The 114584-nt window shown below is 65.5% G+C and carries 102 protein-coding genes, 2 pseudogenes and 3 riboswitches (2 of these 107 running past the window's edge); of the genes and pseudogenes, 60 read left to right on the forward strand and 44 right to left on the reverse strand.

Annotated elements, in window-relative coordinates; all coding sequences use genetic code 11:
* From YU9_RS51000 to cobU, 5 genes and pseudogenes are all read right to left on the reverse strand, one after another.
* Nucleotides 1-2169, reverse strand: a pseudogene (locus tag YU9_RS51000) (ATP-binding protein); it reaches 523 nt to the left of the window's first position.
* Nucleotides 2166-3176 (reverse strand): ABC transporter substrate-binding protein, encoded by a 1011-nt coding sequence (locus tag YU9_RS0105565; protein ID WP_245266309.1) that lies wholly within the window; start codon nucleotides 3174-3176, stop codon nucleotides 2166-2168. The pseudogene YU9_RS51000 and the gene YU9_RS0105565 overlap by 4 nt, the downstream one beginning before the upstream one ends.
* Nucleotides 3177-3352: 176 nt before the next feature.
* Entirely contained in the window at nucleotides 3353-3985 is a 633-nt protein-coding gene (gene bluB, locus YU9_RS0105570; protein WP_027571887.1) for a 5,6-dimethylbenzimidazole synthase, read from the reverse strand.
* Between the two features lie 4 nt (nucleotides 3986-3989).
* Nucleotides 3990-4772 (reverse strand): adenosylcobinamide-GDP ribazoletransferase, encoded by a 783-nt coding sequence (cobS, locus tag YU9_RS0105575; protein WP_027571888.1) that lies wholly within the window; start codon nucleotides 4770-4772, stop codon nucleotides 3990-3992.
* Entirely contained in the window at nucleotides 4769-5272 is a 504-nt protein-coding gene (cobU, locus tag YU9_RS0105580; RefSeq protein ID WP_027571889.1) for a bifunctional adenosylcobinamide kinase/adenosylcobinamide-phosphate guanylyltransferase, read from the reverse strand. Before cobU ends, cobS begins: the two co-directional genes overlap by 4 nt.
* 122 nt (nucleotides 5273-5394) lie before the next feature.
* Between cobU and cbiB the strand changes: the two genes are divergently transcribed.
* Nucleotides 5395-6336 (forward strand): adenosylcobinamide-phosphate synthase CbiB, encoded by a 942-nt coding sequence (gene cbiB, locus YU9_RS0105585; protein WP_027571890.1) that lies wholly within the window; start codon nucleotides 5395-5397, stop codon nucleotides 6334-6336.
* 11 nt (nucleotides 6337-6347) lie between these two features.
* Complete coding sequence (cobD, locus tag YU9_RS0105590; RefSeq protein ID WP_027571891.1) at nucleotides 6348-7313, forward strand: threonine-phosphate decarboxylase CobD; 966 nt, start codon at nucleotides 6348-6350, stop codon at nucleotides 7311-7313.
* Here the strand turns inward: cobD and YU9_RS0105595 are convergent.
* Together YU9_RS0105595 and cobO are read right to left on the reverse strand one after the other, a co-directional pair.
* Nucleotides 7302-8750, reverse strand: a complete 1449-nt coding sequence (locus YU9_RS0105595; protein WP_027571892.1) for a cobyric acid synthase — start codon at nucleotides 8748-8750, stop codon at nucleotides 7302-7304. The two genes, cobD and YU9_RS0105595, sit on opposite strands and share 12 nt — an antisense overlap.
* Nucleotides 8751-8755: 5 nt before the next feature.
* Nucleotides 8756-9391, reverse strand: a complete 636-nt coding sequence (gene cobO / locus YU9_RS0105600) for a cob(I)yrinic acid a,c-diamide adenosyltransferase (protein ID WP_027571893.1) — start codon at nucleotides 9389-9391, stop codon at nucleotides 8756-8758.
* A 37-nt stretch (nucleotides 9392-9428) separates the two neighbouring features.
* A riboswitch (cobalamin riboswitch) is annotated at nucleotides 9429-9650 on the forward strand.
* A 92-nt stretch (nucleotides 9651-9742) separates the two neighbouring features.
* On the opposite strand from cobO, the gene YU9_RS0105605 reads away from it, so the two are divergent.
* From YU9_RS0105605 to cobJ, 7 genes are read left to right on the forward strand one after another with little or no spacing between them, the layout of a single operon-like run.
* Entirely contained in the window at nucleotides 9743-10117 is a 375-nt protein-coding gene (locus YU9_RS0105605) for a DUF1636 domain-containing protein (RefSeq protein WP_027571894.1), read from the forward strand.
* Nucleotides 10114-11163 (forward strand): cobalamin biosynthesis protein CobW, encoded by a 1050-nt coding sequence (gene cobW / locus YU9_RS0105610; protein ID WP_027571895.1) that lies wholly within the window; start codon nucleotides 10114-10116, stop codon nucleotides 11161-11163. The genes YU9_RS0105605 and cobW overlap by 4 nt, the downstream gene beginning before the upstream one ends.
* On the forward strand, nucleotides 11163-14411 hold the full coding sequence (gene cobN, locus YU9_RS0105615) for a cobaltochelatase subunit CobN (protein WP_027571896.1): 3249 nt from the start codon (nucleotides 11163-11165) through the stop codon (nucleotides 14409-14411). The genes cobW and cobN overlap by 1 nt, the downstream gene beginning before the upstream one ends.
* Entirely contained in the window at nucleotides 14408-15571 is a 1164-nt protein-coding gene (gene cobG / locus YU9_RS0105620) for a precorrin-3B synthase (protein ID WP_027571897.1), read from the forward strand. The genes cobN and cobG overlap by 4 nt, the downstream gene beginning before the upstream one ends.
* Nucleotides 15571-16200 carry a precorrin-8X methylmutase gene (locus YU9_RS0105625; RefSeq protein ID WP_027571898.1) on the forward strand — a complete coding sequence of 210 codons (630 nt, stop codon included), beginning with the start codon at nucleotides 15571-15573 and terminating at the stop codon, nucleotides 16198-16200. Before cobG ends, YU9_RS0105625 begins: the two co-directional genes overlap by 1 nt.
* A gap of 2 nt (nucleotides 16201-16202) precedes the next feature.
* On the forward strand, nucleotides 16203-16934 hold the full coding sequence (locus YU9_RS0105630; protein ID WP_027571899.1) for a precorrin-2 C(20)-methyltransferase: 732 nt from the start codon (nucleotides 16203-16205) through the stop codon (nucleotides 16932-16934).
* A complete protein-coding gene (gene cobJ, locus YU9_RS0105635) occupies nucleotides 16931-17665 on the forward strand; it encodes a precorrin-3B C(17)-methyltransferase (protein WP_027571900.1) in 735 nt (244 codons plus the stop codon). Before YU9_RS0105630 ends, cobJ begins: the two co-directional genes overlap by 4 nt.
* On the opposite strand, the gene YU9_RS0105640 is transcribed toward cobJ, so the two are convergent.
* The gene (locus YU9_RS0105640; RefSeq protein ID WP_027571901.1) at nucleotides 17641-18387 is read right to left on the reverse strand and encodes a cobalt-precorrin-6A reductase; all 747 of its coding nucleotides are present in this window, start codon (nucleotides 18385-18387) and stop codon (nucleotides 17641-17643) included. The two genes, cobJ and YU9_RS0105640, sit on opposite strands and share 25 nt — an antisense overlap.
* Between YU9_RS0105640 and YU9_RS0105645 the strand changes: the two genes are divergently transcribed.
* The 8 genes from YU9_RS0105645 to cobT all read left to right on the forward strand — a co-directional run bounded on the left by YU9_RS0105645 (nucleotide 18386) and on the right by cobT (nucleotide 25588).
* A complete protein-coding gene (locus YU9_RS0105645) occupies nucleotides 18386-19567 on the forward strand; it encodes a bifunctional cobalt-precorrin-7 (C(5))-methyltransferase/cobalt-precorrin-6B (C(15))-methyltransferase (RefSeq protein ID WP_027571902.1) in 1182 nt (393 codons plus the stop codon). The two genes, YU9_RS0105640 and YU9_RS0105645, sit on opposite strands and share 2 nt — an antisense overlap.
* On the forward strand, nucleotides 19564-19932 hold the full coding sequence (locus YU9_RS0105650; protein WP_027571903.1) for a cobalamin biosynthesis protein: 369 nt from the start codon (nucleotides 19564-19566) through the stop codon (nucleotides 19930-19932). The genes YU9_RS0105645 and YU9_RS0105650 overlap by 4 nt, the downstream gene beginning before the upstream one ends.
* The gene (gene cobM, locus YU9_RS0105655; RefSeq protein WP_027571904.1) at nucleotides 19929-20711 is read left to right on the forward strand and encodes a precorrin-4 C(11)-methyltransferase; all 783 of its coding nucleotides are present in this window, start codon (nucleotides 19929-19931) and stop codon (nucleotides 20709-20711) included. Before YU9_RS0105650 ends, cobM begins: the two co-directional genes overlap by 4 nt.
* The gene (locus YU9_RS0105660; RefSeq protein WP_027571905.1) at nucleotides 20711-22021 is read left to right on the forward strand and encodes a cobyrinate a,c-diamide synthase; all 1311 of its coding nucleotides are present in this window, start codon (nucleotides 20711-20713) and stop codon (nucleotides 22019-22021) included. The genes cobM and YU9_RS0105660 overlap by 1 nt, the downstream gene beginning before the upstream one ends.
* Nucleotides 22018-22749 (forward strand): uroporphyrinogen-III C-methyltransferase, encoded by a 732-nt coding sequence (gene cobA, locus YU9_RS0105665; protein ID WP_027571906.1) that lies wholly within the window; start codon nucleotides 22018-22020, stop codon nucleotides 22747-22749. Before YU9_RS0105660 ends, cobA begins: the two co-directional genes overlap by 4 nt.
* A gap of 45 nt (nucleotides 22750-22794) precedes the next feature.
* Nucleotides 22795-23015: riboswitch (cobalamin riboswitch) on the forward strand.
* Nucleotides 23016-23051: 36 nt separating this feature from the next.
* Nucleotides 23052-23729 (forward strand): energy-coupling factor ABC transporter permease, encoded by a 678-nt coding sequence (locus YU9_RS0105670; RefSeq protein ID WP_027571907.1) that lies wholly within the window; start codon nucleotides 23052-23054, stop codon nucleotides 23727-23729.
* A 46-nt stretch (nucleotides 23730-23775) separates the two neighbouring features.
* The gene (gene cobF / locus YU9_RS0105675; RefSeq protein ID WP_027571908.1) at nucleotides 23776-24525 is read left to right on the forward strand and encodes a precorrin-6A synthase (deacetylating); all 750 of its coding nucleotides are present in this window, start codon (nucleotides 23776-23778) and stop codon (nucleotides 24523-24525) included.
* Between the two features lie 10 nt (nucleotides 24526-24535).
* Nucleotides 24536-25588 carry a nicotinate-nucleotide--dimethylbenzimidazole phosphoribosyltransferase gene (cobT, locus tag YU9_RS0105680; RefSeq protein ID WP_027571909.1) on the forward strand — a complete coding sequence of 351 codons (1053 nt, stop codon included), beginning with the start codon at nucleotides 24536-24538 and terminating at the stop codon, nucleotides 25586-25588.
* On the opposite strand, the gene YU9_RS0105685 is transcribed toward cobT, so the two are convergent.
* Nucleotides 25581-26153, reverse strand: a complete 573-nt coding sequence (locus tag YU9_RS0105685; protein WP_027571910.1) for a histidine phosphatase family protein — start codon at nucleotides 26151-26153, stop codon at nucleotides 25581-25583. The two genes, cobT and YU9_RS0105685, sit on opposite strands and share 8 nt — an antisense overlap.
* 72 nt (nucleotides 26154-26225) lie before the next feature.
* Nucleotides 26226-26427, forward strand: a riboswitch (cobalamin riboswitch).
* A 114-nt stretch (nucleotides 26428-26541) separates the two neighbouring features.
* On the opposite strand from YU9_RS0105685, the gene YU9_RS48880 reads away from it, so the two are divergent.
* The 9 genes and pseudogenes from YU9_RS48880 to YU9_RS0105730 all read left to right on the forward strand — a co-directional run bounded on the left by YU9_RS48880 (nucleotide 26542) and on the right by YU9_RS0105730 (nucleotide 40748).
* Entirely contained in the window at nucleotides 26542-28899 is a 2358-nt protein-coding gene (locus YU9_RS48880) for a TonB-dependent siderophore receptor (RefSeq protein WP_027571911.1), read from the forward strand.
* A gap of 12 nt (nucleotides 28900-28911) precedes the next feature.
* A complete protein-coding gene (locus tag YU9_RS0105695; protein ID WP_027571912.1) occupies nucleotides 28912-30345 on the forward strand; it encodes a PepSY domain-containing protein in 1434 nt (477 codons plus the stop codon).
* Nucleotides 30346-30492: 147 nt separating this feature from the next.
* Nucleotides 30493-31941, forward strand: a complete 1449-nt coding sequence (locus YU9_RS0105700) for an NAD-dependent succinate-semialdehyde dehydrogenase (RefSeq protein ID WP_027571913.1) — start codon at nucleotides 30493-30495, stop codon at nucleotides 31939-31941.
* Between the two features lie 535 nt (nucleotides 31942-32476).
* Complete coding sequence (locus YU9_RS0105705) at nucleotides 32477-34486, forward strand: hydantoinase/oxoprolinase family protein (RefSeq protein WP_027571914.1); 2010 nt, start codon at nucleotides 32477-32479, stop codon at nucleotides 34484-34486.
* On the forward strand, nucleotides 34483-36063 hold the full coding sequence (locus YU9_RS0105710) for a hydantoinase B/oxoprolinase family protein (RefSeq protein WP_027571915.1): 1581 nt from the start codon (nucleotides 34483-34485) through the stop codon (nucleotides 36061-36063). The genes YU9_RS0105705 and YU9_RS0105710 overlap by 4 nt, the downstream gene beginning before the upstream one ends.
* A 9-nt stretch (nucleotides 36064-36072) precedes the next feature.
* Nucleotides 36073-37368: pseudogene (locus tag YU9_RS41030) on the forward strand (aminotransferase class III-fold pyridoxal phosphate-dependent enzyme).
* On the forward strand, nucleotides 37365-39047 hold the full coding sequence (locus tag YU9_RS0105720) for a long-chain-fatty-acid--CoA ligase (protein WP_027571916.1): 1683 nt from the start codon (nucleotides 37365-37367) through the stop codon (nucleotides 39045-39047). Before YU9_RS41030 ends, YU9_RS0105720 begins: the two are co-directional and overlap by 4 nt.
* A 103-nt stretch (nucleotides 39048-39150) precedes the next feature.
* A complete protein-coding gene (locus YU9_RS0105725) occupies nucleotides 39151-40083 on the forward strand; it encodes an N-carbamoyl-D-amino-acid hydrolase (protein WP_027571917.1) in 933 nt (310 codons plus the stop codon).
* Nucleotides 40084-40088: 5 nt separating this feature from the next.
* Nucleotides 40089-40748, forward strand: coding sequence for a flavin reductase family protein (locus YU9_RS0105730; RefSeq protein ID WP_198028211.1), 660 nt, complete (start codon nucleotides 40089-40091; stop codon nucleotides 40746-40748).
* Here the strand turns inward: YU9_RS0105730 and YU9_RS0105735 are convergent.
* The gene (locus tag YU9_RS0105735; RefSeq protein WP_027571919.1) at nucleotides 40745-41407 is read right to left on the reverse strand and encodes an aspartate/glutamate racemase family protein; all 663 of its coding nucleotides are present in this window, start codon (nucleotides 41405-41407) and stop codon (nucleotides 40745-40747) included. The two genes, YU9_RS0105730 and YU9_RS0105735, sit on opposite strands and share 4 nt — an antisense overlap.
* 56 nt (nucleotides 41408-41463) lie before the next feature.
* Here YU9_RS0105735 and hydA point away from each other — a divergent pair, with 56 nt between their 5' ends.
* The 13 genes from hydA (at nucleotide 41464) to YU9_RS0105800 (ending at nucleotide 57029) form a co-directional block, all read left to right on the forward strand.
* Nucleotides 41464-42933, forward strand: coding sequence for a dihydropyrimidinase (gene hydA, locus YU9_RS0105740; protein ID WP_027571920.1), 1470 nt, complete (start codon nucleotides 41464-41466; stop codon nucleotides 42931-42933).
* A 16-nt stretch (nucleotides 42934-42949) separates the two neighbouring features.
* Nucleotides 42950-43924, forward strand: coding sequence for an NAD(P)-dependent oxidoreductase (locus YU9_RS0105745; RefSeq protein WP_027571921.1), 975 nt, complete (start codon nucleotides 42950-42952; stop codon nucleotides 43922-43924).
* Between the two features lies 1 nt (nucleotide 43925).
* Nucleotides 43926-44675, forward strand: a complete 750-nt coding sequence (locus tag YU9_RS0105750) for an SDR family oxidoreductase (RefSeq protein WP_027571922.1) — start codon at nucleotides 43926-43928, stop codon at nucleotides 44673-44675.
* Nucleotides 44672-46108: an NAD(P)-binding domain-containing protein gene (locus YU9_RS0105755; protein WP_027571923.1), complete on the forward strand. Its 1437-nt coding sequence runs from the start codon at nucleotides 44672-44674 to the stop codon at nucleotides 46106-46108. The genes YU9_RS0105750 and YU9_RS0105755 overlap by 4 nt, the downstream gene beginning before the upstream one ends.
* A 119-nt stretch (nucleotides 46109-46227) precedes the next feature.
* Nucleotides 46228-47847 carry an ABC transporter substrate-binding protein gene (locus tag YU9_RS0105760; protein ID WP_027571924.1) on the forward strand — a complete coding sequence of 540 codons (1620 nt, stop codon included), beginning with the start codon at nucleotides 46228-46230 and terminating at the stop codon, nucleotides 47845-47847.
* Nucleotides 47848-47875: 28 nt separating this feature from the next.
* Nucleotides 47876-48910 (forward strand): ABC transporter permease, encoded by a 1035-nt coding sequence (locus tag YU9_RS0105765; RefSeq protein WP_027571925.1) that lies wholly within the window; start codon nucleotides 47876-47878, stop codon nucleotides 48908-48910.
* Complete coding sequence (locus tag YU9_RS0105770; protein ID WP_027571926.1) at nucleotides 48907-49755, forward strand: ABC transporter permease; 849 nt, start codon at nucleotides 48907-48909, stop codon at nucleotides 49753-49755. Before YU9_RS0105765 ends, YU9_RS0105770 begins: the two co-directional genes overlap by 4 nt.
* A complete protein-coding gene (gene nikE / locus YU9_RS0105775) occupies nucleotides 49752-51422 on the forward strand; it encodes an ABC transporter ATP-binding protein (RefSeq protein WP_027571927.1) in 1671 nt (556 codons plus the stop codon). The genes YU9_RS0105770 and nikE overlap by 4 nt, the downstream gene beginning before the upstream one ends.
* Before the next feature lie 140 nt (nucleotides 51423-51562).
* Nucleotides 51563-53167, forward strand: a complete 1605-nt coding sequence (locus tag YU9_RS0105780; protein WP_027571928.1) for an ABC transporter substrate-binding protein — start codon at nucleotides 51563-51565, stop codon at nucleotides 53165-53167.
* Between the two features lie 17 nt (nucleotides 53168-53184).
* The gene (locus YU9_RS0105785) at nucleotides 53185-54126 is read left to right on the forward strand and encodes an ABC transporter permease (protein WP_027571929.1); all 942 of its coding nucleotides are present in this window, start codon (nucleotides 53185-53187) and stop codon (nucleotides 54124-54126) included.
* Nucleotides 54123-55046, forward strand: coding sequence for an ABC transporter permease (locus YU9_RS0105790; RefSeq protein WP_027571930.1), 924 nt, complete (start codon nucleotides 54123-54125; stop codon nucleotides 55044-55046). Before YU9_RS0105785 ends, YU9_RS0105790 begins: the two co-directional genes overlap by 4 nt.
* A gap of 19 nt (nucleotides 55047-55065) precedes the next feature.
* Nucleotides 55066-56055 (forward strand): ABC transporter ATP-binding protein, encoded by a 990-nt coding sequence (locus YU9_RS0105795; protein ID WP_027571931.1) that lies wholly within the window; start codon nucleotides 55066-55068, stop codon nucleotides 56053-56055.
* Entirely contained in the window at nucleotides 56052-57029 is a 978-nt protein-coding gene (locus YU9_RS0105800; protein WP_027571932.1) for an ABC transporter ATP-binding protein, read from the forward strand. The genes YU9_RS0105795 and YU9_RS0105800 overlap by 4 nt, the downstream gene beginning before the upstream one ends.
* A gap of 4 nt (nucleotides 57030-57033) precedes the next feature.
* On the opposite strand, the gene YU9_RS0105805 is transcribed toward YU9_RS0105800, so the two are convergent.
* The 11 genes from YU9_RS0105805 to YU9_RS0105855 all read right to left on the reverse strand — a co-directional run bounded on the left by YU9_RS0105805 (nucleotide 57034) and on the right by YU9_RS0105855 (nucleotide 67893).
* Complete coding sequence (locus tag YU9_RS0105805) at nucleotides 57034-57321, reverse strand: YciI family protein (protein ID WP_027571933.1); 288 nt, start codon at nucleotides 57319-57321, stop codon at nucleotides 57034-57036.
* A 71-nt stretch (nucleotides 57322-57392) separates the two neighbouring features.
* Entirely contained in the window at nucleotides 57393-58367 is a 975-nt protein-coding gene (locus YU9_RS0105810) for a sugar ABC transporter substrate-binding protein (RefSeq protein ID WP_027571934.1), read from the reverse strand.
* Between the two features lie 42 nt (nucleotides 58368-58409).
* Nucleotides 58410-59387: an ABC transporter permease gene (locus YU9_RS0105815; RefSeq protein WP_027571935.1), complete on the reverse strand. Its 978-nt coding sequence runs from the start codon at nucleotides 59385-59387 to the stop codon at nucleotides 58410-58412.
* Nucleotides 59384-60334 carry an ABC transporter permease gene (locus YU9_RS0105820; protein WP_027571936.1) on the reverse strand — a complete coding sequence of 317 codons (951 nt, stop codon included), beginning with the start codon at nucleotides 60332-60334 and terminating at the stop codon, nucleotides 59384-59386. Before YU9_RS0105820 ends, YU9_RS0105815 begins: the two co-directional genes overlap by 4 nt.
* Complete coding sequence (locus YU9_RS0105825; protein ID WP_027571937.1) at nucleotides 60327-61850, reverse strand: sugar ABC transporter ATP-binding protein; 1524 nt, start codon at nucleotides 61848-61850, stop codon at nucleotides 60327-60329. Before YU9_RS0105825 ends, YU9_RS0105820 begins: the two co-directional genes overlap by 8 nt.
* Nucleotides 61847-63241, reverse strand: coding sequence for an FAD-linked oxidase C-terminal domain-containing protein (locus YU9_RS0105830; protein ID WP_027571938.1), 1395 nt, complete (start codon nucleotides 63239-63241; stop codon nucleotides 61847-61849). The genes YU9_RS0105825 and YU9_RS0105830 overlap by 4 nt, the downstream gene beginning before the upstream one ends.
* Nucleotides 63242-63292: 51 nt before the next feature.
* Nucleotides 63293-64177 carry an intradiol ring-cleavage dioxygenase gene (locus YU9_RS0105835; RefSeq protein ID WP_027571939.1) on the reverse strand — a complete coding sequence of 295 codons (885 nt, stop codon included), beginning with the start codon at nucleotides 64175-64177 and terminating at the stop codon, nucleotides 63293-63295.
* Nucleotides 64178-64191: 14 nt separating this feature from the next.
* A complete protein-coding gene (locus tag YU9_RS0105840; protein ID WP_027571940.1) occupies nucleotides 64192-65094 on the reverse strand; it encodes an NAD(P)-dependent oxidoreductase in 903 nt (300 codons plus the stop codon).
* A gap of 21 nt (nucleotides 65095-65115) precedes the next feature.
* The gene (locus tag YU9_RS0105845) at nucleotides 65116-66489 is read right to left on the reverse strand and encodes an amidohydrolase family protein (RefSeq protein ID WP_027571941.1); all 1374 of its coding nucleotides are present in this window, start codon (nucleotides 66487-66489) and stop codon (nucleotides 65116-65118) included.
* A 4-nt stretch (nucleotides 66490-66493) separates the two neighbouring features.
* Nucleotides 66494-67573, reverse strand: coding sequence for a maleylacetate reductase (locus tag YU9_RS0105850; RefSeq protein ID WP_027571942.1), 1080 nt, complete (start codon nucleotides 67571-67573; stop codon nucleotides 66494-66496).
* Nucleotides 67570-67893, reverse strand: a complete 324-nt coding sequence (locus tag YU9_RS0105855; RefSeq protein WP_027571943.1) for a Dabb family protein — start codon at nucleotides 67891-67893, stop codon at nucleotides 67570-67572. Before YU9_RS0105855 ends, YU9_RS0105850 begins: the two co-directional genes overlap by 4 nt.
* A 106-nt stretch (nucleotides 67894-67999) precedes the next feature.
* On the opposite strand from YU9_RS0105855, the gene YU9_RS0105860 reads away from it, so the two are divergent.
* The 5 genes from YU9_RS0105860 (at nucleotide 68000) to YU9_RS0105880 (ending at nucleotide 74132) form a co-directional block, all read left to right on the forward strand.
* Entirely contained in the window at nucleotides 68000-68923 is a 924-nt protein-coding gene (locus tag YU9_RS0105860) for a LysR family transcriptional regulator (protein WP_027571944.1), read from the forward strand.
* A 13-nt stretch (nucleotides 68924-68936) separates the two neighbouring features.
* Complete coding sequence (xylB, locus tag YU9_RS0105865) at nucleotides 68937-70382, forward strand: xylulokinase (RefSeq protein WP_027571945.1); 1446 nt, start codon at nucleotides 68937-68939, stop codon at nucleotides 70380-70382.
* A gap of 140 nt (nucleotides 70383-70522) precedes the next feature.
* Complete coding sequence (locus YU9_RS0105870) at nucleotides 70523-72046, forward strand: sugar ABC transporter ATP-binding protein (RefSeq protein WP_027571946.1); 1524 nt, start codon at nucleotides 70523-70525, stop codon at nucleotides 72044-72046.
* Nucleotides 72039-73079, forward strand: a complete 1041-nt coding sequence (locus tag YU9_RS0105875; RefSeq protein ID WP_027571947.1) for a ribose ABC transporter permease — start codon at nucleotides 72039-72041, stop codon at nucleotides 73077-73079. Before YU9_RS0105870 ends, YU9_RS0105875 begins: the two co-directional genes overlap by 8 nt.
* Nucleotides 73080-73184: 105 nt before the next feature.
* Nucleotides 73185-74132 (forward strand): ABC transporter substrate-binding protein, encoded by a 948-nt coding sequence (locus YU9_RS0105880; RefSeq protein WP_027571948.1) that lies wholly within the window; start codon nucleotides 73185-73187, stop codon nucleotides 74130-74132.
* 308 nt (nucleotides 74133-74440) lie between these two features.
* Here YU9_RS0105880 and YU9_RS0105885 read toward each other — a convergent pair whose 3' ends face one another.
* From YU9_RS0105885 to YU9_RS0105895, 3 genes are all read right to left on the reverse strand, one after another.
* The gene (locus YU9_RS0105885; protein WP_027571949.1) at nucleotides 74441-75976 is read right to left on the reverse strand and encodes a hypothetical protein; all 1536 of its coding nucleotides are present in this window, start codon (nucleotides 75974-75976) and stop codon (nucleotides 74441-74443) included.
* 29 nt (nucleotides 75977-76005) lie between these two features.
* On the reverse strand, nucleotides 76006-77181 hold the full coding sequence (locus YU9_RS0105890) for a glycosyltransferase family 4 protein (protein ID WP_027571950.1): 1176 nt from the start codon (nucleotides 77179-77181) through the stop codon (nucleotides 76006-76008).
* 235 nt (nucleotides 77182-77416) lie between these two features.
* A complete protein-coding gene (locus YU9_RS0105895) occupies nucleotides 77417-78763 on the reverse strand; it encodes a polysaccharide biosynthesis C-terminal domain-containing protein (protein ID WP_027571951.1) in 1347 nt (448 codons plus the stop codon).
* A 440-nt stretch (nucleotides 78764-79203) separates the two neighbouring features.
* On the opposite strand from YU9_RS0105895, the gene YU9_RS0105905 reads away from it, so the two are divergent.
* Complete coding sequence (locus YU9_RS0105905; RefSeq protein WP_027571952.1) at nucleotides 79204-80427, forward strand: NAD(P)/FAD-dependent oxidoreductase; 1224 nt, start codon at nucleotides 79204-79206, stop codon at nucleotides 80425-80427.
* 129 nt (nucleotides 80428-80556) lie between these two features.
* Here YU9_RS0105905 and YU9_RS0105910 read toward each other — a convergent pair whose 3' ends face one another.
* A complete protein-coding gene (locus YU9_RS0105910; protein ID WP_027571953.1) occupies nucleotides 80557-81693 on the reverse strand; it encodes a GNAT family N-acetyltransferase in 1137 nt (378 codons plus the stop codon).
* A 345-nt stretch (nucleotides 81694-82038) separates the two neighbouring features.
* Here YU9_RS0105910 and YU9_RS0105915 point away from each other — a divergent pair, with 345 nt between their 5' ends.
* The gene (locus YU9_RS0105915; RefSeq protein ID WP_027571954.1) at nucleotides 82039-83031 is read left to right on the forward strand and encodes a tripartite tricarboxylate transporter substrate binding protein; all 993 of its coding nucleotides are present in this window, start codon (nucleotides 82039-82041) and stop codon (nucleotides 83029-83031) included.
* 7 nt (nucleotides 83032-83038) lie between these two features.
* On the opposite strand, the gene YU9_RS50745 is transcribed toward YU9_RS0105915, so the two are convergent.
* Complete coding sequence (locus YU9_RS50745; RefSeq protein WP_256375860.1) at nucleotides 83039-83161, reverse strand: hypothetical protein; 123 nt, start codon at nucleotides 83159-83161, stop codon at nucleotides 83039-83041.
* Nucleotides 83162-83252: 91 nt separating this feature from the next.
* Nucleotides 83253-83489 (reverse strand): hypothetical protein, encoded by a 237-nt coding sequence (locus tag YU9_RS45465; protein ID WP_036017073.1) that lies wholly within the window; start codon nucleotides 83487-83489, stop codon nucleotides 83253-83255.
* A gap of 494 nt (nucleotides 83490-83983) precedes the next feature.
* On the opposite strand from YU9_RS45465, the gene YU9_RS0105930 reads away from it, so the two are divergent.
* Nucleotides 83984-85273: a c-type cytochrome gene (locus tag YU9_RS0105930; protein ID WP_027571956.1), complete on the forward strand. Its 1290-nt coding sequence runs from the start codon at nucleotides 83984-83986 to the stop codon at nucleotides 85271-85273.
* Nucleotides 85274-85308: 35 nt separating this feature from the next.
* On the opposite strand, the gene YU9_RS0105935 is transcribed toward YU9_RS0105930, so the two are convergent.
* Complete coding sequence (locus YU9_RS0105935; protein WP_027571957.1) at nucleotides 85309-87279, reverse strand: 4Fe-4S binding protein; 1971 nt, start codon at nucleotides 87277-87279, stop codon at nucleotides 85309-85311.
* A gap of 164 nt (nucleotides 87280-87443) precedes the next feature.
* Between YU9_RS0105935 and YU9_RS0105940 the strand changes: the two genes are divergently transcribed.
* The 10 genes from YU9_RS0105940 (at nucleotide 87444) to YU9_RS0105985 (ending at nucleotide 96595) form a co-directional block, all read left to right on the forward strand.
* On the forward strand, nucleotides 87444-88184 hold the full coding sequence (locus YU9_RS0105940; protein ID WP_036017076.1) for a biotin/lipoate--protein ligase family protein: 741 nt from the start codon (nucleotides 87444-87446) through the stop codon (nucleotides 88182-88184).
* Nucleotides 88181-88720, forward strand: coding sequence for a DUF6505 family protein (locus tag YU9_RS0105945; protein WP_027571959.1), 540 nt, complete (start codon nucleotides 88181-88183; stop codon nucleotides 88718-88720). The genes YU9_RS0105940 and YU9_RS0105945 overlap by 4 nt, the downstream gene beginning before the upstream one ends.
* Nucleotides 88717-89724 carry a DUF6352 family protein gene (locus YU9_RS0105950; RefSeq protein ID WP_027571960.1) on the forward strand — a complete coding sequence of 336 codons (1008 nt, stop codon included), beginning with the start codon at nucleotides 88717-88719 and terminating at the stop codon, nucleotides 89722-89724. The genes YU9_RS0105945 and YU9_RS0105950 overlap by 4 nt, the downstream gene beginning before the upstream one ends.
* Nucleotides 89721-90236, forward strand: a complete 516-nt coding sequence (locus tag YU9_RS0105955; RefSeq protein ID WP_027571961.1) for a DUF3305 domain-containing protein — start codon at nucleotides 89721-89723, stop codon at nucleotides 90234-90236. The genes YU9_RS0105950 and YU9_RS0105955 overlap by 4 nt, the downstream gene beginning before the upstream one ends.
* Complete coding sequence (locus tag YU9_RS0105960) at nucleotides 90233-90844, forward strand: DUF3306 domain-containing protein (protein WP_027571962.1); 612 nt, start codon at nucleotides 90233-90235, stop codon at nucleotides 90842-90844. The genes YU9_RS0105955 and YU9_RS0105960 overlap by 4 nt, the downstream gene beginning before the upstream one ends.
* 131 nt (nucleotides 90845-90975) lie before the next feature.
* Nucleotides 90976-91755, forward strand: a complete 780-nt coding sequence (locus YU9_RS0105965) for a molecular chaperone TorD family protein (protein ID WP_027571963.1) — start codon at nucleotides 90976-90978, stop codon at nucleotides 91753-91755.
* Nucleotides 91756-91784: 29 nt separating this feature from the next.
* Nucleotides 91785-92003 carry a twin-arginine translocation signal domain-containing protein gene (locus tag YU9_RS0105970; RefSeq protein ID WP_027571964.1) on the forward strand — a complete coding sequence of 73 codons (219 nt, stop codon included), beginning with the start codon at nucleotides 91785-91787 and terminating at the stop codon, nucleotides 92001-92003.
* Between the two features lie 2 nt (nucleotides 92004-92005).
* Nucleotides 92006-94948, forward strand: coding sequence for a formate dehydrogenase subunit alpha (locus YU9_RS0105975; RefSeq protein ID WP_027571965.1), 2943 nt, complete (start codon nucleotides 92006-92008; stop codon nucleotides 94946-94948).
* 11 nt (nucleotides 94949-94959) lie between these two features.
* A complete protein-coding gene (gene fdh3B / locus YU9_RS0105980; RefSeq protein ID WP_027571966.1) occupies nucleotides 94960-95556 on the forward strand; it encodes a formate dehydrogenase FDH3 subunit beta in 597 nt (198 codons plus the stop codon).
* A gap of 31 nt (nucleotides 95557-95587) precedes the next feature.
* Nucleotides 95588-96595: a formate dehydrogenase subunit gamma gene (locus tag YU9_RS0105985; protein WP_027571967.1), complete on the forward strand. Its 1008-nt coding sequence runs from the start codon at nucleotides 95588-95590 to the stop codon at nucleotides 96593-96595.
* A gap of 28 nt (nucleotides 96596-96623) precedes the next feature.
* On the opposite strand, the gene YU9_RS0105990 is transcribed toward YU9_RS0105985, so the two are convergent.
* The 16 genes from YU9_RS0105990 to YU9_RS0106065 all read right to left on the reverse strand — a co-directional run bounded on the left by YU9_RS0105990 (nucleotide 96624) and on the right by YU9_RS0106065 (nucleotide 112808).
* Nucleotides 96624-96827 (reverse strand): hypothetical protein, encoded by a 204-nt coding sequence (locus YU9_RS0105990; protein ID WP_036017085.1) that lies wholly within the window; start codon nucleotides 96825-96827, stop codon nucleotides 96624-96626.
* Nucleotides 96828-97154: 327 nt separating this feature from the next.
* Nucleotides 97155-98198, reverse strand: coding sequence for a UDP-glucuronic acid decarboxylase family protein (locus tag YU9_RS0105995; protein WP_027571969.1), 1044 nt, complete (start codon nucleotides 98196-98198; stop codon nucleotides 97155-97157).
* Between the two features lie 11 nt (nucleotides 98199-98209).
* Nucleotides 98210-99334, reverse strand: a complete 1125-nt coding sequence (locus tag YU9_RS0106000; RefSeq protein WP_027571970.1) for a glycosyltransferase — start codon at nucleotides 99332-99334, stop codon at nucleotides 98210-98212.
* Nucleotides 99331-100419 carry a glycosyltransferase gene (locus YU9_RS0106005; protein WP_027571971.1) on the reverse strand — a complete coding sequence of 363 codons (1089 nt, stop codon included), beginning with the start codon at nucleotides 100417-100419 and terminating at the stop codon, nucleotides 99331-99333. The genes YU9_RS0106000 and YU9_RS0106005 overlap by 4 nt, the downstream gene beginning before the upstream one ends.
* Nucleotides 100416-101546, reverse strand: a complete 1131-nt coding sequence (locus YU9_RS0106010) for a glycosyltransferase (protein ID WP_027571972.1) — start codon at nucleotides 101544-101546, stop codon at nucleotides 100416-100418. Before YU9_RS0106010 ends, YU9_RS0106005 begins: the two co-directional genes overlap by 4 nt.
* Complete coding sequence (locus YU9_RS0106015; RefSeq protein WP_027571973.1) at nucleotides 101543-102655, reverse strand: glycosyltransferase family 4 protein; 1113 nt, start codon at nucleotides 102653-102655, stop codon at nucleotides 101543-101545. The genes YU9_RS0106010 and YU9_RS0106015 overlap by 4 nt, the downstream gene beginning before the upstream one ends.
* Complete coding sequence (locus tag YU9_RS0106020; protein WP_027571974.1) at nucleotides 102652-103938, reverse strand: TIGR04295 family B12-binding domain-containing radical SAM protein; 1287 nt, start codon at nucleotides 103936-103938, stop codon at nucleotides 102652-102654. Before YU9_RS0106020 ends, YU9_RS0106015 begins: the two co-directional genes overlap by 4 nt.
* A complete protein-coding gene (locus YU9_RS0106025) occupies nucleotides 103935-104996 on the reverse strand; it encodes an NAD-dependent epimerase/dehydratase family protein (RefSeq protein WP_027571975.1) in 1062 nt (353 codons plus the stop codon). The genes YU9_RS0106020 and YU9_RS0106025 overlap by 4 nt, the downstream gene beginning before the upstream one ends.
* Nucleotides 104996-106108 carry an NAD-dependent epimerase/dehydratase family protein gene (locus YU9_RS0106030; RefSeq protein ID WP_027571976.1) on the reverse strand — a complete coding sequence of 371 codons (1113 nt, stop codon included), beginning with the start codon at nucleotides 106106-106108 and terminating at the stop codon, nucleotides 104996-104998. Before YU9_RS0106030 ends, YU9_RS0106025 begins: the two co-directional genes overlap by 1 nt.
* A gap of 196 nt (nucleotides 106109-106304) precedes the next feature.
* Nucleotides 106305-107510, reverse strand: coding sequence for a phosphopentomutase (locus tag YU9_RS0106035; protein ID WP_027571977.1), 1206 nt, complete (start codon nucleotides 107508-107510; stop codon nucleotides 106305-106307).
* Nucleotides 107498-108448 (reverse strand): beta-xylosidase, encoded by a 951-nt coding sequence (locus tag YU9_RS0106040; RefSeq protein ID WP_027571978.1) that lies wholly within the window; start codon nucleotides 108446-108448, stop codon nucleotides 107498-107500. The genes YU9_RS0106035 and YU9_RS0106040 overlap by 13 nt, the downstream gene beginning before the upstream one ends.
* Nucleotides 108445-109212 carry a TIGR04290 family methyltransferase gene (locus YU9_RS0106045; RefSeq protein WP_027571979.1) on the reverse strand — a complete coding sequence of 256 codons (768 nt, stop codon included), beginning with the start codon at nucleotides 109210-109212 and terminating at the stop codon, nucleotides 108445-108447. The genes YU9_RS0106040 and YU9_RS0106045 overlap by 4 nt, the downstream gene beginning before the upstream one ends.
* Entirely contained in the window at nucleotides 109209-110009 is an 801-nt protein-coding gene (locus tag YU9_RS0106050; protein ID WP_027571980.1) for a nucleotidyltransferase family protein, read from the reverse strand. The genes YU9_RS0106045 and YU9_RS0106050 overlap by 4 nt, the downstream gene beginning before the upstream one ends.
* Before the next feature lie 2 nt (nucleotides 110010-110011).
* Nucleotides 110012-111115: a glycosyltransferase gene (locus tag YU9_RS0106055; RefSeq protein ID WP_027571981.1), complete on the reverse strand. Its 1104-nt coding sequence runs from the start codon at nucleotides 111113-111115 to the stop codon at nucleotides 110012-110014.
* Nucleotides 111112-111708, reverse strand: a complete 597-nt coding sequence (locus tag YU9_RS0106060; protein WP_027571982.1) for a histidine phosphatase family protein — start codon at nucleotides 111706-111708, stop codon at nucleotides 111112-111114. The genes YU9_RS0106055 and YU9_RS0106060 overlap by 4 nt, the downstream gene beginning before the upstream one ends.
* Nucleotides 111708-112808: an inositol-3-phosphate synthase gene (locus YU9_RS0106065; RefSeq protein ID WP_027571983.1), complete on the reverse strand. Its 1101-nt coding sequence runs from the start codon at nucleotides 112806-112808 to the stop codon at nucleotides 111708-111710. Before YU9_RS0106065 ends, YU9_RS0106060 begins: the two co-directional genes overlap by 1 nt.
* Before the next feature lie 325 nt (nucleotides 112809-113133).
* Between YU9_RS0106065 and YU9_RS0106075 the strand changes: the two genes are divergently transcribed.
* The 3 genes from YU9_RS0106075 to YU9_RS41045 all read left to right on the forward strand — a co-directional run.
* A complete protein-coding gene (locus YU9_RS0106075; protein WP_027571984.1) occupies nucleotides 113134-113421 on the forward strand; it encodes a hypothetical protein in 288 nt (95 codons plus the stop codon).
* A 12-nt stretch (nucleotides 113422-113433) separates the two neighbouring features.
* Complete coding sequence (locus YU9_RS41040) at nucleotides 113434-114354, forward strand: hypothetical protein (RefSeq protein WP_371259114.1); 921 nt, start codon at nucleotides 113434-113436, stop codon at nucleotides 114352-114354.
* A 73-nt stretch (nucleotides 114355-114427) separates the two neighbouring features.
* Nucleotides 114428-114584: the start of an SDR family oxidoreductase gene (locus YU9_RS41045; RefSeq protein WP_051380350.1), read on the forward strand. It continues 1649 nt past the right edge of the window; the window shows 157 of its 1806 coding nt (coding positions 1-157); it begins with the start codon at nucleotides 114428-114430; its stop codon lies off the right edge, out of view.

The raw sequence follows: 114584 nt of genomic DNA on the forward strand, positions 1-114584 counted from the left end.
CGCGGCATCTTCGGCAGACCGAGCTTGGCGATCCGCGAGGCCGCCTCAATGCCGTCCATGTCGGGCATGTGCAGGTCCATCAGGATGACGTCGAACGCCTGATCGCGGGCGAGCTCGACGGCCGAGGTGCCGTTCCTGCCGATCGTGGCGCGGTGGCCGAGCCTCTTCAGGATCGCTTCGCCGACTTCGCAATTGACGGGATCGTCGTCGACCAGCAGCACACGCAGTTGTCGCGACGGCGGCGCAAGCGCGCCTTGCGCGATGCCGCTTGCGGCAAGGCCGAGCGGCACTTCGAGCGTGAACGTGCTGCCCGCGCCCGGTACGCTCTCGACCGTCAGCTCGCCGTGCATCAGGCGGGTGAGGCGGCGTGCGATCGCAAGTCCGAGGCCGGTGCCGCCGAAGCGCCGCGCGATGCTGTCGTCGGCCTGGACGAAATCCTCGAAGATCCGCTCGTGCAGGTCGGGCGCGATGCCGATGCCGGTGTCGCGCACGGTAACGCGCAGCAGCACGTGATCGTCGTGCGGCTCGGCCGCCGCGTTCACGCCGATCCCGCCGCTCGGGGTGAACTTGATCGCGTTGCTGATCAGATTGAGCAGGATGCGATTAAGTCTGACGGGGTCGCCATGCGCGGCGGTGTTGATCGTCGCATCGCAGGCGAGGTCGAAGGTCAAGCCCTTGTCGAGGGCTTGCGGACGCATCAGGTCGGCGGCAGCTTCAATGAGCTGGTCGAGACGGAAGTCGCGCGTCTCCAGAATTTCGGTGCTGGCCTCGAGGCGCGCATATTCCAGCACCGCATCGACCAGCGCGATCAGCGTTTCCCCCGACGCCGCCGCGGTGGCGAGATGGCGGCGCTGGGCCTCGCTGAGGCTGCCGTCGTCCAACAATTGCAGCACGCCCATGACGCCGTTCAGCGGCGTGCGCAGCTCGTGGCTGACGACGGCGAGGAAGCGCGACTTGGTCTCGTTGGCCGCTACGGCCGCGCTGCGCGCGCGCTCGGCGGCATCGTGCTCGGCAAGCGCCTGGTCGCGCCTTCTCGAGTTCCGAGGTGCGCTCGACCACCTTGCGCTCCAGCGTGGCGTAGGACTCGCGAAGATGCGCTGCCATGCGGTTGAACTGGTCGCCGAGCGCCTCCAGCTCGTCACCGGTCTTGATCGCGAGCCGCTGGCCGAGATCGCCGCTGCCGATCCGCTTGGCTCCTTGCGTCAGCATCTGGATCGGCACGGTCATGCGCCGGCTGAGAACGAGCGACACCAGAACTGCACCGACCAGCAGGATGACGAGGAGAAAGGTCGAGCGGCCGATCGAGGCGTAGATCGGCGCGTAGGCTTCGGTGAGCGGCAGCTCGACGAACACCAGCCAGCCGAGCGAGGGCACAGTCGCATAGGTCGACAGCACGCGTTGGCCGGACAGATCCTCCTTGACGTGGCCACCCGAAGGCGGCCCGACGCCGTCGAGCGCGGCGCGGACGTCGATATGGCCGGAGAGATCGCTGCGCTGGAGCGCCCGCCACAGGTCGGGATGGGCGATCAACACGCCCATGCGGTTGACCACATAGGCCTTGCCGGTGTTGCCGACCCTGATCCCGGCGACCAGGTCCCAGATGAAGCGCAGATTGACCTCGGCGACAATCACATCAGGAGCGCGGCCGGTGCCGCGCGTGGCCAGCGTCATGAACGGCTCGGTGTCGCCGAAGAAGTAGACGGGTCCGTAATAGGCCCGGCTGTCATTGGCGCCGCGGAAGGCGGGCGAGGCGGAGAGGTCGGCGTTGCTGCCGACCTTGTCGGCGACACCGCGCGACACGCGCACCTGCTCGCGGCCCTGCGCGTCGAGCTGGGCGATTTCCGCGATCGCAGGCGAGAGGCGCAGAAGGCGGATGGCGTTCAGCCGCTCGTCCTCGTTGGTCGACAGCTCCGGCGGCAGCCGGGCGAGCCATCTGATCTGGTTTTCGATCTGGCCGATGAACTGGCCGATCTGAATGGCTGCGGAGGCCGCCTGCTCGCGCTGGGTCGCCGCCAGCAGCTGCTTCTGTTCGCGATAGGAGAACCAGACGTCGAAGCCGGTGTTGATGGCGAGCGCGGCAAAGGCAAGCGCGACGATCGAGTAGAGATATTTTCTAAACAGCCGGCCGGGAGGCGTCCGCAAAGATCCCTGGTCGGTGGCTTCGTTCACTCGCGGATCTCGTCGGCGCGCGCGAGCAGCGTGAAGGGTATCGTCAAGCCGAGCGTGCGGGCGACCGTGCGGTTGATCAGCAGCTCGTATTTGCGCGGTGATTGCACCGGCAGATCGCCGGCCTTGGTGCCGCGCAGGATGAGATCGACGTAATTGGCCGAGCGCACCTCGAGCGTCGGCCCGTAGCTCATCAGCCCGCCGGCATCCATGAAGTAGTGGAACGGATAGATCGTCGGCACGCGGTATTTGGCGGCTGCCGCGATGACAGCGTGCCGGTTGACCACGAGAAAGCTGTCGACGAGCGCAAGCATCGCCGCCTTGGGCGGTTCGGAGAAGCGCCTGATGGCTTCGTCGATCTCCGTTGGCGCGTTGACGGGCGCGGGGACCGCGGACACGCCGGACGCTGCGGCCTCCTGCTCGATCGATTCGAGAAAGAAGCGCCCGCCGCGCGGCGTGGTCGCCGGGTTGAACAGGACGCCGACACGCGCAACATCAGGCACGACCTCGCGGATCAGCTGGAGCCATTTGCCGCCCATCTCGGCGGTGCTGTTGGTGAAGCCGGTGGCGTTGCCGCCGGGATGCGCGAGGCTTTCGACGAAGCCATTGCCGACCGGATCGTTCGCGGTCGCGAACACCACCGGGATGGTCTTGGTGGCGGCAAGGACAGCCGCGGTCTCGACGGTCGATCCCGTCAGGATCACGTCCGGCCTGAGATCGAGCAATTCTTGAACGGCCGTCTTCAGCCTGTCCGGTGCGCCGAAGGTCGAACGGACCTCGAGACGGAAGTTGACGCCTTCGACCCAGCCGCGTTGCCGCAAGCCGACAATGAGGCCGCCCAGCCGGGAGGTCGCGCTGTCTGTCATGTTCCGTCTGGTCAGCTCGTCGTCGAGCGGCAACGCGGTCAGCGAGGCGACGATCCGCATGCGATCCGGCGTTGCGCCGAGCGCGATCCAGCCCGCGGCCGATGCAGCCGGCAGACGAATGAAGCCGCGGCGATTGATTGCCATGGAAACGAAAGACCGCCCCATCATGGAATGCGTTGCACGATCGCCTTGTGTTGCTGGATGCTTAGCGCGAAAGCGGGGTGCCCACAATCGACGAAAGGCGCATGTGAATGTTCATTCGCACGCCTTCGGTCCGGCCATCCATTGGCGGCAGTGCTGTTACCGTTCGAGCGCCATGCCTAGCGCCGCAGCGTGAACTCGTCTGCACCTCGCCGGTGCTCCCAATTCGCCTGCTCCAGCTCGGGCCGGTCGCATTCGGCTTCCGGATAGCCGATGCAGAGATAGGCGATGAATTTCCAGGAGCGGGGCACGTCGAGAATGGCATGGATGCGATCCGGGCTCAGGATCGATACCCATCCAACGCCAATGCCATCGGCGCGCGCTGCGAGCCACATCGCGGTGATCGCCGCGACCACGGAATATTCTGTCGTCTCCGGCATCGTCGCGCGGCCGAGGCCGTGACCGATGCTGCTGGTCTTGTCCGCGAACACGGCAAGGTGACCGGGGGCCTGTTCGAGGCCTGACAGTTTCAGCGTGGCATAGCGCGCTGCGCGGTCGCCGGAATAGCAATTCAACGCGTCGGCGTTGCACGTCTTGAAATCGTCGGTGACGGCCCGGCGCCGCGCGGCGTCATCGACGGTGACGAAGCGCCAGGGCTGGCTGAGGCCGACCGAAGGCGAGAGGCAGGCGGTCTCGATCAGGCGATCGATGGCGTCCTTCGGCAGCGGATCGCTGCGGAAGCGGCGCACGTCGCGGCGCCACACGAACAGCTCGCGCAAATGCTGGCGGAAGATATCGTCGAACTCGACCATGAGGTCAGCGCCCCATCTGAAAGGCAGCGGCCACCAGCAGGATCAGGATCTCGCCCGTCTGCTCGAACGCGCCCAGGATATCGCCGGTCTGCCCGCCGATCTGGCGGATGGCAAGCCGCGCCAGCATCAGGCCGGCAAGCGACAGCAGGATCAGGCCGACCAGCGCCTTGCCCGGCCCCAACGCCAGGGCAAGCGCGAGCGTTCCAACGGCGAAGGCAATGGCGACGCTGCGGCCCGGCGGCGCTCCGGCACTGGCCGATAAACCGTCAGGCCTCGCCGGCGGCACCAGTGACATGAAGGCCGGCACGCCGGCGCGGGCAGCAGTGTGCGCCGCGCACAGTGCGAGTGTGACGGCGAGGGGATTGGCGATGGTCGCGAGCGCGCTCCAGCGCAAGGCGAACGACAGGATCAGCGCGCAGACGCCATAGGTTCCGATTCGGCTGTCGCGCATGATCTCGAGCTTACGCTCGCGCGTGCGTCCGCCGCCGAGTCCGTCCGCGGTATCGGCAAGCCCGTCCTCGTGCAGCGCGCCGGTGATGAGCGCGGTCGTGGCCAGCGCGAGCAGGGCGGCAAGGCCTGGTGTCAGTCCGAAGCGAATGGCGATCTTGTAGACCAAAGCGCCGGCGAGGCCGACCAGCAGTCCCGCGACGGGCAGGGCCCAGGTTGCGCGCGCGATCGCTCCGTCGCCGGCGGGCTTCGACGATGCGACGGGCAGGATCGTCACGAACGACGCTGCGATTCGGAGATCGGCGACGACGTCCCGCAAGAGTTCGGCGCGCGGGATCATTTCAGCTTCATCGGCAGGCCGGCGACGACGAACTCGACCTCGTCGGCGACATCGGCAATGATCTGATTCATGATTCCGGCGGCGTCGCGAAAGCTGCGCGCCAGCGCATTGTCGGGCACGATGCCGAGGCCGACTTCGTTGGTGACGAAGACGACGGGGCTGTTGAGGCGGGGCAGGGTGCCGGCGAGCTCTCTCACGTCTCGCTCCCAGTCGCGCGCCGCATGCATCAGGTTGGAGAGCCACAGCGTCAGGCAGTCCACCAGCCTCGCGCCGCCGCCATCGGTTGCGACCAGCGCGGGCACGAGATCGAGGGGCACCTCGCGCTCGATCCAGTCGGTTCCGCGCCGCGCGCGATGCTTCGCGATGCGTTCCTGCATTTCGTCATCGAGTGCCTCGGCCGTCGCGATGTAGACGGGCTGGCCAGGAAAGGCGCGCGTGCGGGTTTCCGCACGCTTGCTCTTGCCCGATCGCGCTCCGCCCGTGATCAAGATGATCGTCATCAAGGTCTCCCGTGAGCCTGACTAACCATCAATCGTGACCAAAGACAAAGCCGAAATCAGGGGGCGAGGGGGCTTGCGCTCCGCCCTCGCTTTGCGCAACAGGGGCGGGACAGGAGGCGGATGTGGGCTTTGCGGGTGCGATGGTGGTGGCGATGGCGCTGGATGCCCTTCTGGGCTGGCCCGCCCCGCTGTTCGCACGGATCGGTCATCCCGTCACTTGGCTCGGCCGGTTGATTGCCGTCATCGACGCCGCCTGGAATCGTGCGTCTGATCCGCCGGCATGGCGCCGAGCTGCTGGCGTGGCCGGCGCACTCGTGGTGGTTGCGCTTTCCGTCGTGCTCGGCTGGGGGCTTCAATCCTTACTTCCCGCAGGTTGGATCGAGATCGTGCTGGTCGGCATCCTGGCCTGGCCGCTGGTGGCGCTGCGCTCGCTGCATGATCACGTGGCTGCCGTCGCGAAGCCCTTGCAGGCCGGCGATATCGCCGCCGCGCGCGAGGCGGTCTCACGCATCGTCGGCCGCGATCCCGCAGCGCTGGATGAAGCCGGCATCGCGCGTGCGGCGATCGAGAGCCTCGCCGAGAATGCCTCCGACGGCGTGGTGGCACCGGTGCTCTGGGGCGCGCTGTTCGGCCTGCCGGGCATCCTCGGCTACAAGGCGATCAACACGCTGGACTCGATGATCGGCCATCGCAGCGAACGGCACGAAGCCTTTGGGTGGGCGGCGGCGCGCATCGACGATGTCGCCAATTTTATTCCGGCGCGCCTGACCGGACTTTTGTTCGTGCTGCTGGCACCAAGGCGATCAGAGGCGCTGTCGTGCATGACGCGCGATGCGCGCCGGCATCGTTCGCCGAATGCCGGCTGGCCGGAAGCGGCGATGGCGGGCGCACTCGGTGTGCGGCTCAGCGGCCCCCGCGTCTATCATGGCAGCATCACGAACGAGCCTTGGCTCAATGAAGGCGCGCGCGATCCGCTCGGAGCCGACATCGGCGAGGCACTGACCGTCTACCGCTACGCCATGCTGCTGCTCGCCGGCCTTCTTGCGATCCTCGCTTTCGCATGAAAGAACGGGGCATGCGCGAACACGGTGGAAATCTCGATCTGGCCCAGCAGCGGTTTGGCGGCCGCGCGGAGGATTGGATCGATCTGTCGACGGGCATCAACCGGTTGCCGTATCCCGTGGGTGTGGTGAGCGCGCGCGCGTGGAGCGCGCTGCCGCCGCGCGCCGAGATCGAGGCATTGCATCAGGCGGCGCAGCACGCGTATCGCACGCGCGCGCCGATCGTCGCGATGGGCGGTGCCCAGGCCGTCATTCAATTGCTGCCGCAACTCGCGTCGCCCGGACGCGCGCGCATCCTCGCGCCGACCTACAATGAATACGCCGGTGTGCTGTCGGCTGCAGGCTGGGAGGTGCAGGAGGTCGGACAGCTCGATGGGCTGGCCGGCGCGGACCTCGCTATCGTCGTCAACCCCAACAATCCCGACGGCCGATGCCATTCACCGAAGGATCTGCTCGCGCTACTGCCGCGCGTCGGTCGCCTCGTCATCGACGAGAGCTTTGCCGATGCCGATCCGCAGCTGTCGCTTGCACCCGAAGCGGATCGGCCGGGATTGTTGGTCCTGCGCTCCTTCGGAAAGTTTTATGGACTGGCCGGCCTGCGGCTAGGATTCGCAATCGGTCATGCGGCCGACGTTGCCAAGCTCATGGCGGCATCGGGCCCATGGCCGGTCTCGGGAGCGGCGATCGCAATCGGCAGCCGCGCATTGCGTGACGATGCTTGGGCTGAGGCGACGTCCGAACGGCTGGCGCGCGATTGCATTCGCCTCGATGAGATGGCGCGAGCGCTGGGATGGCGGATTGTCGGCGGCGCGTCGCTGTTTCGTCTCTATGAGACGCCTGACGCATTTGCTGTGCAGGAGACGCTCGCGCGCGCCCATATCTGGTCGCGCGTGTTCGCGAAAGAGCCGACATGGTTGCGTCTCGGGCTTCCCGGCAGCGAAGCCGAATGGGCGCGTCTTGCCGATGCACTAGCGCGCTAGCGCGAGCAGGCCTTCGACGTCGAGATGCTTTTCAATGTGGTCGGCGAGGGCATTGAGCGTGCTCTCGATCCTGGCATGATAGGGCTCGTTGCCTGCCGAGATGTCGAGCGTTGCGAGATATGCCCTGCGGAAATCGTCGGACGTGAAGAGGCCGTGCAAATAGCTGCCTTGCACGCGGCCGTCGCCCGACATCGCGCCTTCCGGCTCGCCATTCAGTTTCGCGAACGGGCGGGCGCAATCGGGGCCGTCGGTGCGGCCGATATGGATCTCGTAGGCTTCGATCGGCTGCTCCGTGGCGGCATGCACGGCCGCGACCCGCGTCAGCGTCTTCTGCGGGCTCATCACCGTCGTCACGTCCAGCATCCCGAGGCCCGGCGTGTCGCCCGCGGGGCCCTCGATCCCATCGGGATCGGCGACGCTGCGCCCCAGTATCTGATAGCCGCCGCAGAGACCGAGCACATGGCCGCCCCGGCGGTGGTGCGCGAGCAGATCGATATCCCAGCCTTGCGCGCGCAGGAAGGCGAGATCGCCGCGAGTGGATTTTGAGCCGGGGACGATGACAAGCTTCACGTCGCCGGGGATTGCTTCGCCCGGACGCACCATGACGAGATCGACGCCTGGTTCGAGTTTGAGCGGATCGAGATCGTCGAAATTGGCAATGCGCGACAGCGCGAGGCAGGCGATCTTGCATTTCCCCGGCTTGCGCGCATCGTGTAGGCCGAGCGCATCCTCGGCCGGCAGCTCGCCGGCGCGCGCGAACCACGGCAGCACGCCGAAGCCGCGCCACGACGTTTTCTGCTCGATCAGTTTGTAGCCGTCGTCGAACAGCGTGGGGTCGCCGCGGAACTTGTTGATGACAAAGCCATGGATCATCGCGGCATCGTCGGGGTCGATCACCGTCTTGATGCCGACGAGCTGGGCGATGACGCCGCCGCGGTCGATGTCGCCGACCAGCACGACCGGCACGTCCGCCTTGCGCGCAAAGCCCATATTGGCGATGTCGGCCTTGCGCAGGTTGACCTCGGCCGGACTGCCGGCGCCCTCGACCAGCACGAGATCGCCGCGCGCCTTGAGGCGCTCGAAACTCTCCAGGACCGCGCTCATCAGCGAAGGCTTCATCGCCGCGTAGTCGCGCGCCCGCGCAGTGGCGATGCGCTTGCCGTGGACCACCACCTGTGCGCCGACATCGGTCTCGGGCTTCAGCAGCACCGGGTTCATGTCGACGTGCGGCTCGACACCGGCGGCGAGCGCCTGCAGCGCCTGGGCGCGGCCGATCTCGCCACCGTCGACCGTAACGGCGGCGTTGTTCGACATGTTCTGCGGCTTGAACGGGAGCACGCGCAAGTCCCGCCGCGTGAAGGCGCGCGCAAGGCCGGCGACGATGAGCGATTTGCCCACGTCCGAGCCGGCCCCCTGGATCATCAGCGCGCGCGCCATCGGCTTCAGAACTCGACGCCGGCCTGGGCCTTGATGCCGGAGCGGAACGGATGCTTCACCAGCGTCATCTCGGTGACGAGGTCGGCGATCTCGATCAGCTCGTCCTTGGCGTTGCGCCCGGTGAGCACGACGTGCGTCATCGGCGGCTTCTGCGTCGTGAGGAATTCGACCACCTCGGCAATGTCGAGATAGTCGTAGCGCAGCGCGATGTTGATCTCGTCGAGCACGACCATGCGCAGGTGCGCATCTGATATCAGCTCCTTGGCCTTCTCCCAGCCGGCGCGCGCAGCGGCGATGTCGCGGGCACGGTCCTGCGTCTCCCAGGTAAAGCCTTCGCCCATGGCGTGGAACTGGCAGAGGTCGCCGAAATGGCCGGTGAGCAGGCGCCGCTCGCCGGTGTCCCAGGCGCCCTTGATGAACTGTACGACCGCGCAGGGCAGGCCATGGGCGACGCAGCGCACGATCATGCCGAAAGCGGAGGAGGATTTTCCCTTCCCGGCGCCGGTGTGGACGATGATCAGGCCCTTTTCGTCGCTCTTGGTCGCCATGATCTTGTCGCGGGCAGCCTTCTTCTTCGCCATTTTCTGGGCGTGCCGGGCGTCGGTTTCCTCGGCTGTTTGGGTGTCCGGTTCAGGCGTCATCGGTACCGGTCCTTCTTGACAAGTGGCGGCCACCGGCAAATGGTGGCCCGGCGTTGGTTCCTGTCCTATGACAGGCGAAGAGGGAATGCGATAGGGTCCGAATCGGCAAGATTTGGATCCAAACTGCAGCCGCCCCCGCGACCGTGACCGGAGAGATGCCCGAAGCCACTGATTCCCTTTGGAATCGGGAAGGCGGGGATCGAAGGGCCAAAACCCTGCTCCGCAAGCCGGGAGACCTGCCAGCGCGGACGAGTTTTGGACCGGCGGACGGGGTGTTCCGCGACGGGGAAACGGCCTCTCAAGTCGGGGTCCGTGTGCCTCATCGCCTCCCGCTGTTATCTGGAAGAGGCGATGACCGTCACACTTCATGTCTGCATCACCTGCCGTGCCGGCCAGACGCTGGGCGAGGGCGAGACGACACCCGGGAAGCGCCTGCATGGCGCGATCATCGAGGCCGGTGTGCCCGACGGCGTCAATGTGGTTCCCGTCGAATGCCTGTCGGCCTGCAGCCAGGGCTGCTCGGTCGCGCTGAGCGCACCCGGCCGCTGGTCCTATGTCTATGGCCGCCTGTCGGATGCGAATGCGCGTGACGTGGTCGCAGGCGCTGCGGCCTATGCGGCCGCGCCGGATGGTATCGTGCCCTGGCGCAGCCGTCCCGAAATCTTCCGCAAGCAGTCGCTTGCCCGCATTCCCCCCATCGCCGTCGTGCCGGAGGCCGCCGAATGAACTCGCTCGCAAAAGTCCCGGTGACCGTGGTCACGGGGTTCCTCGGCTCCGGCAAGACGACGCTGATCCAGCATCTGCTCAGCAATGCGAATGGAAAGAAGCTCGCTGTGCTCGTCAATGAGTTCGGCAGCGAGGGTGTTGACGGCGAGATCCTGAAATCTTGCGCCGATGCGAACTGCCCGGAAGAGAACATCGTCGAACTCGCCAATGGCTGCATCTGCTGCACCGTCGCCGACGATTTCATTCCGACCATGGAGCAGTTGCTGGCGCGGCCGGTGCGGCCCGATCACATCCTGATCGAGACCTCTGGCCTTGCCCTGCCAAAGCCGCTGCTGAAGGCGTTCGACTGGCCGGAGATCCGTTCGCGCATCACGGTGGACGGCGTGATCGCGCTGGCCGATGCCGAGGCCGTCGCGGCCGGCCGCTTCGCGCCAGATCCGGCGGCTGTCGAAGCGCAGCGCGCGGCGGACGAAAGTCTCGACCACGAGACGCCGCTGTCGGAGGTGTTTGAGGACCAGATCGCCTGCGCGGACATCGTGCTGCTGACCAAGGCGGATCTTGCGGGCGCGGCGGGAATCGAAGCCGCCAAGGCGGCGATCACTGCCGAGATGCCGCGCCGCGTGCCGATGCTGCCCGTGACTGACGGCGCGATCGATGCGCGCGTCATCCTCGGCCTCGGCGCGGCCGCCGAAAACGATCTCGCCGCGCGGCCTTCCCATCACGACGGCGAGGAGGAGCACGAGCATGATGATTTCGCCTCAGTCGTGATCGATCTTCCTGAGGTGGCGGATATCGATGCGCTGATCGCATCGGTTCAGAAGTTGGCGCGTGAGCAGAACGTGCTGCGCGCAAAGGGGTACATCGCAGTCGCGGGCAAGCCGATGCGCCTGTTGCTGCAGGCCGTCGGCGAGCGCGTGCGCCACCAGTTCGACAAGCCCTGGGGCGCGGGTCTCAGGCAGTCAAAGCTCGTCGTGATCGGCGAGCACGGCGATATCGACGAGGCCGCGATCAGGTCAGGACTCGGTCTTTCAGGATCTGGCATCTGATGCACGTCGTCTTCCGCGAGAGCCATGGTCTTGAGGAGACCGCGACGCCAAGAGACATCGGCCAGGACCCGGCCGATCTCGTGGTGCTCTCGTATTCGGATTCCGATCTTGCCGCATTCGCGGCCGGCTGGCGGCGCGGCTGTGATAGCCTGCCGTCGCTGCGCCTCGCCAATCTCGCGGAGCTGCGTCATCCGTTGTCGGTCGACACCTATATCGAGCGCACGCTGTCGCAGGCGCGCGGCATCCTGGTGCGCCTGATCGGCGGTGAATCCTATTGGCCGTACGGGCTCGCGGCCCTGCAGCAACTCGCCAAGGATCGCGGCATTGCGCTGGCCGTGCTGCCGGCCGATGGCCGCGATGACACGCGGCTCGACGCGTATTCGACCCTGCCAGTTTCCACGCTGCGCCGGCTCAAGGTGCTCTGCGACGCCGGCGGCCCGGTCGCCGCGCAAGCTGCGATTGCACAGCTCGCGCTCGCCTCGGGGCTTTATGCAGGGCCGGTCGTCGGCGAGATGACCGTGCCCGAGATGGGCTTTTATGATCCCGCGCGCGGTGTCATTGCTCCGCCTGCCGGTGCCGAGGAGAAGCCGCGCGCGCTGGTGACGTTCTATCGCTCCTATCTCACCGCTGCGGATACCGGCCCGGTCGATGCCCTGATTGCGGCGCTGCGCGAGAGGGGATTTGATGCTTATGGCGTGTTCCTCACCTCGCTGAAGACCGCAAGCGTCGCCGATTGGTTGCGCGCGCATCTCGCGCAAAATCCGGCGGCTGCAATCGTCAACGCGACGGCGTTCTCGGCCCTGGGCGACGACGGCACGACGCCGTTCGATGCCGCATCCTGTCCGGTGTTTCAGGTCGCACTCTCCACGGCGCGGCGCGAGGATTGGGCTACCTCGCTGCGCGGCCTCTCGGCCGGCGATCTCGCGATGCATGTGGTGCTGCCAGAGGTCGACGGCCGCCTGTTCGCGGGCGTGGTGAGCTTCAAATCGGCCGAGATGCGCGACCCCGATCTGCAATTTTCGCATCTGGCGCACAGGCCCGATGAGGAGCGCGTGAAAGCCGTCGCCGCGCGTGTCGCGGCCTCGCGGCATCTTGCAGAGAAGCCCGCCAGCGAGAAGCGGCTGGCGATCGTGCTCTCGAACTATCCGGGACGTCCGCACCAGATCGCGCATGCGGTTGGTCTCGATGCGCTTGCCTCGGTCGAAGCCCTGGTATCCGATCTCGCGGAAGCGGGATTCGAGGTTGCGCCGGTCGACGCGCTCGGCGAAACGCTACTGAGGCAGCAGCTCACCTGGAGTTTTGCCGAGTACCGTGCGGCGCTCGCGCGCCTTCCGCAAGTCTTGCAGGACGATCTCGCGCAAGCCTGGGGCGCGCCAGAGAATGATCCGAGCTGCCGCGATGGCGCGTTCCACTTCGCCGCGATTGAGTGCGGCCGCTCGATCATCGCGGTCCAGCCGGAGCGCGGCGAGACCGCTACGCGCGATGCCGACTATCACGATCTAGCTCGTACGCCGCGACACGCTTATGTCGCGTTCTATCTCTGGCTCCGGGCGCAGGGCAGCGATGCCGTCGTGCACATGGGCGCGCATGGCACGCTGGAATGGCTGCCCGGCAAATCCGTGGCGCTGTCGCAAGCGTGCTGGCCCGAAGCTTTGATCGGCGATCTCCCTGTCATCTATCCCTTCATCGTCAACGATCCCGGCGAGGCCGCACAGGCCAAGCGGCGCATCGGCGCGGTGACGATCGGCCATTTGCCGCCGCCGCTGGAAACATCCACGGTGCCGGAAGGGCTGCGCCGGCTTGAGCGCTTGCTCGACGAATATTCGACCGCCGACGGCCTCGATCCCGCCCGCCGCCAGCGGCTGATCGCGGCGATCCGTGATGAGGCGCGTGCCGCGGGCCTCGAAGAGGATCTCGGTCTCGATGCATCGGCCGCGCCGGCCGAAGCGATCCCGCGGATCGACCGCTTCGTCTGCGATCTCAAGGAAAGCCAGTTCGGCGACGGCCTGCACGTGTTCGGCCGCGGCGCCTGCGGCGAGGCGGAGCGGGAAGCGCTGCGTGCGGCGCTCGCGGGACAGCGCGTTGTGCCGGGGCCGTCGGGCTCGCCCTATCGCGGGCGACAGGACGTGCTGCCGACCGGGCGCAATCTCTTCGCCGTCGATCCGCGCGCGGTGCCGACGCCGTCCGCGCATGCGCAAGGCATCAAGCTTGCCGAGGAGCTGCTGCGCCGCCATTTGCAGGATCACGGCGATTGGCCGAAGGGCCTCGTCGTCGATCTCTGGGGTTCGGCGACGATGCGCACCGCAGGCGAAGAGTTTGCAATGGCGCTGCATCTGGCCGGCCTCGCGCCGCGCTGGGATTACGCCTCCGGCCGCGTCATCGGCTACGACATCATCCCGCCGGCCGAGCTCGGCCGTCCGCGCATCGACGTCACGCTGCGCGTATCCGGCCTGTTCCGCGATGTCTTCGCAGGCCTTGCGCAATTGTTCGAAGCCGCCTCCGAGGCGCTCGCGGCGCGCGAAGAGGAGGGCGATGAGAATCCATATCGCCACCGCACCTCCCGCGTGTTCGCGCCGCGGCCTGGACAATACGGCGTCGGCCTTTCGGCGATCCCGGATGCCTTCACGCCGGAGACGCGCGAGGCCGCCGGCGAGGCGTGGTTGTCGGCATCGTCCTGGGCATTCTCAGTGGATGGTACAATGCAGCCGGATCGCGCAGGCATCGAATCGCGGCTCACGTCCGCAGACGTTTTTGTCCATATCCAGGACCTACCCGAAACCGATTTGCTGCTCGCCGCCGACTACGCCGCGCATGAAGCAGGCGTCGCCGCGGCTGCAGCTCACCTCGGTGCAGGCGCGCCGTCTCTCTATCATCTCGACGCGACGCGTCCCGACCAGCCGCATGCGCGCACGCTGACCGAGGAGATCTCGCGCGTGGTCCGCGCACGCGCGGCTAATCCAGCCTGGATCGCCGGCATGATGCGTCACGGTTTTCGCGGCGCCGCCGAGATCACCGCGACGCTGGAGCACATGGCCGCCTTCGCGCATCTCGCCGCCGCCGTGCCGCCGCACTTGTTCGACCTCTATTACGATGCGACGCTCGGCAGCGAGGATGTCCGCGCCTTCATGGCCCGCGAAAATCCGTCTGCGCTCGCCGCGATGGAGACCTGCTTCGCCCGTCTGCATGAAGCTTCACTCTGGCGAACCCGCCGCAATTCGATCGCGGCGGCGCTGCGGGAGGCCTCATGAGCGCGTCTGCGGTCAAGGGCTGGTGTCCCGGCGCGCTTCGCCCGATGCAATCGGGCGACGGGCTCGTGGTGCGCGTGCGTCCGTTTGGCGGGCGTCTTGAAGCACCACAAATCTCCGGGCTTGCGGAACTCGCCGAGCGCTTCGGCAATGGCCTGATCGACGTCACGAGCCGGGCCAATCTGCAAATCAGGGGCGTCAAGGAGGAGGGCCATCGGCCGCTGCTCGACGGCCTTGCACGACTGGCGTTGCTCGATCCCGACGCCGATATCGAAGCCAGGCGCAACATTCTGGTGACGCCGTTCTGGAGCAGCGGCGACGAAACGCAGTCGCTGGCCGCGGAGCTCGAGGAGGCGCTCGCCGATTCCGGCCTCGCGCTTCCGACCAAATTCGGCTTCGCCATTGATGACGGGCGATCGCGCGTTCTGGCCGGCGATTCCGCCGACATCCGCATCGAGCGCGATCGCTCGGGCCGTCTCCTGGTGCGGGCCGACGGCGCAAGGCTCGGCTGCTGCGTCGAACGCGGACAGGTCGTGAGCGCCGCGCTGGCGCTCGCAAGCTGGTTCCTCATCTCCGGCGGCGCGAGGGGCGGGCGAGGGCGCATGGCAGCCCACGTCGCATCCGGCCCGGCGTTGCCTCAATCGCTGCGCGGCGAGACCGAGCCGGCGCCCGTGATGGCCGCGGCGCGGCCCGGGCACTATCCGCAAGGCGCGATGGTCGGCGTCGCGTTCGGGCAGATGCTGAACGCGACGCTCCATCAGTTCTCAGATTGCGGACATGCACTGCGCATGACACCCTGGCGGATGGTGCTCAGTGAGGGCAAGCGCGAGATGCCGAGCGGGACGGGCCTCATCACCGAGCCGCATGATCCGGCGCTGCGCGTCATCGCCTGCAGCGGCGCGCCGCGCTGCCGGGAAGCCCATGCCGATACGCGTGCGCTCGCAGCAGCGCTCGCGCCGCGCATGGCCGCCGATGCGCGGCTCCACATCTCCGGCTGCGGCAAGGGCTGCGCCCATTCCGGCACGGCTGCGGTCACGCTGATTGCGACGCGCGCCGGGTTCGATCTCGTCCGCGACGGCTCGACCCGCGACGCGCCGGTCCTGCGCGCGCTGAACGGCGCCGACATCGTCAGCGATCCCTCCATCCTGGTCGGAGGGAACTGATGCCGCACACCTACGAGACCGATGGCGCGGCGATCTACCGGCAATCCTTCGCCACCATCCGGGCCGAGGCCGATCTTGCGCGCTTCACGCGGGACGAGGAGCAGGTGGTCGTGCGGATGATCCATGCCGCCGGCATGGTCGGCCTGGAAGCGCATATCCGCTTCACGCCTGATATGGCGGCTGCCGCGCGCACGGCTTTGCAGAAGGGCGCGCCGATCCTGTGCGACGCGCGCATGGTCTCCGAAGGCATTACGCGCGCGAGATTGCCCGCGGCCAATGCCGTGATCTGCACGCTCGGCGATCCCGCCGTGCCCGGGCTGGCGCAGTCCATGCGCAACACGCGCTCGGCTGCCGCGCTGGAGCTCTGGAGGCCGCATCTTGATGGCGCGATCGTCGCGATCGGCAATGCACCGACCGCGCTGTTTCATCTGCTCAACATGCTGGAGGATCGCGACTGTCCGCGGCCTGCGGCGATCATCGGCTGTCCCGTCGGCTTCGTCGGCGCCGCCGAATCCAAGGCCGCGCTGATGGCCGATCCGCCGGCGCCCGCGCTGACGGTCGAGGGCCGCCTCGGCGGCTCCGCGATCACGGTCGCTGCCGTGAACGCGCTGGCGAGCCGGAGCGAATAGTCATGGGGCGCATCATTTGCTGCGGTCTCGGCCCAGGCGATCCTGATTTGATGAGCGTGCGCGCCGATCGCACCGTGCGCGGCGCGCAGCATGTTGCTTATTTCCGCAAGAAGGGCAGGCCGGGTCAGGCGCGACGCATCGTCGAGGGCATGCTCGCTGCCGGCGTCACTGAATATCCCATGGAATATCCTGTCACGACCGAGATCGCCTTCGACAGTCCTGACTACGTGCAACTGCTCGCCGGCTTCTACGACGAATGGGCCGAGCGCCTGGCGCGCCTTTCGCGCGCGGTCGACGTCGTCGTGCTCTGCGAGGGCGATCCTTACTTCTATGGCTCCTTCATGCATCTGCACACGCGCCTGCAGGGCCGCGTTGAGATCGAGGTGATCGCCGGCATTCCCGGGATGGTCGGCTGCTGGAACGGCGTCGGACAGCCGATCGCCCTCGGCGACGACGTCACGACCGTGCTGATGGGCACCTTGGCCGAAGACGAGCTCGAGCGGCGCATGCGCGATTCCGATGCGCTCGTCGTCATGAAGACCGGCCGCAATCTCGCGAAGGTGCGCCGCGCGCTTCGCTCCGCGGGCCGGCTGGACGACGCCTGGCTGGTCGAGCGCGGTACCATGCCGGGCGAGCGCGTGGCGCGGCTCGCCGAGATCGATGCGGCCGACTGTCCTTACTTCGCGATCGTGCTCGTGCACGGCAAAGGCCGGCATCTGGACGCGGCCGAATGACGGGCACCCTGACCATCGCCGGCCTTGGCCCGGGCAGCGAGACGCTGGTGACGCCGGAAGTCTCGGCCGCGCTTGCGACGGCGACGGACATTTTGGGCTACGCACCCTATGTCGCACGCGTGCCGGCGCGGCCTGGGCTCACACTGCATCCCTCCGATAATCGCGAAGAGCTGCAGCGCGCGAGCGAGGCTTTGCGGCTCGCCGCCGACGGCGGGCAGGTCGTCGTCGTGTCCTCCGGTGATCCCGGCGTGTTCGCGATGGCGTCCGCCGTGTTCGAGGCGCTCGAACAGGCGCCGCAATATCGCAAGCTTCCGATCCGTGTGCTGCCGGGCATCACGGCGATGCTGGCGGCGGCTGCACGCGCCGGGGCGCCGCTCGGCCATGATTTTTGCGCGATCAATCTTTCCGACAATCTCAAGCCCTGGACGGTGATCGAGAAGCGCCTCCGCCTTGCGGCGCAAGCCGATTTTGCCATCGCGATGTACAATCCGCGCTCGGCGAGCCGGCCGGAAGGCTTTGGCCGCGCGCTGGCGCTGCTGAAGGAAGCCGGCTGCGGCGAGCGCTTCGTGATCTTCGCCCACGCGATCAGTACGCCCAATGAAAAGATCGAGACCGTCACGCTGAACGAGGCGCGGCCCGAGATGGCCGACATGCGCACGCTGGTGATCGTCGGCAACTCGCAGACGCGCCGCGTCGGCCGCTGGATCTATGCACCGAGGCAGGTCCGATGACCGAGCCACTGCATCACCTCCGTGACGCTCTCGACCCGCAACCGTTCGGGCAGTTGCGGTCGCGAGATCATGACCACGGGGAGGCCGAGCATGCGGGCAGCGTCGATCTTGGCGCGCGCACCGTCGCCGCCGGAATTGCGGGCGACGATCCATGCGATGCCGCGCGTGCGCAGCATCTCCAGCTCTCCGTCGAGGGTGAAGGGTCCACGCGACACGATCACATCGGCCGCGAAGAGCAGGGGCGCTTCGGGCGGGTCGACGAAGCGCAGCGTGTAGGAATGCTGCGACTTGGCCGCGAACGGCGCGATGTGCTGGCGGCCGATGGCGAGGAACACGTTTGCCGGCGCGTTGGGCAGCGCGGCGACGGCGGCGTGGACGTCGACGACTTCGATCCAATCGTCGCCAGGAGCTTTGGTCCAGGGCGCGCGCTCCAACGCAATCAAGGGCGTGCCGGTCTCCGCACACGCCTCGACCGCGTTCCGGCTCATCTCGGCCGCGAAGGGATGCGTCGCGTCGATGACATGCGTGATGCCCTCACGACGAATATAGTCGGCAAGGCCGCTCACGCCGCCAAAACCGCCGATGCGGGTCGGCAGCGGCTGGTCGGCCGGCGCGCGGGTGCGGCCTCCGTACGAATACACGGCGTCAATACCAGCGCACGCGATCGCCGCTGCGAGCAGGCTCGCGTCGCTCGTTCCGCCCAGAATGAGGGCGCGCGTCATGGCTGATCCCTGGTTGACCATCATCGGTATCGGCGAAGATGGCCTTGCCGGGCTGTCGGAGGCAAGCCGAAAGGCGCTCGATGATGCCGAAACCGTGTTCGGCGGCAAGCGCCATCTTGCGCTCGCCGGCATAACCGGCCGCGGCCGCCCATGGCCGATGCCGTTCGACGCAGACGTCGTGTTGAACTGCCGTGGCCGTCCGACCGCGGTGCTCGCCTCCGGTGATCCGTTCTGGCATGGCGCCGGCGCAAGCCTTGCCGAGAAGCTCGATGGCGACGAGTGGATCGCGTACCCCGCGCCATCGACCTTTTCGCTTGCGGCCGCGCGGCTGGGCTGGCGCCTGGAGTCTGTGACGTGCATCGGCCTTCATGCGGCCCCGTTCGAGCGTCTGGTGCCGCATCTGGCGCGAGATGCGCGCATCATCTGCCTCGTGCGCGATGCAACGGCGGTTAGCGACCTCGCGAAGTGGCTGACGGAACGCGGATGGGGCGCTTCACTGTTGTGGACGCTCGAGGCGCTTGGCGGCCCACGCGAATACATTGACCAGCATCGCGTCGACCGCTTTGCCGAGGACATTGCTGGAGATCTGGTCGCGGTGGCGCTGCTGGCGGTGGGGACGCAGGGCATTCCCCGTAGCTCGGGCCTGTCAGACGATCTCTTCGTCCATGACGGCCAGATCACCAAGCGGCCGGTCCGCGCGCTGGCGCTCTCGGCGCTGGCGCCGCGTCCGGGCGAGCGACTGTGGGATATCGGCGCCGGATCGGGGTCGATCTCGGTCGAGTGGGCGCTGTGCGGGGGAACGGCGACGGCCGTCGAGGCGCGAGAGGATCGCGTGGAGAATATCCACAAGAATGCGGCCGCGTTCGGGCTGGTGCATCGGATCACTGTTGTCACCGGGAAAGCGCCCGAAGCCCTCGCTACGCTGGAGGCCCCGGACGCCGTCTTCATCGGCGGCGGCCTTGATAGCGCGATGTTCGATGCGATCTGGTCGCGGCTCGCGCCAAAAGCGCGGCTGGTCGCCCATTCCGTGACGTTGGAGACGGAAGCGCTGCTCGGCGAGCTGCATCAGCGCCACGGCGGCGAGCTGATGCGGGTGGAGATCGCGCATGCCGCGCCCCTCGGCCGCTATCGCTCCTGGGAGGCGGCGCGGCCGGTGGTGCAGTGGGGTGTGGTCCGATGAAGGTCGCCGGGCTCGGATTCAGGCGCGATGTGACGCTGGCTTCGCTGCGCGAGGCGCTGCTGGCGGCGGGCGGGCCCGAAGGGATCGCCGCGGTGGCAACTGTCGGCGACAAGGCGGATACCGCGGCGCTGAAGCAACTCGCGCGCGAGTGCGGTGTGCCGATCAGGGCCGTTCCGATCGAGATACTGGCCGGCATCGACACGCTCACGCAATCGGAGCTCGTCGCGCAAAAGTTCGGCACGGGATCTGTTGCCGAAGCCGCGGCGCTCGCCGCTGCCGGCCCTGGGGCCCGGCTCATTGCGACGCGCGTGGTCTCGCAGGATCGCACGGCCACTGCCGCAATCGCGGAAGGAGACGGCCCATGACCGTCCATTTCATCGGCGCCGGGCCCGGCGCGCCCGATTTGCTGACGCTGCGGGGCCGTGATCTGATCGCGGCCTGTCCGGTCTGCCTCTATGCCGGCTCGCTGGTACCCGAAGGTGTCTTGGCGCATTGCCCGCCCGGTGCGCGCATCGTCAACACCGCGCCGTTGTCGCTCGACGAGATCATCGCCGAAATCGCTGGCGCACATGCCGAGGGCAAGGATGTCGCGCGGCTGCATTCCGGCGACCTCTCGATCTGGTCGGCGATGGGCGAGCAGCTGCGCCGTTTGCGCTCGCTCGGGATTTCCTACACAGTGACACCCGGCGTGCCTTCGTTCTCGGCTGCCGCGGCGGCGCTAGAGGCCGAACTGACTTTGCCCGGTTTGGCTCAGACCGTAGTGCTGACGCGCACGCCCGGCCGCGCCAGCGCGATGCCCGAGGGCGAGAAGCTCGCCGCATTCGCCGCCACCGGCGCGGTGCTCGCGATCCATCTATCGATCCATCTGCTCGACAAGGTCATCGCCGAGTTGACGCCGCATTACGGCGCAGACTGCGCAGTCGCGATCGTGTGGCGCGCGAGCTGGCCGGAACAGCGGATCGTGCGCGCGACGCTTGCGACGCTCGATGCGGCTGTGGGCGGCGAGATGGAGCGCACCGCGTTGATCCTGGTCGGCAGGACGCTTGGTGCTGCGGATTTTGACGAGAGCCGGCTCTATGCCGTCGATTACGATCGCCGCTACCGGCCGGTCGGTGCCGCGCCGCGCTTTCCGGAGGCGTCGTGATGGCGGCAGCGCTCGTCATCTCCGCACCTGCTTCAGGCGTCGGCAAGACGACGCTGACGCTGGCGCTCGCCCGTGCCTGGCGCAATCGGGGCCTGAACGTGCAGTGCTTCAAGAGCGGCCCCGACTACATCGATCCCGCCTTCCACGCCGCCGCCACGGGACGCGCCTCTGTCAACGTCGACAGCTGGGCGATGGACGGCGCAGCGATTGCGCATCTCGTCAGCCGCGGTGCGGACGCCGATGTCGTGCTCGCCGAAGGCTCGATGGGCCTGTTCGACGGCGTGGCCGCACGCGGCGTCTCCGGCACCGGTGCCACCGCCGATATCGCGGAGATGCTGGGCTGGCCTGTACTGCTGGTGATCGATCCCTCCGGACAAGCGCAGACTGCGGCAGCGATCGCCGCAGGTCTTCGCGATTACCGCGCCGGCGTGCGTCTTGCCGGCGTCGTGCTCAACCGCGTCGCCAGCCCACGGCACGAGGATCTCGTGCGGCGTGCGCTGAACGATGCCGGCATCGCCGTGTTCGGCGCGCTGCCGCGCCATGCCGAGATCAGCCTGCCGAAGCGGCATCTTGGTCTCGTGCAGGCCGAGGAGCAGGCGGAGATCGGCAAGCTGATCGACGAGGCCGCGCGCTTTGTCGCCGAGCATGTCGATCTCGATGCCGTGCTGCGATCCGCGGCCGGCTGGTCGCCACACGCTGCGGCGAATGGCCTCAACGTGACGCCGCCCGGCCAGCGCATCGCACTGGCCCGCGATGCGGCATTCTCCTTCGTCTATCCGCATATGCTGGAGGCCTGGCGCGCGGCGGGCGCCGAGATCGTGCCGTTCTCGCCGCTGGCCGATGAAGCGCCAGACGCGAGCGCCGACGTATGCTGGCTGCCCGGCGGCTATCCCGAGCTTCATGCCGGCAGGATCGCAGCCAATGCACGCTTTCGCAGCGGCCTGCGCGCCTTCGCGGAGACGCGGCCCGTGCATGGCGAGTGCGGGGGCTATATGGTGCTGGGTGCCGCTTTGACCGACGCCGACGGTGTCCGCCATGAGATGGCGGGGTTGCTCGGCCTGGAGACCAGCTTTGCCAAGCGCCGCATGCATCTGGGCTATCGTCTTGCCGAACTGGCCGCGCCGATGCCGGGGCATGAGGTCGGTGTGCGCCTGCGCGGCCACGAGTTCCACTATTCGACCATCCTTGCCGAGCCCGATACGCCGCTGGCGGTCGTGCACGACGCAACGGGCGCGGTCATCGCCGAGACCGGCTCGCGGCGCGGCCGTGCCACCGGCACATTCTTTCATCTGATCGCGGAGGACCGGTGAGCGGTTTTGTCTCTTTCGTTTCCGCCGGTCCCGGCGATCCCGAGCTCCTCACGGTGAAGGGCGCCGCGCGGCTGCGCGAGGCCGATGTCGTGCTTTATGACGATCTTGCCTCCGGCGCGATCCTCGATCTCGCCCGGCCCGGCGCCAATCTCGTCGCGGTCGGAAAGCGAGCAGGGCGGCCTTCGACCAAGCAGCACCACGTCAATCGTCTGTTGGTCGACTATGCCGCAACCGGCGCGCGCGTGGTGCGGCTGAAGTCGGGCGATGCCGGAATTTTCGGCCGGCTCGAGGAGGAGCTGGAAACGCTGCGCGAAGCCGGCATCGGCTACGAGATCGTTCCCGGTGTGACATCCGCCTGTGTCGCCGCCGCTCAGGCCGGCATTCCCCTGACCCGTCGGCATACCTCCCGCCGGGTGCAGTTCATCACCGGTGCTGACATCACGGGCGAGCTGCCGCCCAACCTGAATTGGGCGGCGCTGGCTGATCCCGAGGCCACGACCGTGGTCTATATGGGCCGGCGCACCTTTCCGGCGCTTGCCGCAAAATTGATCGCGCGCGGCCTCGCCCCCAACACCCCGGCGTTGTTCGCCGAATCCCTTGGGCGGTCTGACGAACGGCTGGTCCGCACCACCATTGCCGAGCTTGCCGAGCAGCTTGCGCGCGGCGGCGCCGCTTCCACCGCGGCCGTGATCCTGTTCGGCGCGCTGGCGGGGGATTATCCGTCATGACGGCCGCGGCCACCCTTCGCCCCTTGACGCCGGCTCCGCGAAAGGGGCACACAGGAGAGGCATGGTGCTCGACGCGGCGCAAAGCGCCGGAGCATAATCGGGAATGGGGGTGGGCGGACCCAGTTGCGGCGCCCAAAACCCCAGCCGCCCCCGCGACTGTAAGCGGTGAGGGACTCCAATCAGCCACTGGGCCGCAGGGTCCGGGAAGGCCGGTGAACCCCAGTGAACCGCGAGCCAGGAGACCGGCCGTGCATGTTTTGAGGCCAAGGCCGTCGGGTGTGACGGCAGGAAGGAATTGAGCCATGCATATCGAACCCGAAATCGTGACGGGCGCCAAGCTCGTGTTGAGTTATGCAACCGGCATCGCCGCAGGCGGCGTAGCGCTGAAGCTTGCGGCCGAAACCGTGCGCGAGCAGGGCGTTGGCTCGTTCGCGGCGCGCACGCTCGCTACCACGGGCCTCGTCTTCACCTTCTTCCAGATCCTGCCGCACTTCCCCGTCGGGGTGTCCGAGGTGCACTTTATCCTCGGCTCGACCCTGTTCCTGCTGTTCGGTGCTGCGCCCGCGGCCTTCGGCCTCGCGCTCGGCCTCCTGCTCCAGGGCGTGTTGTTCGTGCCGACCGACCTGCCGCAATATGGCATGAACGTCACCACCCTCCTGGTGCCGCTGTTCGCGATTAAGGCGCTCGCCACGCGGATCATTCCGCGCAACACCGCTTATGTCGACCTGAAGTATCGTCAGGCGCTGGCGCTCTCCACCGCCTATCAGTCCGGCATCGTCGCCTGGGTGGCGTTCTGGGCGCTCTACGGCTCCGGCTTCGGTGCGACCAACCTCGCCAACATCGCGGCGTTTGCCGGGTCCTATGCGCTGGTCATCGTGATCGAGCCGCTCGCCGATCTCGCCGTGCTGGCGCTGGCGAAGTCGCTGCGTGGCGTCACTGCGCCCGGCCTCGTCACGCCGCGCCTGCACAACGCGGCCTGAGAGACAAGCGAAAGGGCGGCCGCTGCGACCGCCCATCGCGCTCGTGATGCTCACGCTCTCCCTGATAGGCATCGGTTGCGGCGATCCCGAGCAGCTCACGCGCGCCGCGATTGCCGCCATCAACGCGGCCGATCTCGTCCTGATCCCGCGCAAGGGGACTGCGAAGTCTGATCTCGCTGATCTCAGACGGACGATCTGCGCCGACGTGCTCACCAGCGACAAGACGGCCGTCGCCGAATTCGATCTTCCTGTGCGCGACGCAGGCGAAGCCGATTACCGCAAGGGCGTGAACGATTGGCACGATGCGGTTGCCGCGACCTGGTCGCAGACGATCGCGAGGCATCTCGCAGGCGACGGCAAGGTCGCGCTGCTGATCTGGGGCGATCCGTCGCTCTACGACTCCTCGCTGCGCATTGCGCGCCGGCTCGATCCCTTGCCGAAGATCGAAGTCGTGCCGGGCATCACCTCGATCCAGGCGCTGTGCGCGGCGCATGCGCTGCCGCTCAACGACATCGGCGAGCCGTTCCTGGTCACGACAGGGCGGCGCTTGCGCGACGGCGGCTGGCCGCAGGGCGTCGATACTGTGGTGGTGATGCTCGACGGCGGCACGGCGTTTCAATCGCTCGATCCGGCCGGGCTCCACATTTGGTGGGGCGCCTATCTCGGCATGCCCGATCAGATCATCTTGTCCGGCGCGCTGGCCGAGGTCGGTCCGCGCATCGTCGCGTTGCGGCAAGAGGCGCGCGAGCGGCACGGCTGGATCATGGACAGCTATATTCTCAAACGCAGGCGTTGAGCGAGGCAGCATGCTTCCCGAATGGGTTTACCAGAACTGCCCCGAGGTCTCCGCGGTCCCTCGCGCGGCGGCCATTGCGCGGCAAGCGCAACTGACGAAACCGACCGGCGCGCTCGGCCGGCTCGAGCAGCTCGCGATCGAGCTTGCGGGCTTGCAGGCCACCGAGCAGCCGCGCGCCGCGCGGGTCCCGATCATCATCTTCGCGGGCGACCACGGCATCGTCGCGCAGGGCGTGTCGGCCTATCCGCAAGCCGTTACTATCGCGATGATGGCGAATTTTGCCTCCGGAGGCGCCGCGATCTCGGTGCTGGCGCGCGAGCTGGGGTCGAGCCTCGAGGTGGTCGACGCCGGCACGCTGGCCGAGGAGCAGATGGCGGGAATCGTCACCGACAAGCCGCGCAGCGGCACGCGCGATTTCAGCGTCGAGGCTGCGCTCACGCCGGCGGAATTGGCCTTCGCCTTCGAGGCCGGCCAGCGCGCGGTGGCGCGCGCCGAGGCCAGTCAGCCCGATCTGTTGATCTTCGGCGAGATGGGCATCGGCAACACCACGACGTCAGCGGCGATTGCCGCGAGCCTGGCTGGCGTGAGCGCCGAGGAGATCGCGGGCAGCGGGACCGGCGTCGATGCGGCCGGCCGGGCGCACAAGGCGCGGGTGATCGATGCGGCGATCGCGCGCCACGGCATTGCCGGAGCCTCGGTCGAGGAGATCCTGTATGCCGTCGGCGGCCTCGAGATCGCGGCGATCTCAGGTGCCATCATCGCGGCCGCGCAGCGCCGCCTTCCCGTATTGATCGACGGGTTCATCGTGTCGGTCGCGGCGCTGGCGGCGGCGCGCCTCAATCCGTCGTGTCAACCGTTTCTGTTGCCCTCGCATCAATCGGCGGAGCAGGGACATCGGCTGGTGTTGCGTGCGCTGAACGTGCAGCCGCTGATCAGCCTCGATCTCAGGCTTGGCGAGGGATCGGGCGCGGCCATCGCGCTGCCGCTGGTCCGCTCGGCCTGTGCGCTTCACAATGGCATGGCGACGTTCGCGCAGGCCAACGTACCGGATCGGCCTAACTGATCCGCTGGTTGACCGAGACGACGCGCCAGCCGCCCGCGAGCCGATCGATCCGGGTGAGCGACAGCGGATCGATCACGAAGCGCAAGGCGGCTTGCGGCGTCAGGTCCAGCGCGATGCAGAGCGCGGCGCGGATGGTGCCGGAATGTACGACCAGCGCTGCGGAGCCTGCGCCAATCCGCGACAGACCCAGCCGGACGCGGGCGACCTGATCCGCAAAGCTCTCGCCGTTCGGCGGCCGTCCGCGCGCCGCATCGCGCCAGAACTGCGCATAGTCATTGCGACCGGTCGCAGCGAGCTCGTCGTGCCGATGACCGGTCCAGTCGCCGAAATCCTGCTCGCGGAATTCGCTGACCAACTCCGGTTCGAGCCCCAGTGCGCGCGCCGTCTCGACCGTGCGCCGCGACGGGCTGGCATAGCTCCCAGCATCCCGCGGCAGGCGTTGTCGCAGCGCTTCCAGTTGCGCGCGGTCGGTCAGGTCCGCCGGCGCATCGACCGCATGGATCGTCCCTTTGACGCCGTCGACAGGGGCATGTCGGATCAGCCAGAGGAAGGTCGCGCCTTCCATGCAAATCTCCGGGGAAGTTGGTGGCTGTGGCAATATCGCCGCAGCTTGCACATTGACTCCGTCTTGATCGTAATCCTAGATGCTCGCGACGGTTTTCCCGAGAGGGAATGAAAAGGGAATGCGGTGCGGGGCGTTGTCCCCAATACCGTGGCTGCCCCCGCAACTGTGAGCGGATAATCCTTCGTCACAAGCCACTGGGTCCTCGGCCCCGGGAAGGCGACGAAGCGGTGATGACCCGCGAGCCAGGAGACCTGCCGTCAGCCGTGGTCACACGCGAAGATGTCGGTCGGGGAGTACAGACATTCGGCTTCATCGGACGGCTGCAAGGCCAAAGGTGAGACCTCGTTCGCTGTGACGTGCCACTGACGTCATACCGAGGTTTTGTTCCGTGTCTTCCATCCGTATCGCGCGACCGCGCCGCTTCCTGCTTGCCTCCGCCGCGTTCACATTCCTTGCCGTTGTTGATCTGCCGGCCGCACTGGCGCAGCAGGCCCGAGAGCCGCTGCCACCCGTCGAGGTGTCGCCCGCCCAACCGCGCAAGCCGGCCAAACCGGTTGCACGGGAGGCGCAGAGCGCACGCCGCACGGTAGTGCGCAGGCCAGCGGCTGTATCCGCAGCGTCCAAGCCTGTTATGCCGGCTTCGACGGCGCAAACCCCGCTCAACACCAATGCCGTTGCCGAAAGCGCCTCGCGGCTTGGCCTGACCGTGCGGCAGACGCCCGCGACGGTCGAGGTGATCTCGGCCGCGACGATGCGCGAGCAGGGCTATCGCACCGTGTCCGAGGTGGCGCAGGGCGCGGTCGGCGTCACCTCCGGCGACAACCCGGCCGAGCCTTCGGCCTTCGCCATGCGCGGCTTCACCAACAGCCAGATCAACACGCTCTACAACGGCATCAAGATCGGTCCGCAGAACATGACCTCGCGGATCGTCGACACCGCCAATCTGGAGGCCGTGGAATTCCTGAAAGGTCCGGCCTCGCTGATCTCGGGCGAGGGCGCCGCGGGCGGCGCGATCAACTTCGTCGCCAAGCAACCGCACACCGGAGCGATCCGGAACGAGGCGAACTTCTCCTGGGACTCGCTGAACTCGTTCCGTGCGCATTACGGTTCCGGCGGCAGCACGAATGTGCAGGGGCTGGACTATCGCTTCGACATCAGCCGCTCCACGCTCAACGGCTTTGCCGACGATACTAACATCAAGACGTTCGGCACGTCCGGCCAGCTCAATTACCGCATCTCCGACAGCCTCAAGATCTGGGGCGCGCTCGAGTACCGGGAGGATCGCTCGAAAGCCTATTGGGGCGCGCCGCTGGTGCCGGTCGCCTTCAGCGGCTCGCACGCGACGACTGGGATCGTCTCCGGCAACTACGTCTCGAATTACAACGGAACGAATCTTGGCGCCGTCACCGTCGACGACCGCACCTTCAAAACCAATTACAACGTCCTCGACAACCGTAACGTCGCCCAGGAAGTGTGGTTGCGCGGCGGCTTCGAGCTGAAGCTCGCGCCCGATCTGACGCTGAAGAGCCAGGCCTATGGCTACGGCGCAGAACGGACCTGGTTCAACAACGAGATCGAGGCGTTCAACTCCACCACGAACCTCGTTGATCGCGAGCGCTTCTATGTCGCGCACAGCCAGCGTCTGGTCGGCAACATCACTGACCTGATCTGGGACACGAACATCGCAGGATTCGACAACCGGCTGGTGACGACGCTCTCGTCGAGCTATCTCGATTTCGTCAGGCCCGGCGCGGCAAACTTTCCCGGCGATTCCGTTTCGCTGGTCGATCCCAACCGAGGTTTCTACGGCCTGCTCACAACCAAGCAGCAGACGGCGCGCATCGACAACGAGGCTCTGTCGTTCGAGGATCGGCTGAAGCTGACGCGCAGCTTCGCGCTGATCGGCGGCCTGCGGGTCGAGCATATCGGGCTTGATCGCAATTCGACCGACCCTGCCGGGCTTGTGAAAGCAGGCTTCCCGTTCACGAAAGACTGGGCGCCGGTGACGGGCCGCATCGGCTACACCTGGGAGGCCGTTCCAGGCCTGACCTTCTTCAGCCAGTACGCCACCGGTGCCGACGTATCCGCCAACAACATCTTCCTGCTGTTGCCGACCCAGCCGCTCGACCTGACCACGTCGCGCACCTATGAGACCGGCGTCAAGCATCTGTTCTGGGACAACAGGGCGGAATGGTCGTTCTCGGCCTACGACATCTTGCGCAAGAACGTCTATGCGGCGGCGGGCGGCATGCAGCTGAATATCGCCGGACGGCAGGAGTCAAAGGGTGTCGAGCTTGCCGCCTCCGTGCGGCCGATCGAGCCGTTGCGTCTCTGGGGCAACATCGCCTATGTCGATGCCCGCTACGCCGACTACAATTTCACCGGCGGCTCGTTCTCCGGCAACACGCCGCCGAACGTGCCGCGCATCGTGGCGAATGCCGGTGCGTCCTGGCGGTTCTTTACGCCCTGGCCGGTGGAGCTCGGCATCACCGGCCGCCATGTCGGAGACCGCTACAACACCGATGCCAACGTCGTGACGATGAAGGCGTACACGGTGGCCGACGTCTATGCCTTCGTCGACATCCCCAGGACGGTGTTCAATGCGGTCGAGCAGGCTCGCCTGACCTTCCGTGTGCGCAACATCACCGACAAGCGCTACGCGATCTGGGGCGATCCGTTCTATCCCGATCAGATCCTCCTGGGCGCGCCGCGCACCTATGAGATCTCCGCTGCGTTCAAATGGTGAGGCCTTCTGCCGATGATGAGCGCGATCGTCGTCTCGCACCGCTGGCTCGGGATCGCGTTCTGCCTGCTGTTCGCGATGTGGTTCGCGACTGGAATCGTCATGCACTTCGTTCCGTTTCCATCGCTGACGGAAGCGGAGCGATTTGCCGGCCTCGCGCCGCTGGATCGCGGCGGGCCGAGGATCTCGGTGGCGGAGGCCGTTGCGGCGAGCGGGATCGCCGATGCCACGCGCGTTCGGCTGATCCAGCGGGGTGATGGACCAGTCTACATCGTGTCGGGACCGTCCCGTTCGCGTGCGGTCCGCGCCTCCGACGGAGCGGACGGGTCGGTGACGTCCGTCGATGTCGCGCTCACGGTCGTGCAAAGCCACGCGGATCGGCGCGGGCTCGACGCGCTGCGGGCTGCGATCGTCGCTCGTTCCGACTACGATCAATGGAGCGTGCCGAACGGTTTTGATCGCCATCGACCGTTGTTTCGCGCCGCTTTCGGTGATGCCGCCGGAACGGAGATCTATGTCTCGTCACCGACCGGCGAGGTGGTGCTCGATACGACGCGCAGCGAGCGCGGGTGGAATTGGGCCGGCAGTGTGCTGCACTGGATTTATCCGACGGTTCTGCGAAGCAACTGGGCGCTGTGGGATCGGGTGGTCTGGACACTGTCGCTGCTGGCCTTGATCGCAGCATTGCTTGGTGCGGTGCTCGGAATCGTGCGGATCAGGTTTCGCGAAGGCCAAACCGCCTCGCCGTACCGTGGCTGGCATGCGCTGCATCACCTGATTGGCCTCGCGGCGATGCTGTTCCTGCTGACCTGGATTCTCAGCGGCTGGCTCTCGATGGATCACGGCCGATTGTTCTCGCACGGGCAATTAACTCCAACAGAGGCCGGCGTGGTCGATGCCGCCCCGGATTGGCGAGACGCTTCATCGCTCGATCTGCAGCCAACGTCACCCTCGACTCGCGAGGTCGAATGGTTCGCCTTCAACGGTAAAGTCTACCGCCGCGATCGGGTTGATCTCAGTCGTCAGATGTTGACCAAGGTGGGGGAGGCGCCGCGCGATGAACCGGTGGCATTCCTGGATGTGCAGGAGATCGGGAATCTGACGGCGCGCCTCGCCGCCGGCTGCGCCGCACCGTTCGTGCTCGCCGGCAATGACAACTATCCGGCGCAATCCAGCATTCCGGGGGCTCCTGTCTACCGCTCGACCTGCGGCGATCTCTGGTTCGATGTCGATGCAGCCAATGGCAGCGTGCTGCAAAGACTGGACCCGTCGCGACGCGCGTATCGCTGGCTTTACAGTGCGCTGCACACGCTTGATTTTCCGATTCTGCTGGCTCATGCGCGGCTGCGTGATGCTCTCATTGTCGGCCTCTGTATGCTCGGACTGACGTTCTCCATCACTGGCATCGTCATCGGTTGGCGACGCTTGCGGGCTTCGCTGGCAGCCTAAAGCAGGCCGCAACTGCGGGCACGGTATGGGTTGGCAGAGCAGCGATGCGCTGAGCGGCAGCACGGTCTCTTTTCGCCTGCCGGCTTTCGGTGTAGCTCTGCGCCGGCTTGGAACGGCGGGAGCCAATCCAGACGACGACCGCAAATCATGGAGGCAGCACGGATGTACCCGAAAGTTCAGATGTTCATTGCCGGCGAGTGGACCGAAGGGTCGTCAGGCAAATCGGAGGACATCCTCAATCCGGCCACCGGCCAGCCGATCGGCAAGACGCCCCACGCCGCGAAGGCGGATCTCGACCGCGCGCTGGAGGCGGCCAAAGCCGGCTTCGACATCTGGCGCAAGACCTCGCCGTTCGACCGCTACAAGCTGATGCGCAAGGCCGCCGACATCATCCGCTCGCGGGCCGCCGAAATTGCGCCCGTGATGACCATGGAGCAGGGCAAGCCCGTAGTGGAAGCGCAGGGCGAGACCATGCTGGCCGGCGACCTCATCGACTGGTTCGCGGAAGAAGCGCGCCGCGCCTATGGCCGCATCGTGCCGCCGCGGATGGGCAATGTCTCCCAGCTCGTGGCCAAGGAGCCGGTTGGCCCGGTCGCAGCGTTCACGCCCTGGAATTTCCCGATCAACCAGGCGGTGCGCAAGATCTCGGCCGCGCTCGCCGCCGGCTGCTCGATCATCGTCAAGGGGCCGGAAGAGACGCCGGCGAGCTGCATGGAGCTGGTGCGCGCCTATGCCGACGCGGGCATTCCTGCCGGCGTCGTCCAACTGGTGTTCGGTGTGCCCGCGGAAGTGTCGGAATATCTCATCCCGCACCCGATCATCCGCAAGATCAGCTTCACCGGCTCGACCGCGGTCGGCAAGCATCTGGCCGCGCTCGCCGGCCTGCACATGAAGCGCGTCACCATGGAGCTCGGCGGCCACGCGCCGGCGATCGTGTTCGCGGATGCCGACCTCGATAACGCCGCCAAGATTCTGTCGGCCAACAAGTTCCGCAACGCCGGCCAGGTCTGCGTCTCGCCAACGCGCTTCCTGGTGCATGAGAGCGTCTACGAGCCTTTCGTCGACAAGTTCGTGGCGGCGGCCAAGAGCCTCAAGGTCGGCAATGGCCTCGACAAGGACACCCGCATGGGCCCGCTGGCGAACCCGCGCCGCGTCGACGCGATGGAAGGCTTCGTCTCCGACGCCGTTCAGCGCGGCGCCAAGGTGCAAGCCGGCGGCAAGCGCATCGGCAACGAAGGCTTCTTCTTCGAGCCGACCGTGCTGACCGACGTGCCGCGCGATGCCCGCATCATGAACGAGGAGCCGTTCGGCCCGCTGGCGCCGATCACCTCCTTCCGCAGCTATGACGAGGTGGTGGCCGAGGCCAACCGTCTGCCTTACGGCCTGGCGGCCTATGCCTACACCACCTCGACCAAGACGATGCAGGCCATCGGTGCCGACATCGAGAGCGGCATGGTCTCGATCAACCATCACGGGCTCGCGCTGCCCGAAGTGCCGTTCGGCGGCATCAAGGATTCCGGCTACGGCTCCGAAGGCGGCCTCGAGGCGATCGAAGGTTATCTCAACACGAAGTTCGTCACCCAGGCGAGTGCATAGCCAATCGCGAAATCTCTGTACCCCGGCGCGACCCGTTCGGCGCGCCGGGTGCTACGCCTGGTTATCCACCAGCGGCCGGTGATATCCTCGCTTACTGACCGTACAATAAAGAGAGGCTGAGCCGACCTGCGTGCATAGCTCCTGGTCAGTCCTCTCTCCCGCACCGCAGTTCGATCGCCTGCAAATTAGACAAACGGCCTTGCGCGGCCGATTGCAGTGCAACGGGCATTTCTATTTGCGTCGAAGAATCCAAGGGTGCGCTGCACATTTCTGCTTCGTATCCGGCTGCTCTCTGCGCGAGCAGCGCTGCACCAAAACGTGCAGCCGATGGTGCGCCGCGCAATGCCGGTGGCTTGGTGGCGCTTTGGTTTGCGACAACTCTGACCCTATCCCGAGGCCATCGCTCTGTCGCACGCTCGTACGTGATGGCATGACAGGGAATGACGATGAGCGTGCTCGCTTTGACATTGGACGCGGCGATGGGCGGGAAGGACCCGGCGTCCGGTCCGGACGTCGCGCGTAGCTGACTGTGCAGATGAGCGATTCCGGCAATCACTGGGAGGTCGGCACCGATATCGGTGGCACCTTCACCGACATCATCGCCATCCGGCGCGATTCCGCGGAAGCGCGAATTGCGAAGGTGCCGTCGCGCCCACAGGCGCCGGTTCAGGCAATGCTGGAGGCGATCGAGGCGGTGGGCCTACGCAAGAGCGAGGTCAAGCGCTTCGTCCATGGCACCACGCGCGTGACCAACGCCATCGTCGAGAACCGGCTGCCGAAGGTGGCGCTGGTCGCGACCGAAGGCTTTGCCGATGTGCTGGAGATCGCGCGCTATCGCCGCCGCGATCTCTATCGTCTCGACATTGCGCCGAAATCGCCGCCGCTGGTTCCGCCCGAACGCTGCTTCGGGCTTGCCGAGCGCCTCGATCACGAGGGCCGCGTACTGAGGGCGCTGGACGAAGCCGACATCGAGCGCCTGCTGGCGTGGCTGAAAGAGACCGGCGTGCAGAGCGTCGCGGTCGCGCTGCTGCACGCCTATGCCAATCCGGTGCATGAAAAGATGCTCGGCGAGCGGCTCAAGGATGTCGTCGCCCATGTCTCGCTGTCGCACGAGGTCAACCCCGAGGCACGCGAATATGAGCGGACCTCGGCAACCGTATTCAACGCCGCCGCGATGCCGATCGCGGTCGAATATCTCAGCGAGCTGGAGCAGCGGCTGCCGATCGGCTCCGGCCTGCAGGTGTTTCATTCCGCCGGCGCCATGATTCCGATCTCCGCGGTGAAGCGACGGCCGCTGGTGATGGCGATGTCGGGGCCGGCCGCCGGCGTCTCGGCCTCTGTCAGCATTGCGCGCCAGCTCGGCACCTCGCGGATGTTGACGTTTGACATGGGTGGCACCACGACCGACGTCTGCCTGATCGTGGATGGCCAGGCCGAGATGACCGACGGCCGCATGCTCGGCGACAAGCCGCTGCGCCAGCCGATGCTCGCGGTGCATTCCATCGGCGCGGGCGGAGGATCGATCGTCCGCAACGGTCCCGGCGGCCTGACGGTCGGCCCGGAGAGCGCCGGCTCCGAACCGGGGCCGGCGTGCTACGGTCGAGGCGGCCATGAGCCGACCATCACCGATGCCAATGCCGTGCTCGGCTATGTCAATCCCGAGACCAAGCTTGGTGACCGCATCGGCATCGACATCGAGAGCGCCAAGCGTGTCATCGAGCCGATCGCGCGCGCACTTGGGCTGAGCCTCACCGAAACGGCGCTCGGCATCATCAAGGTCGCGAACGCGACCATGGCCCGCGCGCTTCGCCGCGTCACGGTCGAGCGCGGCATCGACGGACGCGACTGCACGCTGCTCGCGTTCGGCGGCGGCGGCCCGATGCATGCTGCGGGCCTTGCCGATCTCTACGGGATTGCGGAGGTCGTTGTGCCGAGCGCCTCGAGTGCGTTCTCGGCGCTGGGCTGCCTCACCGCCGATTTCAGCTTCCTCCAGCAGCAGACCCTTCGCGCCGCCCTCGACGGCATCGATCTCGCCCGCGTGTCGGACCGGATCGACGCCTTGATTGACGATGCCTCGGCGCCGCTCATCGCCAATGGCGTTGCGAAGGCGGAGATCCAGGTCGAGTTGGTGGCCTTGATGCGCTATGCGGCGCAGAACGACGCCGTTCCGGTGCCGTTCACGCTGCCGCTCGATGTCATCAAGCTCAAGCAGGATTTCCTGATGCGGCATCATGAGCTGTTCGGCTATGCAACCGGCGAGCCCTGCGTCATCGAATCCGTGCGGGTGCAGGCCCGTCGCCCGTCGACGACCGTCGTGAGCCGGCCGACGACGGCCGTGAGGGCGGTATCTACGGGCACGCGCAGCTGCTCGTTCGACGGCTTCCACGAGATCGCGACAGCAATCATCGACCGCGCCGCGCTGACGGAAACCGTTACCGGTCCGGCCATCATCGAAGACGCGTGGTCGACGGTGGTTGTGCCGCCGGGCTGGCAGGCAAAGCCTGATACCGCCGGCAATCTCTTCCTGACGCGGGGGGCAGCATGAAGCTCGATCCGTTCGTCGTCGAGGTCATCAGGCACGGGCTCTCAGCCGCGGCCGAGGAGATGAGCCTGGTGATGACCCGCTCCGCGCGCTCGCCGCTCTTGCGCGAGGCCGGCGACCTATCGTCCGCGATTACCGACGGCTACGGCGGCCTGGTCGGGCAGGGCCGCGACATCCCGATCCATCTCGGCGCGATGGCCTATACCATCCCAGAGTTACTGAAGGTGATGCCGCGCGACGGCCTGAATGACGGCGACGTGCTGATCTACAATGTGGGTCCGCTCGGCGGCAACCATCTCAATGACGTCAAGGTCGTGCGTCCCGTCTTCTTCGAGGGCGAGATCGTGGCCTTCGCGGTCAGCCTCGCACACTGGCCCGATATCGGCGGCACCTGGCCCGGCAGCTATTTTGCCAAGGCGATCGACACGTTCCAGGAGGCGATGCGGATTCCGCCGGTGCTGATCGCAACCGCAGCCGGCGTCAACGCGCCGATCGTGCACCTGCTCAAGGCCAACGTTCGCGATGCCGAGTCCTGCGAGGGCGATCTTCTGGCCCAGATCGCGGCGACGAAGGCCGGCGAAAAGCGCATCGTCGAGCTCTGCCGCGAGCATGGCAAGGCCGTCTTCATGGCGACGCAGGCGCGCCTGCACGATCTCTCGGAAATCGAGATGCGCGAGGCACTGCGCGACCTGCCGGACGGCGTCTATGAGGGCGAGGACTACCTCGACGACGGCAGCGAAAACAACGCGCCGGCGCGCATCCACGTGAAGATCACCATTCGCGGCGACGAGGCGACCTTCGACCTCTCCGGCAGCTGCGACCGCGTCTCCAATTTCTGCAACACGACGCCGTTCATGGCGCGATCGGCTGTGGCCTATGCCGCACGCATCATGAGCGGACGCGACATGCAGCAGAACGCTGGCGCGCTGCGGCCTCTGACCATCATCACGCGCCCCGGCTCGATCCTGGAGCCGGGCTGGACCGCGTCCGTTGCTGCCGGCAACCACGAGACGTCGATGCGCATTGTCGATGCGATCTTCCGCGCCATGCAGGACACCATTCCCGAGCGCCTGTCGGCGGGCGGGGCGACCACCGCGGGCGTGCTGTTCTTTGCCGAGCCGCGGCCGAACGGGTCATGGAAGATGCTCTACGAGGTCCATGGCGGCGGCGAAGGCGCGCGGCACGACCGGCCCGGCATCTCTGCCACCCGCGTGCATCTGTCCAACACCTCGAACACACCGGTTGAGGTGATCGAGGCGAATTACGCGATCCGGCTCGAGCAACAGGCCATCCGCCGGCAGTCCGGCGGCGCGGGAGCGCACCGCGGCGGTGACGGCTCGGTTCGCACCTACCGCATCCTCGCGCCCTCGATGCACCTGACCACCTGCATCGAGCGCTTGGTGATTGCGCCCTGGGGCATGCAGGGCGGCGAGTCCGGCAAGGCCTGTCGCATCTCGCTGGTCAGGCAGGGCGCGAACGTCGCCATCGACGGTAAGTCGAACCTGGTGCTGCAGCAAGGCGATCTCGTCACGATCGAGATGTGCGGGGGCGGCGGTTACGGTGCTGCAGCTGCGAAGTGAGGAATTGCGATGAGCAGATTGTTGCGAACCGGACTGAACGCGGGCGAGGCCGCACCGATGGCCGTGGTCGGCGGCGAGGGCGTCTACTTCCACCTGTCCGATGGGCGCAAGCTGATCGACGGCAGCAATACCGGCGGCGGTCTCGGCCATCGCCATCCCGCGATGGTGGAGGCGATCCGCCGCGCGGCGGATACGCCTGTCGTCAATGAAGGCTGGACCTGGGTCGGACGCGAGCAGGCCGCCGACGATCTCATGACGACGGCGTTCAAGGGCGAAGAGGATTGGGTCGGCGCGGTGCGCTTCTGCATCAGCGGCAGCGAGGCCAACGACATGGCGCTGTCGCTCTGCTAGGCACTGACGCAGCGCTCAGCACTGGCGACGCGCGAGCGCGCCTATCACGGCATCACCGGCCTGTCGCGCAGAATGACCGTGCAGCCGCAATGGCACGGTGGCCTCGCCGTGCATGCCGGTGGTTCGAAGCTCCCGGCGCCTATGGCGCCGGTGCGGATCCTTCCTGCGCCGAATGGCGCGATCTATGGCGGGCCGGCCAACAACACCCCGCCGAGCGAATATCTCGCGGATGCCACGCGGCGGCTCTCAGACACGGCGGCAACTATCATCGATTACACCCAGGGCGGCATCTACTACGACGGCGCCTATCAGGACGAGGTGGCCCGCTGTGCGCGGCAGGCCGGTTCTTACTGGATTGCCGACGAGGTCGTCACCGGCGCCGGGCGCGCGGGCCGCTGGTTCGCTTTCCAGGGCGCGCAAAGCCGCCCCGATATCGTGACGCTCGGCAAGTCGCTCGGGGGCGGCGCGGCGGCGGTCGCTGCGGTGGTGGTGTCGAAAGACATCGTCGAGCGGCTGAAGGGCACGAGCTGGCAGAATTACGGCACGCTGCGCGGTCATCCGATCAGCATGGCGGCCGTCAGCGCCTATCTGAAAATCATCACCGACGACAAGATTCTGGAGCACGTGCAAAATCTGGAGAAGCTGTTCGTCCGCCGCCTGCTTGCGATCGCGCAAAAGCATCCGAGCGTGCAGCGCGTGGCGGGGCAGGGGCTGCACTGGACGGTGGAGCTACACGGCCCGGACTGGCGCGACTGGCACGCCGACACCACGGAGGTGCCGATCGCCTCGCGCGTCGCGGAGCGGGCGCTGGAGGCCGGCGCCGTGATCGGAACTAGCGGTGAGCAGACCTCGCTGTTCCTGGCGCCGCCGCTTGTGATCTCCGAGCGCGAGGCTGCGCTCCTGCTCGACGCGCTTGATTACGGCCTCGATATCGCGGACAAGGAGCACGGGTGAGCGTCGATCACGCAACATCCCGCCGCTCGCCAGCCTGGCCGGCGGATGAGCCCTGGCATCTGGCGATGCCGGAGGGGACGCTCTATGACGCACTGGTGCGAGCCGCGCATGCACGGCCTTCGCATCCGGCGACGGTGTTCTACGGCGCGAGCCTGAGCTGCGCCGAGCTGCGCGACCGGGTCGATGCCGTGGCAGGCTTTCTGCAAAGCGTTTGCGGCATCAAGCGCGGCGATCGCGTCATGATCGCGCTGCAGAACTCGCCGCAATATGTCATCGCCTATTATGCGGTGATGCGGGCGGACGCCGTGATCGTCCCTGTCAATCCCATGAACAAGACCGCCGAGATCGCGTATCTCGCTGCGGATAGTGGCGCCAGTGTCGCGATCATCGGCAGCGAGCTGAGCGATGTGTTTGCCTCGCTCGTGGGCGAGGCCATCACGCATGCGATTGTCGCGCAGTATCGCGACGAAGTTCCAGCCGCGACGCCCTACACGCTGCCATCATGCGTAACGGAAGCGCCGTCGCAGGTGCCGTCACCGCCGGGCTGGCATTCCTGGTCGGCCGCGATCGCGCAAAGCTTGCGGCCGGGTGCGATGGAGGCTGGGCCGAACGATCTCATGATCCTGCCCTACACGTCGGGCACGACAGGCAAGCCCAAGGCGTGCATGCACACGCATCGCAGCGCACTGTTCACCGCGGTGTTGCAGGCGCGCTGGTATGGGCTCGATGACACGGACGTGATGACAGGCTTCATGCCTTTGTTCCATGTGGCGGGCATGCAGGGGTCGATGAATGCCGCCATCGTCACCGGCGCCACGCTGCTGCTGATGGCGCGTTGGGACAAGGATCTGCTGCCGGACCTGTTCGAGACCTATGGCGTGACGTTCTGGAACGCAGCGCCGACCATGATCGTGGATGTGCTCGCAAGCGCCAGCTTCCGCGACCGGTGCTTTGCGAAGCTCAAGGTGCTGACTGGCGGTGGCGCGGCGATGCCGACCGCGGTCGCTGAACGACTCAAGGAGCGGTTTGGTGTCGATTTCGTCGAGGGCTACGGCATGACCGAGACGATGTCGCCGACCCACCTCAATCCGATGGCGGCGCCGAAGCGACAGTGCCTCGGCATCGCCGTGCACCAGACCGACGCCAGGGTCGTCGATCCCGAGAGCCTGATCGAGCTCGACGACAACATCGTCGGCGAGATCGTCGTGCACGGGCCGCAAGTGCTGCAGGGTTACTGGAACAGGCCGCAGGCGGATGCTGAAGCCTTCATCGAACGCGACGGCAAGCGGTTCCTGCGCACCGGCGATCTCGGCTACCGCGATCGCGAAGGCTATTTCTTCGCGGTCGACCGGCTGAAGCGGATGATCAATGTCAGCGGCTTCAAGGTGTGGCCGGCAGAGGTCGAGGCGGCGATGTACCAGAACAGCGCCATCCGCGAGTGCTGCATCGTCTCGGCGCCGGACGGCTATCGCGGCGAGACCGTCAAGGCGCTGGTGGTGCTGGATGAGGCCGCACGCGCGACGACGTCGGCGGACGATATCGTCGGCTGGGCGCGCGGCGCGATGGCAAGCTACAAGGCGCCGCGCGCCGTGGTCTTCGTCGAGTCCCTGCCGCGCACCGCCAGCAACAAGGTCAACTGGCGGCTTTTGCAGGACGCCGAATGGGGGCGGACGGCATGAAAGCTGCTTGGCTGGAAAATCGGCGCGAGGCCGCGTTATGCTGCGTGCGCTGGAACATCCTTGAAGCCGCGGCTTCCCCCGAGAGATCACTAGGAATTCGCTGATGCGTATCGTCAATGTCGCCGCCGCCCAGATGGGCCCGATCCAGAAAGCCGACAGCCGCGAGGCCGTGGTCAAGCGCATGATCGCGCTGATGGACGAGGCGAAGAGCAAGGGTGCCGACCTGATTGTCTATCCCGAATTGGCACTGACGACGTTCTTCCCGCGCTGGTATGTCGAGGACCGCTCCGAGTTCGACATCTGGTTCGAGCGCGAGATGCCGAATGCGGCGACCAGGCCGCTGTTCGAGCGTGCGGCGCAGCACGGAATGGCGATGAACTTTGGCTATGCGGAGCTGACGCCGGACGGCCATCACTTCAACACCGCGATCCTGACCGACAAGTCCGGGACGATCGTCGGCAAATACCGCAAAGTCCATCTGCCGGGTCATGTCGAGTACGACACGAAGCGCTCGCATCAGCATCTGGAGAAGCGCTATTTCGAGCCGGGCGATCTCGGCTTCAACGTCTGGCGCGAGCTCGGCGGCATCATCGGCATGGCGATCTGCAACGATCGCCGCTGGCCCGAGACCTATCGCGTCATGGGCCTGCAGGGCGTCGAGATGGTGCTGATCGGCTACAACACGCCGTCGGTGAATGCGGAGAGGAGCGACGAGGGCGTCGAGAAGCGCCTGTTCCACAACCGCCTTTCGGTGCAGGCCGGTGCCTATCAGAACGCGACCTGGGTGGTCGCGGTCGCCAAGGCCGGCGTCGAGGACGGCCACCCGCTGTTCGGTGGCAGCCTGATCGTCGATCCCAACGGCGAGATCGTCGCCGAGGCGAAGACGGAAGGTGAGGAGGTTCTGGTTCACGCCTGCGACCTCGACGCCACCATTTTCGGTAAGACCACGATCTTCGATTTCGCCCGGCATCGCCGCATCGAGCATTACGGCCTGATCACCAGCCAGACCGGCGCTGTGCTGCCGCCGGAGAAGTGACGCCGATGGCGGACAAGGGCATATCACTGCGTGAACTGGATCCGCGCGATCGCTACAAGCTGCTCTGCGGCGTGGTCGTGCCGCGGCCGATTGCGCTGGTCACGACGCTGGATGAGAACGGTGCGGTCAATGCCGCACCGTTCAGCTTCTTCAATGTGTTCTCGGAAAACCCCGCGCTGATCGTGCTCGGGCTCCAGCACAAGCCGGACCACTCGCCGAAGGACACCACCCGCAACATCCATCGCGATGGCGAGTTCGTCGTGCACATGGTGGACGAGGCGCTGTCGGTCGCCATGAACGACTGCGCGGTCGATTTTCCGTCCGGCGACAGCGAGGTCGCCGCGACTGGGCTTGCGACGCTTGCCTCGATCGACGTGAAGGTGCCGCGCCTCGCGGCCGCGCCGTTTGCGCTGGAATGCCGGCGCCATGTCGTGCTGAACTTCTCGCCGGATCGCGAGCTCCTGGTTGGCGAGGTGCTCAGGGTGCACGCCCGCGAGGGCCTGGTCGACACCGCCAACATGTATGTCGATCTCGAAGCCTATCGGCCGATCGGCCGCATGTTCGGCAATCTCTACACCACGCAGCGGGATACGTTTGCTTTGACGCGCGAGAGCCATGCGCAATGGCTCGCGCGCCAGGACGCCAAAGAGCTGAAGGACGCCTAGTGAGCCGAGAACTGCACCGTACCCAGCGCCATGGTGACGGCCGCCTGTGTCGGGTCGATCACGGGAATGCGCAGCGCCTCTTCGAGCGGGCGGCGGTGGCGCGCCATGCCGGCGCAGCCCATCACGATGGTGCGGGCGCCATCCTCGTCACGCAGCGCGCGGCCGACCTCGATCATCTTAGCGAGCGTGCCTTCGCCCGAGGCGGTTTCGGCGACGCTCATGTTCAGCGGCCGCTCGCCGGCAAGGCGCTCGGTCAGTCCCATCTGCCTGAGATAGCGCATGTGACGCGGGATCGAGCGCTGGGCAATCGCAATGACGCCGAATGTTTCGGCTCGCGCCAGCGCCGTCAGCACGCCGCACTCGGCAATGCCGAACACGGGCCGGTCGGTGCCTTCGCGGCAGACCTGAAGCCCGGGATCGCTGTAGCAGGCGATGACGAAGGCGGCCGAGCCGTTGTCGCTCTCGACCAGCTTTCGCAGCGGTATCGCGACGCTATCGACGTCCGCCTGGCTCTCGATGCCGAACGGACCCTCGGCCAGCGTCTGGCAGACCACCTCCGGTCCGCCCTCGAAACCGAGCGGCTTCAACGCATCCTCCAGCCCTTGCGTGACCTCATGGTTGGAGTTCGGGTTGATGACGAGAATGCGCGGCCGAGACATGATGGTCTTCCTGCGAAATTACCTGAACGTGCCTTGAGCCTATCACGGAGTGCCTCATGACTGAACCCGCTTACGACCTGATCATCCGCGGCGGCCGCGTCGCCACCACCACCGACGTCTTCGAGGCCGACGTCGCCATCTCAGGCGAGACCATCGCGGCCATCGGCCGCGGGCTTCCGGCGGCCAAGCGCGAGATCGACGCGCGTGGCAAGCTGGTGCTGCCCGGCGGCGTCGACAGTCACGCCCATATCGAGCAGCTGTCGGCCGCCGGTATCATGAACGCGGACACGTTTGAGAGCGCGACCGTGTCGGCGGCTTTCGGCGGCACGACCACGGTGATCCCGTTCGCCGCCCAGCACGTCGGCATGAAGCTGCCGCAGGTGGTGGAGGACTATCACGCGCTGGCCAAGAAGGGCGCGGTGATCGACTACGCCTTTCACATGATCATTGCGGACGCCACCAAGGAGACGGTCGAGGAGCACATCCCGGCGCTGGTGAAGCAGGGCCATGCCTCGATCAAGATCTTCATGACCTATGACCGGCTCAAGGTCGACGACGAGCCGCTGCTCGACATCCTTCTCGCCGCGCGACAGTCCGGTGCGATGTTGTGCGCCCATGCCGAAAACCACGGCATCATCGCCTGGATGGTGAAGCGGCTGCTCGCGCGCGGCTACACCATGCCGAAATACCACGCCGTCAGCCACGCCCGCGTGTCGGAGGCCGAAGCGTTCACCCGGCTGATCGGCATGGCCGCGCTGATCGACCAGCCGATCATGATTTTCCACGTCTCGACCGCCGAAGGCGCCAAGGTGATCCGCGATTCCCGCGGGCAGGGGCTCAAGGTGTTCGCCGAGACCTGTCCGCAATACCTGTTCCTGACCGCCAACGATCTCGACAAGCCCGGCGCCGAAGGTGCCAAATGGATGTGCAGCCCGCCGCCGCGCACCCATGCCGACCAGGAGGCGCTGTGGCAGGCACTCTCGCTCGGCGATCTCCAGACCATCTCGTCGGATCACGCGCCATATCGCTTTGATGAGACCGGCAAGCTGCGTGCCGGCCCCAATCCGAATTTCAAGCAGGTCGCCAACGGCCTGCCCGGACTGGAGCTGCGGCTGCCGCTGCTGTTCGACGCGATGGTGTCGAAGGGACGGCTGGGCCTAGAAAAATTCGTCGAGCTGACCGCAACGGCGCCGGCAAAAATCTACAATCTGCATCCGCGCAAGGGCTCGATCGCGGTCGGCGCCGATGCCGATATCGCGATATGGGATCCCAACCGCGAAGTCACCGTCGCCGACGAGATGATGCACGATCTCGCCGGCTACACGCCGTTCGCGGGCCGCAAGCTGAAGGGCTGGCCGGTGTCGGTGCTCTCGCGCGGTCGCGTGGTCATCGAGGGCAACAAGTGCCTGGCAAGCGCCGGCAGCGGACAATTCCTGGCGCGCAGCGGCGGCGAGGCGGCCAAGCCCACCGGCCGGCTCGTTGCGGACATGGATCCGGAACGGAATTTTGGAGCCAACCTGCTGTGATGGTGGATCGCGCGCGATGAAGATCGTCATCTTCGGTGGCACCGGCTTTGTCGGCCTCAATCTGGCCGAGGTGCTGCTCGCGCGCGGGCATGAGGTGACGCTGTATGATCGGGCGCCGCTGCCGCCGGCTGCGCAGCGATGGCTGGCGGATTATCGCGAGCGGCTCAAAGTCGTTCAGGGCGATATCACCGACGCGGAAGCCATCGACGCCCTCATTGCCGGGGGCTGCGATGCCATCGTGCTTGGCGCCGCGGTTACGGCCGGCGATGACCTCGAACGGGCTTCGCCCGCGCGCGTTCTCGAGATCAACGTGATGGCGCAGATCCCCATTCTGCTTGCGGCGATCCGCCACGGTGTCCGGCGCGTCGTCAATCTGTCCTCGGCATCGGCCTACGGCGCATCGGGAGCGCGGTTCGAGGTCCTGGACGAGGAAGCGCCCTGCGATCCCGTCTCGTTCTACGCCATCAGCAAGTTCGCCTCGGAACGATCGGTCGCACGGCACGCGGAGCTTTTTGGCGGCGATTTCCTGAGCGTGCGGCTCAGTGCTGTCTTCGGTCCGTGGGAGCGGCCCGGCTCGATGCGCGATACGCCGAGTCTCCAGTTCCAGATTCTCGCCGCGTTCGCCCGCGGCGAGCCGGCGCTCCTCCCTGCGCCGGGCATCAAGGATTGGACCTACGCGCCGGATGCCGCCGAAGCCGTTGCAGTGCTGATCGAAGCCGAGCGGCCGCGCCATCGGCTCTACAACATCTCCAGCGGCGTGGCCTGGTCCGCGCTGCAGTGGGGCGAGGCGTTTGCCGCGCTGCACCCCGGGCTGGAGTGTCGGCTGGCGAATCCGGGCGAGAAGACCTTCATCAAGCTCCACGGCGGGGATCGTGCGCCGCTCTCCGTCGCGCGGATGGCCGACGAGTTCGGCTGGCGCGCCCGGTTCGGCTGCGCGGAGTCGGCCGCCGCGATGAGCGCCTGGTGGAGGCAGCACAAGGAGGGGATCTGACATGCAGCTGCAGGGGCGCACGGCCATCATCACCGGCGCGGGCTCGGGCATCGGCCGCGCCAGCGCAAAACTGTTCGCGGAGCAGGGCGCGCGCCTTGCTCTGGTCGATCGCGATGCCGCTGGCCTCGAGGACACGCTGAGACTGGTGAGCGAGGCAACGACGCACGTCGGCGACGTCGGCGATGCCGCATTCGCCGAGACGGTCGTCGGCGACGTCGTGGCCCGGCATGGCCGGCTCGACATCCTCATGACCGCGGCCGGCTTCTCCTGCGGCGGCACGGTGCTGACGACGAGCCTGGATGACTGGGATGCGGTGTTCCGCGCCAATGTCGGCGGCACCTGGCTGTGGGCGCGGGCCGCGGTGCCGCAGATGCAGCGGCAGAACAGCGGCTCGATCATCACGCTGGCATCGCAGCTCGCCATTGCCGGCGGCAAGGGCAACAGCGCCTATATCGCCGCCAAGGGCGCGATCATCAGCCTGACGCGGACCATGGCGGTGGACTTCGCAACGGACGGCATCCGCGTCAACGCGATTGCGCCTGGCGCGATCGACACGCCGATGCTCCGGCGCAGCTTTGCCCGCCACGCCAATCCGGACGAGGTGCGTGAGGTCTCGCGCAACCGGCACGCCATGAAGCGGTTCGGCCAGGCGGAGGAGATCGCGCAGACCGCGCTGCATCTCGCCAGCGATGCCTCTTCGTTCACGACCGGCACCGTGATGGTGGTCGACGGGGGCTGGCTCGCGGCATGAGTGAGGCGCTCACCCAGCTCGAGGTCGATATTCGCGCCGATCTGGCGATGATCGCGCATCCCGGCGCTGTGTGGCTTGAAACGAAAACGGGGCCCGACGGCAAACCGGCGCTGGATGTCCTCATCGTCGGCGCGGGCCAGTCCGGCATCGCCATCGGCTTTGGCCTGATGCGCTCCCGCGTCAGCAACATCCTGCTGCTCGACAAGGCCGAGGAGGGGAAGGAGGGCCCATGGCTCACCTATGCCCGGATGCCGACGCTGCGCAGCCCGAAGGACTACACCGGCCCGGACCTCGATATCCCCAGCCTGACCTACCAGTCCTGGCACGAAGCCCGCTTCGGCAAGGAGAGCTGGCAGACACTCGACCTGATCCCGCGCGCCCATTGGGCCGAGTACCTGCTCTGGCTGCGGCGTACGATCGGCTTGCCGGTGCGCAACGCTTGCGAGCTCCTGGAGATCGGGCCTGCGTCTGACGGCCTGCTCGCCGCGTGCGTGAAACGGGCAGGAGAGGTCGAGACGCTCTACGCCCGCAAGATCGTGCTCGCGACGGGGCAGGAAGGCATGGGCGATTGGATGATCCCGGGGCAGCTAGCGCATCTGCCCGCGAGCTCAGTCGCAACTGTCGCCGACGACATCGACTTCGAACAGCTTCGCGGCAAGCGCGTCGCCGTGATCGGGGCCGGTGCCTCCGCCTTCGACAACGCGGCCACCGCGCTGGAGGCGGGCGCCGCCGAGGTTCACCTGCTGTGCCGCCGCGCGCAGATCCAGGTGATCCAGCCCTATCGCTGGCTGACCTTCCGCGGCTTCCTGCGCCATCTCAGCGACCTTGACGATGCCTGGCGCTGGCGCTTCATGCGCAAGATCCTCGAGATGCGTGAGGGATTTCCGCAACCAACCTATGACCGCTGCGCGCGGCACGCCAATTTCACACTGCACGAGGGCGCGCCGGTCGAAGCCGCGCGCAAGACCGATAACGGCATCGAATTGCAGACGCCGCGTGGCGTCATCTCCGCCGATTTCGTCATCTGCGGCACCGGCATCGATATGAACTTTGCCGGGCGCAGCGAACTCTCCAGGTTCGCCGGCAATATCGCCAATTGGGCCGATCGCTATCATCCGCCGGAAGACGAACGCAACGAACGCCTCGGCCGCTTTCCCTATCTTGCCGACGACTATGCCTTCACCGAGCGCGTGCCGGGAAAGACGCCGTGGATCTCCGACATCCATCTCTTCGCCATCGCCTCCACCATGAGCTTCGGTCCGTCGGGATCGTCGATCAATGCGATGACGACAGCCGTGCCGAAGCTGGTCCACGGCCTGACACGTGGCCTGTTCCGCGCCGATGTTGAACGACACTGGGCTTCGCTCAGCGCGTACGACGTGCCGCAGGCCGTGGTCACGCGGCCGGCGCGAAAAATGGAGGAATCGCTGTGATCATCCATGCACCGCCGCGACGATGCATCCGCAAAAACGCCCCATGAGACTGGCGCGCAACTTGCTTCTTTCTTAACCTGCCTTGCTGGCGTTCTCGTTCGAAATTCAGGGAAAAACCGATGCGTTTTGTGTCTTTCAGGCCGGCGACCTCAGTCCTCGCTGCCACCGCGCTGTTGCTCATCGCCAATGCGCCGTCGCAAGCGCAAACCAGGGCCGAGACATTGCGCTACGTGACCGGCGCGTCCGTCAACACGCTTGATCCCAACATTCCCGGCTCGACCCGCGAGTCCTTTGCGCTGAGCATGAGCACTTATGACCGGCTGGTCGCATTCGGCCGCAAGCAGCTCAACGGCAAATGGGTGTTCGATCTCGACACGATCACCGGCGAGCTCGCCGAATCCTATGACGTCAGCCCCGACGGCCTCAAGCTCACCTTCCGCCTGCGCAAGGACGCAAAATTCCAGGACGGCTCGCCCGTCACGGCCGAGGACGTCAAATGGTCGCTCGACCGCTGTGTCACCGCGCCGATCCTCGGCAAGGCGCAGCTGCTGACGGGCTCGCTGACGTCGGCCGACCAGTTCAAGGTGATCGATCCCCTCACCATCGAGGTGACGCTGCCCAAGCCGGACAAGCTCGCGCTGCCGAACCTGGCCACCGTCTATCCCATGATCATCAACTCAAAGGTCGCCAAGGCGCACGCGACCCCGGACGATCCGTGGGCGACCGCATGGCTCAAGGAGCACACCGCCGGCAGCGGCGCCTATGTGGTCGAGACCTTCAAGCCGGGCGAGCAGGTGATCCTCAAGCGAGACGAGAGCTGGAATCGCGGCTCGGCCAACAAGCCTGCGTTCTTCAAGCGCGTGATCGTGCAATCCGTGCCGGAGCCGGCGACCCGCGCCAATCTGGTGGAGCGCGGGGATGCCGATCTCGTCGTTGATCTCCAGCCCAGCGACGTGCAGTCACTGGAGGCCAAGGGCAAGCTCAAGGTGATCTCGACGCCGCAGTACAATGCGATCACCTACGTCTCGATGAACAACCAGATTCCGCCCTTCGACAACGTGAATGTGCGCCGCGCCATCGCTTATGCGTTGCCCTATGACGACATGTTCAAGGCCGCCCTGTTCGGACGCGGCGCGCCGCTGTTCGGCGCGACCTGGCCGGATGGCAAGCCGCTGAATGGCATCTATCCGTTCCAGCAGCCGGTGAAAATGGATCTCGACAAGGCCAGGGAGTATCTAAAGGCCGCAGGACTTCCGGAAGGCTTCTCGACCACGTTCAGCTTCAACGTCGGCCAATCGTCGACCGCGGAGCCAATGGCCGCGCTTGTCAAGGAGTCGCTTGCCAAGATCGGCATCAAGGTCGACATTCAGAAGTTGCCGGATGCGCAGATGTCGACGCAGATCAACGAGAAGAAGCTGCCCTTCTTCACCGAGGGCATCGTCGCCTGGCTGCCGTCGACCGACTATTTCTACCGCAACTTCTACACCGGCAATCAGCGCTGGAATTACAGCTCGATCAACAATCCCGACCTTGCCGCGATCGCGCAGGAGGCGCGCTTCGAGCCGGATAAGGCCAAGTATGAGGAAGCCGGCCGCAAGCTCAACGCGATGCATATGGACCTGATGCCGCAGATCATGCTGTGGCAGCCGAACCAGGATGCGGTGATGGCGTCGTCGATCGAAGGCTACACCTATGAGTTCCATCGCCAGGTGGACTATCGCGATGTCAGCCGCAAATGACATCGGCGGCCAACAGGAGCGCTGAAGGGTGATGACCGGTCTTGGCGCAACGGTGACGCGGGCGGGCAGGCGGCTTCTGTCGTCACTGCCGGCGCTGTTCGGCGTGCTGGTCTTCACCTTCCTGCTGATGCGCGTCCTGCCCGGGGATCCCGCGGTGTTCTTCGCCTCGGGGCCCAATGCCGGCAAGGAGGAGATCGAGCAGATCCGCAAGCAAATGGGGCTCGACAAATCGGTGCCGGAGCAACTCGTGTTCTATCTTTCCGACATCGGCCAAGGCAATCTCGGCCGTTCCATGATGACCGGGCAGCCGGTGCTGAAGGACCTGCGCGAGCGGTTGCCGGCGTCGCTGGAGCTCACCTTCACCGCGCTCCTGATCGCGCTGATCGCGGCAGTGCCGCTCGGCGTCATCGCGGCGCTTCGGCCGGGATCGGTCGTCGATCACGGCGTGCGGCTGTTCTGCGCGCTCGGTGTCTGCGTGCCGACCTTCGTCTCGGGCCTGCTCTTGATCTACGTCTTCTACTACCTGCTCGGGCTTGCTCCTGATCCCACCGGGCGAATAGACGTCTTCACCTCGCTGCCGCCGCAGCGCACCGGCTTCCTGCTGATCGATTTCCTGCTCGCCGGTGATGTCGAGGGGTGGTGGACGGCCTGCAAGCAGCTGATCCTGCCGGCGGTGAGCATGGCCTTGTTCGTCATTGCGCCGCTGGCGCGGATCACGCGGGCCTCGATGCTGGTCTCGCTCGGCAGCGATTTCGTGCGCACCGCGCGCTCGGTCGGATTGTCCTGGCGCAAAGTGGTCGTGACCTACGCGCTGCGTAATGCGATCCTTCCCGTCATCACCATCGCCGGCATCGTGTTCTCGACCATGCTGGGTGCCAATGTGCTGGTGGAAAAAGTGTTCTCCTGGCCGGGCGTTGCCTCCTATGCGCTCGATGCGCTGCTGTCCTCCGACTATGCGCCGGTGCAGGGCTTCGTGCTGCTGATGGCCAGCCTGTTTGTGCTGGTCAATCTCGTGGTCGATATCTGCTACGGCATCGCCGATCCCAGGGTGTCGATCGAATGACCAGTGCAACTCTCCGCCATTCCGTCTGGATCCTGCGCGGCAATCCGCTGACGGCGGTGGCCGCGGCCGGTGTGACGCTGTTCGTCCTGCTCGCGATCTTCGGCCCCTGGATCGTGCCCTATGATCCCGTGGTTTCCAATGTCTCGGAGGCGTTGCAGCCGCCGAGCGCGGCGCATCTCGCCGGCACCGACCAGCTCGGGCGCGACGTATTCAGCCGTCTCATCATCGCGGCGCGGCTTGATCTCGCCATTGCCGTCTCCGCGGTCGGCATCTCCTTCGTGATCGGCGCCGTCGTCGGCGCGTTCTGCGGCTATGCGGGCGGGCGGCTCGATCGTGCCGTCGGCCGTTTCGTCGACGTGATGATGGCCTTTCCGCTGTTCGTGCTGGCGATGGCGATGGTTGCGGCATTGGGCAACCGGATCGAGAACATCGTGATCGCGACCGCGATCATCAATCTTCCTTTCTACATCCGCTTCGCACGGGCCGAGGTGAACGTCAGGCGCAATGTCGGCTGGGTCGAGGCCGCGCGCGCCTGCGGCGAGAGTCACTTCTCCGTGGTGCTGCGCTTCCTGCTGCCGAACATCCTGCCGGCGATGGCGGTGCAGATCTCGCTCAATCTCGGCTGGGCGATCCTGAATGCGGCCGGATTGTCCTTCATCGGCCTCGGCGTCAAGCCGCCGACGCCGGAATGGGGCATCATGGTCGCGGAGGGTGCGCGCTTCATCTCGACCGGACGGTGGTGGCTGGTGGCCTTTCCTGGCCTTGCGCTGATGTTGGCGGTGCTGTGCTTCAACCTGCTCGGCGACGGGATGCGGGACATTCTCGATCCCCGGATGCGCACATGAGCGAGGAACTGCTCAGGATCGACGACCTCCACGTCGCGTTCTCGACGCGGCGCGGAATGGTCGAGGCCGTGCGCGGCGTGACGCTCACGGTCAAGGCCGGTGAGATGCTCGGCCTCGTCGGCGAGAGTGGCTCGGGCAAGTCGGTGACCGGCTTTGCCACGACGCGGCTGCTGGATGCCGCCGGCCGCGTCACCGGCGGCAAGATCCTGTTCCGCGGGCAGGACGTGACGAAGCTCCGGGGTGATGAGCTCCGACAGCTGCAGGGCGCTGCGATGTCGATGATCTTCCAGAACCCGCGGGCGGCGCTCAATCCGATCCGGGCGATCGGATTGCAGATCGCGGACGCGATCCTCACCCATAAGCGTATCTCGAAAGAGGCCGCGCGCGCCGAGGCGCTGGACTTGCTGCGCGCCGTCCAGATCCGTGATCCCGAGCAGCGGATGAACGCCTATCCGCACGAGCTCTCCGGCGGCATGTGCCAGCGTGTCATGATCGCGATCGCGATCTCCTGCAATCCCGCGCTACTGATCGCCGACGAGCCGACCACCGGGCTCGACGTCACCACCCAGAAGGTGGTGATGGACCTTCTTGCGGACATCGCCGCCGCGCGCGGCATGGCGACGATCCTGATCACGCATGATCTCGGCCTCGCAGCGCGCTATTGCCGCCGCATCGCCGTGATGGAGCGCGGCCGCATCGTCGAGGAGGCAAGTCCCAGCACCCTCTTCAGCGCGCCGCAGCATGCCTATACCAGACGCCTGGTTGCGGCATCGCCGACGGCGACGTCACGGATCGAAGACCTGGTCACGGAGGAGGAGCGGGAGCGTTACCCCGCTATTGTCAGCAAGCCGAGGCAGGAGCCCGCTCACGGCACGCCACCGCTGCTGGAGGTGCGCAAGCTCGCAAAGCGCTTCGATCAGGGCTCTGCGGCGGTTGCCGACTTCTCGATGACAATGGCCGGCGGCGAGAGCGTCGGGCTCGTCGGCGAGTCCGGCTCCGGCAAGAGCACGACCTCGCGCATGATCTGCCGTCTGATCGATCCGAGCGAGGGCGACATCGTGTTCGACGGTCAGTCGATCGGCCACGTCGCGTCGCGTGATTTTCACCGCTCGCCATTGCGCAAAGACATCCAGATGGTGTTTCAGGATCCGAACGAGAGCCTCAACCCGCGCTTTACGGCGTTCGATTGTATTGCCCACCCCTTGATGCGGCTCGACGGCATGCGCGCGGGCGAGGCGTTGCGCCAGCGGGTGGTAGAATGCGCGCAGCGCGTGGGACTGCCGCTCGATCTGTTGCCACGGTTTCCGCATCAGCTCTCCGGCGGGCAGAAAGCCCGTGTCGGCATCGCCCGTGCCATCGCCTGCCAGCCGCGGCTCTTGGTGCTGGACGAGCCGACCGCCGCGCTCGACGTCTCGGTGCAGGCGGTTGTGCTGCAGCTGCTCGATCGCCTGCGGCGCGAGAACGATATCGCGCTGCTGTTCGTCAGCCACGATCTCAACGTGGTGCGCATGCTGTGCGACCGCACCATCGTGCTGCACAATGGCGGCATCGTGGAGCAGGGCGAGAGCCGGGCGCTGTTCGATAATCCGAAGACCGACTACACGCGCAAATTGGTCGAGGCGATCCCCCACATCGAGACCGGGCCGACGCTGGCGGCTGCGCTCTGAGCCCGTATCGGCCCGAATGAAGGTGAGATCCCGCTGGCGAAGGCGCATTTAGTGGCATACCATTTGCTTGCAAATGGGCTCGGTTTCACTTGCCCTTTGCCAATGAACAGCTGGCATCACGGCATTACTGGGAGGACTTCATGGATCGCAGGACCGTATTGAAGGGACTGGCCGGCGCGGGCAGTCTGGCGTTGACGGGTGGCCTGTCGGCCCCGGCGATCGCCCAGGGTGCGGCGGCACGCACCCTGCGTTTCGTGCCGCAGGCCAATCTCGCCAATTTCGACCCGATCTGGGGCACGCAATATGTCGTGCGCAATGCCGCCGCGATGGTCTGGGATACGCTCTACGGCATCGACGCACAGCTTCAGCCGCAACGGCAGATGGTCGAGTCCGAGGAAGTGACCGACGATGGCACGACCTGGACGTTCAAGCTGCGGCCGGGGCTCAAGTTCCATGACGGTGAGCCGGTGCTGAGCAAGGACGTCGTTGCAAGCCTGACGCGCTGGTCGGCGCGCGATCCCATGGGATTGATGATCAAGGCGCTGCAGCAGGAGCTCACCGCCGTCGACGACCGCACCTTCAAATGGGTTCTCAAGCAACCCTTCCCAAAGATGCTCTATGCGCTGGCCAAGAACAACTCGCCGTGCGGCTTCATCATGCCGGAGCGCATCGCGCAGACCGATCCGTTCAAGCAAATCACAGATTATGTCGGCTCCGGGCCGATGAAGTTCGCCAAGGGCGAATGGGTGCCCGGCGCGAAGGCGGTGTTCGAGAAGTTCACCGATTACGTGCCGCGGCAGGAGAAGGCGTCGTGGCTCGCCGGCGGCAAGCAGATGCAGCTTGATCGCATCGAATGGATCGTGATGCCGGATCCGGCCACGGCCGCCGCTGCCTTGCAGAACGGCGAGGTCGATTGGTGGGAAAACCCGATTGCAGACCTCGTTCCAGTCCTGAAGAAGAACAAGAACATCAGCGTCGACATCGGCGATCCCCTCGGCAATATCGGCTCGTTCCGCATGAACCATCTGTTCGCGCCCTTCAACGACGTGCGGGCGCGGCGCGCGGTGCTGATGGCGCTGAGCCAGGAAGACTATATGCGCGCGATCGTCGGCGACGACACCGCGCTGTGGAAGCCGCTGCCCGGCTTCTTCACGCCGGATACGCCGCTCTACAGCGAAGTCGGCGGCGAGATCCTGAAAGGCAAGCGCGACTTCGATGCGGCCAAGAAGCTGCTCGCAGAGAGCGGCTATTCCGGCCAGCCGGTGACGTGCCTCGTGGCGCAGGACCAGCCGATCACCAAGGCGCAGGGCGACGTCACTGCGGACCTCCTCAAGAAGCTCGGCATGAATGTCGACTTCGTCGCCACCGACTGGGGCACGGTCGGCTCCCGCCGCGCGCAGAAGACGCCGCCGGGGCAGGGCGGCTGGAACATGTTCCACACCTGGCACGCGGGCGCCGACTGCATCAATCCGGCTCCCTACACCGCCATTCGCGCCAATGGCGACAAGGCCTGGTTCGGCTGGCCCAACAGCCCCGGTACCGAGAAAGAGGTCGCGTCATGGTTCGAGGCCAAGAACCTCGACGAGGAGAAGGCCGCCATCGGCCGTCTCAACAAGGCGGCGCTCGATGACGTCGTCTATGCGCCGACGGGCTTCTTCCTGAGCTATACCGCGTGGCGCAAGAACGTGTCCGGCATCACCAAGGGGCCGCTGCCGTTCTTCTGGGGCGTGTCGAAGTCCGTATGATCGTGCGCTGAGGCCAGATGCTCTCCTACATCCTCCGTCGTATCGTCGCGACCTTGCCGGTGATGGCAATCGTCGCGCTGTTCGTGTTCAGCCTGCTCTACATCGCGCCGGGTGATCCGGCCGTGGTGATTGCGGGCGACCAGGCGAGCCCGGAGGATGTGGAGCGCATCCGCCAGAGCCTCGGCCTCGACCGTCCGTTCCTGATCCAGTTCGGCAGCTGGGTCTGGCGTATACTGCACGGCGATCTCGGCACCTCGATCTTCACCAACCTGCCGGTCTCGGCGATGATCGGGCAGCGTCTCGGACCGACGCTGTCGCTGATGATCGTCACGCTGCTGCTCACGATCGTGGTGGCGGTGCCGCTCGGCGTGGTGGCGGCCTGGAAGGCCGGCAGCCTGATCGACCGCGTCATCATGGGGTTTGCGGTGTTCGGCTTCTCGCTGCCCGTCTTCGTGGTCGGCTACATGCTCGCCTATATCTTCGCGCTCGAGCTGGAATGGCTGCCGGTGCAGGGCTACACGCCGCTCAGCTCAGGCTTCTGGCCGTGGCTCGAGAACCTGATCCTGCCGGCGGTTGCGCTCGGCTGCGTCTATATCGCGCTGGTGGCGCGTATCACGCGGGCAGCCATGCTCGAAGTGCTGCAGCAGGACTATATCCGCACCGCCAAGGCCAAGGGCCTCGGGCAGGGCGGCATCCTGTTCATTCACGCGCTGAAGAACGCGGCGGTACCGATCGTCACCGTGATCGGGATCGGCATCGCGCTGCTGATCGGCGGCGCGGTCGTGACAGAAAGCGTGTTCGCGATCCCCGGCCTCGGCCGCCTCACGATCGATGCGATCCTGCGCCGTGACTATCCGGTGATCCAGGGCATCGTGCTGCTGTTCAGCTTCGTCTACGTCCTCGTCAATCTGATGATCGACGTCGTCTATACGCTCGTTGACCCGAGGATCCGCTATTGACCGACACCACCGTCAATCCGCAATCGCTTCCAGCCGGCCTCGTCGTCGCGCCGCAACTGCCGGAGATCCTCCGGCCGGTCAAGATCCGGCGCGGCTTCGTCGGCCTCTTGCGCGGCCATCCGACGGTCGCCATCGGCGGCGCGCTGCTGCTGACGCTCGTTCTGATCGCGGTCTTTGCGCCTCACCTCGGCACGGTCGACCCGACGGCGCTCGCGCCCGCCAAGCGCACACGGGCGCCGTCGGCCGATTTCTGGTTCGGCACCGACGTGCTCGGCCGCGACGTCTATTCACGCGTGTTGTTTGGAGCACGGGTCTCGCTCACGGTCGGCCTGTCGGTCGCGATCTTCGCGTCGGCGGTTGGCCTCGCCATCGGCATGGTCTCCGGCTTCATCCGCTGGGCCGACGGCATCCTGATGCGGTTCATGGACGGCTTGATGTCCATTCCGCCGATCCTGCTGGCGATCGCGCTGATGGCGCTGACGCGCGGCAGCGTCGGCAACGTGATCCTGGCCATCACCATCGCCGAAATCCCGCGCGTCTCGCGCCTCGTGCGCAGCGTCGTGCTGTCCTTGCGCGAGCAGCCCTATGTCGATGCGGCCGTGGCCTGCGGCACGCGCACGCCGATGATCATCCTCCGCCACATCCTGCCGAACACAGTGGCGCCGATGCTGGTGCAGGCGACCTATATCTGTGCCAGCGCCATGATCACGGAGGCGATCCTGTCCTTCATTGGCGCCGGCACGCCGCCGACCATTCCGTCCTGGGGCAACATCATGGCTGAGGGCCGCGCGCTGTGGCAGGTCAAGCCCTACATCGTGTTCTTCCCGGCGGCGTTCCTGTCCGTCACCGTGCTCGCCGTGAACCTCCTCGGCGACGGCCTTCGCGATGCGCTCGACCCGCGCATGGCCAAGAGCCTCTGATGGATCGAGGCTGACCACGATGGCGCTGCTCGAAGTCGAGAACCTCCAGACCCATTTCCGCACCCCCGGCGGCATCAACCGGGCGGTCGACGGGGTATCCTTCCATGTCAACGAGGGCGAGACGCTCGCCATCGTCGGCGAATCCGGCTGCGGCAAGTCGGTGACGTCGATGTCGCTGATGCGGCTGATCCCGGAGCCGCCCGGTAGGATCGCAGGCAGCATCCGCTTTGCCGGCAGGGATCTCCTGAAGCTGTCCGATCGCGAGATGCGCGCGATCCGCGGCAACGACATCTCGATGATCTTTCAGGAGCCGATGACGAGCCTGAACCCGGTGCTCACCGTCGGCCGCCAGATCCGCGAGACCTTGATGATCCATCAGGGCCTCGACAAGCAGGCGGCGGAGGCGCACGCGGTCGAGATGCTGACACTGGTCGGTATTCCCGAACCGAAGCGGCGCGTCGGCGAATATCCGCACCAGCTGTCCGGCGGCATGCGCCAGCGCGTGATGATCGCGGTTGCGCTGGCGTGCAATCCGAAGCTTCTCATTGCGGACGAGCCGACCACCGCGCTTGACGTGACGATCCAGGCGCAGATCCTGAAGCTGATGCTGGACCTCAAGCGCCGGGTCGGCGCCGCCATCATCCTGATCACCCACGATCTCGGCGTCGTCGCTGAAATCGCCGAACGCGTCATGGTGATGTATGCCGGCCGCAAGGTCGAGGAGGCGCCGGTGGCCGAGCTGTTCCGTTCGCCGCGCCATCCCTATACGCAGGGCCTGTTAGGTGCGGTGCCGAAGCTTGGGTCCTCGCTCGCCGGGACCGCGACGCGGCTTGCCGAGATTCCCGGGCAGGTGCCTGACCTCCGCAAGCCCATTATCGGCTGCGTCTTCGCCGGCCGCTGTGCGCTTGCGACCGATCTCTGTCGCCAATATGCGCCGGGGCTCGAGGAGAAGGGCCCGCGCCACGTCGCCGCCTGTCATTACGCCGCCAAGGGAGCCGTCGCGGCATGAGCCCTCCGCTGCTCCAGGTCAACGACCTCAAGAAGCATTTTCCGGTCAAGACCGGCCTGTTCGGCCGCAAGTCCGAATTCGTCTATGCGGTGGACGGCGTCTCCTTCGAGATCGCGCGCGGCGAGACGCTGTCGCTGGTCGGCGAGTCCGGTTGCGGCAAGTCGACGGTCGGCCGCGCCATTTTGCGGTTGTTCGAGATCACCTCGGGCCAGGTCATCCTGGATGGTCAGCGCATCGACGACGCACATCCGAGCACGATGCGGCAGATGCGCCGCCGCGTGCAGGTGGTGTTCCAGGATCCGTTCTCGAGCCTCAATCCGCGCATGCGCGTGCGCGACATTCTCGCCGAGCCGATCCGCAATTTCGGCCTCGCCAAATCCGCCGAGGATCTCGAGGTCCGCGTCACCGCGCTGATGGATACCGTGCGCCTGCCGCGCGAGGCGCTGAACCGTCGGCCGCACGAATTCTCGGGCGGCCAGCGTCAGCGCATCGGCATCGCGCGCGCGCTCGCGGCCGAGCCCGAACTGATCGTCTGCGACGAGGCAGTGTCCGCGCTCGACGTCTCAGTCAAGGCGCAGATCGTCAACCTGCTTCAGGACCTCCAGCGCGAGTTCGGCCTGGCGCTGTTGTTCATCAGCCACGATCTCGCCATTGTCGAGCACATGACGCATCGGGTCGCAGTGATGTATCTCGGCAAGATCGTGGAAGTGGCACCGCGCCGCGAGATCTTTGCCGCGCCAAGGCATCCCTACACCAAGGCGCTGCTCTCTGCTGTGCCGCTGCCAGAGCCCGGAGCACAGCGCAATCCCATCATTCTTAGGGGTGACGTGCCGAGCCCGATCAACCCGCCGAAGGGATGCCGCTTCCACACCCGCTGCCCGTTCGTCTTCGACCGCTGCCGGACCGAGGAGCCGGCGCTGCGCTCGACGGGAGCCGAGCAGTGGGTAGCCTGTCATCTCGAAGAGCCGCCGTAGGAGCTCAACCCTGCCGGCGCATGAAGCCCGTGATCGTGACCTTTTCCCAGATGCCGGCCGCGGCAAAGGGATCGGCGCGGTTGAAGGCTTCGACCTCGGCGCGGCCCGGTGCCTCGATCAGGAACAGGCTGCCGATCATCGTCTCGCCGTCGTCGGAGACCAGCGGTCCCGACATGACGATCTTGACGCCGAAGCGCGAGGTATCGCTCAGGAAAGCCTTGTGGGCGTCATAATTGGCAAGCCGGGTCGGCAGCGCGCCGGTGCGGTCGACGGCGTGAATGGCAAACAGCATGATGTTTCCGTTTCTTGCTTCAGTTCTTGGGACGGCCGCAGGAGCGGCCGTCCGGACTCGTGGTGCTCGGCTTATTTCGCGCCGAGCTTGCCGGCCTCCTCGAAGGTCGGGCAGGTCCGCTGCTCCAGCGGCACGTCGAACGGCCCGTAATTGTCCTTGGTGATGACGGTCGGCTTCAGCACGATCTCGTTGATGACTGGCTGATTGCGCAAGGAGCGGATCGCCATCATGGTGCCGAGGCAGCCTTGCGCGAATCCGTTGTAGTCGCCACTCGCCAGCAGCTTGCCGGACTTGATCGCGTCGATCGCCTCCTTGGTGCCGTTGATGCCGATCACCTGCGCCTTCCGGTTGGCGCCGTCGAGCGCCTCGATTGCCCCGACCGCCATGGCGTCGTTGGCGGCGAGCACACCGTCGATCTGCGAATTCGACTGCATCAGATTCTCCATCACCTGGAGCGCCTGGAGTCGCTGGTAGTTGCCGGGCTGCGAAGCCAGGAGCTTGGCACCCGGGCTTTCCTTGAGCGCGTCGTTGAAGCCGCGGACGCGGTCGACATTGGTCAGCGAGCCCTTGACGCCTTCGATGATGACGATGTTGCCCTTGCCGCCGAGCGTCTTGAGCAGGAAACGCGCCGTCTCCAAGCCAAGGCTGTAATCATCGGCGCCGACGAAGGACAGGAACTTGCCGCCAGCAGAACGGTCGGTGATGTTGACGACGGGGATTTTGGCCTCGTTGATCTTCTCGACGCCCGGCACCATCGCCTTGTAGTCGACCGGCGTGAACACGATCGCGCTCGGCTTCTTCACCACGACGTCCTCGATCTGGCTGAGCTGCTCGGGGATGCTGTCGGGCTTGGTCGGGATGTATTGCAGCGTCTTCGCGTTCAGCGTCTTCGCCATGTTGTCGGCGCCGACCCGCACCGTCTGGAAGAACGGGTTGGTCTGGTTCTTGGTGAAGACAGCGATGGTCTCGCCGTCAGCACGCGCTCCAGTGCTGAACGCGGCCGCGATCAGCAGCGGCAGCGCCAGATAGCCCAGTTTACGTTTCATGTTGCCTCCATCCCTCATTTTGCTTGTTGGAACTCTAGGAACTCATTGCGCACGGCGGCGGGTCTTCATGTCGAGCCAGACCGCGAGAATGACGATGACGCCGGTGACGAGCGGCTGCCAATTGGCGCTGACCGACAAGAGGTTCATGCCGTTCAGCACCAAGGTCAGGATCAGCGCGCCGATGAAGGTGCCGAACACGGTGCCGACGCCGCCGAACAGCGAGGTGCCGCCGATCAGCACGGCCGCGATCGCCGGCAAGGTCAGGCTCTCGCCGATATCGGCCTCGGCTGAATTGAGCCGCGACAGGAAGATGATCGAGGCGAGCCCGGCCATGGTGCCTGATACCGCGTAGACCAGCAGCAGTCGACGCGCGACGGGAATGCCTGACAGCCGAGCTGCGACCGGATTGGCACCGATCGCGTAGATCTCCTGACCCCAGATCGTCCGCTGCGCGAACATCGTCCCGATCCCGAGGAACACCAGCAGCAGATAGACCGGGATGGGCAGGCCGAACAAATAGCCGCTGCCGATCTGGCGGAAGCCGGCGGGAAAGCCGTGCAGGGTCTCACCCGCCATGTACCAATAGGTGAGGCCGTTCAGCACCCACAGCATGCCGTAGGTGGCGATGAAGGAGGGGATGCGGAGCGCGGTGACCATGATGCCGTTGAGCAGGCCAACGATGCCGCCGCAGGCAAGCCCGGTGAGGATGCCGAGCGCCGGCGAGCCGGTCTTGTGGATCACGGTGCCGGCGATGCAGGCGGACAGCGCGACATTGGCGCCGACCGAGAGGTCGAGGCCGGCGGTCAGCACCACGAGCGTGAGGCCGGAGGCGATGAAGAAGGTCAGGCTCGCCTGCCGGAGCACGTTGAGGATGTTGCCGAGGCTCAGGAAGGAATCGCTGAGCACGGCGAGCACCGCGCAGATCAGCAGCGCCGCGAGCAGGCGATAGAACAGCTGGACCGCGTCCTGCGAGAGGAAGGAGCGGGGCGGCGCGATGGCGCCCTTGGTGATGTCGGTCATGCGCGGCTCCTGAGGCCGTCGAGGAACAGGGCGACGATGACGAGCACGCCGGCGCTTGCGACCTGCACCGAGGACGGCAGCGAGATCAGGTTCAGCCCGTTGCGCAACACGCCGACGGAGAGGACCCCGAGCAGCGTGCCGAGCAGCCAGCCATTGCCGCGCTCGAACGAAGTGCCGCCGACTGCGACAGCCGCGATGGCATCGAATTCGAGGCCAAGGCCAGCGGTCGGGTGCCCGGAATTCATCCGCGCGGTCATCAACAGGCCAGCGATGCCGGCCATGGCGCCGCCGATGGCGTAGACGGCGATCAAGAGCCGGTTCGGCGACAGGCCAGCATAGCGCAAGGCTTCGCGGTTGCCGCCGAGTGCAAAAATATAGGTGCCGAAGCGGGTGTAATAGAGCAGGCCGTGAAAGGCCGCGTAGGTGACCAGCGCCATCACGATCGGAACGGGAATGCCGAGCAGCGTCGCCGAATAGATGTCGCGCACGCTGTGGGGAATGCCCACCACGCTCTGGCCGTCGCTGACGATCAGCGACAGGCCCTGCGCCATGCCGAGCGTGCCGAGGGTCGCGACGAAGGGCGGAATGCCCAGGATCGCGACCAGCCAGCCATTGGCGACGCCGAAGGCCGCGCCGACCAGCAGGCCGGCCCCCAGGCCCAGCAACATCGATTTCGTGGCGAGCGAGACGATGGCGACGCAGAGCGAGGTCAGCGTCAGCACCGCGCCCATCGACAGGTCCAGCCCCTCGGTCATGATGATCAAGGTCATCGGCAGCGCGAGCATGGTCAGGATGGTCGACTGCACCAGCACGTTGGAGAGATTGGCGACCGACAGGAAGCCGGGTGCGATCGCGCTGAACAGCGCGATCAGCAGCACCAGCACCATGGCAACGCCGGGAATGCGTTGCAGCGGATTGGGCTCCGAGACGACCGCGGCCTCACGCATGATGCATCCCCAGTCGCACGATGTTCTCCTCCGTCAATTCGCTGCGTGTCAGATGTCCGGCGATGCGCCCCTCGCACATCACATAGGCGCGATCGCAGACATGGCAGATCTCGACCTGCTCGGACGAGATCATCAGGGCCGCCGCGCCTTCGGCGACGAGGCGGTCGATCAGCGCAAAGATCTCCGACTTGGCGCCGATATCGATGCCTCGGGTTGGCTCGTCGAAGATGAAGAGTTTTGAGCCGGCCGCCAGCCATTTGCCGATCACGACCTTCTGCTGGTTGCCGCCCGAGAGCAGGCCGACGGTCTGGCGTGCGCTTGGCGTTGCGATGCGGAGCTGCCGGATCAGTCCGTCGGATGTACGCTGCGCACTGCGTTTGTCGAACAGGCCGCTCGGGAACAGCTTCCGCAGCGCCGACACCACCAGATTGTCGCTCACCGAACGCAGCAGCGCGAGCCCTTCACTCTTGCGGCTCTCAGGGATCAGCGCGATGCCGCGGCGGGCCGCAAGGTCGGGCTCGCCGGAAATGCTCTTGCCGTCGAAGATGATCTCGCCCGATGTCACGGGATCGGCGCCGAAGATGGCACGCGCAACCTCGCTCCGGCCAGAGCCGACCAGGCCACAGAGCCCGACGATCTCACCCCGGCGCACCTCGATGTTGATATCGGAGATGCCGGTCGATGCGCTCAGGCCCTTGACCTCGAGCAGCACTTCGCCCGGCTTGTCGGCAAAGTTGCGCGGATAGGTCATGTCGACGTTGCGGCCGACCATCATGCGGACGAGCTGGTCCGGCGTGACGTCGGCAGGCCGGACACCGTCGATGCGGCGGCCGTCGCGCAGCACAGTGATGCGATCGCCGAGCGCAAACACCTCGGCCATGCGGTGGGAGATGTAGACGATCGAAACGCCATCGGCCTTCAGCCGCGCGATCAGCGCGAACAGCAGCTCGGTCTCGCGGTCCGACAGCGCCGCGGTCGGCTCGTCCATCACGAGGATGCGGGCATTCTGGCTGATCGCCTTTGCGATCTCCACCATTTGCTGCTGTGCCACACCGAGCTTGTCGACGGTGGTGGAGGGATCGATGTCGAAGCCGATGGTGTCGAGCACGCGCTTGGCGTCGGCCAGAATTTTGCGGCGGTCGATGGTGCCGGGGATGCGGCCCTTCGGCTCGCGTCCCAGGAATATGTTCTGGGCGATATCGAGATAGGGGACCAGCGAGAATTCCTGGAAGATCACGGCAATGCCGAGCTTCTGCGCATCCGCGGTCGAGGAGATCGCGACCTTCTCGCCCTTGTGGTAGAACTCGCCGGCGTCCGCGCGGTAGGCGCCGCACAGCACCTTCATCAGGCTCGACTTGCCGGCACCGTTCTCGCCCAGCAGCATGTGGACCTCGCCGGGGTAGACGGCGAAGGACACGTCGTCCAGCGCTTTGACGCCTGGAAATTCCTTGCTGATGCCGCGCAGCTCCAGCAGCGGGGTGGGCGAGGTGACCTCGATCGGAAGCGCGTCGCTCATATCTTGGCTCCGCTCGCAAAGATCTTTCCAGGGTTCATCAGTCCGATCGGGTCAAGCGCGGTCTTGATCTGCCGCATCACGTCGACGGCCTCGCCGAGCTCATCGGAGAGATAATCGATCTTGCCGAGCCCGATGCCGTGCTCGCCAGTGCAGGTGCCGTCCATGGCGATGGCGCGGGCGACCATGCGGGCCTGCAGCGCCTTGGCGGCTTCGGCCTCCTCGGGCTTGGCCGGGTCGATCAGGATCAGCATGTGGAAATTGCCGTCGCCGACATGGCCGACGATCGGCGCGGTAAAGCCGTGCTCGTCAGCGTCGCGCCGCGTCTCGGTCAGGCATTCCGCCAGCCGCGAGATCGGGACGCAGACATCGGTGATCACGGCGCGTGCGCCCGGCCGCAGGCCGAGGCCGGCATAGAGCGTGTTGTCGCGGGCGTGCCAGAGCCGGCTGCGGTCTTCCTGCGCCTTCGCCCAGGCAAAGCCGTGACCGCCATGGTCGGCGGCGATCGCCTGCGCAGCCTCGGCCTGTTCGGCGACGGAGGTTTCGGAGCCGTGGAATTCGAAGAACAGAGTGGGGGCCTCGCGATAGCCGAGCTTTGCGTAAGCGTTGATGCCGCGCATCATGACGTCGTCGAGCAGCTCGATGCGGGCGACGGGGATTGCGGACTGGATCACAGAGATCGCAGTGTCGACGGCGTCGTGCAGGGTGTCGAAGCTGCAGACCGCGGCCGAAATGGCCTGCGGCACGGGGTGGACCTTCAGCGTGATCTCGGTGATGACGCCGAGCGTCCCCTCCGCGCCGACGAACATGCGTGTCACGTCGTAGCCGGCCGCCGATTTCCGCGCCCGCCGGGCGGTGCGGATCACGCGGCCGTCGGCCAGCACCACCTCCAGCGCCATGACATTGTCCTTCATGGTGCCGTAGCGCACCGCCATGGTGCCGGAGGCACGGGTGGACGTCATGCCCCCGATCGAGGCGTCGGCGCCGGGATCGATCGGGAAGAACAGGCCGGTGTTGCGCAGTTCGGCATTGAGCTGCTTGCGCGTGATGCCGGGCTGCACCACCACATCCATGTCGCTGTCGTGCACCGCAAGCACCTTGTTCATGCGCACGAAGTCGAAGCAGACGCCGCCGGCGACCGCAGCCGCATTGCCTTCGAGCGAGGTGCCGGCGCCGAACGGCACGATCGGCATGCCTGCGCCAGCGCAGAGCTTGACGATCTCGGCCACCTCCTGCGTCGTCTCGGGAAAGACGACGATGTCTGGCGGCAGGTTGCGATAATGCGACTCGCTCTGCCCGTGTTGATCGAGCACGCCGCGCGCGACGCTCGCGCGCGGGCCGATCATGCCGGTAAGGCGCTCGGCCAATATGCTCGTGCTGACCCGCGGTCCCATCCTCAGCTCCCGTCTGCTCCCTATCGGACTCTTGTTGGTCCGTCGTCCAGCTTAAGCGGCTCTCGCGTTGCTCGCGAGCTGCTTCAAGCCGAAATCGTAGCTGAGATGAAAATAATCGCGCTCCACCATGCGACCATCCGGCGCACGGCCGGCCGGCTGACGGACGAACTCGCGGATCAGGCTGTCCTTGACGCCGAACACCACGTCAGAGTCGAGATATTTGTCGCCGGCGACGAACACGTGCGTCACGAGCTGTTCGAAACCTGGCGCCGAGATCATGAAATGCACATGTGCCGGTCGCCAGGGATGACGTCCTTGCACCTCCAGCATCTCGCCCACCGGGCCGTCATGCGGAATAGGGTAGGCCGCGGGCTTGATCGACCAGAAATGGAAGCGGCCATTGCTGTCAGTGTGGAAGCGCGCGCGCATCGCGAGATCGCCGATCTGGTCGAGCTGCTGCACGTCGTAATAGCCGTCATCGTCGGAGTGCCAGACGTCGACGATGGCCCCCGCCAGCGGCTTTCCGTCCACGCTCGAGACCGAGCCGGTGACCAGCATCGGATCCCCTTCCATCGGGCCGGAGATATCCGCGCCGCTGTCCTTCTCCGGCGCGGCCTGGACGAAGAAGGGGCCGAGCACCGTGGTCTCGGTCGCGCCTTCGGGCACCGGATGGTTGATGGCGTCGACCAGCATGGAAACGCCGAGCGTGTCCGACAGCAGGATGAACTCCTGGCGCTTGTCGTCGCACATGTGCCCGGTGCGGGTCAGGAAATCGATCCCGTACTCCCATTCCTTCTGAGTCGGCCGCACCTCGCGGACGAAGGCGTGAAGGTGACGCACCAGCGCCTCGCTGATTTGTTTGATGCGCGGGTCGGTCACGCCCGCGATCCGCTCCAGCACCGCTTCCGTGATCGTGTTTTCGTTGAAGTTACGCATAGGGGCTCCGTTGATCACAGCTTCGGCTCGCCGAGGCCGGACAGCCGTTCGAGATGCTTGACGGTCGCGATGAAGTCGATCTCACCTTCGCCTTGCGCGACCAGCGAGCCATAGGTCTCGCGCACCTGGGCTGCGAGCTGAAGCGGCACGCCGACGGCGTGGCCGGCACCTAAGATGAGGTCGAGATCCTTGGCCATCTGCTTGCAGGAGAAGGTGGACTCGAAGTCGCGGGTCCGCAGCGGCGCGGTCTTGTATTTCACCATGGGCGAGGCGACCGCGCTGTCGTCGAGCACTTTCAGGATGTCCTGCCAGGCGATGCCGCCCTTGCGCGCCAGCGCCAGGCTCTCCGCCATCATCGCCGCCGACACCGCGATCATCAGGTTGACCGAGAGCTTTGCGTAGCGCGCTTCCTCGGCCGGTCCGAGATAGGTCTGGGCGCGGGTGAAGGCCGCGAACAGCGGCTTGGCGCTTTCGAAGGCGTCCTTCGGCCCCGACACGAAGCAGGTCAGCGCGCCCGTGTGCACGATGCTGGCATTGCCGGAGACCGGCGATCGAAGATAGGCAATGCCGCGTGCCTGCGCTGCGGCCGCAACTTCGGTGGACGCCTCGACGCTCACGGTGCTGGTCTCGATCAAGATGGCTCCGGGCGCCATCGCCACGATCAGGCCGGAGGCGCCAAGCAGGGTGCCGCGCAGTGCTACGTCATCGGGCAGGGAGGTGATGAGGGCTGCCTTGCCGTTCACGGCTTCGGCTGGCGAGGCGGCAATCGAGATGCCTTGCGCGCGAGCCTCATCGAGTCGCGCCACGCTCTGGTCGAACGCGGTGACGGCGTAACCCGCCTTGGCAACCAGCACTGACATCGGCAGGCCCATCTTGCCGATCCCGATGAAAGCAACATGCTTCGAAGCGTCTGTCATTGTTCTTGTCCATTGGCGCCGCTAGGCAGCGCGTTCCTGTCGTTCGATGTCCTGCACCAGCCGCTGGCCGGATTGCGCCAGCAGCTCCTTCTTCGCCTCCAGCCCCTCGACCAGCAGCCGTCCGTTCCGCTTCTTCCAGGCGCCGCCGATCATGACCGCCTCGATGTTGGCGAGGCTCGTCTGCATCACGACGGTCGCGACGGGATCGTGCACCGGGACAAGGTTGAGATCGGAGGCGTTGATGATCACGAGGTCGGCATGCTTACCCGGCGTCAGCGAACCGATCTGGTGCTCGCGGCCAAGCATGCGCGCGCCCTCCGTCGTGATCCAGCGCAGCGTCTCGCGCACCGGAATCGTGGTCGTCGCCGGAATGGTGCCGCTCAGTTTGCGCGACTCCGCATTGTCGAGCGCCCGCTGCATCGAGAGCGCAACGCGGGCGGCGGAGAGGAGATCGCCGGCCAGCACGGACTCCAGATCAATGCCGATGGTCGGCCGTACGCCGCGCGCGAGCAGCCGTCCGGTGATCGGAAAGCCATGGCCCTGGATCATCTCGTTCTCGGGCGTCACCGAGAACGACACGCCGAGGTCAATCATCCGGTCCAGCAACTCATCGGGCAGATCGTTGCCGTGAACGACATTGACGCTGGCGCCGACGAGGCCCGCCTCGATCAGCTTCTCCCAGCCGCCGGGTGTCTTGGCGGGACCGCCGCCTTGATGCATCGATGCGATCAGGTTGAGCTCCCGTGCCAGGTGAAAATCATGCATGGCGACGTCGAGCGTCGAATAATGTGGGCCGAGAATGGCCAGCCCCAACGTGACGAGGCCGTCGCGGTCGGCGAGGGGGCCCGCCAGCAGGCGTTCAACCTCGTGGCGCGGATGCGGCACTTCCGAGAAATGAGGCTCGCCCAGTTTCGGCTCGGATTTTGGCGAGCCGTGGAAGAAGGCGGCGCGAATGCCGCTCTCGATCAGGCCGCGCACGGCGGCGTCGGTATGATCGGGCGTCGGATTGTTGTGGCACCAGTCGACCAGCGTCGTGGTGCCGCAATTGATCTGGTTCAGCGCGCCGACGAGAGTCGCGATATGGATGTCCTCGGGCCGGAACACGGTCGCGAGGCCCGCATGCATGCGGCGGAAATATTCAAGCAGCGTCCAGTTCGCGGCAAAGCCGCGCAAGCCCGTCTGCCAGGTGTGCATGTGCGCGTTGATCAGGCCCGGGATGACGATGCGGCCCTTGCCGTCGACGATCTCGGTCTCGGCGGCGCCGCTGCCAAGATCGATCGATGGACGCACCTCAGCGATGCGGCTGCCCTCGACCAGCACGTCGCCGCTCGAGAGGTCGCCGATCGCGTCATCCATGCTGATGACGGTGGCCGATTTGATCAGCGTGCGCCGCATCGCCTCACGCCGCCGCTTTGGTGGCGCTCGGCGGCTCGCCGGCCCAGGAGCGCGCGATCAGGTCGCGAATGGCGCCACGGTCGAGCGGGCGCGGATTCCAGTAGGCATTCGTCACCGCGAGATCGGCCGCCTTGTCGATTCCGCTCTCGGGCATGCCGACATCGCGCAGCGCGAGCTTTGCACCCAGCCGCTTCGCAAGGTCGTACAGCCCTTTCGATGCATCGGCCGCGCCGATCGCGCGCGAGATGCGTACCATTGCATCGGGCACGGCCGGTGCGTTGTAGGCCAGCGCATGCGGCAGCACGATGGTGTGGGTTTCGGCGTGCGGCAGGTCGAAGGTGCCGCCGAGCGTGTGGCAGAGCTTGTGATGCAGCGCCATGCCAACGGTGCCCAGACAAACACCGCACAGCCAGGCGCCATAGAGCGCTTCGGTGCGGGCCTCGCGGTCGTCGGCCTTGGCGGCGATCGCGGGCAGGGCGCACGACAGCGCGCGGATGCCTTCTTCCGCCATCAGCGACGTCACGGGATTGGCATCGCGCGCGTAGAGCGCCTCGACCGCATGCGCGATCGCATTGATGCCGGATGTCGCGGCTAAGCTCGCCGGCAGCGTCAAGGTGAGATCCACATCGTAGATCACGGTCTCCGGCAGCACGGCGGCATCGCGCACCGTGGTCTTCAGCCCGTTCTCGGTCTGGCCGACGATCGGCGTCATCTCCGAGCCGGCATAGGTGGTGGGAATGCAGAGCTGGTTGACACCGGTGCGCAAGGCCAGCGCCTTGCCGAGGCCGGTGGTCGAGCCGCCGCCGAGCGAGACGACGCAGTCCGCCCCGCACGCCTTCATCACAGCGAGCGCACGTTCCGTGACCTCGACCGGCGTGTGCATGGTGGCGCCTGGAAAGATGCCGGCATAGAGCGGGCCGAGCGCGATCCCCAAGCTCTTGCCTTGCGCCTCTTGCTGCTGCGTCGTCAGCACCAGCGCGCGCGTGCCGCCGAGCCGCTCGAGCTCGGCCTTGGCGGCGGCCAGCGTGCCGCTGCCGAACACGACGCGGCAGGGCAGGTTTTCAAAGGTGAACGAACCGATCATGCGCCGGTCTCTTTGATGGGATAATCGACCTGGAAGCGCCCGATCCGCAAGTCGCCCAAGGCCTCGCGCACCCGCAGGTGTTCGGGGTGGTTGGCATAGGCGGTAAGGGCGGCTTGGTCCTTGAATTCGGAGAACAGGACCACGTCGCAGGCGTAGTCGACCGCGCTGACGTCCATGCCGACTTCGATATGGGTGAGGCCCTCGATCCGGCCTTTGAGGCCCTCGAACAGGGTCTTGACCTTGAGCCGGGCGGCGGAGCGCTCCGCAGGCGTCTCCCCGCGCAGCCGCCACATCACGATGTGCCTGATCGGGCCCGACATTTCCTGATTTCCTCGCCTGCGACGGTGTTTGTTGGCGGCATTTTGCCTTGCAGAAATCGGAAATAAAGGCCAAAATTTGTAAGTCTCTTTTCCTCATTCTGCAAAAATGGACCGGCTGCTCCAACTCGAGGTCTTCTCCAAAACCGCTGAGCTCGGCAGCCTTTCCAAGGCTGCCGAAATGCTGCGGATGTCGAACGCGGCCGCGAGCCGTCATCTCAGCGCGCTGGAGGAGCGGCTTGCGGTCCGGCTGATCGAACGCAACACGCGCCGGCAATGGCTGACCGAAGCAGGGCAGGAGTTGTTGCAGCGCTGCAGTGCGCTGCTGAACGAGCTCGCCGAAGCCGAGGACGCCGTTTCCGACCGAGCGCTGTCGCCGAAGGGCATGCTGCGCGTCACGTCTTCGCTGTCCTTCGCGATGATCTATCTCGCGCCGATGCTGCCTGCCTTCCGCGCGCTCTATCCCAATCTCAGCGTGCAGATCATCAGCGCGAACCGCTACCCTGACTTCATCGAAGCCGGCATCGACGTCGCGATCCGCACGCGGGAGCATGAGCCGGATTCCAACATCATCGTCCGCCGCATCGGCCAGATGCATCGCGTGCTCGCGGCCGCTCCCTCCTACCTCGAGAAGCACGGCCGGCCGGAGCATCCCGCCGATCTCGCCCGGCACAACATGCTGATCTACAATCTCGCCAACGATCCCTATTCGCTGCGGCTGAGCCAGGGCAGCACGACGCAGACGGTGCGGATCGCGCCGACGCTCGACAGCAACGATGGCCAGATCATCTGTGGTGCAGCGCGCGCGGGGCTCGGCATCCTGATCCAGCCGCTCTATATCGTGCAGGGCGATATCGCGGCCGGCCGGCTGGTGCCCGTGCTGAGGGACTGGCAGCTGCCGCTGCTCACCATGAATATCGCCTATCAAAACCGCGTCCGGCTGCCCGCCAAGATCAGGGTGTTCTCCGACTTCCTGGTCAGCTACATCCGCGAGCATTCGGAGCCGGGGATCTGGATCGACGCGGCGAAGTGAGCGGGAAGCATTCATGTATCTCGGCATCGATCTCGGCACCTCGGCGGTCAAGACCGTTCTCGTCGACGATGCGCAGCGCGTGATTGCAAGCGAGAGCCGGGCGCTCGCGACCGCCTCGCCGCAATCAGGCTATTACGAGCAGGATCCCGCGCAATGGATCGAGGCGACCTTTGTGACGCTGGATGCCCTGAAGGCGTCACATGCCCGCGCGCTGGCGGCGGTCGAAGGCATTGGACTGTCCGGCCAGATGCACGGTGCCACGCTGCTCGACGCGAGCTCGAGGCCGCTGCGGCCTTGCATTCTCTGGAACGACGGCCGCTCGGCCGCTGAGTGCCGTGTCCTGGAGCAACGCTGGCCCGCCTTGCGTGCGACGACGGGCAACAAGGCGATGCCGGGTTTCACCGCGCCGAAGCTGCTCTGGATCGCCACGCACGAGCCTGAGATCTTTGCGGCGACCAAGCTTGTTCTGCTGCCAAAGGCCTATCTGCGCCTGATGCTATCAGGCGAGGCCGTCGAGGATGTCTCTGATGCATCGGGATCGCTGTGGCTCGACGCTGCGCGCCGGGACTGGTCGGACGCAGCCCTGGCAGCGACCGGCTTGTCGCGCGAGCACATGCCGCGCCTGGTTGAGGGATGCGCGCCCGCAACGACACTGCGCCGCGAGCTCGCGCAGCGCTGGGGCATGACCAAGCAGCCGGTGATCGCGGGCGGTGCCGGCGACAATCCGGCCGGCGCCGTCGGCATCGGCGCGATCCGGCCGGGAGCCGCGTTCGTGTCGCTGGGAACCTCGGGCGCCCTCATGGCGCCGACCGATAGGATCGCCGCGAATCCCGATCGCGTTGTGCACACGTTCTGCCACTCCATTCCCGGCATGTGGATCCAGGCCGGCGCGATCCTCTCGGCCGCCTCCTGCCTCGCCTGGGTCGCGCACCTGTTCGGCGTCACTGAAGCCGAGCTGCTCGCGCCGCTCGGCTCGCGCCCGCGGGCTCCGTCGCCGGTGAGCTTCCTGCCTTATCTCGCGGGTGAACGGACCCCGCACGACGATCCCGCCGTGCGCGGCATGCTCGATGGCCTGAGCCACGGCACCGATCGCGCGGCGATCGTGCAGGCGGTGCTCGAGGGCGTTGCCTTCGCGCTCGCCGATTGTCGCGACGCGCTCGCCGATGCCGGCATTGCGATTGCGGAAGCCGATGTCATTGGCGGTGGTTCGCGGTCCCGGTTCTGGCTCTCGGTGCTGACCAACGTGCTGAATGTTCCGGTCCATCGCTTTGCCGGCGGTGAGACCGGCGCGGCGTTCGGTGCGGCAAGATTGGGGCGGCTTGCTGTCACCGGTGAGGCAATCGGTGACGTTTGCACACGTCCGCAGCGCATCGAGACATTCGAACCTGACGCCGGGCTGACGGACGCTTATGCCGAGCGGCTTCCCGCATGGCGCGAACTGTATCGGCCGCGCCACTAGCTGGCCCAATCTGGTTTGCATACTTCGGTATACTCGCCTTCGGTATTGCCCTGCGTCACCCGCTTTTGTTTAATGACCAAACCGCGCTGACGAGAAGCTTGAGACGCGGGTAGGAAACGCATTGTGCGCCGGGAGGCACGATGAACGATCCGATCCTCGAGATGCGCGGGGTCTCAAAATCCTTCTTTGGCATCAAGGCGCTGCGTTCCGTCGATCTCACGGTCTATGCCGGCGAAATTCATGCCCTGATGGGCGAGAACGGCGCCGGCAAGTCGACGCTGATGAAGATCCTGTCCGGCGCCTATAGGCCTGATCCCGGCGGCGAGATCCGCATCGAAGGCAAGGCGGTGCGGATCGAAGGCCCGCTCGGCGGCCGCGCTGCGGGCATCTCCATCATCTATCAGGAGCTGTCGCTCGCGCCCAATCTCACTGTGGCCGAGAATATTTATCTCGGCCGGGAAATATCGCGATCAGGTTTGCTGGCGCGCGGGACGATGCGCGAGGGTGTCGGCCCCATCTTGACGAGACTGGGCGCAGACTTCCTGCCATCGACACTGGTGGCGAATCTGTCCATGGGCCAGCGGCAACTGGTCGAGATCGCGCGTGCGCTGCACGCCAGATCAAAGATTCTGATCATGGATGAGCCGACCACTTCGTTGTCGGCTGCCGAGAGCGAGCGGCTATTCGCGCTGATCCGCCAGCTTCGTGCCGAGGGGCTTGCCATCATCTATATCTCGCATCGCATGGACGAGGTCTACGCGCTTGGCGACCGCGTCACGGTGCTGCGCGACGGTCGGCTGGTCGGCTCGCTGGACAAGCCCGAGATCCGCGCCGACACCATCGTCCGGCTGATGGTCGGGCGCGACGTCTCCTCGTTCTACAAGAAGGATCACGATCCGGAGGCGGGGCGAGGACATCCCGTGCTCGCGGCGATCGACATGGCCGATGGCCAGCGCGTCAAGGGTTGCTCGCTCACCGTGCATGCGGGTGAGGTGGTCGGGCTTGCCGGCCTGATCGGCGCCGGCCGCACCGAGCTTGCGCATCTCATCATCGGCGCGGCGCCCAAGATATCTGGCCGGCTCGAGCTGGAGGGACGCCCCGTCGATATCCGTACGCCGGGCGAGGCGCTCGAGGCCGGCATCGCCTATCTGACGGAAGACCGGAAGGCGCTCGGGCTGTTTCTCGACATGTCGTGCTTGGACAACATCAATCTCGCCGTGCTCGGGCACGATGCGAAGCTCGGCTGGGTTCTGGATCGCGACAAGGCGCGTGAGCGCGCTGAGCGGGCCTTCGCAGGCCTCAGCATCCGCGCCGCCAATGTCGGCGTTTCCGCCGGCGGCCTCTCCGGCGGCAACCAGCAGAAGGTACTGCTGTCGCGGCTTCTGGCCATTGCGCCAAAAGTGCTGATCCTCGACGAGCCGACGCGTGGCGTCGACGTCGGCGCCAAGTCGGAGATTTATTCGATCATCGACAATCTGGCCAAGGCCGGCACCGCGATCCTGGTTATCTCGTCCGATCTGCCCGAGATCATCGGCATCTGCGACCGCGTCATCGTCATGCGGTCCGGGCACATCGCCGGTGAGATCAGGCGAACCGAGACTGCGCCGTTAAACCAAGAGGATATCATGGCACTTGCCACGGGGATGGAGCATCTCGATGCCTGATAATGGTGCCTCGAAGGCCCAGGTCGCCCCAACGACGACCAATGGTGCTGCCGCAGAGACAAGGCGCCAGCGGATGAGGGTGCTGATCAGCGCACTCGGCATGCTGCCGGTGCTGCTGATTCTCTGCATCGGCTTCCACGCGCTGTCCGAGGGCCGCTTCTTCACCGGACAGAATCTCGGCATCGTGCTGCAGCAGGCCGCGGTGAACACCGTGCTCGCCGCCGGCATGACCTTCGTCATCCTCACCGGCGGCATCGACCTCTCGGTCGGCTCAATCCTGGCGGCGTCCGCGATGGCCGGGTTGACGCTCTCCAAGCTACCGGAGCTCGGGATGCTGTGGCTGCCGGCCGCGCTGCTCACTGGCCTTGGCTTCGGCGTCGTCAACGGCGCGCTGATTGCGCTCCTCCGCCTGCCGCCCTTCATTGTCACGCTCGGCTCTCTCACGGCGGTGCGCGGCCTGGCGCGATTGCTCGGGGCCGACACCACCGTGTTCAATCCATCCATTCCCTACGCCTTTATCGGCAACGGCTCGCTGACGCTGGTTCCCGGCGTCGCGTCGATCCCGTGGCTCTCGGTGATCGCTTTGCTCGTCATCCTCGTCTCATGGCTGGTGCTGCGCCGGACCGTGCTCGGCGTGCACATCTATGCGGTGGGCGGCAATGAAAGCGCGGCTCGGCTTGCCGGCATCAAGGTCTGGGCCGTGCTGATCTTTGTCTACGGTGTCTCCGGCCTTTTCGCCGGGCTCGGCGGCGCCATGCAGGCGGCGCGGCTCTATGCGGCCAATGGCCTGCAGCTCGGCCAGTCCTACGAGCTCGACGCCATCACCGCGGTGATCCTAGGCGGCACCTCCTTCGTCGGCGGCATCGGCTCGATCTGGGGCACGTTGGTCGGCGCGCTGATCATCGCCGTGCTCTCGAACGGCCTCATTCTGATCGGTGTTTCCGACATCTGGCAATATGTGATCAAAGGCCTGGTGATCATCGGCGCCGTGGCGCTCGATCGCTACCGGCTGCAAGGCTCCGCCAGAACTTGAGGGGCTCGGCCAGGACCTAACAGGCTTAGCGCGCCTTCGATGCGAATTCCGTTGCGGCAACTGGTCTGCCGCGCCGGGGACGAAGACAGACCAGGGAGGAAGTCCATGTTGAAGACGATCATGCTCGCCGGCGCCGCAACGGCGCTTGTTCTTAGCACCGTGCCGTCCTCGGCGAAGGAGCTCAAATCGATCGGCGTCTCGCTGGGATCGATGGGCAACCCGTTCTTCGTCGCGCTCTCGAAAGGCGCCGAGTTCGAGGCGAAGAAGTCCAATCCCAATGTGAAGATCACCACGGTCGGCTTCGAATACGACCTCGGCAAGCAGGTCACCCAGATCGACAATTTCATTGCCGCCGGCGTCGACTTGATTCTGCTGAACCCCGGCGATCCCAAGGCGATCGGGCCGGCGATCAAGAAGGCGCAAGGAGCCGGCATCGTCGTCGTCGCGGTCGACACCGCGGCCGAGGGCGCCGATGCCACCGTGACCACGAACAACGTGCAGGCCGGCGAGATCTCCTGCCAGTACATTGTCGACAAACTGGGCGGCAAAGGCGAAGTCATCATCGAGAACGGACCGCAGGTCTCCGCCGTGATCGACCGCGTCGTCGGCTGCAAGAACGTCTTCTCGAAAAATCCCGGCATCAAGGTGCTGTCCAGCGATCAGGACGGCAAGGGCTCGCGCGAGGGCGGGCTCACCGTGGCGCAGGGTTATCTGACGCGCTTCCCCAAGATCGACGCGATCTTCGCCATCAACGATCCGCAGGCGATCGGCACCGACCTTGCGGCACGCCAGCAGAACCGCAGCGGCATGATCATCACCGCCGTCGACGGCGCGCCCGATATCGAGGCCGCGCTGAAAGATCCGCAGGCGCCGCAGATCCAGGCCTCGGCTTCGCAGGACCCGTTCTTCATGGCGCGGCGGGCCGTGCAGGTCGGTGTCGGCATTCTCAACGGCCAGAAGCCGGCTTCGACCGTCGAGCTGCTGCCGTCCAAGCTCGTGACCAGGGACAACGTCGCCGAGTACAAGGGCTGGACCTCGGATCGCTCCCAATAGGACGCGGTCCGCTAAAACGCGATGAATGAGGCTTGATCGCTGCAACGACGGAGGTGCGCTCCCTCTCCCGCTTGCGGGAGAGGGTTGGGGAGAGGGTGCTTCCGCAATGGGACAATCCCCCCAAGAGGAGAAAACCCTCTCCCGGCGCTTCACGCCGGGGAGAGGTAACCGAGCCGCAGCAATCGATTCAACGTAAAGCCATTTTGCTTTAGAACGCGCGAAACACGAGACGATGGGCGGCGTTTTGCTCGACGCCGCCCGCCGCCGACGCACGTGCGCTGATCGGCCGTACGAGCGCGCCGGCAGCTTCAGCGGACAGTATATGGACGGCTGCGCGGAGACAGAATGGCCGATGGAATGTTGCTCGCGAAGGCACTGGTCTTGGGTTGGACGCGCGATCCGTCGATCACCTCGAGCCGGCCGCAGCGGTTCAAGGTGTGCAGCTTCCTGCCGGGCCATGCCGGTCCGGGCTTCAGAGAGTGGCGGACGATCTGCTTGAACGTCGTGGGCGACAGTTCGACCACTTCCGCCAGGGCGAGCGCTGCGCCGTATCCATCGGTACAGTCCTGGACAGGTCGCCACAATTTGTCGTCGAGGGTGACGAAATTCCCCGCCGGCCGCGTGCTTGCGCGGTCGATCAAAACCGGATTGCTGGCGTGGGGCAGCCAGGGCCCCACGAGGCGATCGGCGTAATAGATCGCCAGCGAATCCGAATAGCCACCCGTTCCGTCGCGCCAGGCGCCAAACAGATAATGCAGGCCGTTGTGCCGCGTGATCGTGACGTCGGCCAGCTCGAGGCCGGAAAGGAGCGTCGCGTATCGCTCCCATTTGTCTGGAAACCGAACGCATTTGTAGAGGGCGACGTCCCCGCGGATCGAGCTCTCCGGGATCATCCACAGCTCGCCATCGTCCTCGATCAGAAACGGATAGGAGAGGTGCCAGGGCTCCTCCAGCACCGGAATCACCTCGCCGACCGGCCCCGCGTCATTGAACTCGATCGCCGAAATGATGCCCTTTCCGACGCGGTGATCGAGATCCTCGAAGAAGACGAATGTCCGTCCCTGCCATGTGACGGGAAAGGGATCGGCGTAGAAGTGGTTTCCAGGATCTCCCAGAACGTTCCAGCTTGGACCTGATAGATCTCCGGTCTGCCAGACGCCCGCGCCGTCATTGAAGCGCCATCCGATATGCCAATGCGGGGCATAGCAGCAGAGGCGATAGATCTCCTTGGCGATCGACACGGCAAGGCCGCGCGCAACATAGCCGACGGGTCCGCGGCGCAGGCCATTTCCAGCGGGACGTGGCAGCTGCGGCACGATGCGCGGCCTTCCCGACAGGATCGCCGCCACCATGGTCAGGGTTCGCGCCATGACCGTTTCGAGTGCGCCGCTGAGCCCTGCGGCAATTTCTCCGGATGGATGGCCGCGGTCGAGGACCGAACCGTCGATCTCGTTGACGATCTCGATCACGGGCAGGTCGCCGGCGAGAATGGCGGCGAGCACGGCATTTTCGCCGGCCAGTCCGTTGAACAGCGGCCGAAGATACAGCCGGGCAGAGCAGTTCGGATCCCGCGCGGCACCGGTAAAATCAACGATCACGTCGGCCATCTCGGTACGGACCTGTGTCCGTTCCGGAACGATCCTGAGCTTGTTGGCGCCGCTATGCTTGCCCTGGTGCAACACCACGCGTTCGAGCTCGAACAGGGTGTCGAGACCTGCGGGCCGCGGCTCCGCCGTTGGCACCCATACGATTTGAACCGGAACGTCCCGGCCGTCGATCGTCAGCGTCTCGTGGCCCATCCACTGCCGCGCGTAGTCGCGTTCACAGCGAAACTCGATGATCATGTCGAGCCAATCTATTTCAACGTATCAGGTCAAACGACCTGGTCGAGAATTCGAACGTATTCCTCCACCATGGCATCTACCGAATAGCGCAACCTCAGGCCCTTGGCATTTTGTCGCAGTTCGTCACTCAGCTGTTTGTCCGTCAGCATCTGGGAGACGGCTGCGGAGAGCTTTGCATGATCGGAGGCATCGACGAAGAGTGCAGTCGGCCTTCCTTCGTACGACAAGACTTCGCGCAGGACGGGAAGATCGGTGACGACGGAAGGAACACCGGCGTTTGCGGCCTCGACCGCGGCCAGACCGAACGTTTCGGCTTGTGTCGGGAATACGAACACGTCCAGACAGGCCAGGAAGTCCGCCATCCGGCTGGGGGCGATTTCCCCGAGCAAATGCAGCCGGTCCGAGACGTTCAAGTCGTTCGCGAGCTGCCTCAGCCGCGCCTCGTCGGCGCCCTGGCCGGCGAGCGCAAGGTGCCAGGACGGTTGATCCGGCAGCAGACGTACCGCCATGTCGAGCCGCTTGTGCGGATGCAGCCTTGCGGCGCAGCCCAGTAGGACGCAGTCCGGCGGCAGATTGAACTTATGTCGTGCAGCCTCCTTCGACAGGGTGAGGGCCTTGTCGTCGAAGCCGTGCGGCACATGCACCATGCGCGACCGGTAGGCCGCGGGGTAGCGCGAATATTCGCGTTGCATGTCCTGCGAATTGAGCGTGATGCAGTCAAAGAAGCCGAGGCTGCCCATGGCGATGTCGGCGGTGCGGACCGGCCAGCTCATCGACAGCGCGGACGAAACCTGATTTGCGACAACCGGTGCACGGCTGACGAGGCGCGTCACACCACCGCCGATGACATTGCCGAAATGCTGGAACGTCAGGACGGCGTCGGGCCTAGTGGTCCTGATATGGCGACGGAGCGTCCACAGCATCCGCAGCAGCGCCACCGGATTGCCCGGCCGGCTCGGCGCGCAGTAGAGCGTATCGGGCGGCTCATCGAAGGAGTCCGATTTGCGGAAGAAGAATAGATTGGTGACCCGGTAGCCACGAGCGGTCAGCCCGGCGCCGAGAAGCCGGGAGATCTCCTGCGCACCGGCGTTCTCGGCCTGGGTTTGCGCCAGAAGCACGTGCAGCTTCGGCCCGCCGCTGTCTGGCCGCGCGGGTGTCATCGCGCTCGTCTCGCCCAATTCCTTGTTCGGCTGATAGTGGAGCACGGATCCCGACCCGCTAGAGAAACGAAATCTTCACCTTCTTAACTCCGTACCTATCATGCGCGCATCGCGTGGACACCGACTAGCAACAAACGGAGTTAATGCGAGGCTATAGCTACGACGTCGTTCGCGCAGCATTTCCGCTGGTTCCCGGATGGCGCACAGCGGGCGCGTTAACCAATCGGTCCTGCGCGCTGCCGGCGCGTGACTGCGGACCCGAGCGACGGCGTGATGACACCTAGTCACGTGAGTCCGCACTACGGACTGCATAGGTGCCGCGCCTCGATGCAGAGAAGCGCAGGAGCACGAGAACGGAAGGATCCACCCCGCTCCGCCGGCGGCAGAGAACGTTCAGGGCGATGGTCGCGAGCGCGAGCGACACTGTGGCCGAAATCGCCGCGCCAAGCACGCCGAGCCAGGGAATGAGGACGAGAAATCCCGCGAGCCGCAGCGCGACGTTGGCGGCAACGACGGGAACATAGATTCGTTCATGGCCGGTCAGCTGCAGGATCGCAGCAGACGGGCCGCCCGCCGCCTGGATGGCCGTTCCGATTGCGAGGACGATCAAGACCGAGTGCTGTGCCGTGAAATGAGGTCCGAACAGGTTGAGGAGATAGGGGCCGCCGATCCAGATCGTGGCGAGACCGGCGACAACGCAAAGCGCGGTCACTTCCGCCATCAATTGCAAAGTCCGCTCGAACTCCTGGTGGTTCTTGCTGAAGTACAGCGAAGGAAGCCGGCGCGCGCCGAACGTGTACAGCGCTGCGGACAACATGGCGAAGATGTTGGCGAGGCGCGAGGCGGCAAAGTAGATTCCCGCGGTCGCCGGATCCAGCATCCAGTAGACCAGAATGACGTCGAAATACTGGTTGGCGACTTCGAGGATCGATGCGAGCCAGAAGTGAAGGGCGCTCGATCGCCAGCGGGCCGTCTCGGAGCGCGCCGGCGTACCGCGCAAATCCGGCAGCACGCGCGCGATCGAAACGATCTGCGCAACCAGGCCCGCCGACATGGCCATTGTCATCACCGCGAACAACTCGGCGGGATCGAGTTGCCGATGCCCGAGCAGCATGGCGAGCAGGAACAGGACGACGATGACCCGCCAGAAGAACTCGCGATTTCCCTCGCCCATGAGAATGCTGACCAGCGAGCGTGCGATCTGGCTTCCAAGCATCACGCCGCCATTGACGGCCGTGTAGGCCGACACCGCAAGGATCAGCAGCCACCAGTCGCCTCTCACGATCGCCGCGACGGCGATCCCAGCGATCACGATCAGCAGTGCGAGCGAGGCGATCTTCAAGCTCGATAGGAGGACGCCTTTGGTAAGATCAGGTCTTTCGCCGACCTGATACTCGTTCAGGAATCGCACCAGCAGGGATTCCTGGCCGACCAGTCCCACCACGGCAGCGATCTGGGCCACCGAAAGCCAGGTCGCAAAGATGCCGAAGCCATCAGGCGACATCGTTCGCGCCGCCAGCGAGAACAATGCAAACGCGAGCACGCCGCTGCCAACCTTGAGAAGGATGGTCCCGACAACACCGCGCGTGACATCGCGCCGCATGAACTGGAGGATGGATTCGATCATGGAAGGGACATGTTCCGATACCGGCGACACCCTAGCATGCCGAAGAATCGTGAGTGTTAATGGACGGCTCGCAAGATCTCGCCAGTCGCGACGATTTCGCGGTTACGCCGGTTGCTTCACTCTGGAACATCGCCGTCCCCATCGTCCCAAACCGTGCAAAGTCCGGCTCGATCGACTGACGGCATAGCGCCGCATCGACGACCGAAGAAGGCGAGATCAGCCGTTTGAGTGCGGACTGCTCGCGGGGATCGGCCGCCAAGACGTCGGAATCCGGAATTTGCAGGGCATCCCGAGCAAGAGGCGTGCCGCGATGGCGGCCGCGAACCCGGCACTTCCGGTCGTTAACCTCAATCGCCGGAAATGATCGCGCTCGGCTCTGCGATGCGACATCAGGCGAGAGAATTGCACTGGAAGCGCCGTTAACCGTGGGAGCAGGAGCCATGACGACGGATAGAACCGTGACCGAGCCGATCGGTGGGGGCGAGAGCGCAACGATCGCCTCGGACATCGCCATCGTCGGCGGCGGCCTTGCGGGATCCCTTGCGGCGGCCGTGCTGGCGCGGGCAGGGCATCGCGTTGCTCTCGTCGACAAGCGGGCGGTCTATCCGGACGAGTTCCGGGTCGAAAAGATCGGCGGTCATCAGCTGGAGTTGCTCCGCAAGCTGGGCTTCCTCAGCGCGCTCGACGATGCCGCTTGCCGATATGATCGGGTGCTCAATATCCGGGAGGGCAAAGTGGTCGATGTCAGCGTCGGCCAGGCTTACGGATTTCCCTATGCCGATCTCGTCGCCATGGCACGCAGCCAGTTGCCCGATCCATCCAACCTGATCGTCGACGAAGTCACAGCGATCAGCAGTAGCGACGACGTCCAGCATCTCGAGCTGGCCTCCGGACGGCGTCTGACGGCTCGCCTTGTTGTTCTCGCCACGGGCATGGCGGGAGTCCTGGGTTACAAGCTCGGCATCAGGCGGCGCGTGCTGGCCGAGCGCCATTCGGTTTCGTTCGGCTTCACGATCGCGCGCAAGGATGGTCGCCCGTTCGATTTCGAGGCGTTGACCTGCTATGGCGAGCGTACGGCAGACGGCATCGACTATCTCAGCCTGTTTCCCGTTCGTGCCGGCATGCGGGCCAATCTCTTCATGTTCCGCGATCCGACCGATCCGATCATGCGCGAGTTGCGTCGCGAACCGGAAGCAACAGTTTTGCGCCTGCTGCCGGGATTGCAATCCTACCTCGGCGATTTCCGCGTGACCGACCGGGTCCAGAATTGGGTGATGGATCTGACTGTCGTCGAGGGACATCTCCAGCCCGGCGTCGTGCTCATCGGCGATGCGTTCCAGACCAATTGTCCGGCCGCCGGCACGGGCGTCGCCCGCCTGCTGGTGGACGTCGACCGTCTTTGCACCGAATACGTGCCGCGGTGGCTCATGACCGCGGGCATGGGCCGGGAGAAGATTTCGCAGTTCTATTCCGATCGCGACAAGATCGCGGCGGACCAGCAGTCGTTGAAGATGGCGCGCTTCCGCCAGGCGCTGACGTCCCGCAACGATATCGGCTGGGACGTGCGGCGACGGTTGCACTTCCTGCGGCGCAGTCTTGCACACCGCGTCGATCAAATGAACCCGGGCTGGCTCGGGCGTGTCCGCGGAGCGTTGCGCGCCTAAAGCGCGATGAGATCAGGATGAATCGTCATCGCGCTTTAGGTTATTGTTTGAGCATGATCCTTTCGGAAAACCGCTGCACACTTTTCCGGATCATGCTCTCGCTTCTGCGCCCCTGCGGCCTGCCGTCGGTCAGCGCATGGCAGTTGGGGTGCGGGCGGGCTGGAGCCTCAAATCCGACAGCCGCTTGGCCGCCAGCTTGAGCCAGGGAGCCTGCTTCAGCGCGAACAGGGCGATGGCGCCCATGGTGCTGCCGACCTGCGTGACCGCCCACATCGGCGAAGGCTGCCCGCCGAACAATTTCTTGTACGGCTCATCGCCAATGGTGAAATCGAGCATCTGATCTCCGCGCTCGATACAATCCCGCGCCACCTGTTCGAACATCAACGCGCCGAGGGACTGGCTCTTGTAGCCGGCGATATCGAAGGCGCTCATGATGACGAGGAAGCTGCCCCGGTGGCACAGTCCGAGCACGGCGGCAATGACTTCGCCGTCCATCTTCATGGCATAGAGGCGGACAAAGGAGCCCAGGCCACGTAGGGCGACGTCGGAATAGAAGCCGTAATATTCGGGGCGCTGCAGCAGATCTCCGTCACCCTGTGCGTGAAAGCGCGGGCCGCGAAACTTCTTCATCACGTCCAGCGCCTCGAGCACGGAGGCGCTGTCGCCGCAGCATGAGAAGCTCAGCGCGCCTTTCTTCTGGAGCTGACGATACTTCTTTGCGAGCTCCTTCTGATAGGAGCGATCCATCGCGCTGGCCCGCCATTGCTCGAACGGCGCGACGAGAACCGTGGCGTAGGCATTGGTGTCCATCGATACGCGGCGGGACCTGGCCAGAAGGTTTTCGATCGGAAGGCGGGCGTCGGGCAGCTTGGCCATTCGGAGCAGATCGAAGGGGCGGACAAGACGCCGAATCTGCGCGCATGCAGCGGCGTCGTCGAGCAGTTGCGAAAACACGTCCGGGCTGCAAACCGGCGCCAGATAGTCGGAAACGCGGAGGTCGGCGAACTCGACGGTTCGTATCGGACCACGCCGGATCCGGAGCAGGGGCAGCACCATCGCAAGGACCCCCGACGCGCGGTAGCGGACCACGACCACCAGAGCTGTTGCACCCGCTTCCGGCGCGAGCCCAGTGTAGAGGCTATGCAGCCAGATCGGATGCTGGAACGCAGTGGCAGCCGAGCGATCAAACAGCTCTGCATATTCAGGAGACAGAAAGTCGAACGACTGCTCGATGACGATGTCGAATGTGTTGCTAAGCTTGTTCATGAGCAATCAAGAAAACCAGGTCATTCGCGAGCGCCGATCGAGCCGTAGCTGCGCTTATAGCAAGGTCGTTACGGGTCAGACACCGGCGGCGTGCGATTTGCATTAACGCGTTCAACCATGTTCGTATCGTTACCAAATTCTTAAAAGGCCGGAGACGGATATACTTGGGGCCTCAAGATCGGCTCGCGCCGGTGAGTTGCGGTGGACCGTCGACCTCGGCAGAATCGCGACGCAGCTTGCGCGGCCTCTGCCGCTCGCAGAGCGCAGGGCAGCGATCTCCCCGTGTGGATTTTCGGGGCCCTTCATTCGTGCAAGATAATCTGCTCGGTCCCGAATACGCAGAAGATGTCCCTCTCACGGCGAGAACTGCTCGATACCGCGGCGCGCCTTGCGGCGCTGGCTGCCTGGCCCGGTGGTGCAACCGCCGACGATTACCCCACCCGCTCCATCAAGCTGGTCATTCCCTATTCGGCTGGCGCCGCGGGTGATCAGATCGGCCGTCCCTGGGCCGAAAAGGTCGCTCCGCTGCTGGGCCCGGTCCATGTCGAGAATATCGGCGGCGCAGGCGGTGCGATCGGCTCCGCCGCGGTAGCGCAGAGCGCACCGGACGGCTACTCGCTTCTGCTCGGCAATGGCAGCACCCAAGTGACCATTCCGTTGTCATCGGCGCAGCCTGCCTACGACACGGTTCGCGATTTCCGCGCCATCTATCGGCTGATTACAAGCACGCTTGCATTCGCAGTTCATCCGTCCCTGCCGGTGAAGGATCTGCGGGAGCTGGCGGCTTTTGCGAAGGCCAATCCGGGCGGGCTTTCCTATGGCACTCCGGGGGTCGGCACCGGCAACCATCTCGTCGGAGAGATGTTCAGGCAGCAATCGGCTCTTGCGGCGGACTTGGTCCACGTCCCTTACCGGGGCATGGGGCCCGCGACCAACGACCTCGTCAGTGGCCAGATCAACTCGGTCATTGCGGTGGTCTCGAGCCAGATCCTGCAATTGCACGTTGCGGGCAAGCTGCGGCTGATCGCCGTGACGAGCGACCGGCGGTTGAGTGGTGCGCCGGAAATTCCGACGGTCATCGAATCCGGCATGCCCGGCCTCAGATATGCCGGCTGGTTCGGCCTGTTTGCCCCAAGAGCAACCCCGGATGCGATCGTGGAGCGGATCGCTGCGGCGACCCGCACGGCGATGGCTGATTCTCAGTTGCAGGAAAGCTATCGTTCGCAAGGTCTGGAGCCGGACATCGATTCAGGCCCCGATAAATTCCAGCGCCTCGTCGAGGACGAGCTCACGCGCCTCGCTCCCATGGTCAAGTCGATCGGGCTCAAGCGCGACTGAGCGCTTCTCAGAGACGCACCCCGGTCGTCGCAAACGCCTGCGCGACGGGCTCCTGAACGCTATTCAAGATCACCATCCCCGCAACTGCGATCACCAGGGCCGCGACGCAGCCAAGCAAAAAAGCCTTCATCCTCAGCCTCCCTCGATTGGACCAGCAAGCCATCTATACGACACGGCTTGTTGCGAGCAAGCTCGTTGATCGCTCCAAGGCTTCCGCGGTCCTATGGGCTCTTGAACACGGGATCGGCGGAAAACGCATTACCCATCAAGCCAAGGGACTGAAGCCCGGCGCTATTCAAATCGACTTCCAAGATTGCGAGCAGCAGCGCGAGCACGACGGCAACGAGCAGGAGGAAAGGCGAGGCTTCTCGCGCGGCGGGATCTTGCAGGCCATCAATGGCACGAAGAACGCGCAGCCGCGCAATCATCCGCAGAATTGGCCCCGTTCGCTCCTGCATGCCGTCTTCCTTGACGTGAGCAGCCAGAATCTAGTGTCCGGGCGATCGGCATTCAAGGCGGAGGATGCGCGAGCCCGGCTGTTGCGCTGCACGATTCGGAACGGAAGGAGCCTTTGCAAGTTTCTTGCAGGCATAGTGAGCGCATCGGAGACCTTGCGTGAAACTCCAGAGAACGATTTTGTGCTTCGCAGCACTTTGCTTTGTTGAGAGCGCCTTGGCCCAGCCCGCGCAAACTGGCTCGTCGCCGACGCAGACCCGACCCGAAGAAAAGGGCCAAGCACAGCCGCAAGGTTGGACGGGCCCGATCAATACAGGTTCGGGTGGTGCGCCGGCCGAAAGTCCTCAAGGCCAGAGTCCGCCTCGAATGCAGGCCGCCCCTGAGGGATCGTCCAAAACCACGACGGCACCGCCCAAGTAGACCGCTTCCGGATATTCAATTCGGTTGCCTGTTCTGGCAATCTTGAGGCCGTGAATGTCAGCAGGGCCGGCCGGGAATGAACAGATCACCTTTATATGCAAAGGTGGCCGCAGCGCTCTGGGCCATCTTTGCCGCGTCATCCGTGCAGGCCGACATGGTCGGACACGGTGGCCCGATACGGGCTCTTGCCATCTCGCCCGATGGAGGCAGCCTTCTCTCCGGCAGCTTCGACACGAGGGTCATCCGCTGGTCGCTCAAAGCGGATACCGCAGAGCAAGTGCTGCGGTATCATGCTGATGGCGTCAATGCCGTCCTCTTTCTGAAAGACGGCCGCATGATCACGGCCGGTTCCGATGCCCGCATTGCAGTGTGGACGGCAGGCCGGCCGGAGCCTGACCGGGTGCTGGAGGGACATGTCGCACCGATCGTGGCGCTTGCTGTGTCGCCCGATGGGGCGCTTCTCGCATCGGCTTCATGGGACCGGACGGTGCGCCTCTGGTCGCTATCGGACGGCACGTCCCGCGTCCTCGAAGGGCATACGCAGAACGTCAACGGTGTCGCTTTCCTGCCGGACGGCAGACTTGTCAGCGTCGGCTACGATCTTGCGCTGCGCATCTGGGGTTTGCCGGATGGCCAGCCTGAAATCGTGATGTTGCCGGCGCCGCTGAACGCGGTGGCCGTGGCGCCGGATGGTGAAATCGTCACAGGCGCGGTCGATGGCAGGCTGCGCATGTTGACCACGGACGGCAAGGTCAGCGGCGAGGTTGCGGCCAGTCCGACACCGGTGGTGGCTTTGGCAATGTCGGCGGACGGCGCACTGATCGCTGCGGCCGGCATCGGCGGCACCGTGGCGATCATCGATCGCAAGTCCCGCAACCTGCTGCGCACGCTGGTTGGGCTCGGGCTGCCGGTGTGGTCGGTCGCCTTCCTTCCGGATCGCGAGACACTCATGACGGGTGGTTCGGACGGCAGGATCAGGCGCTGGAATGCACGCACCGGCGATCCGATCGGCTCAGGTCTGAGCGGCACACCGGCCGATCCGCTCGCCGCCTATGCCGGCGATCATGGCGCCGATGTATTTCGGGCGTGTGTTGCCTGTCATACGCTGTCGGACAAGGAGGTTCAGCGCGCCGGCCCGACACTTGCCGGATTGTACGGCCGCAGGATCGCATCGCTCCCAGGCTATCGCTTCTCCGATGCACTGAAGACGATGGACATCATCTGGACGCCGGAGACGGTCGCAAAGCTGTTCGAGGTGGGGCCGAATACCTATACCCCCGGCACCAAGATGCCGGAGCAGCGCATCGGCTCGGCCGAGGACCGGCGCGCACTCACCGAGTTTCTGGGCCGCGCGACGTCGCGATAATCCCCCTTCCAGCCTTGCGAAGACGTCCGCTTCGCCTACTCCTTGCCCTCGCGCTGGCGCAGATAGTCGTCCGTCGTCCGCGGCGGCGTTCGTTCCGGAATGCCCTTGAACGGATCGAATTGCTGTTCGCTCATGACGACAACGCGGCAGTCTGCGCACATCCTGAGTGCCTCGATCCGCTTGTCGCCGGCCGGATACATCCAGTGCCGGCCTTCGAGCTTGGCAGCGATGCGGTCGATCGTGCTCTTGACGCCGAAGGGGGTGCCGCAGCGGACGCAGAGTGCGGGCTCCTCTTCCTTGATAATCGCGGCGGGAGCGCGCGCGGCGCGGAAATCGATCTGCGGCTTGAGGCTGATCACCTTTTCCGGACAGGTGCTCTGGCACAGGCCGCATTGCACGCAGGCATCCTCGATGAATTTCAGCACGGGCCGCTCGGGATCGTCGCGCAGCGCGCCGGTCGGGCAGACCGAGACGCAGGAGAGGCACAGCGTGCAGCCATTGGTATCGACCGTGATTGCGCCCACCGGCGCACCCTGTGGCAGCGCGATCACGTCGACCGGCTGCGGCGCCACTCGATGCAACTCGCTCAGGGCGAACCGCAAGAGGTCGCGCCGCTTGCCGACGGTCTTGAAGGTCGCTGGCGTCGCGACCGTGGCGAGCGCGTCGATATCAGTCAAATGCTCGCCGAGCGCATCGGGATCGTCCGTTTCGATGGTGGCGAGGCGACGGCCCGCAAATCCAAGTCCGCCGAGGATCGCTTCGGCCATTGCGATCGTCTGCGACAATCCAGTCACATCGTGGCGCGGCTTGGCACGGAGCAGGAAGCGCACAGCGGATACGCCATAGGCGAAAGCGCCGACGACCGCTTCCAGCCCCACCTGCGTGAGCTCGTTGACGGCAAAGGGAAGCACGTTCGCCGGCAGGCCGTCGCCATGCCGCGCGAGGGCCTCGATCAGAGGTGTGCCGTGCGGGCTGTCATGAAAGAGCAGCACTGCATTCGCGCCACCGGCCTCGCGATAGGCGAGCAGCATGGCGCGAATTCTCTGGAGCTGCGCATCGGCGGGCGGCAGCGCGTAGGAGACCGCGCCGGTCGGGCAGGCAGCCGCGCATTGGCCGCAGCCCGCGCAGATGTTCGGATCGATTGCGACATGATCGCCGTCAGGCGTGATCGCCCCGGTCGGGCAGAGATCGAGGCAGCGATGGCAGCCCGTGCGCTTCGAGCGCGAATGGGCGCAAAGAGCGGGCGCAACGTCGATATATTTCGGCTTGTCGAAGCTGCCGACGAGATCGCGCGCGGTCAGCACGGCGCGCAGCACCGCAGCGGGATCTTTTGGGTCGGCGCGAAGATAGCCGTCGCGCAGGTCGTGAGCGGGAAACAGCGGCAAATCGCCGGACAGATCGAGCACGACATCGCAGCGCGAGGTGACGCCGCTTCGCGGCGGGTCCAGCACGAAACGATCGCGCGAGGAGGGGCGGGGACGCGCATAGTCGTCGATTGCAAGCTCGAACGCGCCGAAATGCCCCTTCGCTGAGCGGATCGTACCCTGCACGATCGGGAAGACCGTTGCAGCTGGCGGCACCGTGTCATCGAGCTGCTTCAGCATCACCGTGACGTCGAGGTGATCGGCAAGCAGGCGGCCGGCCTCGATCGCGGCCTCATCGCGGCCGTAGATCAGGATCACGCCCTCGCTCGACAAGGTGACGAGCGGATAGTCCGGGGCCGAGACGGAGGCGGCTGCGAGCAGGCCGGCCATCTTTGGGCCAGCGCGCGCGCCCTCGTGCGACCAGCCGGCCGTTTCGCGGATATTGACGAAGTTGATTGCATCAGGCCGTTCGCCGGCCTCGTCCGAAAACTGCGCGGCCTGCTGTGTGCAGGCGACCGTCAACGCGCCTTCTGCCGCGGCAGTCTTGCGGAAATGATCGAGATCCGCACCGCAGAGGTGGTGAAAGCTCTTGACCTCGCAGTTCGGGCATCCGTGCCGGATCGCAGCCACGTCGAGACGCATCGTGTCTTCGCACGAGCAGATCAGGACGGTCTTCGCTGGCTGCTCCAGGTTAATCTCTCCGCCATTCGGACGCCGACGACGGACTCGCGCCGGCCCTTCGCCTCGTATAGACATTATCCATCGGGAAGAAAAGGAAAGCGGAGGACGGCCTGCCGTCGACCCCAGTGAGCCATGTTTCCCTGGCGGAACCGATCCACCTGCCGCCGCCGTTCACGTTGGTGCGGCTGCGCGAGAGTGGCGACGCTTTTGCCCATGCATGCCGCATTGCACCGGAGAGCGGCGCTGGAACGCTGGTCTATGTCGGCCGCTTCGACCTCGCTGAGTTCGCCGTGGTGCTCGAGCCGGCCGAGCCTTTGCGCAGCGCGCGGCGCGCGTTCTACGCGGGCATGGTCGCGCTCACGGATGCGCTTCGCGCCTATGCGCCGCCGAGCAAGCCCATCACGATCGGCTGGCCGGATGCGGTCAGGGTCGACGGGGGGCTGGTCGGTGGCGGCCGAATGGGCTGGCCTTCCGCCGCCGCCGAGGATGCGCCGCCGCCCTGGCTGGTATTCGGGGCCATGATCCGGACGGTTGGCATGAACGATGACAATCCAGGCGTTCACCCGCTGGCCTCGGCGCTCGACCAGGAGGGCTTTGGCGAGGCTGGCGCGGCGCAGATCACGGAGAGCTTCGCCCGGCACCTGATGCTGGCGCTGGACGGATGGCGGGTCGATGGCTTTGACAGCGTCGCGCGCGACTATCTTACGCGGCTGCCGCGCGAAAGGCAGACCATTCAGCGCATCGATGATTGCGGCGATGTCCTGACGCGCCGCATCGGGACGGATACGGTCGAACGAAGCGACCTCGTCCAGGCGCTCGCGACGCCGTCCTGGCTTGATCCGGCCCTCGGAGGACCGCGCCTGTGAAACTCCTGCGTACCATCGCACTCGATCCCTCCGACACCTTCGTGTTCGACGTGGCGGCAGAGCCGGGCGAATGGGCCGTCTCCGGCGCTTTCCGCTTCTGGGAGTGCGACGGTGCGAAGCTCGAGGGCAAGGCGCGGGCGGCGTTTCGCGGTGGTTTCCTCGGGGTACAATCCTGGGGCTGGTCGACGCTGGCGCAGATCGTTCCGGCGACCGAGGAGGATTGCCACAAGCTGGTCGATCTCCTGGCCAGGCAACTCGTTGATCGTTTCGGCGCGCCGGACATGGCGGCAGCGAAGGCGGCAGCGGAAGAGGAGGTGGCGTTCTCGCAGTCCCTCTGCAGCCATCCGATCAGCTCGCTTATTGCAGTGCACCGCACCTTGAGCGATGGCGAGGTCCGCGAGTCCTTCCGCCGGCTGCAGCTCCGGGAAGGGCAGGGACACAGCAAGGCGTTCTCGTTCATGGAAATGGAGGACGAGGCCGTGCCTGACGGCGATCTCAAGCTTGCGGATCTCGGCCGGGAGCCGACCATCAGATGAAGGATTTCTGGATCGCCTGTGGCCATCATCTGCTCGATCGCGACGAGGGCGGTGGGCTCCGTGTCACGGACGAGTTCCTCAAGGCCTATTTTGCCCGCCCCGAGCTGATGCCGCCGGACGATGCGTGCCCGATCGAACGCCGGCTGCACCGCGAATTGCTCGCCGACCCGCGCCAGGCGGTCAGCGCCGGCGAAATCGCCGGGATTGTCGACGCCGATGCCCGGGAGAATTGGCAGTTCGTGCTGGCGTTTCGCGATCTTCTGTTGCGGCACCCGACGCTCGAAGCCGCCTATCTCGCATCGGTGAGATCGGGCACGAACGATCTGCCGCCGCTGTTCGTCAACCAGCTCGTGCATGTCATCCTGCGGAACGCGCTCGATGGCTGCGATGACCCGTTCGTGCTGCGCGCGGCCGAATTGTTCTTCCGGACCCAGCGCATCCTTCCGCATGAGCACGCCCTGTTGCTCGGCGACGAGGAGATCGTCGGCGGCCGGAGCCCGACCCCCGTGCTCTCTCTGATGTCGATGCTGGGTGCCACCACCGATGCAGTGGTCGACGTGTTGAGCGAGGAGAATGCCGAGGCCTATTGGCAGCGCAGCGACCAGTTCGACATGGCCCTCGACCTTACGGCGGGCGGCCGCGGACCGGCTGCGCTGGTGCAGGCGATGACCCGCTGGGTCTCCCATCTGCTCGGCGTCGACGTCGTGATCGAGCCGCTACGCGCGCTGCACGAGGCAAGGCTCACCTGGTATGTCGGGCTCGATGCCGATGCGACGAGGCTTGGCGACCGTCTGTGGCACGGCGAAGACCTCGGCGAGCGCGACGCCGATCGTGTGCTCGCGCTGTTCCGGCTGACCTTTGCGGATTCAAGCCGTGCCCTTCACGATGTCGGGGAGGAACCGGTCTACCTGATCCTGTCGATGACGGCGGATCAGAAGCTCCGGATGAAGCCGCAGAATCTTTTGACCGGGCTGCCGGTGAAATGTCTGGAGATGGCGACATGAGCCCTGCGGTGTTACCATCCCTCTCGATTGCCGTCGGTGTCGTGGTCGAGCGGCGCAAGGCCGACTCGCCCTGGGTCGATTTCATCTGGCGCGGAATTGCCGTCCTGCCAGACGAGCCGGTGACGCAACCCTGGACCGTGCTTCGCGAGCAGGATGGCACGACCCTGTTCTATGCCGGAAGCGCGACCGTCGATCTCTATCCGTCCGAGACGGCGCGCTATCGCGACAATCTCGCCTCCGGCAGTCCGAGCGTCTGGACTGTGCTGTCGCCCTCGGAAGGCCCCTGGCCCTATACCGTCACCGCGGTGACCGCCGACCCCGCTGAGGGCGAAGGCTTTACCGAAGCCGCTGACAATCTCGTCGAGGCCGTGCCGATGCCGGAGGTGCTGCGCGAAGCGATTGAAAGCTTCGTGGCCGAGCACCATGTCGAGCGGGAATTCGTCAAGCGCGAGCGGCGGCGCGCTGACCCGGAGGCGCTGGCACGGCGCGAACATGAAGGCAGACAGGAATGAGTGAGGAGGAATTCCTTGCACGTTGGTCCCGCCGCAAGCGCGAATCGCGAGCGGAGCCGGCGAAGCCTGCCGCGACGCCGCCCACGCCGCCGTCCGAGGCCAAGGACGACGAGAGCGAGTTCGATCTCTCGAGTCTGCCGTCGATCGACGAAATCAATGCGGCGACCGACATCACAGCCTTCCTCAGCAAGGGTATTCCTTCGGAGTTGAGCCGTGCGGCTCTTCGCCGCGCCTGGGCGACCGATCCCGCCATTCGCGACTTCGTCGGGCTTGCGGAGAATGCATGGGACTTCAACGATCCGACCGCGATGCCGGGTTTTGGACCACTGGATTGCTCGTCGGAAGAGCTCGCCGCACTGGTCGATCGCATTGTCGGCGGCGTGCGCGAGGCGGCCCAGTCTTTCGCCGAGGCGTCGATCGAAACGGCAGATTCCTCGGCGGAATTGCATCGAGGCGATGTGACGATGGTTTCCAATGTCGTTGAACCGCCGGATGAGACCGAGCACGTGGCAATCCCTGCTGCAGTGCAACCGGCAGTGGCTGACAGATCTGTGGAATCTGCCGAGCCCGCCAGGTCCCGTACGCACGGTGGTGCACTGCCGCGCTGAGCAGCACGACGAAAGGCTATAGGCCTAGGCTATGGCAGGCGATTGACGGTCCGTGGAACCGGGATTACGCTGCCTACTGCTTTGTAACAAAAGCGATAATCAAGCAGACGGGACTTTGATGGGAGGTCCACGTGCGTGATGACGGGCTTGATCGCGCGATCGACGCTGCGGGCGGCATTGCTCAGCTTGCGCGCAAAATAGGCATCAGCCAGCCCTCCGTATCCAATTGGACCCGCGTGCCCGCACAACGGGTGGTTGCAGTCGAAACTGCCACCGGCGTTTCCCGGAATGATCTCCGGCCCGATCTCTACGGCGAACAAGCCGGCTCCGCCGAGCTCGTCGATCCCATCGATGCGGCGCGCGCGCAGGAATACGCGCTGCTGGCGGTGCTGCTGTCTGCGCCTCCATCGAAACGCCTGCTCGATCAGCTCGCTGCGTTGAGCGGTGACGCGACGCCGCTCGGACGCGCGCATGCGGCGCTGGCCGACGCCGCCTCAGGTGCCGTCGCAGCGAAAATCGAACGGGAATATTTCGATCTGTTCGTCGGGCTCGGTCGCGGCGAATTGCTGCCCTATGCCTCCTATTATCTCACGGGCTTTCTCAACGAACGGCCCTTGTCGCGCCTGCGCGGCGACCTGACGACGCTCGGCATCGAGCCGGTTGCCAACAATTCCGAACCCGAGGATCACGCCGCCATCCTGTGTGAGATCATGTCGGGCCTTGCCGCCGGCCGCTTCGATGCGCCGCCCGAGGCGCAGCGCGTCTTCTTCGAAAAGCATGTGTCGCCCTGGATGGGGCGGCTGTTCGCAGACATCGAGAGCGCCGGGGATGCCGGTTTCTATCGAGCGGTCGGCGCGCTCGGCCGCACCTTCATCGAAATCGAGACGGAAGCATTCACATTCGCCAGCTGACCGAGGCGCCTCGGTCCGGGAGAGATGCGATGAGTGACGAGACGAAAGCAAAGGTCGGACGCCGCGATTTCCTTCGCAAGGTCGGCTTGGGCACGGCCGGTGTCGGCGCGACGCTTGCGACACCGTTGGTCGGGTCCGCGCAGGCGGACAGCGAAAACAACGATGAGAAGCGCAAGGCGCGCTACAAGGAATCCGATCACGTGAAGGCTTTTTACCGCGTCAATCGTTATCCGGCCAAGGGAGGTTGACCGTGCTGATCAAGCGAACACACCAGCATTCCCCGCGCCAGGGCTCCGTTGTCGAGTCCCTTGCGGGACAGGCCGGCGGTCTCGACCGCCGCAGCTTCCTGCGCAAATCCGGTGTTGCCGGCGGCGCGCTTGCTGCGCTTGGCACCATGCCGCTCGGCAGCGTGCGTAAGGCCGAAGCAGCTAACGCCGGTCCGCTCACCGCAGGCGCGACCGTCCGCAAGAGCATCTGCACGCATTGCGCGGTTGGCTGCACGGTGACGGCCGAGGTCTTGAACGGCGTATGGATCGGCCAGGAGCCCAGCTGGGATTCGCCGATCAACCGCGGCTCGCATTGCGCCAAGGGCGCTTCGGTGCGCGAACTCGTGCACAGCGAGCGTCGGCTGCGCTATCCGATGAAGCTGGTGGGTGGGCAGTGGACCCGCGTGTCCTGGGACACCGCGATCAACGAGATCGGAGACAAGCTTCAAGCTGTACGCGAGAAGTCGGGTCCCGATTCCGTCTATTGGCTCGGCTCGGCCAAGATGACCAACGAAGGCGCCTACCTGTTCCGCAAGCTCGGTGCGTTCTGGGGGACCAACAACACCGATCACCAGGCTCGCATCTGCCATTCGACTACCGTCACCGGCGTCGCCAATACCTGGGGCTACGGCGCGATGACCAACAGCTACAATGATATCCGCAATGCGAAGACACAGGTCGTCTTGGGCGGCAATCCGGCCGAAGCGCATCCGGTGTCGCTGCAACATCTGCTCGAGGGCAAGGAGCTGCAAAAGGCCAACTTTGTCGTCATCGACCCGCGCCTGACGCGCACGGCCGCGCATGCGACCGAATATGTGCGGATGCGGCCGGGCACCGACATCCCGGTGCTCTACGGCATGATGTGGCACATTCTCCAGAACGGCTGGGAGGACAAGGAGTTCATCCGCCAGCGCGTCTACGGTTTCGACGACATCAAGAAAGAGGTTGAGAAGTGGCCTCCGGAAGAAGTCGAGCGCGTCACCGGCATTCCGGGCGAGCAGCTCAAGCGCGTCGCCAAGATGTTCGCCACCGAGAAGCCGGCAACCCTCATCTGGGCCATGGGCCAGACTCAGAAGACCGTCGGCACCGCCAATGTGCGGGCGAGCTGCATCGCGCTCCTGATGACCGGCAATGTCGGTAAGGCCGGCGCGGGCGCCAACATCTTCCGTGGCCATGACAACGTGCAGGGTGCAACCGATGTCGGACTCGATATCGTCACGCTGCCGTTCTACTACGGCCTCGCCGAAGGCGCCTGGAAGCATTGGTCGCGGGTCTGGGAGGTCGACTACGACTTCCTGAAGTCGCGCTTCGACTCCAAGCAGATCATGGAAACTCCCGGCATTCCGCTGACCCGCTGGTTCGAGGCGGTGACGCTGCCGAAGGATCAGGTCGCGCAGAAGGACAATGTGAAGGCGGTGTTCGTGCAGGGACACGCCTCCAACAGCATCACCCGCATTCCTGAGTCCCTCAATGGTCTGAAGGCGCTCGAGCTGCTCGTCATTGCCGACCCGCACCCGACGACCTGGGCCTCGCTCGCCGTCGAGGCGGGACGCAAGGATGGCGTCTACATTCTGCCGGTCGCCACGCAATTCGAGTGCAAGGGGTCGCGCGTCGCCTCCAACCGCTCGCTGCAATGGGGCGAGCAGATCGTGAAGCCAATCTTTGAATCGAAGGATGATCTCGAGGTCATCTATCTGATGGCGAAGAAGCTCGGCTTCGCCGACCAGATGTTCAAGAAAATCAAGGTCGAGAGCAATCTTCCTGAAGCGGAGGATGTGCTGCGCGAGATGAACCGCGGCAGCTGGTCGACCGGCTATTGCGGGCAATCGCCCGAGCGCCTCAAGGCGCACATGAAGAACCAGGCCAAGTTCGATATGCTGACGATGCGGGCGCCGAAGGACGATCCCGAGGTCGGCGGCGACTATTACGGTCTGCCCTGGCCGTGCTGGGGGTCACCGGAGGTCAAGCATCCCGGTACGCCGCTGCTCTACAACACCAATCTGCACGTGATGGACGGCGGCGGCACGTTCCGGCCGCGGTTCGGCATCGAGCGCGAGGAGAAGCTGCCGGACGGCACGACCCGGAAGGTGAGCCTGCTTGCGGACGGCTCGTACTCGTTGGGGTCGGGAATTCAGGACGGCTACCCGGAGTTCACGCTGGCGAGCCTGAAGAAGCTCGGCTGGGGCACCGAGCTCACCGAATCGGAAATGGCCGTGATCAACAAGATCAATCCCGCCAATCCGGACACTGTGTCGTGGGCACTGGACCTGTCGGGAGGCATCCAGCGCGTGGCGCTGGCGCATGGCTGCGTTCCCTACGGCAACGGCAAGGCACGCATGAATGCCTTCGGCTTGCCCGATCCGATTCCTGTTCACCGCGAGCCGATCTACACGCCGCGCGTCGACCTCGTCGCCAAATATCCGACGCTGCCCGACGCCAAGCAGTTCCGGATGCCGAATATCGGGTTCTCCGTGCAGAAGGCAGCCGTGGAGAAGGGAATTGCAAAACAGTTCCCGCTCATCCTCTCATCCGGTCGTCTGGTCGAATATGAGGGCGGCGGCGAGGAGACCCGAACCAACCCGTGGCTTGCCGAATTGCAGCAGGACATGTTCATCGAGATCAATCCTGCCGATGCCGCCGACCGCGGTGTCAAGGACGGTGGCTGGGTTTGGGTCACCGGTGCCGAGAACAATTCGAGGGCGAGGATGAAAGCGCTCGTCACCGAGCGCGTGGGCAGGGGCGTTGCCTGGATGCCATTCCACTTCGGCGGCTGGCTCGCGGGCAAGGATCTTCGCGGCAATTATCCCAAGGGCACCGACCCGATCGTGCTCGGCGAAAGCGCCAACACGATCACCACCTACGGATACGACCCCGCGACGGGTATGCAGGAGCCCAAGGTCACTCTCTGCCAAATCGCGGCGGCTTAGGAGTAACGACGATGGCACGTATGAAATTTCTCTGCGACGCCGATCGCTGCATCGAGTGCAACGCTTGCGTCACCGCCTGCAAGAACGAGCACGAGGTGCCCTGGGGCATCAACCGGCGCCGCGTCGTCACCATCAACGACGGCAAGCCTGGCGAGCGCTCGATCTCGATGGCCTGCATGCACTGCACGGACGCGCCCTGTGCGGCCGTGTGTCCGGTGAACTGCTTCTACACCACGGCCGATGCTGTGGTGCTGCACTCCAAGGACCTCTGCATCGGCTGCGGCTATTGTTTCTACGCCTGTCCGTTCGGGGCTCCGCAATATCCGAAGGTCGGGAACTTCGGCTCGCGCGGCAAGATGGACAAATGCACCTATTGCGCCGGCGGCCCGGAAGCCGACGGCAGCAAGGAGGAATACGAGAAATACGGTGCGAACCGGCTGGCCGAAGGCAAGCTGCCGCTGTGTGCCGAAATGTGCTCGACCAAGTCCCTGCTTGCGGGCGACGGCGAGATCATTGCGCAGATCTACAAGGAGCGCGTCATGAAGCGCGGCTATGGCTCGGGTGCGTGGGGCTGGAAGACCGCATATCGCGAGACGATCGAGTCCTGACCAACGTCGCGCGAACATTGAGGAGGAGCTCATGGTATCGTTTGCAAGATTCGTTCGGCTGGCTGTCGGAGCTTGTGCATTACTCCTCCTCATCGTGGCAGTGCCGGCACCGCTGGGCGCCCAGCAGGTCAATCCGACCGCGAGCTCGGTCAAGGAGCAGCAGCTCTTGCAGGAGCTGAACCGGATCCAGGGTCGGGTCAGCATCCCTGATCAGAGGTCCGGCGTTCTCGAGCAGCCGCAGGGACGGCAATGGCGCGAGTTCCACAATGTCACGCTGCGCTGGATCGGCGGCATCGCGATCATCGGCATGCTGGCGGTGCTCGTGATCTTCTATCTCACCCGCGGCATGGTGCGCCTCGAAAGTGGACGGTCCGGCCGCACCCTCGTGCGCTTCAACGTCTATGAACGTTTCGTGCACTGGATGACCGCCACCTGCTTCATCATTCTGGCGATCTCCGGACTGAACATCACCTTTGGCCGACCGTTGCTATTGCCGCTGATCGGCTTCGAGAACTTCTCTGAATGGTCGCTATGGGCCAAGTACGCCCACAACTATCTGAGCTTCCCGTTCACCATTGGCGTCGTCCTCATCCTGTTGATGTGGATCGGCGGCAATATTCCGAACAAGGTGGACGTCGAGTGGCTGAAGCGGGGCGGCGGCATGATCGGACATGATCATCCCCCGGCGTACCGCTTCAACGCCGGCCAGAAGGCGATCTACTGGATCGTCGTGATCGGCGGCGGTCTGGTTGCTGCGAGCGGCTATGTCCTGATGTTCCCGTTCTACACGACGGGGATCGAAGGCATGCAGCTGGCTCAGATCGTCCACTCGATCGTGGCGGTCCTGTTCGTCGCGGCGATGATCGCGCACATCTATATCGGCACCATCGGCATGGAAGGTGCGTTCGAGGCCATGGGCACGGGCGAAGTCGACGTCAACTGGGCCCGCGAGCACCATAGCCTCTGGCTCGACGAGCAGGCGGCGCGAACGGGACCCAACGACGGACAACCGCAACCCGCAACCGCGGCGGCCGAATAGGACGAGCTCGAAAAGCGGCCAGTCCACTCTATTGACCCGGCTCTTTCGCAAACAAGACGGAGCGGTCCTGCAGCTCCTGCTCGGGAAGCTTGTTGGCCTGGCCTGTCTGCATGTCTTGAATGGATGCCATGCCGTGCTGACCGAAATGGAACAGTGCATGCGATCTGAGGACGTTGCTGGCCGCACCGGCGAGAAGCAGGGCTGCAATGAGCGAGAGCATGAGGCGTTTCATGCGCATCTCCGTCTGCCATCTCCACCCGGCATGACGAATACATCCAGATTGTACTGCCGCATGTGAGCCACTTCACATGCGATCGGTTCCACATGGGTTGAAACGGACCCTGTTCTTGAAGCATCCAGCACTTGCGCCATGAACATGCAATTTGCCGTCAGATTGGATGGCGCCGTGCGGCGCGCTTATCTGTGATCTGCTGCCGAGCGTCAATTGGGGTCACTGTGGCCGGGGCGTTTTAGGTTTGGTCAGGTCGCGGACCCTGCACGAGCGTTCTGCTGCGGGGCACTCACTGAATGATCTGCCGTCACGCCTGAGCGGACATCATCAGCCGGTCGCGTGCTGGATAGCGCGTCTGCGCGGAGCAATGGCGGGCACGAGTGCGGGCGATTCCGCGGCGAGACGCATCGCAAAGTAAGCGATGGTCGCTTGAAGACCGTCCTTCAGTGCTACCCGCGGACGCCATCCCAAAATCTTCTCCGCGGCATCGATCACGGGCTTGCGTCGCTTGGGATCGTCCTTTGGCAGGGCTTCGAAGCGCAGCGGGGAGGTCGAGTCAGTGCAGGCCAGCACTTCCCGAGCGATTGCCTCGATCGTGACCTCGTGCGGATTGCCGAGATTGCATGGACCAGTGACCGAGGCGGGGCTCTCCATCAAGAGCTGAAGCCCCCGCACGAGATCGTCGACGAAGCAGAAGCTGCGGGTTTGCGTGCCCTGGCCGTAGATCGTGATCGGCTCTCCGCGCAAGGCTTGCACGATGAAGTTGGAGACGACGCGTCCGTCATTCTCGAGCATGCGCGGGCCATAGGTATTGAAGATGCGCGCGACCTTGATCTCGGTGCCGTGCATGCGCCGGTAGTCGAACATCAGCGTCTCCGCGGCGCGCTTACCCTCGTCGTAGCAGGCCCGCGGCCCGATCGGGTTGACGTTGCCGAGATAGGACTCCGGCTGCGGATGCACCTCGGGGTCGCCGTAGACCTCGCTGGTAGAGGCCTGAAGGACCCTGGCGCGCTTCTGCCGCGCGAGTTCGAGCAGGTTGATCGAGCCGAGCACGCAGGTTTTCATCGTCCCGACAGGATCGGTCTGATAGTGCCGGGGGGAGGCCGGGCAGGCGAGGCTGTAGATCCGGTCGACATCGCTCTCGATCTCGATGGGATCGCGAACATCATGCTCGATGAAACGGAAATTCGGGTGATTGAGCAGCGGCCGGATGTTGTCGGCCGTTCCCGTGAACAAATTGTCGAGGCAGATCACCATGCTGCCGCGTTGCAGGAGCGCGTCGCAGAGATGCGATCCGATGAAGCCGGCACCGCCGGCGACCAGGACCGTCGGCGAGCGGCGGGAGGCGTGGATGCGGGTCTGGAGTGTCATGGTATTGCCTTTCAGAGTTCTGCGACCTGCATGGGGCGAGCGACGGGAAGAGGCGCCGTCTTGCGGCGGCGCCGCGCGAATGCCTCGGCGTAATAGGTCTCGAGCTGCCGAGCGCGATGGTCTGGGGTGTGATCGGCGAGAACCCGCCGCCGCGCGTTGTGAGCGATGGTGCGCCGTTGCTCTTCCGGCATGTCGCGCAGGATCGCGATGACCTCGCGTGGGCTGGATGCCAGCAGGATTTCGCGCGACGGCGCGAAGATCGTCTCGATCCCGGGCCATCGGTCCGAGATCACCGGCGTGCCGCAGGCGGCGGCCTCGAACAACCGGACGCTCGGTGAGAAGCCCAACGCTTTCATGTCTGCGCGGGTGGCATTCAGGGAGTAGCGTTGGGCGGCGTAGAACGTCGGATGCTGTTTTGGCGGGAGGTGCTCGATCCGGACGACGTTGGCGGGCCAGGCGATATGTTCGGGATACTGCGCGCCGGCGACGACGAATTGTTCCGACGGCAGCGTGCGCGCCGGTGCAAGCAGCAACTCGTCGAGAACCGGCTGCCGGTCCTCGCTGTAGGTCCCGAGATAGCCGAGAGCCCATTTCGGCTGCGCCCGCTTCGGTGCGTAGACCTCCGCGTCCGCGCTGCAATAAAGGACACGCGCGAGCGGACTGCCGTAGCTCTGCTCGATCATGCCGGGCACCGGTCCGCCGGTGAAGGACAGATAAAGATCGAAGCGCGGGATCATCGCGGCCGAAAGATAATTGAGGCCCTGCTCGAGCCTCGCCAGCGTGACCGGCGTGTCGATGTCGTAGAATGCCGTGACTCCCCTCGCATGGGTCGTCGTCCATTCGGCAATCGCGATGCCGTCAGGAACGTAGGAGCCGATGATCACCAGATCGGCACCGCGGATCAGCTTGCCGAACCGGCGCGGAATGTCTTTCAACGATTGGTATAGCTCGACAGTCCAGGCAGGGGGCTTGGTCAGGTCGCGGTGATCCCGATACCAGGGCACGTCCCGCTCCAGGAACGTGACGCGGTGTCCTCGTCGCGCCAGGGCTTCGATCAGGGCGCGGTAGGTCGTGGCGTGACCGTTGCCCCAGGACGAAGTGACCGAAAGTCCGATGACGACGATGGAGAGATTCATTCTGCTGCCTCGATTCGCGAGCTGCTGGCGACGAAGAGATCGTTGAACTGGCACGCGCGCTGCCGGTAAGTGTGCTGACTGAGGATGCGCGCGCGGGCGCGGCGGGCGATCGACCGGGCCCGCTCTGGATTGAGCGCTGCGAGGTGCTCTGCGACCTCGGCTCCCTCAGCGGCGACCAGCACCTCGCGGCCGGATTCGAGAAAATGATCGATGCCGGCCCATTCATCGGTGATCAGGCAGGCGCCGGCGCCGATCGCTTCGAACACCCGCGTTGGCGGGGAGAAACCGTAGCGCGCCATGCTGTCGCGATTGACGTTCAGCGTGGCGAGAGCGGAGCCGAAGAACGCGTTGTGATCGGCGGTGCCGACATGACCGACCTTGCGCAGATTGGCGGAGGTGTCCTTGTCGTCCCAGCCGGAGCCGCCGAGCACGAAGGATTTTTCGGGCAGGTGGCGTGCGACGTCCAGGAAGAAGTGATCGACGCGCGTCTCGCGATCAGGTAGGCGGTTCGCCAGCAGGCTGAGATCGCAGGCGAAGCGCGGATTGGGCGGCGCCGGAAAATGCGTGGCCGGATCGAGCGCATTGTAGATCGGCACGCAGTCCCGCGCGCCCATCGATCGGTAGGCCGATACGACGCCGTCGCCGCCGCCATAGGTCAGGACCATATCGTAGGACGGGATGGCGCGACGCAGGTGATGCTGCGGATCGCTTTCCATCGCTTCGAGTGTCGCGGGAGCATCGACGTCCCAATAGATCCGCATCAGCCGCGATGGCAGCGCAGCAACGGCGTTCTCCAGCTCCTGGTCAAAGACGCCGACGCCGCTGGCCTTGACCAGCATGTCAGCCGATTGCGCGGCGGCGCCGAGCGAGCGGCGCCAGCCGTCCGGGGTCGCGGGATAGACGATCACTTTGGCCCAGTTGGGATCGTCGATGTCGCGATGCGCCTGGCGCGCGAAGGCGTCTGGCTCGTAGAAGGTGATGTCGTGGCCAAGCGCCGCGATCTCCTTCAGCATACCGCGGTAATAGGTGGCGGCGCCGTTCCAGTAGGACGAGACGAGGCTGGATCCGAAGAAGCAGATCTTCATGCAACGGCTCCGATGTGGTGCTGAGGCTGTGGCGGGCGGCTTGAACCCCTGAGGCCCGACACGATGTCGACGAGCTGCTCGGCGCGGTGACGGCAGGTATGACGATCCCGGATGGCTTTCAGGCCGGTCGCCACCATCGCGGAGGACAACTCGGGATCATCGATAACGGCACGAAGCGCACGCTTCATCTGCGCGCCATCGGCAACGCTGAGATAGGCGTCCTCCGGGAACAGCCCTTCCGTATCCGACCAAGGCGCCGAGACCAGGGGAATGCCGCACGCCAGCGCTTCGAACACGCGGATGGTCGGAATGCCCGGAAGCAGGGCTACGTAAGGCCCGCGCGGCACGTGGATTGTTGCGCGCGCGCCGGCGAAGACGACGGGGGCCCAGTGCGCCGGCAGCCAGCCGCCATAGCGGATACCTGCGCTCCTGATGGTGCGGAGAGCATCGTCCGAATAGCGCACGCCATGGACGCTCGCTTGGAGCTTCAGCTCCGCCACGGGTGCGACCAGAAACGCGTTCAGTTCGGCGCTGCGCTCGCCATCGCCCCAATTGCCGATCCAGACCAGATCTTCGGAACGCTCAACCTGCGGCAGCGGATGATACAGTGCGACATCGGCCGCCTCGTGCCAGGTGAAGACGCGGTCAGCCCAGCCGAGCTTCAGGTAGATCTGCCGAAGCACCTCGCCGAAGGCGAGCACGCCGTCGAACCCGTCGAGATCGAATTGCGCAAGCTCCTCGGGTGCGCTGACGGCGCGGTGATGGGTGTCGTGGAACAGCAGGGTGAAGGGCGCACCTTGCATCCGCCTGCGTCCGATCTGCGCGATGAGATCGGGCGAATTCCATTCATGCACGATAACGAGATCGGCACCGTCCAGCGCCCGCTCGAGATCGAGCCTGGCATCGTAGCGGCGGATGTCGATGCCGGAAAAGAGGGCGGGAATATCCTCCATCGCATGACTGCCGCCCTCGCGGATGGCGTTCAGCCGGCTCCAGCCGTCAATGGGTTCGAACACGACGACCTCGTGCCCGAGCGCATGCAGCTCGCGCGCATAGCCACGCAGGAAATGCGCGTTGCCGTTGTTCCAGCACGAGGTGAACGCATGATAGAACAGGACGCATTTCATGCGCGCACCTCGATCTGGCTGACCGTCGCGATCGTCGGAGTCGATGCGATTAGGTCCTGGTAGAGGCCAAGATAAGCGCTCGTCATGCGCGCCAGCGAATAGGTCAGGGATTGCTCATAGCCGACGCGCTGCAGCCGTGCTCGACCCGTATCGTCAGCACAAAGCTCTGCGAGAGTCCGATGCAGCGCATCGCTGTCGGCTGGATCGAAGAACAATGCGGCCCCGCGCCACAACTCGCGGAACGTCGGGATGTCGGAGAGAACAAGAGCGCAGCCCGCGGCAGCGGCTTCCAGCACCGAGAGGCCGAATGGTTCGTAGAAGGCGGGGCTGACGAAGATCGCCGCGCGCTGCAAGCGTGCGTCCATCGCTTCGTGCGGCAGCTCTCCGAGCCAGGTGACACCCGTCGACCGACGTGCGTCGATAGGACCGGCCACCTCGACCGGCCAATCCAGTCCGGGTGCGGCGGCGGCGAGAGTTTCGATGTTCTTGGCGCGGTCCCACAGCCGCCCGGCCGCGAAGATCAAATCCCGCTTCCGTCCAGAGGGTTCGCGAGGCGCAATGCCGTTCCAGATCACCGCGCCGCGCGATCGGGGCTGGTAGATCGTCGTCATGACGTCGTAAAAGGCCCGGCTCGGACACACCCAGGCCTGCGTCATGTCGAGGGCCGCGGCGACCCGCTCGGTATAGCGGCGCCATCGGGGCTCACCGAGCCAGGCGGTATCGCGGCAGGCCAGTGCCCAGGAATTCACGCAGGAATGCGCCACCAGCACCGTCGGGGCATGCCAGGCAAAGGTCGCTTCGCGAAAGCTGTTCAGATGCACGATATCAGGCATCAACCTGGCTTCGAGATTGGCGAGCATGCGCCTTGCGTCGGAGACGTTCCGCCCTTCCGCGTCCTGCCATTCGAGGGCGAGATCCGTTTCGATCAAGTGCACCCGGGTATCGCGCAGCATCTGGCGCTGATCGATCCGCGCCCGCGGGCCCAGCGTCACGAGCGTGATGTCGGCGCCGGACGCAGCGAGGCTGGATGCGAGGGCGCAGGAATAGGTCCATACGCCGCCAACCGTGTCGGTCGTCATCATGATCCTGATGTCCGCGCCAGGGCTCATGAGGCCACCTGGAGTTCGAGAGTGTCGAGCGGGACCGGGCGATCGTTCTGCACGTCGCTGAACTGGTCGAACATCGCGAGATAGTGCCGGTGCGCACGCTCCCAGGCGACATCATCGGGCTCGCCCCAGAGCTTCCGATAGTCGGGCGAACCGGGATAGGGATAGAGCGGCACCGGATCGTTGGCCCAGACGCCGGCACCCTGCATGGTGCGGCGCCAGCGCTGCACGACGGGATCGTCGTCCTCGGGCACCTCGATCAGATTGGCCTGCACGAAGGGGACGTGGCGACGGGCTTCGACCAGCCGGTCGGCGAGCTGATCCGTGGTCATCTTGCAGTTCTTGGCGAGTGCTGCGCGCCCTTCGACGGTCAGGCTCTCGATGCCGGCTTCGATCGAGACGCAGCCGGCGCGTCCGAGCAGGGCGAGCATGTCGGGCTTCCAAAGGTCGATACGCGTCTGCACGCCGAACTTCAGCCCGCGGGTCGTCAACCCCACCAGCAGCTCGCGATTGGGAAGAAAGATCTCGTCGATGAAGTAGACGTATTCGATACCCTGGTCGCGCAGATGATCGATCTCGTCGAGAATGAGCGCTGGCGGCCGCTTGCGGTAGGCGTTGCGGAAGTTCTCCTTGGCGCAGAACGTGCAATTGTAGGGGCAGCCGCGGGAGGCCTCGACCTCGGCGCCCGTTGCCGTCGGCTCGGCCTCGAAGCGGTGATGGTGGTGATGGTGGCGCCGGATCATCTCGTCCGGCCAATCGAGCGCGGGCTGGTCGCTGAACGCGACCGCCTGTGGACCGCCATTGACCCGGAGCGAAGCGCCGTCTGCAAAGCACAGGCCCGGAAAGTCCCGTTCGCCGTTGCCGAGACGCAGCAGGGACGCCTCGCACTCGCCCATCACGACGATGTCGACGCCGAGCTTCCTTAAGGCGGTCTTTGGCGTAGTCGAGCCATGCGGACCCACCGCGATCAGCGTCGCAGCAAGGTCGCGCACCGCCAGTGCGAGCTGCTGCGGCACGCGAAGCTCCGGCGGCGCGCAGCGCCAGAACAGATATGTCGGCGCAGTCGTGAAGACGATCTGGTCGGGACCGAAGGCGCGCAGCTCGGCCTCGATCTCGTGGAGCGAGAGATCGAACATGTGCGCATCGAGCAGCAGCGTCTTGTGGCCGGCCGCCTTCAGATAGTGCTCGGAGATGCCGAGCTCGAGTGGAAGGTGAGGGGAGCGGCAGCCGAAATAGATGCTTCCGGCAAAATCCCAGTTCGGATTGATGAGAGCGATCCGCGTCATGCCAAGGCCTCGCGGTTTCCGGGTGATCCGAAGCGGCTGTCGAGCCAGGAGAGGAGCGAGCGCAGGCCGTCGGCGAGGGACATTTGCGGCGTCCAGCCGAGCGCGGTGGCGAGCGCCCGGGTGTCGGTCACGTACCAGGGCTGATCTCCCGGTCGCCAATCGGCAAAGCTGTAGGCGACATTGCGGCCCGTCAGCTCGGTGATGCGGTCGATCAGCTCGAGCAGGCTGACCGCATTGGCCGGACCGCCGCCGAGATTGAAGACGCGCCCGCGGGCCAGCGCGATGTGGTCGAGCGCCGCGAGCCAGGCGCTCACCGCGTCCGACACGTGCAGCGCATCACGGACCTGCTTGCCATTGCCGTAGATCGTCAGCGGGTTGCCGCGGATGGCGCTGAGCACGAAATGTGCGATCCAGCCCTGATCCTCGGTGCCGAATTGCCGCGGCCCGTAGATGCAGCTCATCCGCATCACCACGGTCTGCAGCCCGAACACCCGGGCATAATCGTGGACATATTGATCGGCGGTGCCCTTGGAGCATCCATAGGGGCTGTAGAAATCCAGCGGCGCGTTCTCCGAGACGCCGGCGGCGAGCATGTCGCTCACTGGCGTGTAGCGGCGGCCGGTGAGCGCAATCTCGCTGTCCTCGATCAGGCGCCCGTAGACCTTATTGGTCGAGGCGAAGATCACCGGCGCCGAGCCGTTGTGCAGGCGGACGGCTTCGAGCACGTTCAGCGTGCCGCGCGCGTTGATCTCGAAATCGGCCGAGGGATCGCTGACGCTGTCGGTGACCGCGACCTGAGCTGCGAGGTGCAGCACGGCGCGCGCCTCGCGCACGGCGTCGATCACCGGAATTGGGTCGCGGATATCAGCCACCGTGATTGTGACGCGGTCGCCATGCCGGGATTTCAGCCATTGCGCGTTCTCGCGCACGCCGGCGCGAGCGAGATTGTCCAGCACCAGCACGCGGTCGCCGCGCTCGGCGAGGCAGTCGGCGAGATTGCAGCCGATGAAGCCGCAGCCGCCGGTGACCAGGACGTATCTGTTGTCTCGTTCGCTCATCACGCGACCAGCCCTCGTTGCAGCAGCTCACGGGTCGCCCGCTCCGCCTGATCGTCGGCGATCTGGTCGGCGAGGTACTCGGCGAGCTCTTCAAGTCCGTCCTTGAACGCGACATGCGGCGCGAAGCCGAGCAGGTCGCGTGACTTGCCGATATCGGCAAAGCAGTGCCGGATGTCGCCGGCGCGGTATTTCCGCGTGATCTCGGGCGCTATCTCGCACCGTCCCATCACCTGGGCCAGATCCTCGGCGACCGACAGGATCGTGCGGCTCTGACCCGAGCCGACGTTGAAGACGTCCTGGCTGTGGTCGGCTTCGAGCGCCATGCGGCAGGCGCGGGCGACGTCGTGCACATGAACGAAGTCGCGCCGCTGCTGGCCGTCTTCGAAGACGAGCGGCGGCCGGCCGTTGAGCAGCCGTGCGGCGAAGATGGCCAGCACGCCGGTATAGGGATTGGACAGGGCCTGGCGCGGACCGAACACGTTGAAGAAGCGCAAGGCGACGATCGGAATGCCATAGGCCTTGCCCGTGATCAGGCACATGCGCTCCTGCGCGTACTTGTTCAGCGCGTAGATCGAGCTCAGCGACGGCTGCTTCGTTTCAGGGGTGGGCACGGGATCGAGGGGATGGCCAGCGGTATCCCGCAGCTCCCACTCCCCCTTGCGAAGCTGCTCGATCGGCCGTTCGTCGGACGCGACGACGCTCCCGCCGCCGTCACGATAGAGGCCCTCGCCGTAGATGCTCATCGAGGATGCCACCACCAGCCGTGCGACCGGGCGCTTGGCCAGCGCCTGCAGCAGAACCGCGGTGCCGAGCTCGTTCGTCCTGACATAGGGCTCGATGTCGTACATGCTCTGGCCGACGCCGACGGCGGAGGCGAGATGCAGGACCATGTCGGCGCCGCGCAAGGCCTGTTCGACGGCGACAGTATCCGTGATGTCGCCGACCACGAGCTCCGCGTCGTCGGCGAGATAGGCTGGCCGCTGACGGTCGCCGCCGTGGACCTGCGGAGAGAGATTGTCGAGAAGGCGGACGTCGTAACCGGCCGCAAGCAGCACGTCGGCCGTGTGCGAGCCGATGAATCCCGCGCCTCCAGTAATCAATACTCGCGTCATTCACCGCTCCGTGCCGCATGGGACCGATCCGTTCGGGATCAGTCGATGATGAGAGTTGAAGCGCGCTTTGCTTGGTCGGGCGACCTGCGCGCCAGTCACGTCTGGGAGTTAGAAGCGATGCAAGGAATGTTCGTTCCTGCGAGACCTACAAACGAAAATTTCTCTAACCTGGATTAATAACCCAGGTGAATCGCGGCTAGAAATGCGCGCCATGAGGTGGCGCGGGCAGATCGAGATGTCTTGCTACGGTCGCACCGATATCGCCAAACCCGGCGCGTCTGCCAACCGGAGACATGGATTGCGCGGTCCATGCCAGGATCGGGACCTGCTCGCGCGTGTGATCGGTGCCCCTCCAGGTCGGATCGCAGCCATGATCGGCGGTGATGATCAGGAGATCGTCGCTTTCCAGCCGGTTCAGCAGTTCGGGAAGACGGGCGTCGAAGGCCTCGAGCGCCGCTGCGTAGCCGGCCACGTCGCGACGGTGACCGTAGAGCGTGTCGAAATCGATGAAGTTCGCGAACAGCAGCCCGCCCTGTGCAAGGCTTGCCAGCCCATCCAGCGTGGCATTGAAGAGTGCCGCATTGCCGTCGCCGCGCAGGTTTTTCCCGGTGCCGCGATGGGCGAAAATGTCGTCGATCTTGCCGATCGTCACGATGTCGCGGCCGGAAATGTCCGCAAGGTCGAGGATGGTTCGGTCAGGCGGCGGAACGGAGAAATCTCGCCGGTGCGAGGTGCGCTTGAAATCATGCGCGCTCGATCCGACGAACGGACGCGCAATGACGCGGCCGATGTTCAGGGGATCGACCAGCCGCCTCGCAACCGTGCAGACCTCGTAGAGCCGCTCGAGCCCGAACGTCTCTTCGTGTGCCGCGATCTGGAATACGCTGTCGGCCGAGGTGTAGCAGATCGGCTCGCCGCTGCGCATGTGGCGCTCGCCGAATTCGGAGATGATGTCGGTGCCGGAGGCGTGGCAGTTCCCGAGGATGCCGGGCAGTCCGGCTTGTTCGCACAGCTTCTCCACGAGATCGCGCGGGAAGCAGGGCTGGATCTTCGGAAAATAGCCCCACTCGAACGCGACAGGCACGCCGGCGATCTCCCAATGTCCCGACGGCGTGTCTTTGCCCCTGGATATCTCACTGGCGCATCCATAGCGCGCATGTTGAACCCGCCCGTCGAGCCCGGGCGGGACGCGCCCGGTGGCGAGGCGGCAGGCCTCGCCCAGGCCTAGCCCCACGAGATTGGGAAGCTGCAGTGGGCCCTCCCGCTGCGGACTATTGGCATGGCCGGCCATGCACGCGTCCGCGATGTGGCCGACCGTATCGGCGCCTTCGTCACCGTAATTGATAGCATCGGGCGCCGCGCCGATACCGACCGAATCCATCACCAGGATCAGGGCACGCATGTCGGCTCCCTGAGCGGCGGAGTGGCGCCGATGGAGGCGGCGAGACCGGTCTTGGTGCAATAGCGGTCGACCATCTGCGCGCAGAAATCGGCGAACTCGTTCACGTCCTGCGGCGGGCTGGTGTGATGAGGCTCAAGGCCGCGGTGCTCCGGCGTGAAGCAGAAGGTCACGGTGACCGCGAACTCGGCCAGCGCGTCCATCTGGCGGTCGAACCAGTCGAGCGCATTGGGACGGAAGCTGTCGGCCCATGACAGGCCGGTCCGCAAGTGCCTCACGCCGAAGCGGCGCATCCAGCGCACGGCGTCACCAAGTCGATGATCCTCAAAGTGAAACCACTGGCATAGGCCCATGTCAGACGCATATTGGCCGAACAGCTCCGCTGCGGCTTTCGGTGTTCCATCCTCGCGCAGCAGGCCCATGTGGAAGTGCCGGTAATAGGAGGAACCCTCCGCCTCCTTGTGCCGGGTGGTCGCCTCCCACGCCGACGGGAGATCGTAGAGGCTGTACCAGTGGATGCGCGGCGCGCGGCCGATCAAAAGCTCTGCGGTGCGCGACAGGCCCCAGGCCTGCACCTCCTCGGCGCCGAACGAGGAGACGCCGACCTCGGTCACCCAGACCGGGAGCGAGGTAACAGCCTTGATCTCCTCGATCTTGGCCGGCCATTCCCCGATCTGCCACAAATTCCAGTCGAGTGGAAAGCCGTGCACGGCGACCGCGTCGACGTGATCGAGCACTCCGCGCGCCTGCATGTTGCGCATGAAGGACGGGTCGATCGGCGAGAGGCCGCCGAGCACGCGCGGCAATGTCGGATGCGCACTGCGGATGGCCTTGCCGGCGGCGAGTGCGAGATTTGCGAACATCGCCCAGTCCGGATCGATCAGGAGGTCCCAATGCGACTTGTTGTTGGGCTCGTTCCAGATCTTGGCAGCTTCGATCATCGATCCGTCTCCCGTGACGGATAGACCGGGCCATCGGCCTGCGGCCGCGTCGTGCGTCGGCACAGATAGACCTCGTCCTCCGGATGGGCCGCGATGGCAAAGCCCGCGCTGCGCAGCATGGCCTCGACGCAGGCGCGATTGGGCACCCACCAATTGGTGGGGTCATCGGCATATTTGTGCTCAATGAAGTGCAGCTTCGGGTAGCCCGACGAATCGAACTGGTCGGTGGTCCAGAAGTCGTAGTTCTTCTCGATCGCATCGACGCGGCTGTCACCGCGCTGCATCGACTGGAACAGCAGGAGATCGCCGGCGACGTGCTCATGGATCAGGTCCAGCGCGAGCAGCGGGTGCCGCAGATGGTAGAGCACGCCCATGAAGATCACGAGGTCGAACTTCTCACGGAGCTGCCCGACATCATAGGCCGACATCTTGCGGAACTCGATCCTGAGTCCGTTCACCTCGGCCGCGAAGCGGGCCTGAGCCAGGTACTCTTCGTCGGTGTCGAGGCCAAGCACGCGTTCGGCGCCGCGCCGCTTCATTTCCATGGCGTAGAACCCGGCATTGCAACCGATATCGAGCACGGTCTTGCCTTCGAGCCGATCTGGGATGATGCCGGAGAAGCGTTGCCACTTCACATTGGGATAGTCGCCGAGAAAGTGCGCCGGCGCGGTCGGCACGCCCTTGAGGTCGAGATTGTGAAACCATGGCCCCAGCGCGTCGACGCGCTGGCGGATTTCCTCACGGGAGAGGGCGCCCCTGGTCATGCAATCGCTCCGTTGTTCGCTGTGACCGGGCGGACGCCGTCCGACGACGCGCGGGCTCGCAACCTCGATCGGCCCTCGGCGGTCTCGGCGAGCAGAGCCATCGCCGTGCGATAGCCGTCGATGGTGCCGACATCGACGTAGGATTCTCCGGCCTTGACGCCGACGCCGCGGCCACCGGCCGAAAGATAGGCGTTGACCAGCGTCCCGAAATATTCGTCGCGGCGTTCGCGCGCGTGCCACAGCGACTGGAGCTCGCGGAAGCCGCGCGCCGACATCTTGAAGGCGCCCCAGATCCAGCGCGAGCTTGCATTCGGCTGCTTGACCTGGATCTCCGTCACATGATCGCCGTCGAGCACGACCGCATCGAAGAATTCGGGGTGCTCGACCGGGAACAGCAGGAACGAGAGGTCTGTATCGGGCAGGGATTGCAGGGCCGCCTTGGGGAACCAAACGGTGTCGGGCAGGCCGACGACGACATCCTCGTGCTGCCCGACGACCGTGCTAGCCCTGAACACGGCGTCGCACAGCCCCGCGGCATCGGGTTGCACGACATAGGCGAGCTCGGCGCTGCCGTAATGGTCACCGAAATATTCGAGGATATCGGATTTGCCCGGCGAGATCACGAAACAGATCTTGTCGGCGCCGCCGAGGATGAGGCGCTCCAGCAGATATTCCGAGACAGCGCAGGGGCGGTCCGTACCGTCGTCACGCCGGCTGCCGACCGGCAGTAATTCCTTGGAGAAGGCGAGCGGCTGGATACGGCTGCCGCGGCCCGCGGCCGGAACGATGCCCCACATGGTCAGGCCTCCTCGTGTTGTTGCCGGCTTACGCGGCTCGATGTCGTTTGCTCGAGCAGCACGACCAATTCGCGCGCGCGCTTGTCAGATGTGTGCTGGTTCATGGTGCGTTCATAGGCGCGCTGCGCCATGCCTTGGAGTTCGGCATCCGTCATCGCGAGCGCGGCGAGCGCGTCATGCTCGTCGCGTGCGATCAGGATCTCCTCTCCGGGCACGAAGAAATCCGCTATTCCCGGCCAGTCATCGCTCAGCAGCGGCGCGCCGCAGGCTGCGGCCTCGAACAGCCGTCCGGACGGGCACCAGCCCATCTCCGCCATGGCCCGGCGCGTGACATTGAGCGTCAGCCGCGACGAGGCAAAGAACGGTGCGTGCTCGGGCGGTGGCAGGTGCCGCACGAAATAGATGTTTGGCGACCATGGAAAGGTCTCGGGATACTGCGCTCCGCCGATCAGGAAGCGGAGATCCCAGCGCGCCCGCGCGGGCGTGACGAAAAGCGTCTCGAGCGTGCGCTGGCGGTCTTCGGAATAGGTGCCGAGATAGGACAAATCGGCGCGATAATGCGGCTGGGGCGCGACCGGGCGATGGATGTCGGTGTCGACATGACCATAGAGCGGCCGGGTTTCGCGGGCACCCAGCCTGTCGCGGAATTCATCCGCGACGCGAGGTCCGCCGGTAAAGCTGAGCACCAGCTCGAAATCCCGCAGGCCGCGCGGGCCGAGATAAGGAACGGCTTCGCCGGCCAGGAGCCTTGCCAGCGTGATCGGAGTATCGAGGTCGTAGAACACGGGAACAGCGCGATCTTCGGAGAGGATCAGATCGGTCGCCGCAATCGCATCGGGGCAGTAGGAGGTCACAATCGCGACGTCGGCGCTGCGGACGTCGGCGCTTGCAGTCTGCCGCACATCGTCCCAGCTCGAGAACAGCCGGAGCTCGCCGCCAGGCAGTTCGTAGAGATCCCGGGCACCGGCATAGTAGGGAACGTCGCGCTCGAAGAAGACCACGCTATGTCCCGACCGCGCGAGATGCTTGCAGAGGCCGCGCCACAAGGTGGCGTGACCGTTGCCCCAAGAGGAGGAGATTGTCAGGCCGAAGATGACGATCTTCACGCCGGCACCCGCTGGTTGATCCCGGTGATCTCCAGGCCGCGGCTGTCGGCGCGGAGTGTGCTGATGCTGGCAGGATCGATCTCGATCGAGAGAAACTCGTCGAGCGGCATCCGTGAATAGTGCAGGAGCGCGGCGCGGATCGGCTCGGCGTGGCTCACGGCGACGACGATGTCGAGATCGCGATCGCTGCGCAGTTGCTCCAGATGAGCAACGATGCGATCTTGAAGCGACCGCATGCTCTCGCCCCCGGGCGGTCGGCTCGTGCCGCGTCGCTCATTCCAGCGCGACCAGCGTGGATCCGGCACCAGATCATCGAACGATCGTCCGGTCCATTCGCCATAGTCGATCTCGTCGAGGGCGGGGGCTATCTCGACCGGCAGTCTGAAATGCGCGGCGAGGATGCAGGCCGACTGCATGCACCGGCGCTGCGGGCTGGATTGAATGAGCGTTGGTCGAGGCGAAAGGGTCCCGGCACAGCAAGCCATGTCCTTACAGCCGAGATCGTCGAGCTCGACTCCCGTCATCCGCCCGCACAGAACGCGGCCGAGCAAGGCATGATGACCGTGCCGAACGAGATGGATGATCTTGGCCATCACGCATACGCCTTGTCGTCGATGAAGGCGCGTGTCCGCCGTCCGGCCTCCTCGTCGGTGAACTGCTGCGGTGGCGATTTCATGAAATAGCTCGAAGGGCCGGTCAGCGCGCCGGCCTGGCCGCGGTCCATGGCGAGCTTGGCGCAGCGCACCGCATCGATCACGACGCCGGCCGAGTTCGGGGAGTCCCAGACCTCGAGCTTGACCTCGGCGCTCAGGGGAACGCCGCCGAACGTCGTTCCCTCCAGGCGGATGAAGGCGAGCTTGCGGTCGGTGAGCCACGGCACGTGGTCGCTCGGCCCGACATGGATGTTGTCGGGGTCCATGGGCACGTCGAACTGGCTGGTCACGGCCTGGGTCTTGGAGATCTTCTTCGAGGTCAGCCGCTCCCGTTCCAGCATGTTCTTGAAATCGGTATTGCCGCCGATATTGAGCTGATAGGTGCGATCGAGCCGCACGCCGCGGTCACGGAAGAGATTGGCGAGCACGCGATGCAGGATGGTGGCGCCGACCTGGCTCTTGATGTCGTCGCCGACGATCGGCAGGCCGGCTTCCTCGAAGCGGCGCCGCCACTCCGGGTTGGAGGCGATGAAGACAGGAATGCAATTGACGTAGCCGCAGCCCGCTTCGATGGCACGCGCCGCATACCACTCGCTGGCGCGCTGCGAGCCGACCGGAAGATAGGACACCAGGACGTCGGTGCGGGACATCGCCAGGACTTCGGACACGTCGGCCTCCGGCACGTCCGCAATCGGAACGTCGTCCGTCAGGTAGTGCCCGATGCCGTCCATGACCGGTCCGCGCTGCACGATCACCCCGGTGGGCGCGACGTCCGAGAAGCGGTGCGTGTTGTTGGGCGACGCGAAGATAGCATCGGCGACATCGCGGCCGACCTTGCTGGCGTTGACGTCAAAGGCCGACGCGATCTGAATGTCGCTGATATGGTAGCCGCCGAGGTCGGCGTTCATCAGTCCCGGGACCGGCTCGTTCGATTTGGCGTTCCGGTAGTAGGAGAGGCCCTGGACGAAGGAGCTCGCGCAATTGCCGACGCCGACGAGGCCGACGCGCACGCGGCGCCTATCTTGAAGACGGGAATGCATGGAATGAAGCCCTCCGGGAAACAAGCGGCGTCGGTAAGTACGTCGGCGAACGTGCGGAAGGTATGTTCGTTCCTAGGAGGGCATGCGAGCGTCGCGTCGCGAGCGATTTCAAGCGGTCAAAATGCGACGAGCTTAACTTGGGATAAAATCCCGGGCCGCCTCTAGGGAACGAAGAGCTTTCATGATGAAGATGAAGAAGATGATGCTCGCGTCGCGAGGCTGCTTCGCATCTGAGCGAAAGAACAAATCGCTTCGGCCCGCGTTTGTCGGTCAATGGTTCGATGCGATGCCGGGCTCATCGCCCGGCCGGTAAGCGAGGTGTGACATGACGTCCAAGGCGCAAAATAGCGAAGCCCAGCAGACCACTGACCACAATGTCATCCGGAAATGGGCCGAAGAGCGCGGAGGGAAACCGGCGACCGTCAAGGCAACGGAAGAGGATGGTCACGCTGGAATCCTGCGCATCGATTTTGATCCGCCGGAAAAAGGACTAGACCGCATCAGCTGGGACGAGTTCTTCGAAAAGTTCGATGAAGCCGGTGTTGCGTTCCTGCACCAGGATCGGACCAAGGACGGCAAGCTCAGCCGATTCCACAAATTCGTGCGACACTAGCGATCGCGCGCGGTGACCGGCGGTTGGGCCGAGGCGATGCGGGCGGGTGATTTCACGCGCGCCTGGGCGATCAACGATCGTGACCTCGTGCAGATCGCGCATCCGCCCAAGCACACCGGCCCGAGGCATCTTCAGCGGATCTGGCGGGGCGAGGATCTGCATGGCAGGCACGTGCTGGTCCGCTGCTACCACGGGCTTGGCGACACGATTCAGTTTCTGCGCTTCATGCGCCCGCTTCGTGCGATCGCGCGCAGCGTCACCTTGTGGTGTCAACCCGAGCTGCTGCCGCTCGCGGTGCGGGCCGCGGGTGTGGACCGGGCCATTCCGCTGCACGATGGTGCCCCCGAGGTCGATTTCGAGGTCGACATCGAGATCATGGAAGTGCCCCACGCCATCGGGGCGCGACGGGATCAGGTCGAGATGCGCGTTCCTTACCTCGCGTTGCCTCCAGCTGCCGTTCCGCCGCTGCGGGGAGAACAAGGTCAGGCCCTCGGCCTGGTCTGGAAAGTCGGAGATTGGGACAAGCGTCGGGAGGTTTCGGCCGCCTTGTTGCGCGGTCTCGCCGGACCGTGTGTGACGCTCTATTCGCTCCAGCGCGGCGCCAGCACCGAAGAGCTCGCGGCGATCGGTGCACTGGACATCAGCACACCAGACATCGTGGCCCTCGGCCACCGCCTGCGGCAGCTCGATCTCCTCATTTGCGTCGACACCATGGTCGCGCATCTTGCGGGCGCGCTCGGATGCGAAGCCTGGGTCTTGCTGCATGCCGATTGCGACTGGCGCTGGCCTCAATCCGATGCGCACTCGTTCTGGTATTCGAGCCTGCGGCTGTTTCACCAAAGATGCCCGGGCGATTGGGGCAATGTCATTGCCGAAGTGCGTAGCGCGCTGCGGACGCGCCTTGAAGCGGGGCAAGCGACCGCGGCGATGTGACTTCCAGGATCGTGATGAGGAACGAGCGTCGCCCGCGCGATTTGGAGCAAAGTGCTCGCAAATGGAAGCGCTCATGCAAAGTTCCGACGCCGGCTTGTCGACGGACCGCCTGTCGCGGGTGACAGACAATATCTGGATTCTGAACGACAAGCCCATCAGCGCCGCCGGTCTGCAACTGCCGGTGCGCATGACCGTCATCCGCCTGTCGAACGGCGACCTCGTGCTGCATT

It is taken from the genome of Bradyrhizobium sp. WSM1743 (assembly GCF_000473065.1).
GTDB lineage: Bacteria > Pseudomonadota > Alphaproteobacteria > Rhizobiales > Xanthobacteraceae > Bradyrhizobium.

Coding starts and splice junctions, on each gene's coding strand:
- YU9_RS0105565 (WP_245266309.1), bottom strand. CDS start 3,176: ATGGCAATCAATCGCCGCGGCTTCATTCGTCTGCCGGCTGCATCGGCC.
- bluB (WP_027571887.1), bottom strand. CDS start 3,985: ATGGTCGAGTTCGACGATATCTTCCGCCAGCATTTGCGCGAGCTGTTC.
- cobS (WP_027571888.1), bottom strand. CDS start 4,772: ATGATCCCGCGCGCCGAACTCTTGCGGGACGTCGTCGCCGATCTCCGA.
- cobU (WP_027571889.1), bottom strand. CDS start 5,272: ATGACGATCATCTTGATCACGGGCGGAGCGCGATCGGGCAAGAGCAAG.
- cobD (WP_027571891.1), top strand. CDS start 6,348: ATGCGCGAACACGGTGGAAATCTCGATCTGGCCCAGCAGCGGTTTGGC.
- YU9_RS0105595 (WP_027571892.1), bottom strand. CDS start 8,750: ATGGCGCGCGCGCTGATGATCCAGGGGGCCGGCTCGGACGTGGGCAAA.
- cobO (WP_027571893.1), bottom strand. CDS start 9,391: ATGACGCCTGAACCGGACACCCAAACAGCCGAGGAAACCGACGCCCGG.
- YU9_RS0105605 (WP_027571894.1), top strand. CDS start 9,743: ATGACCGTCACACTTCATGTCTGCATCACCTGCCGTGCCGGCCAGACG.
- cobW (WP_027571895.1), top strand. CDS start 10,114: ATGAACTCGCTCGCAAAAGTCCCGGTGACCGTGGTCACGGGGTTCCTC.
- cobN (WP_027571896.1), top strand. CDS start 11,163: ATGCACGTCGTCTTCCGCGAGAGCCATGGTCTTGAGGAGACCGCGACG.
- cobG (WP_027571897.1), top strand. CDS start 14,408: ATGAGCGCGTCTGCGGTCAAGGGCTGGTGTCCCGGCGCGCTTCGCCCG.
- YU9_RS0105625 (WP_027571898.1), top strand. CDS start 15,571: ATGCCGCACACCTACGAGACCGATGGCGCGGCGATCTACCGGCAATCC.
- YU9_RS0105630 (WP_027571899.1), top strand. CDS start 16,203: ATGGGGCGCATCATTTGCTGCGGTCTCGGCCCAGGCGATCCTGATTTG.
- cobJ (WP_027571900.1), top strand. CDS start 16,931: ATGACGGGCACCCTGACCATCGCCGGCCTTGGCCCGGGCAGCGAGACG.
- YU9_RS0105645 (WP_027571902.1), top strand. CDS start 18,386: ATGGCTGATCCCTGGTTGACCATCATCGGTATCGGCGAAGATGGCCTT.
- YU9_RS0105640 (WP_027571901.1), bottom strand. CDS start 18,387: ATGACGCGCGCCCTCATTCTGGGCGGAACGAGCGACGCGAGCCTGCTC.
- YU9_RS0105650 (WP_027571903.1), top strand. CDS start 19,564: ATGAAGGTCGCCGGGCTCGGATTCAGGCGCGATGTGACGCTGGCTTCG.
- cobM (WP_027571904.1), top strand. CDS start 19,929: ATGACCGTCCATTTCATCGGCGCCGGGCCCGGCGCGCCCGATTTGCTG.
- YU9_RS0105660 (WP_027571905.1), top strand. CDS start 20,711: ATGGCGGCAGCGCTCGTCATCTCCGCACCTGCTTCAGGCGTCGGCAAG.
- YU9_RS0105670 (WP_027571907.1), top strand. CDS start 23,052: ATGCATATCGAACCCGAAATCGTGACGGGCGCCAAGCTCGTGTTGAGT.
- cobF (WP_027571908.1), top strand. CDS start 23,776: ATGCTCACGCTCTCCCTGATAGGCATCGGTTGCGGCGATCCCGAGCAG.
- cobT (WP_027571909.1), top strand. CDS start 24,536: ATGCTTCCCGAATGGGTTTACCAGAACTGCCCCGAGGTCTCCGCGGTC.
- YU9_RS0105685 (WP_027571910.1), bottom strand. CDS start 26,153: ATGGAAGGCGCGACCTTCCTCTGGCTGATCCGACATGCCCCTGTCGAC.
- YU9_RS0105695 (WP_027571912.1), top strand. CDS start 28,912: ATGATGAGCGCGATCGTCGTCTCGCACCGCTGGCTCGGGATCGCGTTC.
- YU9_RS0105700 (WP_027571913.1), top strand. CDS start 30,493: ATGGAGGCAGCACGGATGTACCCGAAAGTTCAGATGTTCATTGCCGGC.
- YU9_RS0105705 (WP_027571914.1), top strand. CDS start 32,477: ATGAGCGATTCCGGCAATCACTGGGAGGTCGGCACCGATATCGGTGGC.
- YU9_RS0105710 (WP_027571915.1), top strand. CDS start 34,483: ATGAAGCTCGATCCGTTCGTCGTCGAGGTCATCAGGCACGGGCTCTCA.
- YU9_RS0105725 (WP_027571917.1), top strand. CDS start 39,151: ATGCGTATCGTCAATGTCGCCGCCGCCCAGATGGGCCCGATCCAGAAA.
- YU9_RS0105730 (WP_198028211.1), top strand. CDS start 40,089: ATGGCGGACAAGGGCATATCACTGCGTGAACTGGATCCGCGCGATCGC.
- YU9_RS0105735 (WP_027571919.1), bottom strand. CDS start 41,407: ATGTCTCGGCCGCGCATTCTCGTCATCAACCCGAACTCCAACCATGAG.
- hydA (WP_027571920.1), top strand. CDS start 41,464: ATGACTGAACCCGCTTACGACCTGATCATCCGCGGCGGCCGCGTCGCC.
- YU9_RS0105745 (WP_027571921.1), top strand. CDS start 42,950: ATGAAGATCGTCATCTTCGGTGGCACCGGCTTTGTCGGCCTCAATCTG.
- YU9_RS0105750 (WP_027571922.1), top strand. CDS start 43,926: ATGCAGCTGCAGGGGCGCACGGCCATCATCACCGGCGCGGGCTCGGGC.
- YU9_RS0105755 (WP_027571923.1), top strand. CDS start 44,672: ATGAGTGAGGCGCTCACCCAGCTCGAGGTCGATATTCGCGCCGATCTG.
- YU9_RS0105760 (WP_027571924.1), top strand. CDS start 46,228: ATGCGTTTTGTGTCTTTCAGGCCGGCGACCTCAGTCCTCGCTGCCACC.
- YU9_RS0105770 (WP_027571926.1), top strand. CDS start 48,907: ATGACCAGTGCAACTCTCCGCCATTCCGTCTGGATCCTGCGCGGCAAT.
- nikE (WP_027571927.1), top strand. CDS start 49,752: ATGAGCGAGGAACTGCTCAGGATCGACGACCTCCACGTCGCGTTCTCG.
- YU9_RS0105780 (WP_027571928.1), top strand. CDS start 51,563: ATGGATCGCAGGACCGTATTGAAGGGACTGGCCGGCGCGGGCAGTCTG.
- YU9_RS0105785 (WP_027571929.1), top strand. CDS start 53,185: ATGCTCTCCTACATCCTCCGTCGTATCGTCGCGACCTTGCCGGTGATG.
- YU9_RS0105795 (WP_027571931.1), top strand. CDS start 55,066: ATGGCGCTGCTCGAAGTCGAGAACCTCCAGACCCATTTCCGCACCCCC.
- YU9_RS0105800 (WP_027571932.1), top strand. CDS start 56,052: ATGAGCCCTCCGCTGCTCCAGGTCAACGACCTCAAGAAGCATTTTCCG.
- YU9_RS0105805 (WP_027571933.1), bottom strand. CDS start 57,321: ATGCTGTTTGCCATTCACGCCGTCGACCGCACCGGCGCGCTGCCGACC.
- YU9_RS0105810 (WP_027571934.1), bottom strand. CDS start 58,367: ATGAAACGTAAACTGGGCTATCTGGCGCTGCCGCTGCTGATCGCGGCC.
- YU9_RS0105815 (WP_027571935.1), bottom strand. CDS start 59,387: ATGACCGACATCACCAAGGGCGCCATCGCGCCGCCCCGCTCCTTCCTC.
- YU9_RS0105820 (WP_027571936.1), bottom strand. CDS start 60,334: ATGCGTGAGGCCGCGGTCGTCTCGGAGCCCAATCCGCTGCAACGCATT.
- YU9_RS0105825 (WP_027571937.1), bottom strand. CDS start 61,850: ATGAGCGACGCGCTTCCGATCGAGGTCACCTCGCCCACCCCGCTGCTG.
- YU9_RS0105830 (WP_027571938.1), bottom strand. CDS start 63,241: ATGGGACCGCGGGTCAGCACGAGCATATTGGCCGAGCGCCTTACCGGC.
- YU9_RS0105835 (WP_027571939.1), bottom strand. CDS start 64,177: ATGCGTAACTTCAACGAAAACACGATCACGGAAGCGGTGCTGGAGCGG.
- YU9_RS0105840 (WP_027571940.1), bottom strand. CDS start 65,094: ATGACAGACGCTTCGAAGCATGTTGCTTTCATCGGGATCGGCAAGATG.
- YU9_RS0105845 (WP_027571941.1), bottom strand. CDS start 66,489: ATGCGGCGCACGCTGATCAAATCGGCCACCGTCATCAGCATGGATGAC.
- YU9_RS0105850 (WP_027571942.1), bottom strand. CDS start 67,573: ATGATCGGTTCGTTCACCTTTGAAAACCTGCCCTGCCGCGTCGTGTTC.
- YU9_RS0105855 (WP_027571943.1), bottom strand. CDS start 67,893: ATGTCGGGCCCGATCAGGCACATCGTGATGTGGCGGCTGCGCGGGGAG.
- YU9_RS0105860 (WP_027571944.1), top strand. CDS start 68,000: ATGGACCGGCTGCTCCAACTCGAGGTCTTCTCCAAAACCGCTGAGCTC.
- xylB (WP_027571945.1), top strand. CDS start 68,937: ATGTATCTCGGCATCGATCTCGGCACCTCGGCGGTCAAGACCGTTCTC.
- YU9_RS0105870 (WP_027571946.1), top strand. CDS start 70,523: ATGAACGATCCGATCCTCGAGATGCGCGGGGTCTCAAAATCCTTCTTT.
- YU9_RS0105875 (WP_027571947.1), top strand. CDS start 72,039: ATGCCTGATAATGGTGCCTCGAAGGCCCAGGTCGCCCCAACGACGACC.
- YU9_RS0105880 (WP_027571948.1), top strand. CDS start 73,185: ATGTTGAAGACGATCATGCTCGCCGGCGCCGCAACGGCGCTTGTTCTT.
- YU9_RS0105885 (WP_027571949.1), bottom strand. CDS start 75,976: ATGATCATCGAGTTTCGCTGTGAACGCGACTACGCGCGGCAGTGGATG.
- YU9_RS0105895 (WP_027571951.1), bottom strand. CDS start 78,763: ATGATCGAATCCATCCTCCAGTTCATGCGGCGCGATGTCACGCGCGGT.
- YU9_RS0105905 (WP_027571952.1), top strand. CDS start 79,204: ATGACGACGGATAGAACCGTGACCGAGCCGATCGGTGGGGGCGAGAGC.
- YU9_RS0105910 (WP_027571953.1), bottom strand. CDS start 81,693: ATGAACAAGCTTAGCAACACATTCGACATCGTCATCGAGCAGTCGTTC.
- YU9_RS0105915 (WP_027571954.1), top strand. CDS start 82,039: ATGTCCCTCTCACGGCGAGAACTGCTCGATACCGCGGCGCGCCTTGCG.
- YU9_RS50745 (WP_256375860.1), bottom strand. CDS start 83,161: ATGAAGGCTTTTTTGCTTGGCTGCGTCGCGGCCCTGGTGATCGCAGTT.
- YU9_RS45465 (WP_036017073.1), bottom strand. CDS start 83,489: ATGCAGGAGCGAACGGGGCCAATTCTGCGGATGATTGCGCGGCTGCGC.
- YU9_RS0105930 (WP_027571956.1), top strand. CDS start 83,984: ATGAACAGATCACCTTTATATGCAAAGGTGGCCGCAGCGCTCTGGGCC.
- YU9_RS0105935 (WP_027571957.1), bottom strand. CDS start 87,279: ATGCGTCTCGACGTGGCTGCGATCCGGCACGGATGCCCGAACTGCGAG.
- YU9_RS0105950 (WP_027571960.1), top strand. CDS start 88,717: ATGAAGGATTTCTGGATCGCCTGTGGCCATCATCTGCTCGATCGCGAC.
- YU9_RS0105955 (WP_027571961.1), top strand. CDS start 89,721: ATGAGCCCTGCGGTGTTACCATCCCTCTCGATTGCCGTCGGTGTCGTG.
- YU9_RS0105960 (WP_027571962.1), top strand. CDS start 90,233: ATGAGTGAGGAGGAATTCCTTGCACGTTGGTCCCGCCGCAAGCGCGAA.
- YU9_RS0105970 (WP_027571964.1), top strand. CDS start 91,785: ATGAGTGACGAGACGAAAGCAAAGGTCGGACGCCGCGATTTCCTTCGC.
- fdh3B (WP_027571966.1), top strand. CDS start 94,960: ATGGCACGTATGAAATTTCTCTGCGACGCCGATCGCTGCATCGAGTGC.
- YU9_RS0105985 (WP_027571967.1), top strand. CDS start 95,588: ATGGTATCGTTTGCAAGATTCGTTCGGCTGGCTGTCGGAGCTTGTGCA.
- YU9_RS0105990 (WP_036017085.1), bottom strand. CDS start 96,827: ATGAAACGCCTCATGCTCTCGCTCATTGCAGCCCTGCTTCTCGCCGGT.
- YU9_RS0105995 (WP_027571969.1), bottom strand. CDS start 98,198: ATGACACTCCAGACCCGCATCCACGCCTCCCGCCGCTCGCCGACGGTC.
- YU9_RS0106000 (WP_027571970.1), bottom strand. CDS start 99,334: ATGAATCTCTCCATCGTCGTCATCGGACTTTCGGTCACTTCGTCCTGG.
- YU9_RS0106005 (WP_027571971.1), bottom strand. CDS start 100,419: ATGAAGATCTGCTTCTTCGGATCCAGCCTCGTCTCGTCCTACTGGAAC.
- YU9_RS0106010 (WP_027571972.1), bottom strand. CDS start 101,546: ATGAAATGCGTCCTGTTCTATCATGCGTTCACCTCGTGCTGGAACAAC.
- YU9_RS0106015 (WP_027571973.1), bottom strand. CDS start 102,655: ATGAGCCCTGGCGCGGACATCAGGATCATGATGACGACCGACACGGTT.
- YU9_RS0106020 (WP_027571974.1), bottom strand. CDS start 103,938: ATGACGCGGATCGCTCTCATCAATCCGAACTGGGATTTTGCCGGAAGC.
- YU9_RS0106025 (WP_027571975.1), bottom strand. CDS start 104,996: ATGAGCGAACGAGACAACAGATACGTCCTGGTCACCGGCGGCTGCGGC.
- YU9_RS0106030 (WP_027571976.1), bottom strand. CDS start 106,108: ATGACGCGAGTATTGATTACTGGAGGCGCGGGATTCATCGGCTCGCAC.
- YU9_RS0106035 (WP_027571977.1), bottom strand. CDS start 107,510: ATGCGTGCCCTGATCCTGGTGATGGATTCGGTCGGTATCGGCGCGGCG.
- YU9_RS0106040 (WP_027571978.1), bottom strand. CDS start 108,448: ATGATCGAAGCTGCCAAGATCTGGAACGAGCCCAACAACAAGTCGCAT.
- YU9_RS0106045 (WP_027571979.1), bottom strand. CDS start 109,212: ATGACCAGGGGCGCCCTCTCCCGTGAGGAAATCCGCCAGCGCGTCGAC.
- YU9_RS0106050 (WP_027571980.1), bottom strand. CDS start 110,009: ATGTGGGGCATCGTTCCGGCCGCGGGCCGCGGCAGCCGTATCCAGCCG.
- YU9_RS0106060 (WP_027571982.1), bottom strand. CDS start 111,708: ATGGCCAAGATCATCCATCTCGTTCGGCACGGTCATCATGCCTTGCTC.
- YU9_RS0106065 (WP_027571983.1), bottom strand. CDS start 112,808: ATGCATTCCCGTCTTCAAGATAGGCGCCGCGTGCGCGTCGGCCTCGTC.
- YU9_RS0106075 (WP_027571984.1), top strand. CDS start 113,134: ATGACGTCCAAGGCGCAAAATAGCGAAGCCCAGCAGACCACTGACCAC.